This window comes from Methylomonas sp. ZR1, assembly GCF_013141865.1.
GTDB lineage: Bacteria > Pseudomonadota > Gammaproteobacteria > Methylococcales > Methylomonadaceae > Methylomonas.
This window is the reverse complement of record NZ_RCST01000001.1, coordinates 1206625-1321967: the sequence shown is the minus strand read 5'-3', so window position 1 is coordinate 1321967 and position 115343 is coordinate 1206625. Positions and strand designations below refer to the sequence as shown.

Here is a 115343-nt window from a genome sequence, read left to right as displayed (position 1 = left end):
TGTTTTCGCCGATTTTAGCAATCAACGCACGACGGGTATCGTCAACGCTGACGCCGGTGCTCAGTACCATTGCTTGCAATTCTTCGTCGCTGTTGACATCGCTGGTCAACAAACTATTGACTACATCATTAGCAAAACCAATAAAATCATCGCCTTTGGCAACGAAATCGGTTTCGCAGTTCACGTCTACCATAACAACGGTTTTAGCGTCGTCGGAAACTTTAACACCTATGATGCCTTCCGCCGCGATACGGCCGGATTTTTTATCGGCTTTTGCCAAACCGGCTTTACGCATGTTTTCAATGGCCAGTTCCATATCGCCATTGGCCTCAACCAGGGCTTTCTTGCACTCCATCATGCCTGAGCCGGTACGCTCACGCAATTCCTTGACCATCGCCGCACTAATACTCATCGTTTTTTCCTCAAATTTTATTAACTAAAAAAACGCCTCACAAAGGAGGCGTTTAAAAGACAGTCTGTTCTGAATACCAGATTCAGCGGCGCTCGACCACCTTGGCCGAGCGCGTTTAAAACTTACGCTTCCGTTACGACTTCTTCGACAAAATCGTCGGCTTTGGCTGAAGCATCCATACGCAAGGCTTTTGCTTCCAGCACGGAGGCCGAAGCACTTTGGCAATACAAAGTCACTGCGCGGATAGAATCGTCATTACCTGGGATAACGTAATCAATTTTTTCGGGGGAGTTATTGGAGTCAACCACGCCGACCACTGGGATGCCCAATTTTTTGGCTTCCATAATGGCATTTTTCTCATAACCTACGTCCAACACGAAGATAGCGTCAGGAGTGCCGCGCATATCTTTGATACCGCCCAAGCTACGCTCAAGCTTTTCCAATTCGCGTTCCATGCCCAAAGCTTCTTTTTTGCTGAAACGTTGGTACAAGGTGCCATCGGCTTTCATCGCTTCCAGTTCTTTCAAACGGTTGATGGACTTTTTGATGGTTTTGAAGTTGGTCAACATGCCGCCCAACCAACGATGGTTGACGTAAGGCATGCCACAACGTTTTGCTTCTTCCGCCACGACTTTACGCGCCGCTTTTTTGGTACCGACAAACAGGATGGTGCCTTTGTTGGCGGTCATTTGGCCGAGGTAGTTCATCGCATCGTTAAACAATGGAAGCGTTTGTTCCAAGTCGATGATATGAATTTTGTTACGCGCTCCAAACAAATATGAAGCCATTTTTGGGTTCCAGTAACGGGTTTGATGTCCAAAGTGAACACCCGCTTCCAGCATTTGACGCATTGACACTGCTGCCATTTACTTCTCCTAAAATTGCCGAATAATTCGGCGTTGGGTTACGCCTCCACTCGCCCCGATCAGTGACCGAAAATCCGAAACAGACTTTCAGCACCCCACCGACCGTGTCGACAAGTGTGAGTATTGGTTACATAGTGAACTTACCTTTATACCATGATTAGAATTTCACAACAACTTCAAGTCTGATAGACTCCTGTCGGCGCCTGCCTGCGAGAGCATCTTGATTAAATAGCAAAACCAGGCCCGCACCCGCTTTTATCCTAATAATTAGCCACCTGCCGATGACTATTACCATAAAAACCGCTGAAGAAATCGACAAGATGCGCGTTGCCGGAAAACTGGCCGCCGAAGTACTTGAAATGATCGCCCCCTACGTCGTTGCCGGCATATCCACCGAAGAGCTTGACCAAATCTGCCACGACTACATCGTCGATGCGCAACAAGCCATTCCCGCGCCCTTGAATTATCGCGGCTTCCCTAAGTCGATTTGCACATCCATTAATCAACAGATTTGCCACGGTATTCCCAGCGAGAAAAAGCTAAAGAACGGCGACATCGTCAACATCGATATCACGGTGATTAAAGACGGTTACCACGGTGACACCAGCAAGATGTTTTGCATCGGCGAGGTCAGCCCACACGCCAAACGCTTGGTAGACATCACCCGCGAATGCCTGTTTTTGGGTATAGCGGAAGTCAAACCCGGCGCCCGCCTGGGCGACATAGGCCACGCCATTCAAAAACACGCGGAAAGCAATCGCTACTCTATCGTCAGAGAGTTCTGCGGTCACGGCATCGGCAAAAAATTTCACGAAGACCCACACGTGATGCATTTCGGCAAACGCGGTGAAGGCGAAATAATCGAGCCCGGCATGATTTTTACGATAGAACCCATGCTCAATCAAGGCAAACGCCATATGAAGATCCTCGCCGACGGCTGGACGGCAGTGACTAAGGACCGCAGCTTGTCAGCACAATGGGAGCACACGATTTTGGTGACCGACACCGGCTTCGAGATTTTGACGCTGAGACAGGAAGAACTGTGAGCCAAGCGCTGTTCACCGAAAACGATTTTCTCGACTGCTTTGCAGGCGAAAATCCGGTCGCCAAATTCAAAAATGCGATTAACGAAGAAAATGCGCAGTTAAAAATGCGCTTTAACCCGGACCAGGCGACCGTCGGCTTGCTGACCGAGAAAGCTCGCTTCATCGATAATCTATTGACCGCCTGCTGGCTACATTTCCTCGACGCAGCCGCTAGCCGCCATAGCCTGATTGCGACCGGCGGATATGGCAGAAGCGAATTGTTTCCCTACTCGGATATCGATATCTTGGTGCTGCTAGACGCCGCCAACCCGATAGACTTTCAACAGCCGGTATCCAGTTTTTGTAATTTTCTTTGGGACATTGGCTTAAAACCAGGACTCAGTACACGCTCCGTAGCAGAGTGCCTGGCGGTTGCTGCGGACGACCAAACCGTCTTTACCAACCTGCTGGAAATGCGCCTGATTACAGGCAACTCCGAACTATTTAGCGATCTAAAACACCAGATAAATTCTGAAACACTCTGGCCATCGGAACAATTTTTTCCAGCCAAAATGGCCGAACAGCAAAAGCGTTACAGTAAGTACCATGATACGGCTTACAACCTGGAGCCCAACATTAAGGAAGGCCCTGGTGGACTTCGCGACTTGCAGGTCATCAGCTGGGTATTCAAGCGCCATTACAACGCATCCTCTCTCCGCGAGTTGATCAAGTACGGTTTTTTACCGAAATCGGAATACGACAATCTTATTACCGCTCGCGACATCCTCTGGCGCCTGCGCTTTGCACTGCACAATCTGACCAACCGCTGCGAAGACCGATTGGTGTTCGATTACCAACGCGAGCTTGCCAGCCAGTTCGGTTACATCGATAAAAACGAACAACCCGACGTCGAGCAATTCATGCAGTTTTACTTCAAAACTGTCGTGGACATTGAACGCCTGAATGAAATGCTCTTGCAACTGCTGAACGAGAGACTGATCAGCAACAAGGAAAGCCTAACTCCCATCCCTATCACCGCCAATTTTTCATCGATTGACGGCTATCTGGAAGTCAGCCACAAAGACGTATTTCAAAAACAACCATTAGCTTTGCTCGAAATTTTTTTAATCTTGCAACAATCACCCTCTTTGAAAGGAATTCGCGCCAGCACCATCCGCTTGATTCGCAAAAATCTGCACCTGATCAATGCCGACTTCCGTACCAACAAACAGGCCAATCGCCTGTTTATGGATATTCTCAGACAACCCCGCGGCATTACCAGCCAACTCAAGCGCATGAACCGCTACGGCGTACTCGCCGCCTATTTGCCGGATTTCGCCAATATTGTGGCGCGTATGCAATACGACCTATTCCACATCTATACCGTGGACGAGCACACTCTGTTTGTTATCCGTAATTTGCGGCGCTTCTCGCTGGCCAAACACAACAAGGAATTGCCGTTTTGCAATAATATTTTTTTACTGATTTCAAAGCCTGACATTTTGTACATCGCCGCCATGTTTCACGACATAGCCAAAGGCAGGGGCGGGGATCATTCCACGCTCGGCGAAACCATTGCCAACAACTTTTGCCAGCAACACGAATTATCAAGCCACGATACCAAGTTGATCACTTGGCTGGTTCGTCAGCACCTGTTGATGTCAATGACCGCACAACGCAAGGATATTAGCGACCCGGACGTCATCCACACCTTCGCCCAAGAAGTCGGCAGTATAGAGCGGCTAAATTATTTATATCTACTGACAGTGGCGGACATTCGCGCCACCAACCCTAGCTTATGGAATGCCTGGAAAGACGTATTGCTTAAAGACTTGTATATTTCCACCCACCAAGCCTTGCACCGCGGCCTGCAAAATCCGGTGGCCCGCTCGGAACGGGTACAGGAAAACAAAAAAGAAGCGGGCGACGAGCTTTTGAAACTGGGTATATCCAAAACCAATATCACGCAGTCGTGGCAGCATCTCAGCGACGACTATTTTCTGCGCTATTCTGCGGACGAAATCGCCTGGCACACCATCGCCATCGCGGCTTGCCAGGAAAGCGAACTGCCGTTGGTATTACTGCGCCCGCAAACCCAGCGCGGCAGTGCGGAGATTTTCGTTTACACCCGCAACGAAGCGCAGATTTTTTCGATTTCCACCGCCACCCTGGACCATTTGGGCCTCACAATTCTGGATGCCAGAATCATCACGACTGCCGATCAATACGTACTGAACAGTTTTCAGGTTTTGGAACAATCCGGCGAAGCCATTAACGACTTGTATCGCGAAGTACATATCTGCACCTCGCTACGCCAAGGCTTAATCGCCAAAAAAGTGAAAGCGTCAAAGAATATCCACAAGCAGTCCCGCCAGGCCCGACACTTTCCGATAGAAACCAGCATCACCTTTCTGGAAGATCCGTCGCATAAACACACCGTCATCGAATTAGTGACGACGGACCGCGCCGGCTTGCTATCGACCATAGGTAAGGCGTTTACGGAGCTGGATATTCAACTGCACGACGCAAAAATCACCACGATAGGCAGTCGCGCGGAAGACATGTTCTACATCAGCGACCAGCAGTCGCTACCGATCAGCAATGAAGATAAGAAGGCCCAGATACGCACCACGATGTTGAGATATTTGAGCCTTAAGGGTTAGAGACGCTATCTTGCCAACAAGGACTCACCACGCGCCAATTTCGGCAGACGACCTTCCAGCCCCATCGCAGCCTTCATAGCTTTATTGCGCGCTGGGGTGATGCGCTGCGCCAATCCAAGCCCAAGGTTTCTTAAAAATTTGATCGGCAAAATATCGTTACTAAACGATTTATAAAACACATCCATCAGGGTCATCATTTTTAGATTTTCGTTGCGACGCATCGCTTCATAACGCTGCAACACCGCCAAATCCGCAATATTCTGACCGCGTTTATGCGCATCCACCAGAATCTCCGCCAACGCCGCAGCGTCCAGTAAGCCGATATTCACGCCCTGCCCGGCCAATGGGTTAATCATGTGCGCCGCATCACCCACCAAAGCCACACCTTGTTTCACATAGCGTTGCGCATGCTGCCGCTTTAGCGGGAAGCTCGCCACACCTAACACCTGCTTGACCTCGCCCAGGCAATCAGGGAAAGCCGCTACCAGCTCATCCCGCAATTGCTCGTAAGACAAGGCTTGTAAACGCCGAACTTCATCGGGGGATTGATACCAAACGATGGAACCATAATTACCTGTCAACGGCAAAAAGGCTTGCGGACCACTGGACACAAAGCGCTGCCAGGTAATGTCTTGCTGCGGATAGGCGGTCTCTGTGTAAATAACCAAAGCGTGCTGGTTATAATCCCAACTAGTCACACCCAAACCTACCGCCTGCCTGACTCGGGACTGTCCACCGTCCGCCGCCACCAGCAATTTTGCCTGAAGCACCCGCCCGTCCGCTAATATCAACTCCGATTCGTGGCCATCGTAATTGATCTTGCTGATGGTCTGCGGCATCAGCAATTCGATATTTTCGAAATGGGGCAATCTATCCAGCAACGCCAGCTGGGTGATGCGATTTTCGACGATATAGCCCAACTCGGGATAGCGAATGTCATCGCTATTAAAAGTCGTATCACCGGCTGTTTCCCAAACCCGCATGCGCTTGAACGGGCAATAACGCCGCGATGTCACGCCTTCCCAAGCGCCTACTGCTTCCAGAATATTTTTCGAGGCAATACTGAGTGCCGAAACCCTTAAATCATGTGGCTGATCGCTGGCAAAAGCTTCCGGAACCTGCGCTTCTATCACAGCGACTTTTAACTCGCTACCACCCAGACAACAAGCCACGGCGGCACCCACCATCCCTCCGCCGACGATCACCACATCAAATTGTTCTTTCATATTTCTTCACAAAGTTTTAAAACTAGAGACCAGACGAGAGAACGACGCCGCCATTGGCTTTACGGAATGACAGAGGCCGCGCCACATGGTAGAATTACAAAGTTTCGCCAACTGAAATTCCGAAGTTAATCAGGGATTCTCGCCGCATGGGACGACTCTAACACGCAGCAGGCAGAAAAACCATAAACGGCACTACTGGTAAGGAAAATACCGGCTAGCGCTTTATTCAGTATGAGAGGATCTGGATAGCAATGATTAAAAACGCCCAGAAAATTAACGCAATACACATGCTTTACGACGCTGATCTTTCCCAGGACAGCTGCGGTGTTGGATTTATCACCCGCAAAGACAGCAAACAGACTCACGAGCTCCTAGTCAAGTCACACGAAGCCTTGTGTACTATTCCTCATCGCGGCGGCATGAGCGCGGAAGGTATAGGCGACGGCGCCGGCGTTAATATCGATTTGTCTCTGAAGTTTTTCCGTAAGGCCACAGGGAATGCGGACCTGGAACTGGGGCAATTCGGCGTAGCCAACTTTTTCTTCCCGGAAGATCACGCGCATTACGATTCTGAGGCACAAAAACTAGTCGAAGAACAATTTCTGGAATTCGATCTGCCGATTATCAAATGGCGGGAAGTGCCTGTTGACAGCTCGGTGTTGAATGCGGCAGCGTTGCGCGCGCAATTACCGATCAAACAGGTCATTTTCGGCCGGCCAAAATCCCTCAAAGATGCCAGTCACGAGGCTTTTGAAAGACATATTCAGTCTGCGCTGCTGACTATTGAAGCCCATGGCTTTACTCGCCCGGAACTGAATGGCTTTTACCCGTTATCCATGAGTTCCCGCACCCAAGTTTACAAAGGCCGCCTGAACTCATTCGAAGTCATCCCCTACTTTGTCGATTTGTACGACGCGGACCACGAAATCAGTACGCTGTTTTTCCATACCCGTTTTTCCACTAATACCGCACCGGCGACGATGATGGCGCAGCCTTTTCGGTATATGGCACACAACGGCGAGCTGAACACCGACAAGAAAAACCGCCTCAGCGAAAACGCCATTGCTCGGCAAAACAACAAACATGTGGTGTTTCCTTGCGGCCAATCCGATTCCGGCCGCCTGGATCAAACCCTGACCCGCCGGATCAACGAAGATCAACTAGACATTGTCACCGCTATTTTGGCGATGATGCCACCGGCTTGGGAAAACGATAGCACCCTATCGGAAGATGTACGCGCGATGCTGGAATATTTCAGCCTGTACGAAGAGAAAAACGACGGCCCGGCCGCGTTAATCTTCAATGACGGCATTCGCGTCGGTGCGCGCCTGGACCGCCTGGGCTTAAGACCATTGCGCTCCGTCGAAACCGCAGAATACCTGGCGGTGATGTCCGAAGCGGGCCAGATCGATTTTCCACCGGAAAAAGTGCTCAAACGCGGCCGCATCGAAGCAGGCGGCATGCTGTATTTCGACCATAGCACCGGTGAATCTTACAACAGCCATCAAGTGATGGAACGTTTGGCTAAGGAAAGAGACTACAAAGCGCTGCTGAAACAAAGCTGCGTTCATATCAGCGAGTTGCCCAAAGTAGAGCTTTCGGAACTCAGTAACGAGCATGAACTGAATATCGACCAACGTCACACAGCTTATTCGCTGAACCAGGAAAGCTTTAAGTTTTTGCTGGACCCTATCCTGCAAACCGGCTTGGAAAAAGTCTCCGCGATGGGTTACGGCCTGACGCCGAACGCTTTGAGCGCGTCTGAAGGCGGTATGTCGCGTTACTTCAGCCAACGCTTTGCGCAAGTGACCAATCCGCCGCTGGACTCCCTAAGGGAAAGCGACGGCATGACTTTGCGCGTGGCCCTGGGCGCCAAACCCACTTTTGCGCCGCAAAGCAGCAAACAGCTGATGATCGAATCGCCGATTCTGCAACGCACCCAACTGGAGCAGATTCGCAGACAAAGCCAGGTAAAAACCGCGACTATTGAGGCGCTATACACTCCGAACTTTGACAATGCCGCGCAAAATGAACTGGCTTTAGAACAAGCCTTGCAAGCGGTATGCATACAAGTCGAACAAGCTGCGCGCGACAATACCGGCATTATCATTTTAAGCGATGCCAACATCAGCAAATCCCAGGCAGCTCTCCCGGCGCTGCTCGCCATTGCTGCGGCCAACCAGCATCTGGTCAAACATGGTCTGCGCTTTAACAGCTCGCTGATCATGGAAACCGGCCAGGCAGCCAGCCCGCATGACGTCGCCACCATTCTGGGCTTCGGTGCCTCCGCGATCTGCCCGCTCAGCGTGCATAACCGGGTAATTACCGAATATGCCGATGTGACCGCGCAACAAAAAGCCCTGTACAGTTTTCAAAAAGGCGTCGAAAAATCACTGATGAAAACCATGGGCAAATTCGGCCTGTGTACCGCGGAAAGCTATATCGGCGGCGAGTTTTTCGAATCCAACTACCTGGATACCGACGAACCAAAACTAAAACCGTATTTCCCCAACATCAATGCCTCGGTGGGCGGTGTGCGATACAGCGACATCGCCGCCAGCGCAACGGAATGGCACCATAAGGCGCTGTCCGTCACCAGCGAAAGCGACATTCCATTCCTTGGATTATTCAAAGAGCGGAATGAAGGCGCCGGCCACACGTTTGGCAATACGGCGGTGCGTGAATATATCAACATGACCGATGAAGCGATCATGTACATAGCGCCACAACAAGCGCCGGAAGCCAGTGATACCGCCTATTTGGATTTCGGCTACGAAAAACGCACACCCGAGCAAATCGACGCTTTTGGCATTACCCCGGCTTATCGTAGCTTTACCCACAATCTGGCTCAGGAGCGCGCGAACCGTCCTGCTGCTTTGCGCGACGTAATGGAGTTCCCAGCCGATGTCAGCGCCGCTAACAGCAAAGCCGATTTTGATCGCCTGCTGGGCAGCCAAGATTTACACGGTAACAATAACTACCTGATCCGCGGCTTACAAGTCGAGAAAAGCAACGGCGTGGTCTTCAGCATTCGGTTTACCGAGAACTCAAGCAAAGCGCGTCTGGAACAACTAGCAGAACATCTGAAAGCGCGTTTTGCCGGCAACGATTTTGGTTTAAACCTGGAAAACGACAATATCAGTCTGCGGGCGAACGACAGCGACAGCCTGATTTACCACTATTTGAGCAACGTGCGCCCTGCCCGCTCGCGGATAGCGCTGGATTACGTGCAACCTGCCCATCAAATCACCCCGACTTTCGCGTCCGGCGCGATGAGTCACGGCGCGCTACTGGCCGAAGCCCACGAAGCCGTGGCGCAAGGCACTAACATTGCCGGCGGCATGAGTAACTCCGGCGAAGGTGGTGAACACTCCAGCCGCTTTGGCACGATACGCTCCAGTAAAATCAAACAGTTCGCGTCCGGCCGCTTCGGAGTCTGGGCCGGCTATCTGGCTGATCCAAATCTGGAAGAAATCGAAATTAAAATCGGCCAAGGTGCGAAACCGGGCGAAGGCGGCCAATTACCGGCACCCAAAGTATCGGTTGAAATTGCTGCGCTGCGTGGCGGCACACCCAAAGTAGAATTGGTGAGTCCGCCGCCACACCACGATACTTACTCGATCGAAGACTTGGGCCAATTGATCCACGATGCCAAAGCCGCCCGCGTTCGTGTGGTGGTCAAGCTGGTATCTTCGGAAGGTATCGGCACTATCGCGGTCGGTGTCGCCAAGGCCGGTGCCGATGTGATTAACGTAGCCGGTAACACCGGCGGTACCGGCGCGGCGGCGGTGACCAGTTTGAAAAACACCGGTCGTTCGCCGGAAATCGGCATAGCCGAAGTGCACCAAGCACTCGCTGCCAACGGTTTGCGCGATAAAGTGATTATACGTTGCAGCGCGGCCCACCAGAACGGTGCCGACGTCGTCAAATCCGCTATTTTAGGCGGCGATTCCTTCGAGTTCGGCACCACGGCCCTGATGATGCTGCGTTGCGTGATGGCGAAAAACTGCAACATCCGCTGCCCCGCCGGTTTGACCACTGCACACGAGGAATTCAAAGGCGACCCGCGCGTGTTGGCGCAGTTCTTTATGAACCTGGCCCACGAAGTGCGCGAAATCCTGGCAGACTTAGGCTACACCAATTTGCAAGAAATTCGCGGTAAAACCGAGCTGCTGCATCTGATCGACCATCCGAGCATGGTCGGCCAAATCCATTTGCAAAAACTACTGGCGGAAGTACCGGTTGTCAAAATTGAGAAACCGATTTATCTGGAAAAAGATTTCGCCATCGACGATTTGATCTTTGCCCGCGTTAAATCGGCCTTGTTCGAAAAAGGTCAAAAGCAAGTACTTGTCGAAGGCGACGAATTCAAACTGAACAACCGTAACAAAACCGTCGGCGGTCAAACCGCAGTCGATCTGGAACGCTTATTGGCTTATGAACTCAGCCCTGAGCAAGTCGCTAAATCGAACATCATCTATACCAACCAACATGGTCGCCGCTATTTAGCCGACGATACAATTATCGTTCGCACCCATGGCTCGGCGGGCCAAAGTTATGCCGCGTTCAACAACGACGGCATGCGCATGGAACACACCGGCACTTGCAACGACGGTGTCGGAAAAACCGCTTGCGGCGGCACCATCGTGATTAAATCACCCGGTGGCGGCTCCAAGTTACCTGGCGAGAACGTGTTGATCGGTAACTTCGCTCTGTTCGGCGCTTCCGGCGGCAAAACCTTTATCAATGGCGAAGCCGGCGACCGGTTTGCCGTGCGTAACTCTGGCGCTATGGCCGTTGTCGAAGGCGTCGGCGATTTTGCCTGCGAATACATGATTAACGGCGCGGTATTGAATCTGGGCGGCTTTGGTAAAGGCTTCTGCACCGGCATGTCGGGCGGCAACGCCTACCAATACGACCCGGACAATCGTTTAAATGATTTGTATGACGATACCTCGGTATCCATACACAGTTTGACCGATGACAACGACCTAGCAAGCAGCCATGAGCAATTTATTTTGTACATGCTGGAACAACATGTTGAACATACCGACTCGGAAAAAGCCAAGGCTATCCTGGCTAATTGGGCCAACGAGCGTCGGCACTTCAAATTTGCCTTGCCGCTCTGGTTAAATCGCACGCAAACGGCGGAATACCTAAGCAAAGCGCTGGATCGCAAAGCGATGATCGAAGAGTTGTCGGTGGCATTTGCGCAAAAACAAATCGAGCAGATCAAACAGGCTTACAAACGCAACATCCCGTTGTTCGATGGCGCCATTCCCGGTTACGGCGAAACCGACACCGATCTGACCTTGAAGCTTATCAACAGCTATGCGGTGATCGATAAAGCCCAGCAAATTGCCCGCGATCAGTTAACTAAAGCCGGCCAACCGGCTACTGAAGCCTTAGTTGATCAACATGCCTACAAGCTCGTGATGGAACGTCCGCGCAAGCTGCAAGACGCGCTGATTAAAAATATCCGCGAAGCTTACAGCCAATACGATGATGGTCAGTTAGCCGCGTTGATGGCGGAAAAACGCCTGAACGACTACAAAACCACGCTGATGCTGCGCGACGTGCAAAGCATTTACTCGATAGGCTCCACGGCCTGGATCATCGAACAAGATAGATTCAACCGTTTAGCTTTGGCCGGCCTGCCGTCTATCGATAAAAATCTGGCGAGCTTGGAAAGCCTGTCGATTGTGAAAGACATGCTGGAAAGCGAGTCTGCCTGAGCTGAGGGAGGGTGCTTCACGCACCCTTCGCGCCACTTGGCAAGAACCAAATACAGTGACTGGACAACCTGACACCTGTCCACAGATGGTAATGAAATGAAAGCACCTTTTATCCCGCAAAACGCCCCTTTTAGTGATACTCAACGCGCCTGGCTTGGCGGTTTTTTCGCCGGCATGCATAGCCATATGCTGCAAAGCGCCGGTAGTGTCAATCAAGCGAACGCCCGCACCTTGCATATTCTTTACGGTACTCAGACCGGCAACTCCGAGTCGCTGGCTAACGACGCCGCCAATGCAGCAAAAAAACATGGCTTGCAACCGGTCGTCAAAAGCATGGATGAAGTCGAAATCGGCCAATTGCCGCAAATGCAATACTTGCTGATCGTTACCAGCACATACGGCGAAGGCGCTATGCCGGACAACGCCGAAATGCTTTGGGAAGCGGCCAATAGTGATGCGGCTCCGCGCCTGGACAACGTCAATTATTCGGTATTGGCCCTGGGAGATACCAGTTACGACTTGTTCTGTCAGGCCGGCATAGACTGGGATAATAAACTGGCAGCTCTGGGTGCCAAGCGCGTGTTTGACCGCGTCGACTGCGATGTGGATTTTGAAGCCCCAGCGGAAAAATGGCTCAGCGAAGTGATTCCGTTGATGGCGGAAGGTGCCAGCACGGTTGCGGTAGTCGATACCGAAACTCAGGCTGCTAAATCGGTTTACAACCGCAAAAACCCATTTCCAGCCAAAATGCGCGTCAACCGCATTGTCACGGCTTTGGATTCGTCGAAAGAAACCCGACATTACGAAATTTCTATCGATGGCTCCGGCCTCAGTTACGAAGCCGGCGACGCGCTGTGCGTGATCCCCACCAACTGCCCGGACTTGGTAGCGCAAATCGTCAAAGCCATCGGCTGCACCGGCGCGGAAGACGAACCGGTCAATGGCGAATTAATGAAGCTGTCGGATGCCTTACGCACACATTTCGAGATCAAATTACCCAGCAAAGAACTGGTTGAGGAAATCGCCAGCCGGTCCGGCGATCAAGAGTTAAATGCCTTATTGCTGTCCGGTGACAAGGAAAAACTGTCCGATTACCTGTGGGGCCGCGACATACTCGATCTGCTGTTGCAATTCCCCGGCGTGGAATTTTCGGCCGCCGAATTTTTGCGTTTATTAAAACCGTTGCAACATCGCGCTTACTCCATCTCCTCCAGCGGCAAGAAGCATCCGGACAGCGTGCATCTGACCGTCGCCAGCGTGCGTTACGACGCGCACGGCCGCCAACACAAAGGCGTCTGCTCGACTTATCTGGCCGACTTGGTAAATGAAGAAACCGATGTACGGATATTCTTCACCCCCAACAACAACTTTCGCGTGCCGGCCGATGATAGCCTGCCCATGATTATGGTTGGGCCAGGCACCGGTATCGCCCCGTTCCGCGCCTTCCTGCAAGAACGCGAATTCCGCAAAGCCTCCGGCAAAAACTGGCTGTTTTTCGGCGACCGCAACGCTTCGACCGATTTTATCTACCGCGAGGAAATCGAAGCGATGCAATCCAGCGGCTTGCTGACCAAGCTGGATTTAGCGTTCTCGCGCGACCAAGCGGAAAAAATCTATGTGCAGGATCGCATGAAAGAGCACGGTGCCGAACTGTATGCCTGGCTGGAACAAGGCGGTTACTTCTTCGTGTGCGGCGACGCTTACCGGATGGCCAAAGACGTCGATCAAGCCCTGCACGATGTGATTCGCGAGCATGGCAAGAAAACTTTGGTCGAGGCGGTTGAGTATGTCAACCAATTGAAAAAAGACAAACGTTACGTCAGAGACGTTTATTGATCGGAGATCGGTTCACGGGCTCACCTCAGTCAACCCGTGAACCACCCACTATAGAGGTTCCTCCGGGCAGTTAATCGATAGTCATCCGCTGTCCGCTTTTTTTCAGCTTCTTCGCTAGATTCAGCGTCAATATGCCGTTCTCGTAACGGGCTTTGCTGGCTTCCTCGTCAATCTCGGCGGATAGTTGAAAGCTACGCGACACTTCACCGAAATAGCGCTCGCTACGCAGCAATTTATCGTCTTTGTTTTCGGTATCCAGCTGGCTGATTTGCGCGCGGATGGCAACCACGTTGCCGTCGATGTCCACATGGATATTCTCTTTACCAGCGCCCGGAATTTCGGCTTGGACGATAAACTCCGACGGATTTTCCTTCACATCCACTTTGATTTGCGCCGGCAAACCGTCGCCGTGCAGCGGTTTAATGTAATAACCGGGATTAACATCGCGAAACAGTTCGTCAAACAGACCGCGACTAACAAATGGGCTTAAGTTACTCATGTCGATTCTCCTCTTTGTTGCATGTAAAAACCTGAATGGTTCTATGCCAATATGGCGTTAGACCACAAGAAATTCAAGAGAAAGACACTTAAAAAACAGCAGACAATAGCTAAAAAAATGGCTTAAAGAACTAAAGGCGCATTAGTTATTTCGTTGGGATTTTCTTTATTTAACGCCGGAAAATGCTGTTGCAATTGCGCCGAGATAAGGGCAATCCCCTCAATCACGCCTACTTCGAATCGGCCTGCCCTCAACTGCGCTTCCATCTGTTCGCAAATCCGGGCCCAAACCGCTTCGCCAACTCTGGCATGTATACCGCGATCAGCGACAATCTCTACATCACGATCAGCAAACAGCAAATAAATCAGGACGCCGGTATTGTGTTCCGTATCCCAGATTCGGCATTGTGAAAATACCTCAAGCGCGCGTTGTCTCGGCGTAACACCCTGCAATAACTCGCCTATCTCCAGCGCACTTTCCACCACAAAACGAATTTCACCCAAGTGCGATGCTTCGCTATCAGCAATCGCCGCTTCGATGGCTTGCAAGCTGCGCTTGGAAAACGCCAGACGCACACGCCAGGGACCACTAAAAATATGCTTTAGGAATCTAATTACTTGCACGCCCTACCATCTCCCCGACGCACCGCCGCCGCCAAAACCGCCGCCTCCGCCGGAGAATCCGCCTCCCGACCCGCCGCCAAAATCGTCATCGTCGTAAAAATTGTCGTTATGCCGGCCGCGAAACGCACGTCTGCCATTGCTAAGCGAAACCATGAACGCAAACAATGCCGCAAGGCATACAACCAGCCAACCCGCGTTCAATAGCCAAGCGATAATACCAACCACGCTGCCGTTGATTATCCCGCCGAGAAAGCTTCCAAACAGAGTCCGTAAAATCCAAGCGCCGGCCACCGCTAGAAACACCAAGAGGGGCAGTAAATGTTGCACTCGCCCATCGACAAAGGATGCTTGAGGGGCAGGCAGTGGCACACCATCAAATATTCCGATCAGGCTATCCACGCCGGCATTAATACCTCCCGAATAGTCGCCCTGCCGAAAATACGGAATCATGATGTCGTCAATAATCCGCTTAGCCAATACGTCCGGCACCACACCCTCCAAGCCGTAACCCACTTCGATGCGCGTGGCGCGGTCGTCCTTGGCCAGCAACATCAATATGCCGTCATCGACACCCTTGCGGCCCAGACGCCATTGTTCGACCACGCGAATAGCATATTGCGCAATGTCTTCCGGCTTGGTACTGGCAACGATCAATACCGCAATCTGGCTGCCTTTTTGTTGCTCAAAAGCCTGTAAGCGTTGTTCCAGCGCGGTTCTTTGCTGTGCGGATAAGGTGCCGGTCAGATCGGTGACACGCTGTTCAAGATTGGGCACTCCTTGCTCGGCATTTACGGCCGCTGCAAACAGACAAACCGCCAGGAATAGGGCGACCCAAAACCCTGAAAAATCAGCTGTCTTCCACATCTTACTTACCAAAATCAACCACTGGCGCAGTCGAAATGGCTTTCTCATTTTCAACGGTAAACGATGGCTTGGTTTTGTAGCCAAACAGCATCGCAGTCAGATTGCTGGGAAACGAGCGCACGGTGATGTTGTACTCCTTGATCGCGGCGATATAACGATTGCGTGCCACGGTGATACGGTTTTCGGTACCTTCCAATTGCGCTTGCAGATCGCGGAAATTGGCGTCAGCCTTCAGTTGCGGATAATTTTCCGACACCACCATCAAGCGCGACAAAGCAGAGCTCAATTCGCCCTGCGCCGCTTGAAATTTGGCAAAAGCCTGTTCGTCGTTCACCAATTCCGGCGTCCCTTGCATGCTGCCCACTTTGGCGCGCGAAGCCGTCACGGCTTCCAATACGTCCTTTTCATGTCCTGCGTAGCCTTTCACCGTGTTCACCAGATTCGGTACCAAATCCGCGCGGCGCTGATATTGATTCAGCACTTCCGCCCAACCGGCATTGATTTGTTCGTCTTGTGTTTGAAAGGTGTTGTAACCGCAACCGGGCAGCATCAAGATCACGATTAAAAGAAAAACCGTTACTATTTTTTGCATCGTCCACTCCGTGAATAGAAAAACTTTAATTGTGGCAGCAGAATAACACGCAGGCACTTAAGTCACGCCAAACGTCAGACTTTGATCCCTATGCCCGCTTGCGCAACACTAATAGCCGGTTATTGGCCGGCATGGCGTGGTCGGCCTGTAAGGTCAAACCGATGTGTTCGGCCAAGGCCATGATCGCCTCGAAATCCTTGATACCGCTGCGCGCATCCCGTTCTTTCAACCATAGGTCGAAACGGGCGTTGCTTTCGCTGGTATATGCACCGGCGTAATTAAACGGGCCGTAGATACACATCGTCGCCTCGGCACTCAAATAGTTCGCTAGCCGCTTGAATAACAGCCCTACTTCTTCGCTGCTCATAATGTGCAAAGTATTCGCGGTAAATACCGCCTCAACCCGTGCGCACGGCCATTGCAAATCCGCCACGTCCAAACTAAGCGGCGGCAGTAGATTTACCAGCTGCGCCTCGTACCGCCATAACTGGATCCCCGGCAGATTCTCCGGTCTATCGGTAGGCTGCCATGTCAGATGCGGCAGGTTCTCGGCAAAATGACAGGCATGCTGGCCGGTACCGCTGCCGATTTCCCACACTGTCATCGGTTGGTCAAAAACCGTTTTGAGAATCTGTAAAATCGGTTCCTTGTTGTTCTCACAAGCTTGAGAAAACGGCTTCTCTGTCGTCATGGGCAATGGTTTGATGGTATGTTGGGGCTTTAACTCTACTAAGATTAAAAATGGAAGTAAAACAAATCGCCAGCATGGCGCAAATCGAAGCCACGGCATGGAATCGACTGTGCGGACCCGACTATCCTTTTTTACGCCACGAGTTTTTATCCGCACTGGAACAAAGCGCCGCCGTTTGCCCGCAGACCGGCTGGGACACTACGCATTTATTGGTTTTCGACAATCAAAAATTGTTGGCAGCATTGCCGCTGTATTTAAAAACCCATTCCTGGGGCGAGTATGTGTTCGATCAGCAATGGGCTCAAGCTTACCAGCAGCATGGTCTGGCCTATTACCCGAAATTCATCAGCGCGATCCCGTTTACCCCTTGCCAGGGACAGAGACTGCTATTCGCAGCGGATGCGGACCAAACGGCAATCTGCGCTTTATTATTCAGTTTTATCCAACAACTTGCCGAACGACAGGGTATTTCCTCGTGGCATTGTTTATTTCCCGAACCGTCCCAGCTTGAGCTGCTGAGATCTTTAGGTTTAAGCGTCCGCGAGGGCGTGCAGTTTCAGTGGTTTAATCGAAATTACCTAACATTTTCAGATTTTTTACAAACCCTAAGCGCCGACAAACGCAAGATGATTAAGCGTGAACGACGCCGGGTAGCGGAAAAAGGTATTGAGCTATTGCGTGTTCCGGGGACGGAGGTTACCGAGATCCAATGGCAGGTGTTTTTCCGCTTTTACGCACTGACCTACTTAAAACGCAGTTCCGAACCTTATCTCAATCTAGCGTTTTTCAAACAAATTGCGCGAACCATGCCAGAACAGTTGTTGCTGGTTCTGGCAATGAAAGACGATAGATACGTCGGCGCAGCCTTGAGTTTTATCGGCGCGGATACCTTGTACGGCCGATATTGGGGATGCGATGAAGAATACAACGCCCTGCATTTCGAAGCCTGCTATTACCAGGGCTTGGACTACTGTATAGAACACGCCTTGGCGCGTTTTGATTCCGGCGCGCAAGGCGAGCACAAAATCTCCCGCGGCTTCGAGCCGGTCACTACCTACTCCACGCATTGGTTAAAGGATGCCGGTTTTGCCAAGGCCGTGGCGCAATTTGTAGCCCGGGAAAAACAGGCGATTGCGCATTACAAGCAAGACGCGGCGAATTACCTGCCGTTTAAACGAGCCCAATAAAACAGTGCTGCGTCAGCTTTTTTCCAGCTCGGTTTGACAAGGCAAACAATACTGGCAGGCAATCGCCTGACGCCGAGCTTCCGGAATCGGCTCCCCGCATTCCTGGCAATGGCTGGCCGATTCGCCCGTATAGATAGCTTTACGTGTCTCGGCGACGAAAAGCTCGGTCATCTTGTCCATTCTTTCCAGAATGGCATCGGTACCACCCGCCCAGGCTGTGGACATTACTGCTGCTCCTGAATCTGCATAATTTTGCTTTAACGATGGGCTTCCACCCACGCACCAAAAGCCTCAAACGGCATCGGCTTGCTGAACAAGTAACCCTGCGCCAAGTCGCACCGGTAAGTGCTGAGTTTTTCGATGATTTCCTGAGTTTCCACACCTTCGGCAGTCACCTGCAATCCTAAGTTGTGCGCCAAGTTGATGGTGGCTTTAACGATGACTGCATCGTTTTCGCTGTGCAACAAATCGACAACAAAGGATTTATCGATTTTTAATTCCGTTAACGGCATGCGTTTTAAGTAAGCCAGTGACGAATAACCCGTACCAAAGTCGTCGATAGACAATTTGTAGCCCATTTCATTCAGGCGCTGAATCACTTCCATGGCCCGCTCCGGATCGGTCATGATGGAGCTCTCGGTAATCTCCAGCATCATCCAGCCGGGTTTGATATTGGCTGCCGCCGCCACACCGGCCATCACATCCGGCAGCTCAGGATCGTGTAAATCCTTGGCGGACAGATTGACGGAGATAATCAGTTCCCAACCGCGCTTGCGCCATTCCGCGCAGTGTTTGAACGATTGTTTCAGCATCCAGGCAGTCAAATGCTTGATCACCCGGGTTCTTTCGGCCATGGGTATAAATTCATCCGGCGCGATAAAGCCATGCTTAGGGTGTTGCCAACGTACTAAGGCTTCCGCACCGTAAACTTGCCCGGTTTGCACCGACACCTTGGGTTGGTAATAAACATGTAATTGCTCTTTTTCGATAGCCTGGCGCAGCTCGCTCATCAAGGTCAGGCGGCGCGGACTATGATCGTCGTAAGACGGCGCGTAAGTGGTGTAACCTTCGTGCGATTGGCCGGCTACGAATAATGCCACGCCGGCTTTTTGCACCAAAGTATCGACATCGTCGCCATGCTCGGGAAAATTGACGATACCAATATTGCTGTGAATCACCAGACTCAGACGCTCGACTTTAAAGGCCGGATCCAGGGCCGCCTGGATATTTTTGGCCAATGTCAGGCCAGCAGTTTCGTTATCCACCGCCGACAACAACACGCTGAAAATATTGCCGTCGATACGGGCGACACTATCAGTGCCCAACACCACGCTTTGCAGACGTGTTGCTATCTGTTTCAAAATCAAGTCGCTGCTGTTACGGCCCAGTGTGTCGTAAACTTCCTTAAAATTGGCGACTTCCACCAACAAGATAGACAGCATTTTGTTTTGATTGCCGGCGGCTAACATCGCTTGTTCCACCCGGTCGTAAAACAATACCCGGTTCGGCAGGTCCGTTACCGAATCGTGGGTGGTGGAATAACTGACTTGTTTTTCCAATGATTCGGCGCGAGAGCGCAGTTCCTGGGTCTGGTCCAAAATCATCGCCCCGGCTTGATAAGCGATGACCGAGCTGGAATATTGACCCCAAAATCCGAAAATAAACGGTAGCGCTTCAAGCATCCACAGACCGTAATTTTCGGTTTGCGCTTTAATGATGCCATTTAAGGAAATTTCGCCGACGTAGTAATAACTCAAGGCCAACAACGCACTGAGAATGCTGGCAATCGCAATGGCCACACCCTGATAAGTGGTTTTAGATACCTCGCTTTTCAGCACGCGAACATTTTCGTTCAGTATGTTTTTGGCGGGTATCATCTGTTTCTCGGCGTCTGTTTCATGAATTTGCTATCGTCGTTTAGCTTCTGCCGACCAAGCATTGCAAGCTGGGAACCTCGACAAAATTCACTAAATATAGTTAGCCAAAACGTTAATTACAAACCTAAGCCTCTTAAACCACCATCTCGGCTTGCAGCAATTTGATCTGATCCCTGATCCGCGCTGCATCTTCAAATTCCAGGTTTTTGGCGTGCTGATACATTTTTTCTTCCAGTTGCTTCAAGGCCTTGGCGGCTTGTTTGGGCGTCATAGCCTTGTAATTCCCGGCCGGTTCGGCGACTTTGGCTCTGGCGTTGGAAATGGAACCGCCGGAACCGGGTATCGATAACTCCAAAATATCGGTAACCGATTTGAATATGGTTTTAGGCTGGATATTATGCTCTTTATTGAACGCTTCCTGCTTATCGCGGCGGCGCTCGGTTTCTTCGATAGCCAGTTGCATCGAACCAGTAATCTTGTCCCCGTAAAGGATTACCTTGCCATTGGCATTGCGCGCGGCACGGCCTATGGTTTGGATTAACGAGGTCAGCGAACGCAGGAAACCTTCCTTATCCGCATCCAAAATCGCTACTAGCGAGACTTCCGGTATATCTAAACCCTCCCGTAGCAAGTTGATCCCGACTAGCACGTCGAACACGCCTAGCCGTAAGTCGCGGATAATCTCCACCCGCTCCACCGTTTCGATGTCCGAATGCAGATAACGCACCTTGACGCCGTGTTCCATCAGATAATCGGTCAAATCTTCCGACATGCGTTTGGTCAGGGTGGTAACCAACACCCGCTCCTGGATGGCGGTGCGTTTAGTGATTTCTGACAACAAATCGTCCACCTGGCTGGTCGCCGGGCGCACTTCGACAATGGGATCGACTAGGCCGGTCGGGCGCACTACCTGCTCCACCACCGCGCCGGAATGTTCTTTCTCGTAAGTACTGGGCGTGGCGGAAACATAGATACGCTGGCCGCAGATTTGTTCGAATTCTTCGAAACGCAATGGCCGGTTGTCCAAGGCCGAGGGCAAGCGAAAACCATACTCCACCAAGGTTTCCTTGCGCGAGCGGTCGCCTTTATACATCGCCCCAATCTGCGGTACCGTGACATGGCTTTCGTCTATGATCACCAAGGCATCCTTGGGTAAATAATCGAACATGGTAGGCGGCGATTCACCATCTGCGCGATTGGACAAATGCCGGGAATAATTTTCGATACCGGAGCAGTAGCCCACTTCCATGATCATTTCGATGTCGAACAGCGTGCGCTGCTCCAGTCGTTGCGCTTCCACCAGTTTATGGTTGTCGCGCAATTGTTCCAGGCGTTCGGCCAGTTCGATTTTGATTTTTTCCACAGCGGTCAGCAACTGATCGCGCGGCGTGACATAGTGACTTTTCGGATAAAGCGTAAAGCGGGCCAGACGCTGCGTGACTTCACCGGTTAGTGGGTCGAACATCGACAACCTTTCGATCTCGTCGTCAAACAACTCGATACGCAGGGCTTGTTCTTCCGACTCGGCTGGAAACACGTCGATCACCTCGCCGCGCACCCGATATGTAGCGCGGCGCAGTTCGGTGTCGTTGCGGGTATATTGCATTTCCGCCAAGCGCCGCAGTATGTCGCGTTGCTTGATCATATCGCCGCGAACCAAATGCAGCACCATCTGGAAATAAGATTCCGGCTCGCCCAAGCCGTAAATCGCCGAAACGGTAGCCACCACGATGGTATCGCGCCGTTCCAGCAAGGCTTTGGTAGCCGACAGCCGCATTTGTTCGATGTGTTCGTTCAGCGAGGCGTCCTTATCGATGAAGGTATCGGAAGCCGGAATATAGGCCTCGGGCTGGTAATAGTCGTAATAAGAGACAAAATACTCGACGCTGTTTTCCGGAAAAAACTCCTTCATTTCACCGTACAGCTGGGCCGCCAAGGTTTTGTTGGGCGCCATGATCATCGCCGGCCGCTGGGTTTGCTGGATCACATTGGCAACGGTAAAAGTCTTGCCGGAGCCGGTCACGCCCAGCAAGGTTTGATGCAATTCACCGTCGTTGATGCCTTCCACCAGCGCCGCGATGGCGGTGGGCTGGTCGCCAGCCGGTTGATAGCGGCTTTGTATTTTGAACGGTTTATGCGCCGGCCCCTTTTTTTGCGGCCGCGCTTCTTCCACGCCCAGAACACCCGTGATCGCCGACTGGCTAATCTCCATGCGCCGTTTATCGCTCATGCCCTACCCTCTGAAATTTGGTTCAACACCGGCTTATTTACAAGCCGTTTCCGGCTGGTCGTATCCCAGGGTATCCAGCTCCGTCTTCGGATGCAAAAATCCTTCGACCGGCGCCACGCTAACTAAAGATCGCGGTGCAGCCAATAATACCGGTTGCCGCAATTGACCGTCCCAACGGCGGAACGACAGGGGCACGCCCTTGTAACCTTGCAAGGCAAACGCTTCGGAGAAGACATAATCCTTAATCGCCTGAGTTTGATTGGACTTGCTGCGGACGCTGGCCTCGCCTATCGCCCGCACCGCCAGATAGGCGGCGTAATCTTCTTCTTCCATCCAGCGGCCGGCGGTGTCCTTGAAGCGATTTTGCAATTGCACCGCGCCCCATTGTTCGTGGGTTCTGTGCCAGGCGGTGGCAACCAAACCCTGCGTGCCGATCACGGGACGCGGTTTCCAGGTCCGGTAATCCAGATATTCGCCGAACAAGCCTTGTTCGTCAGCCACCACCAACACATCGTAATCGTCCACTTGCGTGAACACCGGCACGTCGGATTGCGCGCTACGGCGGGCGTCGTAATCGTTGGTCCAGGCTTTTTCCGCGACCAGTTTGATACCAAATTTCTTGGCCGCGCGTTTAATGGCCGCTGCGTATAACTTGTCTTCCGGCGTGGGACCTATCACCAAAAACCAGTTTTGCCAGCGCTTCTTTAACATGTATTGCGCCAGCGCATCGGCGCGCATGGCCCGGCTGGGCAATATGTGCAAAACCTGATGGCGGCAATCCGTGTTGCGCAACTCGTCGTCGCTGGTAGAAGCATCGAACAGCAATTTGTTTTTCGCCGCCGGCAAATCGGCGAGCTTGTTTAATTGGTCTGGCTGCACGTTCAACACCACCAAACCAACATCCTCGCCTAATTGATTGAAGGCCTGCTGCAAATCGCCGCCCACCGGCACTACAACCTGCTTTAACTCGTAGTGCTGGCCGGTAAATTGCCCGGTGGTATTGTTATCGGCAATCGCCAATTCGGCGCCGATCTGCCCTTTGTTCTGGATAAACGGATCAAGGTTGGACAAGGCAGCCGGGGCGGCTCTTTCCTGACTAAAATAGCCGATTTTGACTATCTGTTTGGCAGGCTCGGCAGGTTTGCTGATCTGCGGTTTGGCAGGTGCGGCTTTCTTGGCAGGCGCGGCAATAGCGCTGCTGATAGGCAACGCGGCGAGCCAACAATAACAAAATGAAACAATCGCAATTTTTTTCATAATCCGGTTCGGAACGATATAAAAGCCCTATTTTAACGGATTCGGTTTGGCTGGGCTTGGTCAATAATCGTCACGCTCTATTGAATTTTAACGGTTTAACATCAATACTTAGCCACCTTTACATTTGCCGCGCTTGCCATGTCTGAGCCAGATTTCTCTTTAGATTTTCTCGATCAAGAGGTCACGATTGATAGCTCATGGTCTAACAAACGCAGTGCGGTTCGTTATCGACGCAACGACATCCGTGCTGCCGTCAAAGTCAAAAGTATCTGGTTTCCACGCCTGTTTCCGGTCGTGTTGCGGGATGTGAGTAGCCGCGGCGCGGCGATATTCAGCGAAAAAAAACTCGGCAAGAATCAGCGGATATTCCTGTATTTATTGTTCGCCGACGGCAAGCGTTTCGATATACCCGCGCTTGTTGTCCATTGCGACCGGGAAAACGGCCGTTACGGCATCAAGTTCGACAACATTGAAAAACATTTGGCAGAGCATTTACTGCACACCCAAACCGATCTGCTATTCAGCTAAGCGCAAAACAATATGCCAATACTCAGTGAAATTTATATATACCCAGTCAAATCGCTGGCCGGCATTCGCGTAGAACACTGGCCGGTGGACCACAAAGGCTTGCTGTACGACCGAAAATGGATGCTGATAGACGGCGATAGACAGTTCCTCAGCCAGCGCCGCTTACCCAAAATGGCCTTGATTCAAACCCGCATTGCAGATCAACAGTTAATTTTGTCGGCTCCCAATCAAGCGGATCTAGCTCTGCCTTTGCAATCGGAAGACGGCGACGACATTGAAGTGGTAGTCTGGCACGACGTTTGTGTCGCCAAAACCTGTGGCGCTGTTGCCGATGCCTGGCTAAGCGATTTTTTACAAACCGAGTGCCGGCTGGTCTACCAAAGTGATGACGATATTCGCCAGGTCGATCCTAACTATGCTTTAGAAAGTGATCAAACGTCGTTTTCCGACGGCTTTCCGTTTTTGATCGTGTCGGAGAACTCCCTAAACGCCCTCAACCAAGCCATGCCGTTGGCAATTGACATGATTCGTTTTCGGCCTAATCTAGTCGTCACCGATTGCGACAGTTACGCCGAAGACACTTGGCGACGGCTTAGCATCAACGATATTGGTTTTAGATTGCCCAAACCCTGCTCGCGCTGCTCGGTGCCCACCATAGACCCGCTCACCGCCGAAACCGGCAAAGAACCCTTGACGACGCTGAATCGTCTGCGCAAATGGCAAAACAAAGTCTATTTTGGGCAAAACGCCTTGCACGATAAACCCGGCAGCTTGGCAGTCGGTCAGACCGTGCTGATCCATGAAATCGGCGAACCGCAGCCTCCGCTATCCCCAACTTAGAAAATCCCGCACTTTCATTACTCCTCGTCCGGCGATTGCCTGTTCGGCAGTCACGCCGTCAATGGTGGTATCCGCGCATTTGGGTGCTTCCCATGTTAATGCTTTGTTTACCTGTTTGTTGAAGCTGTTCGCCTGGCTAATCGGGGCTTTTGCAGTTTCACATCAGTTTGACAAAGCCTTCCTCTGCTTATTTAGTAATGGGTATTTCTAAGCTAAAAAGCCTACTTTCAATTACCCGCTCTATCGAGCTAAGCAATAAATCAAACCCCACTTCGAAATAAAAACGATATTTCGTACTTCATGCGACATATCGTGCCAAAACGCTTCCACACCAATTATGCATGCTGACTCCTCCAGCCAAGCACAGCCATAAAATATCTTTAAAAACATAAAGATAAATTATTTTCCCGCACAAAAATAATAACTGGCATAAGAATTGGCTATTAATTCCCGTAATACAATTTTTTGAATAAAACAGAAGTAATTTAATTCAATTTATATGGCAATTTAGCAGCATGAGAAATTATTTTAATCCACTGCATTTAAATACTTGCTAGATGCCTGCATTTTGCACGGAACAAGTCATTAATATAAATATATTACCGCCAAATCTAATCAAATATAGAGGTATCAAGATGGAATCAATTAAATTTAAAAAGAGCATCGGTAGCGATTTTAAGAAGCTACCTACAAACCACGGTTGCCGGATTCGCAATGTCGCATTGGCTATCACATTGCTGCTCGGCGCCCATTCCGGATCGGTATCGGCTGCGGCTTTTGACAGCAATATTGTAATCCGCGGTTCGGCCGAGTTTGATAGCCTCGGCTCCCCGGCTGAGCCGATAAACGCCATCCAGACAGGCTCGCTGACCAGCATTATCGCCGGCTCTACTTCCACCACCACGCTGGTGGGTTCCACGGTCACAGGTCCTGACCCCTTGTCAGGCACCTTAAGCCAGATCGGCGATGGTTTTGGTATCAATTTAAACGCTAGCGGCACTGGCGGCGCCGAGCCCTCAAACATCAGCCCGCTTTTCGGCGACTATACCTTTTCGATTGAGAACAAGTCTGCCGTGGATAGTTTTGTGGTGAACTTGCAATTCCAATACAGCCATCAAGTCGAAGCCACCGACACACCGCCGCTGAACAATGACGGCGAATTCGCACAGTCCATAATTGGCTTTTACAAAGCCGATGGCAAGGAACTGGCGTTTTCTAAAATTGTTTCGGATCCCGTTCGCGGTAACGAAAAATTCATACCCAGTAATCCGAATACCAATATCGCTACCGGTAAAGGCGGCCTGGTATCCGACGTCGGCACTCTATTGTTGTCGTTTCTATTAAACCCAGGCGATTTGATCAGCTTTGGCGATAGCAACCCCGATCTATTCATATTCGGCGGCGCGGACTCCGGCAGATTTTCGATAAATGCGTCCAGCCTGATTACAGTCGATTCGGTCACCAAGCAAACCAACAACACGGTACCGGAGCCGGAAACCCTGTGGCTGTTGGCTATCGGTTTGATCTCAGTCCTTACCAGCAAACGCCGTAACTACGCTTTCAATTAATTTCAGCTCAATTTAAAGGTACTCAACATGTCAAAATCATTCAACAAACCACTCTTGAAACTGGCCATGATTGCTATCACCGGCTTACCTGTATCAGCCTCGGCTTGCGGTTCCGACCCCTTTCTCGGCGAGATTTGCACATTTAGCTTTAACTTTTGCCCGCGCGGTTATCTGGAGGCCGCCGGACAGACGCTGAGCATTGCGCAAAACACAGCCTTGTTTTCATTATTGGGAACGCAGTATGGCGGTGATGGACAAACGACATTTATGTTACCGGATCTGCGCGGCCGCTCGCCAATCGGGGCCGGGCAAGGTCCGGGGCTATCGCCAATATCGATTGGCCAAGAAGTCGGCTTAGATTTTGTAACCCTAGGACTAAACCAAATGCCTTTCCACTCCCATGGTGCGCAAACTTTTTTAGATAACGTTTCCGCTACGATTGACGCAGTAAGTACAGCCGGCAATAAGAGTACGCCCTCCGGCAATGTATTAGCGGCATCGACATCGAGAGATAATATCTATTCAAGCGACGCCCCCAACGCTTCCCTAAAGGCAAACATCATAAAATTTACGGGCAGGCCAACCACTTCCGTTGAGCCTGCGGGACGAAGCCAGCCTTTTGATAACCGTTCACCTGCTTTGGGTATCACTTACTGTGTAGCCACACAAGGTATTTTTCCTGGCCGAAATTAGCGGCTGGAATCGTATAAATCTGCCCTGTTAATCGCAAATAGTCTGAAGTGATATTCACGACACATAGTGCCCACGCAAAAAAGTGGGCACTATGTAGCTAGGCAAAACACGCCGCTGACTGAGCCACATGATCAACCCTTAGCCGGGTAAGCAAAAACTCGATTTACCCGAGTTTAAATCCCACAAAAAAACCGCCTGCACCGCTAACACCCCGGCTGGTAAACACCGCCAGCCTATCCAGCAAGAAACTGCCGGATTCCTTGGCAACCTCAGCGGCTGAGCTAGCCGCATTTTCCAACGCCATATTGTTGATGTTGATAAGATCGTAATATTCGGCAACGAACAAAATCGACACAATCGCCCCACCGACAAACAAGGCCGTGCGCAGCATTTTTTTGGCGAAATAGCCAACCGCCATTCCCAAAATAAACGGTGCGCCTAAATTACCCAGCAAAAAGGCTTCGGAAAAAATATCGTTGGATGCGTGTGTTTCAATGGCGTTATTCATAAAATCCAGTCGTAAAATGTTTAAAAATTTTCGAGGATTTTATAACGAATCCGGCAACATAGAGCATTTACCGCGCAGCAACATCTAAGCCGCCTGTGACGCATAACACGGACCGGCAAGCGCCTCTGCCGCTATGGCTTGTAAGTCAATCACCCTATCCACCGAGGCGATAGTCTCCGGGCGATGGGCGATGATGATACGGGTCAATTTCAGTTGCTGCACCGCACCGTTCACCAGTTTTTCGCGGGCCACGTCCAAGTGGCTGGTGGCTTCGTCCAGCACCAGAATCTTTGGGCGTTTGTACAAGGCTCGGGCCAGCAATACCCGTTGTTTTTGGCCGCCGGACAACACCGTGCCCATATCGCCTATCAGTGTGTTGTAGCCCATGGGCATGTTCATCACATCCTGATGCACCGCCGCCAGTTGCGCGCAGGTTTCGATCCAGGCTTGATCCGGTTCCGGATCGAAAAAACAGATGTTGTCGGCAATCGAGCCGGCAAACAATTGATCTTCCTGCATCACCGCCGCCACCATATTGCGGTAATCGTGACTGTCGATGCGGTTTAAGCGTACACCGCCGATCAGAATTTCGCCGGCACTGGGCTGCAACAAACCCAAGATTAATTTGGCCAGCGTGGTTTTGCCGTAACCGGACGGACCAATGATCGCCACCGACTCGCCTTCGGCAAAATCCAGATTCAAATTTTTCAGCACCGGCGGCTCGGAAGGTGCGTAACTGAAATCCAGATTGCGGATTTGGATCGATGCCGGCAGTTGCTCGTGACGGGCACCACTAACATGCTCATCTTCGGCTTCCGCCAACGCAATATCGGCGACCCGTTCGGTGTGCAGGCCCAGCATTTTGAATTCGATGCCTTTTTCGATGAAGCTGCCCACCCTATGAGTGAACTGGTCTTTAAAGGACATGAAGGCAAACAGCATCCCCACCGAAAAGCCGCCGTCCAGAATAAACAAGGCACCCAGCCAGATCACCGCAATATTTTCCACCCCAAACAACAAGCTGTTCAACGCCCGGTAAATGATATTGAGCTTTTGCACGCGGATGCCGGCGTTGAAATGATCGACCATCAAATTTTGATAGCCGTGCCGGCGTTGCAACTGGCGGTTGAATAATTTCACGCTTTGCATGCCGCGCACGGTTTCCAGCAGATTGGTTTGCTGCTTGGCGGCGCGCAGGATTTGCTCTTCGCTAGCCGCCCGTAATGGTGAGAATGAAACCAAACGCAACAGGCCGTAAAGCAGTGCGGCCAGACTGACGATAGCCGCCAGTTTCCAGCTGTATACCAGCATCATACCCAGTGTCACCAACGCCATCACACCATCAATGATGGCCTCCAGAAAGCTGGTGGTCAGGGTGCGTTGAATCACGTTTAACGATTCGAAGCGCGAGACAATGTCGCCCAGATGCCGTTTCTCAAAGAAATTCATCGGCAACTGCAATAAATGCCCGAACAGATTGCTCATCATCTGCAAGTTAACCGAAGTACTCAGCACCAACACCACCCATGAGCGCAGCGCGGTAATGCCTATCTGAATCAAGGCCAGCAATAAAAATCCCAATCCTAATACTGTCAACAAATTGGTATCCCGTGCAACCACCGCGTTATCCACCACCAGTTGCATAAAAAAAGGCGCTACGATGGCAAACACTTCTATGGCTGCAGCCAATAAAATGATTTGCAAGGTAGCGCTGGAGGCACCGTTCAATCGGCCGATGAGGCGGGATAACTTGATTTGTTGACGTTCGGTTTTGGCGGTAAAAGCTTGGGTGGGCTGCAACTCCAAAGCAATGCCGGTGAAATGCTTGGAGACCTCGGTATAGGGTAAATGCACGGTACCTTTGGCCGGATCGTGTATCGTCGCCACGCCGCGTTTGACCTGGGTCAACACCACAAAATGATTGAAGTCCCAATGTAAGATGGCCGGCAGACTGAGTCTGCTCAGTTCGTTCAAATCCAGCCGCACCGGCCGCGATGCCAGATGCAATTGGTTGGCGATTTGGATCAGATGATTCAAGGTCGAGCCTTTCAAAGACAGGGAAAACTTTTGTCTTAAACTGGCCAAATCCACCCGGTGCCCATGAAAATTAGCCACCATCGCCAGACAAGCCAAACCGCACTCGGCTGCTTCGGTTTGCAGGATCAGCGGGGTCTTCCTGCGGCCGGAAAAGTCGAGGATATGTTGCATAGTCATGATTAAACCCGTCCTAGAATGCTGTAAAGAGGATCGAACACCCATTCGATCAGGCGGCGATGATCCAACCAAATATCCGCATCCAGCAGCATGCCGGATTGCAGAGGAATATCCTGGCGATACGCTTGCACCGCTTGTTTATCGATCTCGACAGTGACCCGGTAGACCGGCTCTTGCAAAGTCACCGGCAAGTCGGCTTCCTTGGGGGTAATCAAGGTTTTGGCGATTTCGACGATACGGCCTTGATGACTACCGAAGCGCTGATAGGGAAAAGCTTGATAACGCACCGACACAGTCTGTCCCTGTTCGACAAAGCCCACTGCGCTGGACGGCACCATTAATTGCGCTTGCAATTTGGCACCTTGCGGCAGGATGGACAGCAAGGGATTGGCGGTCGTGGCATTTTGTCCTTGCTCCGCCAGGATCGTGGTGACGGTGCCGTCGTGCGGTGCGGTAATCACGATGTTGCGGCGCGACTCGGATTCGGTGATGTTTTGCGCCAAGGTTGAAATATTGCGTTCGATGGCCGCACGCTGGTTTTTAAATTTCATTTGGCTACTGTCCGCTTCCAACTGTGTGGAGCGGATGTCGCGTTGTAAGGTCATCTGTACCCGTTGCAGGGCTTGCAGCTTGGCTTGGTGATCCAACCATTCATCTTGTTTTTGTTGGGCTTGCACGGCCGAAACGAATTTTGTGCTTAGCAACTGCTGATAGCGTTGCGAAGTTGCCGCGGCACCGGCCAAACGCTGTTGCTGGGTATCTATTTCATTATTGACTTGTTGTAACTCGCGTTGCATGCCCTGCAGTCTATCCAACACGGAGCGGTATTGAATCTGGTCGATTTGCTCTTGTTTGATGAGTTCTGTTTCCAGACTTTCCCGTCGCTGCTTCAATTGCTCTATCGCCGCGGCCTGAGCTTGCGGGGTTTCCCGCGAACTACTCTCGGTGGATAACACGAACAACGTATCGCCGGCTTTCACGGCTTGCCCTTCGCGTACGTGTTTCTCGATCAAGGTGCCGGCCTGCGGCGCATACACTTTGATTAATCCCATGCTCGGCGACAAATAACCATTCACATGCGATTTGCGGGTGTATTCGCCCCAAAAGGCAAAGGCGACCAGCAGCAATGCGCTGCTGACGGCTAAAGCGGTGAGAAAGGCAAACGACAAGGATTCCACGTGAATAACCTCCCCTAAGGGCTTGTCTTTTTTAAAGTCCAAGGCTTGTTGTCGAAATAACTCATGTTTCATAGCGCCGTTTCCTTCTCACCCTTTTTGACATTGCGACCAAAACCCTCAGAGAACGCCGTAGTTGGCTGCCCGCCGCATGTCTTCGGTCGGCTTGAGGTTATTGGTCACCACTTGCGGACATCTAAAACACGCCGAGCGGCCTTCCTGTAGCCACCAACGACAGTCGGCGCGAATCGCGCACACCGGCAATTGCTCGGTGACTGTCGGCGTAAAGCGCACAACTTTTTCAGCCAGCCGGCATTTGGACTCCGCTTCCGCGTAGTGCCCGCAACCGGTGCAGGCGCATGGCGCGGAAAAGCGGAACACTTCCGCCGGACTGACCGGGCCGGCCAGTTCGAGCAATTGCTCGGTCACCGGTTGCGGGGCAGTCAAATAAGCCATTTCAGGCTGATCCGCAGTACCGGTCATCACGCCGATGACTTGGGCACCTTCCCATTCCGGCTGTGCGCTGGGACATAACACTGGGTTCTCCGAGGTCATGGCCTTATCAACCCAGCTGGGTTGCTCCTTGCAGGCCGCCCGCTAAGCCACCGGCCAAACCGCCGGCACCCTGATTGGTAATCACATTATTTAATCCTCTAAACTGATCGAACCAGGGGCCGCCGGCGATAATGCCTTTATTCAGCACCAAGCTTAACGAGGCGCCGCCGCTAACTTGATCCAGTTGCGCCTGATTCAACTCCACGCCGGCAGCCTCGCGGGCTTGCAAAGCACGTTCTATGCCTTGCGCGGCAAAGGCGGATAATTCATCGACAGAAATTCGAGTGGTTTTGTTTGACATGACAGCTCTCCAAAAAATAAAAGATGACTTCAGGGAAGTGATTTAGCGCACAACCAAGCCAGCATTGGCTTTAATCACGAACGACCCTGGATTGATGACCGGCCAGAATTTGCGGGGAAACTGACTTAAATCGGTTCCGACATCGACTAAACCGCCGGAAACTTGGCTGATTTCCTCAGGTTGCAACACCTTCAGACCTTGATCTAATTTGGATTTTTGAGACATTGTCTTTCTCCTTAATAAAGTGATGAGGCCGGCACATAGCTGGCCCAACGACTGCGATACCGGCAGCATTGCTTGCCGAACCACATCCCCATCTACCGGTTTGTGAACTTGAGCGGGTATTGATACTTTAGGTGTCCGCCACCCTGGAAAGCTGTGAAAAATTCCACTGCGAATGGCGGTAGTTTTTCATTCGACAAGAATTCGTGCCGCTATGGCGGCTACGCTAAAAGCGGAGCTTGGCTGAATGCGTAATTTGCGAAACTTTTTTACCGGCTAAATTTAAAGATCGTCTTCAGCATCTACAATTATTATCGCGGCCCTAAAATACCGCTGGCCTAAATGCCTTTAGGGTAAAGGCTCTATCGAAGGCTTAAACCGCCTCAGGCTTCGACGAATGCAGCCCAAACGGGGCAGCAGCGACAAATTGGGCCGATTTGCATGACAATGTCTTTGATACAAATGACGGCATTTATAGAATTTGGCGACTTTCGAGAACCAAACTGATCGGGAGCTGCCGCTTGCGCAATTGCCCGAACTCGACACGATTCCAGCTTTGCAGCGTACTGCCCAAGATGCGCTAACAAGATCACTTCACAGCGATAGCCATTGACCAAACAACCATGAATAACGCGCCTTCACCCGCGAAACAGACAACATTATCCGAAGCAGTTGCTCCTTCATTTACCCGAGTTTTAATTTCCAATATCGTGGGTTTGGTGATGTTGCTTGGTCTGGCGCTGTTAATAGGCATGACTTGGCAAAGCGTCGCCAGCACTGAAGAAACCACCCGGCGGGAGGTGAAAGAAACCCTGGACCGCGCGACCGAGCGCCTGCAGATTTTGATTCGCGCGGCGGAGATGACAGCCGAGTCCGCTGAACGTGCCGCGATAGCCCCGGAGGTAACGGGCGCCACTTTACAATCGACACTGGAATATTCGCTGGCGGCATTCGAACAACGCCCGGAATTAAGTTATCTGGGCATTTCCTTGGCAGCTTCAGGCGAATACGGCGCGTTGGAACGGACTGCAAATGGCGAGATTTTACTTTGGCTATTCCCGGGTGACCGCACGGAAGGCCCGCCTGCGCGAAAGTTCATATTGACCGAGCAGGGATTCGTGCTCCATCAACAGCTGTTTAACCAACACTACGATCCCCGCAGCGATGCGTTCTACGCAGCCGCTTTGCGCAGCCCGAGCGGCGACACCTGGGTTCCGGCTTACCGCTGGGCGGCGCCATTTACAGGCAACGAGCCTTTGTGGGGCTTCAGCTACGGCAAAGTGCTAAAAGATGCGGGCGGTCGTTTGATCGGCGTTCTGGATGCTGACTTCGACATCCCGGCATTGAATAGCTTTCTAAGCGCCATAGGTACGGAATATCACTCCCGGTTTCAGGTCCTGGAGTTGGGAGCCGCTCCCCGCCTAATCGGCGATCCGTTGCAAGTAGGCCGAGCGCCGTTGCCCTTGCCTGCCGATTTGAGCCCTTTGCTGAATTTCACCGGCGAATTATTCCTAGACCGCATGCTATTGGAAGGCGAGCAACGCTGGGTTGCCGCCCGCCGCATGCCGCTGAAAGGCGGCATGTCTTGGTTGGTCATTACTTCGCGTAAAGTATCGTTTATCGAAGACATGCTGCGTCGCCAGTTGTATCAGGTGGGCGGTATGGGCGTGGCAATTACCGCAGGACTGGTGCTGGTTTCGATGCGCATGGCCCGGCGCTTCGGCAAACCGCTGGCGGCGCTGGAGCGCCGGGTCGCCGGCATCGGTCATACCGAACTGGAACCCCCGGCGACCGCCACTTTCGCCACGAACGAGTTCCGTGAAACCCAAATTCTGGGTGAAGCCCTCGACCACATGGCCGTGGCCGTTAAACAACTGCTGGAAGCCAAGGAACAGCAAGCCGCTTCTCTGGCCTTAAAAGGCGCAATTTTCGACTCCACTCACACCGCAATCTTTAGCCTGGATCACCAATTGACCGTTATAGAATGGAACGCCGCCGCAGAACGTTTGTTTGGCCTGGCGCGTGAATACATTCTGGGTAAGGCCATCACCGATGCTGTGCTTGCGCCCGACGGCCACGCTGATTGGGCCGAGATTCTCAGCACCCCCGATTCCGGCGCGTTTCAATTTGTCGGCACCCAAGGCGTGTTCGACGCGGAATTGCGAGTGGCGGCTTTTACACGCAACGGCTTGGAAGTCCGCACGCTGTTTCTAAACGACATCTCGGAACGAAAACGCGCGGATGCCGCGTTGCGTGAAAGCTTAGCCCGCTTCCACGCCGCCACCCGTGCGACCGGAGATGTCGTGTGGGACTGGGACTTCGCCAGCAACAACATCTGGTGGAGCGAGAACTTTCAAATTGTGTTCGGCTACACCACTGACGAGACTTTGCCTTCATTCGACTTCTGGGCTAGCCGCATTCACCCCGACGACCGCGACCGCGTGGTTGCACACCTTCAAGCCACCGTAGCCGGCAGCGAGAACACCTGGTCCGAGGAATACCGTTTTCGGCGCAAGGACGGCAGCTATGCCGACTTGTTTGATCGCGGCCAATTGCTCTGTGACGACACGGGACGCGGTGTGCGGATGATAGGTGCCATTCAGGACATCACCGCGCGCAAACAGGCCGAGCTTCAGATTCGCTATCTGGCCACCTACGACGGCCTCACCGGCCTGCCCAACCGCGACCTGATCCAGGACCGCATTGCCCAAGCCATCGCCCACGCGCGCCGCGCCGGCAATCAGCTGGCACTACTCTATCTGGATCTGGATCGCTTCAAGATAGTTAACGACGGCTACGGCCATCCATTCGGCGACGCGGTGCTGAAGGTCGCCGCCGAGCGGCTAGGCAGCCTGGTCAGGGATGGTGATACCGTGTCTCGCCTGGGTGGTGACGAATTTCTAATTTTGCTGACTGATTTAAATAAAGATAGCGATGCCTATTTCCTCGCCCAAAAAGTGGTCAGGCATCTTGATTGTCCGCTCCTGGTTCAGGGGCGTAATATCCATTTGTCCGTGAGCATTGGCGTCAGCGTATTCCCGCAGGACGGCGAAACCGCCGAGGCGCTGATCGACAACGCTGACGTGGCTATGTACCGCGCCAAGGACCTAGGCCGCAACACCTGTCAATTCTTCACCCGCGAGATGAGCGAGGAAACCCTGCGCCGTGTCAATATAGAAACACGCTTGCGGGAAGCGTTGGCGGCGGGACAGTTTCAGTTGGTCTACCAACCCAAGGTCAACCTGAAAAACGGGCAAATTTCCGGCTGCGAAGCCTTATTGCGCTGGCAACATCCCGAGATGGGTGCGGTCTCTCCCGCCCAGTTCATTCCAATCGCCGAGGACTCCGGGCTGATCGTCCCGATAGGCGATTGGGCGTTGCGCGCGGCTTGCGCTCAGGCAAAAGCCTGGACAGACGCCGGTTTGCCGCCGGTCTGTGTGGCGGTCAACATATCCGCGCGCCAGTTTCTACAGCAGGATGTGATCAGTTGGGTGATGAATACGCTCGAAGACACCGGTCTACCGGCCTCTCAACTCGAACTGGAACTGACCGAGAGTTTGATCGCTCAGGATGTCGAGAAGGTCATCGCCACTTTTAGTCAGCTCCGGACCGCCGGGGTGAAGCTGTCCATAGACGATTTCGGTACCGGCTATTCCAGCCTCAGCTACTTGAAACGATTTCGCGTAGATACCCTGAAAATTGATCAATCCTTCGTGCGCGACATGCTCACCGATCCGGAAGATGCCACTATTGTATTGGCGGTGATTGCACTGGCGCACAACCTGGCGTTCAAGGTGATCGCCGAAGGCGTGGAAACCGAACAACACTGCCAGTTTCTGCGCGAACACCACTGTGACGAGATACAAGGCTATTACTTCAGCAAACCATTACCGGCATCAGCATTCGAGGTCTTGCTGCGTACCGGCAAAAGCTGGGTATAAACGGCAGGCGCTTGGCGGGATGGCTTTTGCAAAGTTGAAGTTCGCCAATGCGCCGAGCTCTATTCCCGCTGCCGCCGTAAAAGGGGTATGTCTGTGATTTAATTGGCCGACAATCTGTGAAATACTTCACTATCATGACGCAAACTTAGTAAGCTAGGCGTCACATACAAACCAGACCGTTATCAAAAGCGGCACTCTACTAAACCAAGCGGTTATAGCCTCATCATGCAAGCAGAAGTCATCGCCAGTCTGAACCACATCCCCTTTCTCGCCGATCTGCCCGAGGAGGCTTTGGAAGCTTTGGCATCCAGGGCCAAGGTCATTAAATTTCCGAAAAAGGCCATGATTATCGCCGAGGGCGACCAGACCAGTTCGCTGTACATTATTTTGTCCGGCAAGGTGCGGGTGTTTGGCAGTAACGACAAAGACAAGGAGGTCACCTTATTGATACAGGAGGCCGGCTCGTATTTCGGCGAACTGGCCTTGCTCAGCGACGAACCGCGTTCCGCCGCGGTGGAAGCGCAGGAAAAAACCGTGTGTGCGGTCATCGCCAAAACCGATTTCATCCACTGGTTGAAACTACACCCCGATGCGGCGATTGCCTTACTTAAAGTATTGTCGGAAAAAGTCAGATTCCTGACCGAGAAAGTCAAACAAATGGCCTTGTCGAATGTTTACGAACGTACCATTAAGGTGCTGCAAGACATGGCGGAAAAGGAAGGCGACGTCTACGTGATTCATAACCGCCCCACTCAGCAAGAGCTGGCGACCATGGTGGGTTCATCTCGGGAAATGATTAACAAAGTGATGAAAGAACTGACCAAAGGCGGTTATATCAGCGTGGATGAAAAAATCCTCAGAATCGAAACCACCCCGCCGGCCTCATGGTGAGCTGTGTATAGCGATTGTCGATAACGCATCATGGCTACTGCACATCGGGCCAATTGACAAAAACAAGAAAATCCAGAGCAAAGTTAATTATTACCTTGATCAGTTAGGGTTTCAGACTTTATCATCCGAAAAAAAAACACCTTTCGGAGATAAAATGCGCTGCCTTGTGATTTGCTTCATGGTTTTATTTACGCCAATGTGTTTGGCGGAAACCGATGCGACTGCGGCAAGCTGTAGCGTGGAAAAAGCCGCCAAACTGGTATCGCTGCAAGGCAGTTTGTTTTACGACGCCGGCGCCAAAGGACAATGGCAGCCTGCACAGCTGGAGCAAACCCTTTGCGAAGGTAGTCGGATCCGGGTCGAAGCCTATAGCCGCGCATCCTTATTGCTACCCAATGGCATTACCCTCCGTCTTGCCGAGGGCACCGTACTCACTTTAAACGGCATCGCCCCCAATCAAGCGACATTGTTGGATTTGCTGAAAGGCTTTGTCCATTTCATCAGCCGCACCCCCAAGCAGTTACAAATCACCACTCCGATTGCTAACGCCGGCCCGGAAGGCACCGAGTTTGCGTTGCGCGCCGACGATAGCAGCGCAGAATTATGGGTGTACGAAGGCGCCGTGCGCTTTTTCAATACCTATGGCGACATTCACCTAAAAGCCGGAGAAGCCGGGCAAACCTTGTTGGGTCAGGCCCCACGCGCGCGAATCGATCTTAAACCCGCCGATGCGGTGAATTGGGCCTTGTATTACCCGCCACTATTGCCCTACTCAGATTCCGAGCCAGCTATAACCCCAGCTCTACGCGCCGCGATTCAGAATTATCGGCAAGGCCGGGTCGATTTGGCGCTAAGCGCCTTGGACCGGACGCCGCCGGCTGAACAGTCTTCAGAGTTTTTGAAAGCCCGCGCGGCAATCAGGCTGTCAGCCGGACAAAGCCAGTTAGCGATGCAGGATATCCAAACCTTGCGCTCCAGCAATACGAATGACGCGGACGCTTTGGCGCTGGAAAGCATTCTGGTGCTAACCCAAAATCGCAAAGCCGATGCGTTGAATCTGGCCGAGCGTGCGGTTACGGCAAACCCGCAATCAGCGGTCGCTTACTCAGCATTATCGTACTGCCAACAAGCCGAATTCGAACTGGAGAAAGCCCTCGCAGCCGCACAGCATGCCAGTCAGCTCTCACCTAACGATGCGATGACTTGGGCGCGGCTGTCCGAACTGCAATTGGCCCTGGGCCTGCGCACTGAAAGCGCAGAATCGGCAACCAAGGCGTTTATGCTGGCTCCAAATCTGGAAAGAACCCAAACTGTGCAGGGCTTTTCGCAATTATTCAGAGTGGATACCGCTCTAGCCTTGCGGCATTTCGAATCCGCCGTACAACTTGATTCTACCGCGCCACTACCGAGACTGGGTTTGGGTCTAACGAAAACCCGTAGCGGCGACCTGGAAGCCGGTCGCCGCGATCTGGAAATCGCCGCCATTCTGGACCCGAATAATTCATTGTTACGCAGCTATCTGGGTAAAGCCTATTACGAAGAAAAACGCCCGGCGTTGGCCGGCGATCAATTCGATCTGGCGAAGCAACACGACCCGAAAGACCCCACGCCGTATTTTTACGACTCACTACGCAAGCAATCCTTGAATCGTCCGGTCGAAGCGCTGCGCGACATGCAACAGTCGATAGAACTGAACGAAAACCGTGGCGTATATCGCTCGAAGCTGCTGCTGGACGAAGACGCTGCGGCCCGCACCGCCAATCTGGCACGTATCTATAACGATCTGGGTTTTGGCCGGGTGGCCTTAAAGGATGCCTGGAAGTCTTTGGGCCACGATGCCACCGATCCGTCCGCGCACCGTTTTCTTTCGGATGCTTACGTCGGTCAACCGCGCTACCGCGTCGCCCGCGCCAGTGAACTATTGCAGGCGCAATTGCTGCAACCCATTAATATCACCCCGGTACAGCCGCAACTGACCGGCGAAAATATCGGCATTCTGAACAGTACCGGGCCAGGCAGCTTATCGGTCAACGAGTACGATTCCTTATACACCGGCAACGGCGCGCATATGGTTTTAAACGGCGCCTACGGCAGCCGCAACACCCTTACCGATAATGCCATCGTCTCCGGCGTGTACGACAAACTGTCGATGAGTTTTGGGCAATTTCATTATCAAACCGACGGCTTTCGGCAAAACGACGACTACAAACAAGACATCTACAATGCCTTTGCCCAGTATGCCATCACCCAGGATTTGAATGTGCAGGTCGAGTTAAAGACCGAGGATGTTCGAAGTGGGGATACACCATTTCGGTTGAATGGCTTTCACGCTATAAACCTAGGGCAAGTAATTGAGCAAGACACGGCGCGACTGGGCACACATTACCGAATAGACAATCACCAAGAGCTGTTATTCTCCTCTTTCTACACGACGAGGAAATATATAGTAAACGATAAAATACCCGCAGGACTATTTGAAAGCTTTACAGATATTACTTCTGATATTAAAAGCTATCAAACCGAATTACAGCACTTTTTCAATAGCGCAAACTATGAAATTACCAGCGGAGTTGGTTATATTAACTCTGACAATGATGCTCTATCGAAAAGCCTTTTAAGGAGAGGCAGAGTTGTTCTTAATGGACCCAACAGCCAAACTGAGCAACAAACAGAATATTTCAATATTTACAGTTATTTAAAATATAAATTTTCATATAATTTAAATACAACTTTAGGCCTGAGTTATGACTCTTATGAAGTTGGCGCGTTTAAGAAATATCAATTGAACCCCAAGCTTGGCCTTATTTGGACTCCCACGCAAAACCTGACCTTACGCAGCGCAGTATTCCGGACCATCAAAAGACCACTAACCAATAATCAAACTATAGAACCCACACAAGTAGCCGGTTTCAATCAATTCTACGACGAGAATAATGGTGCTGCCGCGTGGCAATATGCAGCAGGCATTGATTATAAACCTACGCACAGCCTATTTATAGGTGGCGAAGTTAGCTGGCGAGACAGTCAGCAGTCGATTAACAATATTTCCTCGCAATTTAGCCGTAATGAAGCAACGCATATGGCTTACCTTTACTGGTCACCAAGCGATTGGTTATCCTTAAAGAGCGAATATCGTTTCGAGAAATTCAAACGCGAATTTGTCACAAATAATGAGGACCGAACGAATCCACGCAGTATCGCCTCTCATCAGATGCCCTTGTCCATTAATCTGTTTCATGACTCCGGCCTTTTCGCCAAATTGTCCGGCACCTTTGTAGATCAGCATGTCACATCCGTTAGGTCTTTAAACGGCCTTCCCCGCGGCACATCCGCGTTTACAGGGGATAGCGAAAGCTTCTGGGTTTTCGATGCCATGCTGGGCTATCGCCTTCCCAATAGATTGGGCACGCTAGCGCTGGAAGGCCGTAACTTATTCGACAACAACTTTGTTTACCAAAGCGTATTCGACGCCAGCGGCCCCCAACTTAGCCCTTTTATCCCTGAGCGGCAATTATTCGTCAAATTGAGTTTGTTTTATTAATTTGCCGGCTAATTTCAATCAGGCTTTTTTGAAAACAGGAGAAATATAATGAAAAAAATGCAAGCGGCGACCATTCTATTAACGAGTACTTTAATCATTGCGTGCGATAAAAAAACAGAACATACACCGCCAGTAAAACAGAGCCCTTCAGTACCGACACTGCTAAAACAAACAGCGATAATGGCAGAAGGTGTTAATTTTAAAACAGGTCAATCTGTTGTAATTGATTCTCTAACTGGCAAAGAAGTCAAGCCTTGCACTAAATCACCCACACTCGGCAAAGATGGTGCTACCAGCAGAGATGCTCGACAAAATAATCATGCAACAGGGCCAGTTTCTGGAGATTGTCAAAGTCAAATTATTAGCGTAGACGAAGCAGTAATGAACGCGATGAAAATCGCCGGCCCTATTGACGGCGTGATTTTAAAAAATAATAAAGAAGTTAAAGCCAAGTTTTTTGTGTCGGTAAAGGCGGTATTTGAGGGATCATATTGCAATACTTATTACGTAAACGGCGACCAATATGAAATCTGCTACACACAAGAAGAAATCGATGCCGCTTTCCAATAAATAAGCATTTCAAGACTAGCCCTGCAAATGATTGTTGGTGGACTCGCCTCTGCGGTCCACCAAATTTAAAGCCCCTTTCAAGCCTTTCCAGCGACTGGCAAACTTGTTATGGCCCGTCCGTTCCGCATCGCCGTTATTACCCTTCTGGGGTTTTTGCTAAGTACGCTGGTAGATTCAGCTTTCGATACAGAAAGCGAACTGGGTTTGCACACCTTATTCAAAATCCGCGGCCCGCAAACACCACCCAATCAAATGGTAATTGTCGCGATGGACGAAGCGTCCGAGACCCGCTTGGGCGTGGGCCAAGACTTGACCCGCTGGCGCGGGTTTCATAAAAAACTGATTGATCAACTTAACCGCCAAGGCGCGAGTTTGATCGTGTTCGATCTGCAATTTATCGCCCCCAATCCCAGCGTGGACCCTATGTTGGCTGATGCGATGCGCACCGCCGGCAAGGTATTGATCAATGAATGCGTGCAAAAATTTCGCCGAGGTGTCGAGGACTTTTACGGGCGGGAAGAATGTTCGGACCGCAATAAAATGCCTGCCATTTCCCGCGAAGGCGAACCAGCGACAAGCTTATCCGAGCAGCTGGTAGTCATGCGCAAACTGTCTCCAACGCCAGCGATTGCCCGGGCAGCATTGGATAGTGCGCCGTTTTATCTGATTAACGACTCTGAAAACGCCAGTATCCGCGAGTCCTGGACTTTTTACGATGCGCTCGCCGAAGCACCCAGCCTACCAGTCTTGGCCTGGTTTTATTACCAACAAGCAAGCAGCGATAATCCCGATGAAAAGCCCTTGTCGGCTTGGTTAACTGCGCAGCGCCGAGCATGTGCAACCCCAACTCCTGATTCAGCGAAACTGGATAACCGCGCCAAGCAATTGATCTGCGAAGGCGATAGCCGCTACCTAAATTACTATGGCCCACCGCGCACGCTCAGAATGGAATCCTACGCCGATGTTTACGAAGGCAAGGTCGAAGACTTGCAAGGCAAAGTGATATTCGTGGGTCGCGCCAATCGCCAGTTTTCGCCGGGCAAATCCGACTTTTTCCCCACCCCCTATTCCGACTCGCGCACCGGCAAAATGGCCGGCGTGGAAATCATGGCCACGCAATTCGCCAACTTGCTGGAAGACCGTTTTATCGAAATACCCGCGCCGGGCTGGTTACTATCAAGCGTATTCGGCCTGCTTATCGCTCTGTTGCTAGTCGGTTTTGCCGGTTGGCCCGGCATTGTCCTCAGTCTGGTCATTGCCTCGGCTTACGCCGGCTCGGCTGTCTGGTTGTTCGGGCAACGCTATTGGTGGTTGCCGGTCGCTGGGCCAATATTGATTCAATTGCCGCTTTCCTGGCTGCTGAGCTTGGCGTGGTCGCGCTACGACTTAATGCGCGAACGCGGGCGGATACTTGAATTCGTCAGTAGAGTGTTTCCGCAATGGGTCGGCATGTTACCCGCGGCGCCGGGACAATGGACGGAAACCGCTAATGCCGGCATCGCTAGAAGTGAAAAAGATGTTTCCGGTTTATGTCTGGCTACCGACATCGAAGGCTATACCACCATCGCCGCCCAACACTCGCCTCGGGAAATGTGGGAGTTATTGAATACCTATTACCAAGTGCTAGGTCATCCGGTAGTGTCGCACGAAGGCGTGATCGCCGATGTCACCGGCGACGCGATGATGGCGGTGTGGTTCGATGCGCCGGCAACGCAACAACGCCGCAGCGCCTGCTTGGCCGCGCTGGAAATGGCCACGGCGGTGGCGTCTTTCAACCTCTCCTCCAGCCAGGAACCACTCGCCACCCGCATCGGCTTGCATGAAGGGGATCTAACGCTGGGCAGCCTGGACGCCGGCAGCTCCAGTCATTACCGGGCTATTGGTGATACGGTCAACATTGCGTCGCGGATTCAGGGGGTGAACAAGTATTTAGGTACGCGGATTCTGGCAGCGCAGAGCATCGCAACCGACTTAGAGGGCATCGTTACCCGACCGGTAGGTACGTTTCGCGTCGTCGGCCGTGCGGAGCCATTGAATCTAGTGGAAGTCGTCGGAAAAATCAGCGGCGATCCCCCATCGAACAAAATGCACGCTCTGTTTGCCGACGGTTTGGCCGCATTCCAGGAAGGCCGGTGGCCGGAGGCCACTCGCCTATTCCAAGCAGCACTCGTTGTCGACGCCAACGACGGACCCAGCCGTTTTTATCTGCAAAAAGCTTTACACTATAGTGAAATGCCGCCTTTGGCATGGGACAGAATCGTGGTGTTGGATGGCAAATAAGCCGTAGCAGCGACACCTAAAAATGGCGTTCCAGCAGAACGATCAGATGATCTTAGCCGCTTTCAACGGTGGAGAATTGAGCCCAGTCCGGCAATTTCATGAGCCAATTCAATACTAAAGCGAGTCAAGCAACGGCTTTGCGCAGCGACACTGGCTTCAGCGCCCTTACCTGCCGCTTCGCTGCATTCGAAGCGTTTTCCAAGCACGACTTGTTCGGCTTTTTTTAACTGCCATTGCACGGAGAAGCGGCTTTGGCCGCTGGCGGTTTGATGTAACTCGAGAATATCAAAGCTGATTTGGTAATCGATAGCCTGACGCGGTGTCCAGGGATAGCGAACCACTTGGTCTATGCCCAGTTGTTTGGCTAAAGAAAGCCGCAAAACCCGGGCAATATTGTCATCCAGACGTTCAGCCCAGCGATGTTGGTCGTCCAATTCATATTGATGCTCGCTCAGCGCAGTGACTAGCTGCGGCCTGTCCAAATACGCCGGCAAATGAATCGGGCCTAAGCCCAACACCGTATCGGCCGGTAACACGGCGGCAACAGACGGCGTGTCGGTTTCGGCGCTCAACATGTAAAACTGCACCGGCTGACTACTGCAAGCGGTCAACAACAGCGCTGAAAGTAGCATTGGCAAATAAATTATGTGTTTCATATTCATCCGGTTAAATCTATTAACAACCCAATCTATTTGCCGTATATCAACGACTCCGGCCGCCTTTCCAGCGACTCTGTTAAATCCTTCAAGGACCGGGCGGCATTGCGCATTTCCACCAAGGCTTGCCCCAGTTGCGCATCCGGCGCGGCCAAGGTTTCGACAGCGGTCAAAGCGTTTTGCGAGCCTTCCATCACCTTGGTAGCGGCGTTCAGACTTTGTTCGGCGGCTTTCAACACCGGCAACAATTCCTTGTTAAAGTCCTGCAAGGTGGTGCGGGTATCGCTCAAAGCGCCATTGGCGTTGCTCATCAACGGTCCGATCTGATTGTTTAACGTCGCCATCAAACGCTGAGTTTCCTGTAAGGATTTAGCTAAAGCAGCCAACGATTGCTTGGTGTCGTCGGATTGCAGCAAACTACGCATTTCGCTGAGGGTATCCGCCAAATTCTTCATCATCTCCTCGACCGGCAGCTGACGCGCGCGATTGAGAATTTCATCGGCGGTATTGCGGATTTCGTCGACTGTGGTCGGCACGCTGGGCAATTCCGGCAGATTTTTGTAATCCAGCTTAATCAGATTGACCGGTTTATCGCTATAAAAATTAAGATCGACATAGAGTAAGCCGGTCAGCAAGCTCTGCGTCTCTAACCGGCCCTTCAAACCAGCATCTATCAGCCTTTGTGCGTCTTGCATGCGCTGTTTTTTACTGTGGCCACCCGATTGCTCTACAGACAAGTCCTGCAGCAAGGCCGGGTCGATTTCGATCACCACCGGCTTGAAAATCCGGCCGGTTGCAGAATCCATCACCAAGGAAATTTCGTTGACGTTACCAATCTGCACACCCTGCAATTTAACCGGCGCGCCGACATTCAAGCCATTCAACGCGGAATCGAAAAAAATCACGAAGCGTTTTTTGTCCTTAAAAAAATCGCTGCCACCAAAGATCATCACGCCCGCCGTCAGCAGGATCAACGCGCCGACCAAAAACGCGCCGATGGCGAGTGGATTGGCTTGTTTGCTCACGCCGGACTCCTCATGTGTCTATGATTGCTATTTTGCTCGGTTTGGTCGCCGCGATTTAAAAATCGAATCACGTTGGGGTGTTTGGATTCGTGCAGCAGTTTTTGCGGGGAACCACCGTCGATATTGGTGCGGGTTTCCGCATCCAGAAATACCGAGTTGTTGCCAATCGCGAAAATACTGTCCAGATCGTGAGTGACCACGACGATGGTGGCCGACAAAGCGCTACTCAAACTTAGAATCAGATCGTCCAGCAATTTGGCGGTGATGGGATCAAGCCCAGCCGAGGGTTCGTCGAAAAATAGAATCTCCGGATCCAAGGCCATGGCTCGCGCCAGGCCGGCGCGCTTCTGCATGCCGCCGCTGAGCTCGGAGGGATAATAATCTTCAAATCCGGCCAAGCCAACCAAAGCTAATTTATAGGAGACAATCTCCCGCACCTTTTTAGGTGGCAACTGGGTGGCTTCGGTAATCGGCAGCGCTACGTTTTCGGCTAAGGTCATCGAGCTGAGCAAAGCACCGCTTTGAAACAACACCCCGGTACGCGCCAGAATCTGCTGGCGGGCTTTGGGATTGGCTTGCCATAGCCCTTGCTCGCCATAACAAACGTCGCCTTTTGCCGGCGATTTCAAGCCTATCATATGCCGCAGCAGAGTGGTTTTTCCGCAGCCGTTACCGCCCATGATGATAAACACGTCGCCGCGATTGATCGTAAAATTTAGATCGCGCTGAATCACGAAATCGCCGTAAGTCATGGTCAGGTCTTTGACTGTGATGCAGGCCTCGGCCATGGCTAAATCCCCAGCCGGTTGCAGATGATGGTCATCACCGAGTCCGCAACGACGATAAACACGATGGCGGTTACCACCGCCGACGTGCCGGCATCGCCGACCGCCGAGGCGCTGCGGCCGCATTGCATGCCGCGCATGCAACCCGATAGCGCAATCAAAATCCCGAACACCGAGCACTTCACAAAACCGATTATAAAATCCTTCATCTTCACGGCATGGGCGGTGCGGTCCAGATACTCGGTCAGCGACACGTCAAAAAAATTCACCGTCACAAAGCCGCCGCCGATGATGCCCATCAAATCGGCATAAAGACATAAAAGCGGCATGATGATGATCAAGGCCAACATGCGCGGCAACACCAGAAACGCCATCGGGTCCAGGTTCATGGTTTTTAACGCATCGATTTCGCTGTTGACGTGCATCGTGCCAATCTGCGCGGCATACGCGGCGCCGGTGCGGCCGGACATAATAATGGCCGTCATCAAACCGCCCATTTCCCGGGTCATACCCAGACTAACCAGGTTAGCAATGTAAATTTGCGCGCCGAACAAAGACAACTGCACCGCGCCGACGAAGGCCAGAATCAGCCCCACCAACAAGCTGATCAAGGTGACGATAGGCAACGCCGACGGCCCGCACTCTTGAATATACAGCCATAAATCCTGGCGGCGAAAGTGGGCTTGTCCGCGCAGCGTAGCGAAGATGCTGATCATCATTTCCCCGACAAAAATCAACATCTCCTTGCCATGCTGAATGGCTTTTCCGGTGCTGACCGCCAAAGCCTGCGACCACGACCTCTGGGTTTGCTCGCGGTGCGCATCGACGCGCTCCGGCACGGCGGCAACCAGAGCCAACAAGCCTTGAATCGATGCCGGCAAGCTGGTCTTATCCACAGCCACCTGTTTTTGCTCGGCGTAATCAATTAGCTTAATTAATTCCGTCACCAACATGCTGTCCCAACGGCCAAGCGCCGCCGTAGACACGACAATTTTTTCGATAGCCTGGGTTTCAATCTGCGCGAGTATGGGTTCCAAAGCGGGTAATTGCGCATCCAGCACCCAGTCTCCGGACAGCGAGATTTCCAAAGTCTTTGCCTGGCGAATCGCGCTGATGGCGCAGCTTGGAGCACTATTGATGGCTGGCGGTAGGATTTTTGACGTTTTCATCCCTGTTGATACTGATAAAACTTAGCCGCAAGTATGCGCAGAACACCGACGCATGGCAATAGCCGACTGAGAAGTATTTTTCCTAAAAATTGCCGGGAGCAACTGCTCTGACTGAATAGCCCTGCATCTTCAAAATCGGCATGTCGGCAGCAAAAAGCTTATCAGTATCTATCAAATTTTCGCCAATTCGCGCGTTTCCCAGTCGGCCTTGATTTGCAAAATTTGCGGTTGGATGTCCAGAAAACAGGTCACCATCGCCGGATCGAAATGCTGCGCGGCGCCTTCGCGGATAGTCGCGACCGCCTTATCGACCGGCCATGCTTCTTTATAAGGCCGGCGCATGGTCAGCGCGTCGAACACGTCGGCCACCCCGACGATACGCACCGATTCGGGAATATTGAGGTTAGCCAGCCCATTCGGGTAGCCGGTGCCGTCCCATTTTTCGTGATGCGACAAGGCCACTTCGGCCGCCAGTTTAAAAATCGGTGCATCGCTTTTCGATAGAATATCGTAACCAATCTGGCAATGCCGGCGCATGATGCGCCATTCGTCTTCATCCAGCGCACCCGGTTTACTCAGTACCGCATCGGGCACGCCGATTTTGCCGGTATCATGCATCGTCGCGGCAAACTCCAGCAATTCGGCATCGGCACACGTCCAGCCGACATTTAAGGCCAAGGCTTTAGCATAAGCGGCCATCCGCCAAATATGTACCCCGGTATCGTTGTCGTTATAGTGGCCGGCTTCGCCCAACATATAGATGGCGTCGCGGTGGCTTTTTTCCAACTGCGTCGCTCTTACCAATGATAAATGGGTTTTTACTCGCGCCCGCACCAGACTGGGTACAACAGGCTTACTCAAGTAATCCACACAACCCACCGCAAACCCTTGCTCTTCATCGCCCAAGTCGGATAAAGCCGTGACGAATATGACCGGGATGGTTTCGGTGACCGGATCGGCTTTCAAAGCCCGACAAACTTGGTAGCCGTTCATATCCGGCATCTGAATATCTAGCAAAATTAAACTCGGCCGGTGTTTGGCAACTGCCAGCAGGGTTTCCTCACCGTTACGCGCAAACACCAAACGATAGGTAGGCTCCAGAATTTCACGAAGTATCGCCAAATTCGCGGGTTCGTCATCCACGATCAAAATCGGATTATTAGGCATGGGTATCTTACTGTTTTGGTATATCGAGCTGGCTTATTAACGCCAGAACTAAGCTTTCAGCTTGCCGAAAATTATAGTCGCGAATTTGTGTCGTGAGCGGCGCCAATAACTCGGCATCCACCAAGCCCGCCAATTTCAGCAATAGGCGCTCGGCATGACCGGGGTTATCTTCATCCAGCGCCGTTAATAATTCGCTTAACAAGGGTTTGATACCATCGGGCGCCTCGCTGTGAGCACTATGGTCAAGCGGTGACAGGGAGTTTGTGCTTAAGTTACCGATGCTGATGATCACCACGTCAAGCGCCTGTTGCAGCGCTGCGGCGGCCGCAGCCAACGGCTGACTGTGATGCAAGGCCGTTTCCAGTTCGACGCTGCGTTTGGCTACCTCGTTCAGAGCCAAACCGTAAGCCGCGCCTTTTAACTTGTGCGTCAGGGTGGCAAGCTCGGCAAGTTGACCTTGCTCGGCAGCGACACTAATGTCCCGTCCGGCTGTGCGATACTGCTCGACAAAGCGTGCCAGATAGGCCTGGTAAAGATCGCGCTTATGCCACATTTTCAGGCCGGCGTTAACATCGATTCCCGGCCAATCGTCTGGGTCTGGAGTTGTCGGCACAATGACTGGGGCGGATTGGCCGCGGGGAATTAACCCGTCATCCGGGTCGCCGGATGCCAGCCCCGTCACTCCGAGCGGCGAATTGTTTCCTGTCCAACGCCTGATCAAAGCCAGCATTTGCGGTACGTTAAAGGGCTTGGCGATAAAATCGTTCATACCGGCTTCCAGCGCTGCTTCCTGCAAGTTTTTAAAGGCGCCGGCCGTGAGTGCCAGGATAGGTAAATCAGACCACGCCGGATTTTTGCGTATCCGCCGAGTGGCGGCATAACCGTCCATGCGCGGCATTTGCACATCCATCAATACCAAATCCACAGCACCAGGGTTTTTAAACAACCAATCCACCGCGTCTTGGCCGTCGCACGCCAAGCTGACTTGCGCGCCCTCCGACTCCAAAATGCGCCTCGCCACTTCGCGGTTGATGTCGCTATCGTCCACCACCAGTATTCGCAGACCTTGCATACGTGTGCCTGCCGAATTGCACGATTTATCCGGCAAAACTGGCAGCGGCGGGGATTTCGACAATACCGCCGCGACGGCGTTATACAATGCGGAAGGGGTTACCGGTTTGCTCAATATCCCCTCGACATGCTTCATGTCGGCATCAACCGCCAGCAGTTCCCGGGAATTGGATGAGCTGATCATCAAGATAATGGCTATACGCGGCTGATCTGCGTTAACCGCCGCCAATGAAGCGCGGATAGCTTCGGCTATACTCGTACCGTCGACATCCGCCATAGGCCAATCCAGCAGCAGCACGTCATAAGGCTCGGCGCGTTCCAAACTGGCGAGCAGTTCGACGATTGCCGCCTCACCCGAGTCGACGGCATTGGCATACCAATCAAGACTTCGCGCCGAGGTATTGACGGCTTCGCGCGTAGCCTCACAATCATCGACCACCAGCAATTTCAAATGGTGCAAATGCGGGAGAGACTGCGCCGGATTGCAGTCAAGATGCCGCTGCAACCGCAGGACAAACCAAAATTCGCTGCCTTGGTCGGCTACGCTGTTTACCCGCAACTCGCCCCCCATCAAATTCACCAGCTGGCGACAAATTGCCAAGCCAAGGCCGGAGCCGCCAAAGCGGCGGCTGATTGTATTATCTGCCTGGGTAAAGGCGGCAAACACATCGTCCAATTGCGGTTCGGAAATACCGATACCGGTATCGCTGACGGCAAAGCGCACCGCCACCGTATCGCCGCTTTGCCAATCATCGACAGTCACGCGCAACACGACTTCGCCTTTTTCGGTAAATTTAATCGCATTGCCGAGTAAATTAATCAAGACTTGTTGAATGCGCAGGCCATCGCCGATCAGAGCATCGACACCAGCCGGCGGGATAATGATCAATTCCAGATTTTTGTGGTCGGCTGCCGCCGCCATCAAGGCCGCAAGGTGATCGAACATATCGCTGAGCCGGAACGGCAGGTTTTCGATCTCCAGGCGCCCGGCCTCGATTTTGGAAAAATCCAGAATATCGTTAATAATCGCCAATAAAGAACGCCCGGCATCACGAATTTTCCGCACCAAACTGCGTTCTTCTTCGTTCAGCGTGTGTTGTTCCAGCAAATAACAAAACCCCAGCACCGCATTCATCGGCGTGCGGATTTCGTGGCTCATATTCGCCACAAAACTGCTTTTTACCTGCGTCAAATGCTCTGCGCGTTGCAAGGCTTGGTTGAGCTGTTCCGTGCGCTGTTCGACCAGGTTCTGCAAATGATCCCGATATTGCAGCAATTCCATTTCCTGTTTTTTCCGCACGCTGATGTCCTGTACCGTGGCCACCCGATACATCACCTTTTGCTCGGCATTTTTGACGCTGACCAAATCCACCGCCACGTCAAACTTAGAACCATCCTGGCGCCGATAAACCGATTCGTAACGTATTTTGCCGAATTGGTCGGCTTCATGCAGACGCTGTGCGGCCGATTCGACGTATTCCGGCGCGTACAGGGACAGAATGAGTTGGCCTTCAAACTGATCGGCGTTGTCGTAACCCAGCATCTCGGCAAACGCCGGATTGCAGGTTACCAGGCGGCCGGTCTCGGGGTTGCCTATGGCTATGCCGTGCCCGCAATAGCGGAATGCATCGATCCAACGCTGTTTTTCCGCGGCCGCAAGCTTGGCTTCGGTGATGTCTTGCACGGTCCCAATCAAGCGCCAGGGTTGACCATCGGCCGTGGTCTCCAGTTTGGCTTTGGACAACAGCCAACGCTGCTTTCCTTGCGGGGTACAAATACGGTATTCCAAACCGTTACCGCTGTTACCCGCCAAACAGTCCTGATGCCAGGCGCGCCTGGCGGCACGGTCATCGGGATGCACCGTATCCAACAACTGCTCCATGGATAAGGCTTGATCGGTTTCGGGTGATAGGCCAAATACCCGAAAGGTTTCTTCGCTCCACATCGCTTGGCCGCCAGGTAGGTAGCGAACCCAAGAACCAATATGAGCCACGGCCTGAGAATCTGCCAGCAGCCGTTCTTTTTCTATCAGGCTTTGCTCGATTTGCCGGCGTTCGGTGATGTCTAAGACAATACCTCGATAGAGTAGAGGCCGACCTATCTCATCCAACTCTGGTTGACCACGCGACATCAGCCAACGCTCCCGGCCGTCGACTAGTGCGGCAAGCCGCCATTCCACGTTCAACTCGATATTTTGCTGTACCGCTTGGTGAATTGCCGCTTGCGCGATGGCGCGATCATCCGGATGCACAGTGGACAGCCAGACGTCGTAGCTTGCTTGGCAAGCAAACGGCTCCAAGCCATACAGGCGCCACAAACCTTCATCCCATTGATTTTCGTTGGTCTGTAAATTCCACTCCCAGATACCGGCGTTGGCAGCACGAAGCGCTTGGTTCAAACGCCGGTGGTTAACCTCCGATTCCAAACTGGCAATGCGCTGCAACTCGGCTTTGGAGCGGCGCAATGTTCGAAAGCCAGATTAAACGACAGCCCCATCAAGGCAAAAATCGCCGTGGAATAGTAATAGCGCACGTCCGCAATGTTAAAACTTCCCGCAGGCGGGATAAAAAAATAGATACCCATTGAAACGGCCATTGCCGTAGCAAGCAGGCCGCTAAGCACCCCTCCCAAGTAAGCACTTAAAAATACCGCCGGGTAAAACAAACTCCAGGTCAGGGGCGACAGCGCGGACCATAGCGACCATTGCAGCAAGCCGGCGGCAATAGGTATCGCCACAGACACAATTGAAGTCAAGTGGATGGGAATTCGTTGGAAGCGGATCTGCAGAAAACGCTCAGCATGCCGATTTCGCTGCTGGTTAACCCTGAGCGGGTCGAAGAATTTAATCAGCGTGTCCTTAATCACCGCGATAAACCCTGCAACATTCAGCGGTTGCGCAACGCATAAAAATGCAAAAGTTATCCATGCAAAACAATGCCGGCCGCCACTTTATTAGCAATCCTGCACCAATTCAGGTGTGTAGCTTCCAGTCTAAAAACAACTAACGAACGTACTGAATCGGTGACAGTCGCAGCGTCAGACCCGGTGTATTGCCAACGCTGCTCGGCGGGTATCAACCGGCACGTTTTGTCATCCGCTATGAAAATGTTGCGCAAACCGAAAAACATATGCCCCCGTGCTTTAGGTAGCCCTCTAAAACGCTAGCTTACCAGATGAGTTTATTGCGGCAAATATCGAGGGGCCTGAGTATCTATAGACAGCGGATAATATGTAAAGTGGCGTTTTAGACGGCGCAGAACAAACAGATTTCGCGCGCTATAAAAAAACCCCTGAGTAGGGGCTTTTTGCTTGTTCTAAGGTAAGTCTCAAAAAGGTTCTTCCTACCACTCATAAAACAAAATACTCATAACTTATTGATTTACGATAAATAATAACATTAAAACTTAACAAATAATCCCCTTAATTGTTAAATTTTGCCCATTTTTAGCTAGAAAACGCAACAAAGCATTTTTGTCTAACCATATCATATGGATATGCCATTCATAACCGTCTCTGAAGCAGGCTTATCTGTTTGCCACATCTATCCACAATCAAGCACCCCCATCTTGAAAAATGATTACGCCCAGCAGGTAATCCGTATGCATGCTGGAAGACATTAACGTAGCATTAACAGATGTTACTGCGCTCGCGTCATACTAGCAATATGAAGCATTACGCTGGAAAAAACGGGGTATTTGTCCTAATAATCATTTGCTGGTGCTTATATGTAATCACATTTTAAGGCCGCATATTTTTTCCGTTAGTGCACTTCAACTCGCCCTCGCCGAGCAATTTCTCGCCTTCGTTTGTTTCCAATATAGTCGTTGAATAGAAATCCAGAAGCTCTTTGGGCTCAACAGACAATGTCTGCGCAATCGTTCCAATTGTGCTCAACGAAACATTGATCTTTCCCCGCTCAATGCCGCTCACGTGGCTCCGAGCTAACCCACTTTCTGCTGCAAATCGCTCTTGCGATAGACCTCGGAGCTTTCGTATCACAGCTAAACGCCTACCAAATAATTGCGACAAGTCAGGCAGCGTAGTTTCTTCTGTCATCTTGCTACCGGCAAAAAGCTGACACTTTATTAGACTGTGGTCTTTATAGCTACGCTAGATATATGCACCCTATTTGACAGCACCCTATTTGTTAGACATTTTTTGAAGTGTCGTGTATAGTAATTCCTATCAAAAGCACCAGTAACGAATCCGTACAGCCAAAGTAGCGATCTGACGTCAAACTGCCAGAACGCCATTTATTGATTTTCGAGTAACAAAATGTATACGCATGACAAGAACAAACCATTCTCAGCATACCTAAAACGTAAAGCCGGCAAGTCTGAAGTCGAACAACATGAAACTGATGACTTGCCTGTCGTTGATTGCAAAGAACCAAAACTCGTGCGCGTTTTTGATACGGATAAGATTGAAGAATTCGCCGAGCAAAATGGCCGCAGCAGTAATTCACGTATAACCTGCAAGCGTTTGCTTGGTCATTTAGAAGATACAAACGGATATTTACCACTTGTCGAAATTCCGAAAACGATAATTGGCGACCTTGAAGAATTGAGCAATCGATTCCCTAACTTCTTACAAGTCATCGAGTATTACAAACAAGAATTTGCACTAGCCAAGTTTAACGATTACCCAATTTTTACAGCGCAACCATTATTGATTGCCGGGCCGCCGGGGATCGGAAAAACAGCTTTTTGTCACGAGCTAGCGAAATTAGTTAACACCCATTTTGAGTTCATCAGTATGTCGAGTATCACTGCAGGATTTATATTGAGTGGGAGCTCTTCAAAATGGGCAGAAGGTAGTTATGGGAAAGTAGTTCAGTCACTTGCGGCTGGTAAATGCGCCAATCCTTTACTACTACTCGATGAAGTTGACAAGGCCGGCGGAGATAAACGCTATGATTCTCTGGGTTCTTTATACAGCCTACTTGAAAATGAAACTGCTTCGAAATTTATTGATGAAGCCTTAGATGTACCAATTGACGCTTCGCACATAGCATGGGTAGCAACAGCAAATTATCAAGAAAGAATTCCAGAACCCATAGTGTCACGTTTTACCATTATTGAAGTTAGCCCACCGATCGCAAATGAGATGCCTAAGATATTGAATTCCGTTTATAAAAAAATCCTACAAAAGCATCATTGGGGTACGTTATTTCAAGAAGAGCTAACTGAAGCTGTAGTTGATAAATTAATTAGTACAAAAGTAGAGCCACGATTTCTGCAAAAATTACTTATAGGTGCCTGCGGTCGGGCTGTATTACGAACAACCACTGATTACAATCCCACCCAAAAACTAGAAATTACTGTAGACGATTTTATTTTATCTGATTTACAGAATAAGCCTGTTCCAAAGCCGATGCCTAAAAAGACCTGGGATCAGCCGGATGTAGTTGTAATACCAGTTTTTAGTATGCCAAGGTTAGCAGACGACCGTAATAAAGAAGAAACAATCATTAATTGGTCAGTTCGAGAAATTGATCACGATGGGGCAAACAGAAATCATCACCTCGTAGGATATATTCCAAGTCTCCAGACAGGTCGTGTGACATCGCCAATTCAAGAGTTTGATCGCAAATCAATGCAACTAAAAACATTTAGCGGCCGAAAATATATTCTTGAAGGATCGCCGGGCTTGAGTTTTGAAGGCGATATGGCTTGGGAACAATGGAAACAAGCAAATGATATTCGACAAGAAATTGATGTTACTCACCAGTATTGGATTATACATTGAGGAATTATGAAGCCAGAATTAGACGAGCAATTATTCAGAAAATATCCAGCACTTTATTGTGATAGACATGCAGACCCCAAAATAACTTTGATGTGCTTTGGATTTGAATGCGGCGACGGATGGTACACCTTAATCGATGTCGTTTCAGAGCTAATGACAAAACATAATTCAGAAATTACTGCCATTCAAGTAAAAGAAAAATTTGGAACTCTCCGTTATTATCATGGGCCTGTTGATGACTATAGCATTGCAGTCGAACAAGCGGCGGAGTTTCTATCATCTCTGATTTGTGAGATTTGTAGCGCGCCGGCGAGACGGAATTACGATAGTGGATGGATATCATTTTTATGCAAAGAGCATAATAATAACTACTTTGCCGAAGAAAATAGCTCGATAAATTCGCTTAACAATAGCATGTTTGATTTGGGATATTTTTGGTCTGAGATGCTTTTGAAACTGATCGAACTTTGTACTTTGCATGCACAACAAAATGAAACTCCCCCTGTCTTGATAGATGCTAACAATATTCATGGGAAACTTTTCATTACAGCGGTAGGCGGCGACGATTTCATAAAAGGCGCTGTCGATCTTTTTGTCGCATACGCAAATCGTGTGGACGAATGCACGGGCTTACCGATCGAGCCCAAGGGAGAAAAACTTGGCTAACAGGCTGTTGATTTTATCTCCCCCACAAGCCGCATTGATTCGTTGAGTTAGACGTGAAAGTAATTCATAAGATGTTGTTATATTTGATAAAATATCTCTATCTTCAATATATTGCATTGTTCCTATGCGCGGCGCTGACATCACCCAAGAAGAACTGTTTAGTTACCGAACTCTTGAAGCGCGAATTCCCAAGAATCATCCCTTGCGCAAGCTGCGTAAAGTGGTCGATCTGTTGCTCGCCACGCTAAACGACGAGTTTAACTCGCTCTACGCCCGCCGCGGCCGGGATTCCATTCCGCCGGAACGCTTGTTGCGCGCCAGTTTGTTGCAAGTGCTATTTTCCATCCGTTCGGAACGGCAACTGGTGGAGCATATCGACTTCAACTTGTTGTACCGCTGGTTTGTCGGCTTGACGATGGATGACGAGGTATGGGATCACTCGACCTTCAGCGCCAACCGCGACCGTTTGCTCAACGAACGGATCAGCCGTTTGTTCTTCGAACGGGTGCTGGCCTTGGCGGAGTGGAAACAGCTGATCTCCGACGAGCATTTCTCGGTGGACGGCACGCTGATTCAAGCGTGGGCTTCGCACAAGAGTTTCGTGAAGAAAGATGGCTCGACGCCGCCACCAGAAGAGGGTGGACGCAATCCCACGGTCAACTTCAAAGGCGAGAAACGCAGCAACGAAACCCATCGTTCGACCACTGATCCCGATGCTCGGTTGTACAAAAAGAGCGAGGGCGACAAGTCTCAGCTGGCCTTCCTCGGTCATGCCTTGATGGAAAATCGTAACGGTCTGGTGGTTGACGTCGAAGTCACCCAGGCCACAGGAACCGCGGAACGTGAGGCAGCCCATGCCATGGTCAAGCGCACAATCCACAAACCGGGTGCGACCTTGGGGGCGGACAAGAATTACGATACGCAGGATTTTGTCGCCAAGTTACGCCAGCGCAAAGTCACGCCGCATGTCGCCAGCAAGGAAAAAGGTTCGGCTATCGACGGACGCACCACGCGGCACGACGGTTATCGCAAGAGCCTCAAAATCCGCAAACGGATCGAAGAGGTCTTCGGCTGGGCCAAGACCGTTGGCCCGCTACGCCAAACCAAATTCCGTGGTTTGAAGAAGGTCGCCGCGCAAACCATTTTTACTTTTGCTGCTTATAACCTGACGCGGATGAGTGCCATTTTCGGCTGGCGATACAGTACCGCCTAGGCGGTAGTGCGCCTGAAATCCGCCAAAAGGCGGAATTTAACCCCCTTCGGGGCGAATATAACCGGCTAAAACCGGTTTTTGAGGCCTAATCAAGCTTCTAGACTGCCAAAAACTCGAAAAAGAGTTGCAAATCCGAAGGCATGCGGGCAAATTTCAACAGCCTGCTAAGGGGAATTTAGGTATACGCATAGTTTGCATGTCCGATTTGCATAATATCGATCCATATTATGACGTCCCCGATGGAGATATTTTAATAATTGCCGGCGATATATGCGAGATTGGCAATGACGAAGAAATTAGTGAGTTCGATACATTTTTATCATTTCAAAATCATGCGGTAAAAATAGTTATCGCCGGAAACCATGATTTCACGTTTCAAGATTACACGCCTAAAAATGCAAAGAAACTGCTTAAACACGGCATTTACCTTGAGGACAGCGGAATAGATATCTATGGTGTTAAATTCTGGGGTAGTCCTTGGCAGCCATGGTTTGGTGGATGGGCTTTCAATCTTCCGCGTGGGCAAAAATTAGCTGATGTGTGGGCACAGATACCGGACGACACAGATGTTTTGATCACACACTCACCACCCTTCGGCATTTTAGATGTCGTTAACGGCGAGCATGTCGGCTGTAATGACCTGACAATGGCGCTTAAGCGGATTCGCCCAAGGCTGCATGTGTTCGGCCACATCCATCAAGGGTATGGCATGACAGAGCGGAACGGCACAACTTACGTCAACGCTTCTTTGCGCGACGAAGAATATAAATTAGTTAATCAACCGATTGTTGTTGATTTGTAAAAACTTCAATTTGAATAATTAGGAGAATATCATGAATATACATAACCCTGACCGATGGGTTGTGGTTGCATGTACTGTAATTGGTGACGAGACAACTCATAAAGTCTTAGCAGGATGGTACGGCGGATATTTAGGCTCGGATTGCTGGAAGCTATCTTCAGGTATTACTGAAATCAAAGAAGATGATAATTTTTATGAATTCACTAATGTCTCTGGCAGCGTATATAAATGCTTAAAAAATGCGTACGGCATGAGCGGCATCATGAGCGAAAATTATGAATATTGGTTAGCGCTTTGTAAAAGCGAGGGCGTTGGCTCGATAGAGATAGTAGAGGGTTACGAGCCCGAATGAATTATTTGCATTTGGGGGAACTTGGCTTTCGTTTCTCTGAAACTGTCACATAATTGTAAGCTTGATTGTTTTGAATCGAATAAATGATCCCTGAAAAACAAGCCTGTAATCTCAGAAAAAATCATATTTATAGGGGGCATGCAATGCTTGAGATTTCTGCAACTCAATTTGTAAAGAATTTTGGGCAATATCGCCAACGTATTCAGAGTGGAGCTATTGCGATCACTATTTATGGACGTATCAGCGGATACTTTCTTTCTGAAAAAGAATTCAAAGAATACCAGTTGCTGAAAGAGCAAACACGCAAAGCGTTCACTCTTGCTGAATTGCCACAAAGCACTAAGGCCGCGCTGTCTACTGCAAAAATGGATTCGACGCATGACTATCTAAATGCTTTGATGGACTAACACTTTAGTTTTCCATGAATAAAGAATTAGTTTTTATCGGCACGCAAACGCTGGTTAGTCGAAAGCATTCCGCGCATTCCTTTGCGCGACTGTGCTCGCTCCGCTGCTTAATGTTTGATGGGTTTGCTGGTTAAATACAATGTTGATGCAACATTTCGCACTCTTTCGGCGAATATAGCTAATATCTCTGCATCTTCTTGAGTCAAATTTTCAAAGCTGCATTCTTGCCGTGCAGAAATTAAACGCTCAAGCTCTTGATCAAAATGGATCAGACCCCATTGTTTGCCACTGAGCTTTTTGCCGGGATTTACGTCAGCAGAAGAAATATTTTTGTTTGTCATCTTTACACCTGAAGTCAATAATGTTAGGAACCTCTATTATAGGCGGGCCGGAGCAGTTAGACAGGTGCGTCATCGAAACGTGAAAAAAATTTTTTGACGGGCTGAGTGGATGCCTGCTGGTGGGTTGTCGTAACGACGTTTTAGGATGGCTGAGTTTTTGGCAAGGTGTTGGCTTGGGGCTACAGTCGACAGGCATTTGGGATAACTTGTCTTTCGTTGCTTTTACGTTGCCGTGAAATCAAGCTTGAACACTTTATATGGCTATCATTCTTCCATTAAAAATTCGCTGATTCTTTCAATAGAGTCGCCAAGTGCTCCACGCCTGGGCCAGCAAAGTCTGAACGGGTCACAATCAGATATAGGGGTATTTCTCTGGTCGCGCCCTCTTGCAAAGGCAATGGCTTGAGTAGTCCCGCCTCTAATTCGTCGTCCCTGAAAAGCCCTGGTCATGCAGTTAAATCATTGAATAACAAGAAATAAATCACCCGGTAGGCGGGTAATAATTGCAAGGAAGTGGTAGAATAGATATTAATTTCTTGCAAATTGTTATTCAAAATGAAGCCAAAATCCCAAGAAACGAGCGGCCAAATCGATTTATTCAACACCCCTCTGGCCGATCTATTAAATCCGAGGCATGAACTTTACCAACTGGCTAATCTGATTGATTGGAAAGTCCTGGATGATGCCTTTGGCGAGTTTTTCATTGAGAATCAAGGCGCGCCCGCCTTGCCGACCCGACTGATTGCCGGGCTTCATTACCTCAAACATGCCTTTGCCCGTTCCGACGAAGCGGTCGTGGCACAGTGGCTGGAAAATCCCTATTGGCAATACTTTTGTGGCGCAGAGTACTTCCAACACCAGATGCCCTGTCACCCCACCTCGCTGACCTATTGGCGCAAGCGGATCGGTGAAGCCGGATGCGAGTGGATGTTATCGGTGACGATTCAGGCTGGCGTCGACAGCCAGACCGTGAAAAAGCAGGACTTTGCATCGGTGACGGTGGATAGCACCGTCCAGGAGAAAGCCATCACCTATCCGACGGATGGCAAATTATACGAACGTTGCCGCCAGCACCTGGTGCGTTTGGCCGAGCAACATGAAATTCCGTTGCGGCAAAACTATAACCGTAAGGCCCCTTATCTATTGCTGATGGCCAACCGCTACAGCCATGCCAAGCAAATGAAACGGAAGCGTAAAATGCTTAAACAATTGAAAACCTTGGTGGGCCGGGTGTATCGGGACATTGAGCGTCAATTGGAAAAGCAATCCGACGCCGTCAAATCGGCGTTCAAAGAGACGTTGGAAAAAACCCAACGGATTTTGAATCAGCAACCGCAGGATAAAAACAAACTGTACAGTTTTCACGCCCCGGAAGTGGAATGCATTGCCAAAGGCAAGGCACACAAGAAATATGAATTCGGCGTCAAAGTGGGCATCACCGTCACCAACAAAAGCAATTTCGTGCTCGGCGCTCGCAGCTTTCCAGGCAATCCTTATGATGGACACACCCTGGAGTCGTGTCTGGAACAGGCGGAAATTCTGAGCGGCACCCGCGCCAAAGAAGCGTTTGTGGATTTGGGTTATCGGGGCGTCGAGCTACCCGGGGTCACGATTTACAAAGCCCGGCAAAAACGCGGCGTGGATACCCGACGACTCAAACGCGCACTCAAGCGTCGCAACGCCATCGAACCGATCATCGGTCACTTGAAGAACGACGGCTTATTGGGGCGCAACTACCTGAAAGGCGAACTGGGCGATGCACTGCATGCCATCCTGTGCGCTGCCGGCCACAACATCCGTTTGATCCTCAGGCGGTTGAGGATTTTTTGGCCTCGTTTTGGGGTGCTACTGTCTCGGCTTGGGATGACTTCATCCGTCAAGCAATTCTTGCTGCCTGCATAAGGCCAAGTATCTATGAAACTTTCGGCTTTTTCAGGGGCGACTAATTCCTTGCTTATTTGCGTTTCCGGCAGCCAGGCGAATCCATAACCGCTTGCCACAGCATCGATTGAGGTAGCGATGTGACTGACCGTCCAACGCCGATCCACCTCAACCGTTACTGGGCTATTTAAGCGGGCGTTGCCTGTTTTTCATCGGCAATTTTAACCTGAAGATCGACCAAAGCTTGATTGGCTTTTCGCGCTTCCGGCGTAAAGCGTGGAAGCACGTTTCGGAAATCGTTACTGTCAAACTGGGTTGTGTCATCAATTTTCCCAGTTAAAAAGCCTTTCCCCAATGGGCTGTAAGGCACAAAACCAATTCCAAGTTCTTCCAGCAACGGTAGTATTTTTTGTCGATCATCATAGTCAAACAACGCCGCCATGAAAGCTGGAAACACAGTTTGAAAGTGGAAGTGATCCCGCAACGGTTTTAATGCGTCACCAAGCCAAGCAACACGTCTTTGACTATATCGAGGTGTACTACATTCGAAATTAGACAACATATCACTCGAAGCCTTGTAGCTAAACTACCTGCCTAATTGTGAAATTAGGTCAAAATCATGGTTTAATATCGCTTAGTTTGCGCAATTCAAGCAGACAATTTATTTTTGGCTTTCTTAGCGATCGACCAAAAAACTTGATAGCTTTCGCCATGAGAACTTTCTTTAATTAAATTAAACTCAACAAATTTATAAATTAATGAGCAATATATTCGGCAAATTAAAAAATTTAGTAACTAAATTCTATTCACAATATGGCAAACTGGAAGCTATAATATATACAGGCACATTGAAAGACTCAAATGGAAAATTATATGATTATAAAGTTTCTTTAAATGAAGATAGAAATATAGCTGAGAAATGTCAAAATGATTGGTACAGTTACGCCATGGCATTACGCGAACTTATTGTCAATAATATGGAAATTTGCGAACAACAGCAGAGTTTAGATAATGCTGGTCTTGCCAATTATCTAGTTGATATAAGTAATCCAAATTGGATAGAAAACGAAGGTGAAATCTTATATTTTTGGTTAGAAGCTGATGAGGATATTCAAGCCGCATGCATAATTACTTATCCAAGCAGCTTCGACGTTAATCGAAAAGTATTTAACATAGAGTATTTAAATGGAGCGCCATGGAATATTGAGCACAACCTAGATAATCCGGTTTATAAAAAAGTTCATACTTTATTATTAGCACATATAGCCAAATATGCCGTCGAAGTGTTGAAGCTAGATTATGGATTTACTGCAAATTATTCTATTGGGATTAAAGATTACTTAGTTGGATTAGGAATGACTAGCAATACTAACGCTAATAACATTAACTATCTTTCAATGACTGAAAAACAGGACGAAGAATTTATAGAGGTACTGAATGGATACTATAGGAATAAAAACTGACAATGCTGAACTATTAACTAAGATTACTCAAGACTTTCCGGTTGTCTTGCCTTCTTTTGTTCAGAAGGCAAACAATAAGGAAATATATGACTATATGGGAAGGGCTAGCGATATGAGTAAGCATCTTCCCAAAAAGTATCTATCTAAATCAGGTTATGGCGATTTCTATTTTGGTGTCGAAGTTGGCTTGATTGACAAACAAAAAACCATACTATTTGAATCACCTAATGACGAGCCAATTAATGTTTATTGGCTTTCTAGGATTCGAAAGTGCATCGCCAACTATCGTGCTGATCACAAAAGCTTACCCGCTCTAGCATTGCTCCAGAAGAATGATTTTGACGCGAATAAAAAATTTAGACTGAGCTATTTGTCTGCTTTATTTCAAAATAAGGTTTTCGTAGAAAATGGCTTTTTGTTGATATTCGAATTGAGTGTTCCTGAAGCAACCGTTAATGGTGTTGCATTCAACTTTGACTTTGGACAGCCAATATATAATCATAACCTAGAAGAATACCCTGTAATTGCTATCAATACTGCAAACATAAAGCCTTATCAAGTCTTCAAGTTTATCAAACACGTCAGGGATATCCTTGACTCTATATTGAGTGATCCAAGAGTTCAGGAATTGTTTATTAATTGCAGACAAGCTTGAGCATGTGGATGCGCCGCCGCACTGCCCCTTAGATCGCATAGTCCTCGCCAAAACAACGCTTCGGAATAAGCTTAACTGGACAGAGATCACCACCGCTACTCAGTATAACCAAGCAATCAATGCCATCCGTGTTGTCACCAGTGCCGCCAAGCAATCACTCCCACGGTGGGAACTCCAGTTTTATAGCCGCAGGTAATGTATTGCTTTCACATCAACCTACCAAACACCGACGCGCTAGAGGCTCTTTGATTTTCTATTTTCCAGCCTGGTTTTCATCCTGACTGCCTGATCAGCTTCAATTTTGCTGACTTGACCGGCAGGCTCGCCTTTTAGGCCAACTCGAATAGCATCTTCCATAAGGCAATCCCAGTATCGCAATCCAGAGTAACCCCAAAAATATCAGTAGCCAGTGGAATACTGTATCAGTTGCTAGTTAACAATTCGGGATATCTGATGAATAAAACACGCTTCTATGATAATCGAGATATGACTGGTGATTGTCAGTCAGCCACCTAAGTTTAAGTGAAGGGGTAATCCCAAGTAGGTTACGCTGATTAATATCAATTTTTCCTGACACAACTATCAAGCCATCTGTGTCGAAGGTGATCAAAAATCGGTCAAAAAGAGCGTCTAGATTCGCACAGAGCAAAAAGCCGTTAAATACATCTAATCTCTCTTCATCAGATGCGCATTCAGACCAAGGCTTTGCATGACTCGCCCTCAAGACTTCGGTCACAGAAAGCCCCGTGACCGCGCAGGCATTACCCCAATAATCGAGCATAATACTTCGAAATCGATCTTGCCCTATTCGCTGTTTGACTAAACGTTCAACCTCAGTATTTTTGATACTACCCGGCACCGTAGCCATCACATCATCAATCTCTTTATGAAACTGAATGACGGCCTGGTTTGGCAATGCTTGAGCTAAAGCAGAGGCTCGGCGCAAAAAATAGGCAAGTTGCGTAATGTTTGGCAATAAATACGTGTCGTCGCCAATTTGATGTTTGGCAAAGGAGCGGCTTATTTCTGCAATCAAGCCACCGGTAATACCCGAATTTACTTTAACAAGTAATTGATCATCACTGCCGTGGCAAGCTATGGTAATTTCTGATGAGTGCCGGGCGGAGCTTAAACAAACTTCGGAATTACCAACCGAATTGCTGTTTTCAAAGCCGTTTTCATAGCCTGCCTTTTCAATTAACGAGCGTTGCAATAAATTCAGAGTCATTACGGTGATTTTTGATCAAAATAATCGCATCGGTCTACACGACGGAAAACAAATTCAAATTCAATTTAGAGGCGAATGATTTATAAATAACAGCGAGCCGGTTTAAAAGAAATTTTTCTGCCGTTCGATTTTAAACCGTTTGCGAAATAACAGACCGTCATCAGTGCTAGGATCGAGTGTTTCGCGAAGGAAAGGAGCGTTCCTTAACTCGGCGGGTGGTGGAGATGTGGTCGTTACAATGTACTGATAAGGTATTTCGCCTGAATAGGCTTGCTGCTCTATTTGCAACATCAAAGAAAGCAGCTTTTCATAAAGGACAGGACTCATGTCTGCTTCTCTTGGACAGTCATGAATTAGGAAGCCAGGAAAGGCGCTGCCTGAATCAGTGCTGTCCAGAAGACAAGCTAAATCGCCGAGTAACACTTCCAAAACGTAATAGGCTTCACCGCCATTTACCGATAGTTGAAACGGGAAATATTCGTCACGAATAACAAAGCTACCGGCAGTGGTATCGGAAAACAGATGTTGCACCAAGGCATTCATCAGTTCGTCCAGACGTTTTTGACGATTGCTACGCTCTGCTTGGCTCAATTTGAGTCGTACACTGGCAAAACCAACTTGATCGATCAGTTTTTTTGTATTTTGCTCTGATTGGCGAATTGATTCACCAGATTCTGGAGAACCATACACTTTTTCCCATCGCTCCAATTCTTCTAACAATCTGGTAGCGCGATTTACATCAATTAGCGCGGTGTCTCGTCTGGTTTGGTTGGACGAAGAAATTTGCTCCAGCGAATCAATCCGACTTTTTATTGACGCAAGTTGAGGCTTGAGCAGTTCCATGCCGGCCAAAGCGTTATCGGTTCGCTCAGTCCAATATTTCTCGTTTTCTTGGAGTAGCTTTTTATCGCGATGGCCTTTCAGGCTGATGGTGCCTTGCAGTTGTTTGATTTCATCCTTGATATGGGTGCAGTTCTGGAAGGGAATATTCGCCTCTATGCAAGTACCTAAGCGCGTTTGCAGAATTTCACAGCGGTTACTGATCCTTTGGGCTGTTCGATCATTCTGTGCCTTTGCTTCATCGAACAAGTCAAATTCCTGCTCGGCAAGTTGGTACTGCCTTTCTAACTCGGTCAATTCCAAACGCAGTTTGAATAATTGATCGTTGGAGCGATTCAGTTCAATATTCGCTTCGGCCAATCTCGCTTGAGCTTTTTGCCGAGCATCGTTGACTTTGTCTTCAACCGATTCTTTGAATAGATCATCAGAACGTAGTGGCAAGTCATCGCCAACTTGCAACCAAGCTCGTAATTCGGACTCGATGCGGCGACGTATCAAGTTTGGCTCTTGTTTTAAGCGTTCGGTTTCTTGCTGCGAACGTTTCAACTCTTGTTCGAACGAATGGATGCGAACCAATAATTCCGACTCTTCCTGATTTAGTAGCCCCAACACTGCACGCATCACAATGGGCGGGTCTTGTCTGGCACGTTGAAAGCCGATGCCTTCGCCTTCTCGCCAAGCAAAAAACGATTTGAAGCGGGCGCCTTGATCGCGCGTCAGCCAAGCTAACAGATGGCGCCATTCTATGGCTTGTTCTGTTTCGGGAATAGCGCTGGGTGATACTTTCGACATCATTTCAGTCGCCAAAAAACCTTCGAATTCCTTGTAAGACGTTTGGCCATTGCCGTTAGCGATCAAAGATTCCAGATCGCTACCGACCTCAGCCAAGCCTTCTTTGTAGGCATTGAAATAACGGAAAATACTGTAGGTCTGATCATCAACATGAACAACCATACCCACGCCACCGTTCGGAAACTCGCGGGTGAGTTCTTCTCGAAGCGTCATTACCGATTTTGCATAATCGCCCAGGCAGTACCGAATCAACAAGCACAGCGAGGTTTTGCCAACGCCGTGGCCTGCGGCATGGACACCGGTATGCGTGCCGGCAATTGGCTCATGCGCCCAAATCAGATTCAAACCACGACGAAAGGAAATCGAGCGAATACTGCACTCTGCTTTCGGTTCGCTGAAAATAGCTAAGCGTTCGATCCACAGATTTGGACTGGCTTGTTGTCCGTAAAGGTAATCTATGATCCCTTCCATGCGGTTTTCCTAGCCAAATTTGGCTGATGATCGATCGTCGCCCAATATGGAAGCGTCTGGTCGATTTAACTTTTCATCGGCAGCTTTTAACAAAGTTTGTGCCAGCAGTGGCGTGTCGGTTTCGATTATTACGCCTTCCGGTGCCGAATTGGATTGTAAGCTTATCAAACCATTGCGATCCATTTTGATGGCTCCGATCTCTTCAAAATAACCCAATAATGGATGAATGCGTTCCAATCGTTCGGATTCGAAAACGCCACTTTCGTGCAGACGCGTCAACAAGTTTTGCGCCGGAACGGCAAACTGATCGATCATTGAACGACGAGAAGTCATCAGCATAGCCAAATCGAGTTGTCGCTGCAAAACCGATTCCTTTTCCCGAATCATGGCTAACAACAAGCCTGCCAGTGTGGCATCGGTTCGATCACGAATAATGCCTTGCGGCGAGTAACTGTCCGCTAAATGTTGGCCCGGCAATGGTAGTAAGGGACTTTGGTAAACAATGCCTTTTGCTTCCGCCTCGGCCATTCGGTCGAATACAGCGAGTACCAAACGTTGAGTACGGTATTCGCCGAATTGTTTGAGTTCGTTGTTTTTGAGTACGCGGAAGGTTTCGGATGGGTAGTCGTCGCCCATGATGTCGGCGGGGTCGAGGATGTAGCGCAGTTCGTCGCGGGTCATGCCATAGGCTTTGGCGTACCAGGCGTCGAGTTCGGCTCGAAGCCCCGCGCGGCGTTCGGGATCGAAAGTAAATGGCGAGCCGTCGTAGCCGAGGTCTTTAGCCCAGGATTGCAGGTCGTGGGCGGTGTAGGTCAGTTCCAGGACGCGGGGTACTATGAAGTTGAGGTCTGTTTCGGTGTAGAAATCGGGGGGTATTGCTGGTATCTGCTTGTAATACCCAAATGTCATGTTTGTGCCACCCAATTTTTGTCTGACAACATAATCAAAAACTAGTGCGGTCATATTTGCTAAAAATGCGGTTGCCTTATTGGGAGACTCGGACAATAACCATAAAGGCATAGAATGACCCACAGCATACTTTGGCATTACCGAAGATATGAATGTGCGCTCGTCAGTGCTTCTGGCAATATTTCGCCAACCCATTAACCAGTTACACCCCCATCCTTTATCCCGCAAACGCAGATCGACTTCCGCCTTGTCCACCCAGTAACGCGGCATCACTGAAAAATCAGGGTCTTGTTTTTCAGCCAGACTGACATCGCCCGAAACATCCATTCCATCCTCAACCCGATAACTCGCCCAGCGATGATCAAACTGGTGAATCATCTTGGCTTCGTACAAGGGCAATTTGTTGTCGTCTAAGGTGTCGGCAAACAAATGGCTATCGCCAGACATATGAAACATCGTCATGAAACGAATGCCCCATGGATTCAACTCCGACCTTTTGCCGCGCGCTTCGCGGATCAACACCGGCACGCGCTGGTAAATCTTGCGCGTTAATTCAGCATCCATTCGAGATCGAAATACAGGACAAGTCAATGTATTTGGGTTGATATTGGCAAAATCACTGCGGGATAGTTGGAAGCGGCGGCGTTCATCATGGATTTGTGATGGCTGACGGGCGAAAAATGCAAAATTGGCAGTTTCAATTTGATTTTGTCCCGCAATGACCAGTAAGCAGAATCGGAAAGAATGATGGACTGCTGGAAAAATGAATTCTTCATTTTCAAACGCCAGCAGTTCGAACAATCTGCCTGTCTCAATCATTCTTGAGAAAAAGGCTTTGGTGGAGTCGTCGGTCGCAATTCCGGTGGGCACAATGAATCCGGCGCGACCCTTTTCTGATGTAATCTGGGTAATGGTTTCGGCAAACAAAGCATAGGTATTCACGTCACCCACGCCGGTCAACGGATAGCGTCCGCCATCGTCGCCTTTGACATGCGCAAAAATGCTGGCGGCCTCGGCAGTACGGCGGGCGTTGATAAACTCCTGGTATAAACGCCGCTCGGCTTCGCACTCATGCAGCGCTTGTTGTAGTTCGGGATATAGCTGCTGCGCCAAAATGCCCTGAGCCAACCAGTCGATGCGTTGCGAGCGTTCAGCTTTATTTTTGGCTTCCGCGACATACCTATTACGGGTAGCGAAAAACTCTTCCTCTTGCAGCTTGATCCGCTCCCACGGCGGATTACCCAGCACGCAATCGAAACCGCCCTTGGCGAACACTTGCGGGAAGATCAATGGCCAATGCAATACCCGCGCTTCCGCGCAGAGCTGTCGGGCAGTTGCCAAACGTTCGGTTTGATAAACCCCATGCAGGTCACCGGCAGATTGGTCGGTATACAGTTCCAGATACAGGTTTTGGCTGGTCGGCGTGGAGATTTTTGCCTGCTCGTCAGATTTCGGTGTCAGAAATGCGCCGATCAATAAATCGGCGGCATGGCCGAGCTTATGTTCTTTGGCATGCTGCAAAAACTCGCGGTAGGCTGCTTCCTTGATGGCCGCTTGCGCCGGTGTCGAATCAGGCAAATTTTCCAAAGCTTCCAACTCCGATAAACCAGCGGCATCGTCGATGGCAATGTCCAGATTTTGGTTATTTTTTAGCTTGCTGAAGGCTTTCAGCGCTTCTTTATTGGCTTTGGCGATGTCTTTACAAACGGCTTTGTCGTCGCCGGACAAAGGTTTGAAGGCCGCATCGGGTATGCCGGATTGCAGTTGCTTGAGGTCGGTCAAGCCGATCAGCGCATCGCCGCAGATCAGATGGTGATCCAAAAACGACAGCGCCAAGCCTTCTTCGAAGCCTTCCAACCACAACGCGGTGCGAGCCAGCTCAATGGCCATTGGGTTACGGTCGACGCCGAAGATACATTTGCTGATGACTTCGCGTAGTGCATGGCGGTAATCTTGCGGCCTGACCGCACCTTCCGGCGCGCGCAAAGCCGCCAAGCGTTCGGCCAGACGGCGTGCAGCGGCCAACAGAAAATGGCCGCTGCCGCAAGCGGGATCGATGACCTTGATGCTGAGCAAGGCTTCGGTTGGATTGTCGGGGTTATTGGCTAAACGATCTTCGATGATCGGATCGAGCGCGGATTTGATCAGCTCTTGTACCAAACTGTCCGGCGTGTAATAACTACCGGTGGTTTTGCGGGCGTTGCCTTGGGTGCTGCCTTCGCTGGTCAAGCCGACAAAACCGAACTGACGGGCGGGAATATCGATTTCCGCTACCAGTTCCAACAGGCTTTCATAGACCGAACCCAGTTCTTCGGTACCCATGTTGCGGTAATCGACCGGTGCCAAATTGCCGCTGACATTCGACCAGCGCAATTGTTTGACGGCATCCAACAAACTGGCGTTGCTCAAGCTGGCGGTATCCAGATCGGTGCATTGGCTGACGGCAAACAAACCGCCCAACGCCGGTAATGCCAGACGCGGTTCGCCATGAGCCAAGCTGCGGAAAACGATACGTAGCGATTGCCATTGGTCGTCGAATGGATTGCGGGCATGGCGGCGCAAACAACGGGTACGCAAACGGGCCAGCGCGTAACCTTCGGCATAGGCTTTACGGGCGGCTATGGCGGCGGGTGTCTCGTCGTCGGTATGCAAGACGCCCCGTTCTTCGACCGTGAACAGGAAGATAAACCGATAGACCAAACGCAACAATTGCTGGAAATAGTCGTCTTTGCTCAAACGGCCTTCGTGTAAATCCAGGCGTAGCTTTTCGTTGGCTGGGTGTTGAATGAAGCCATTGCCAAGCTGGAGCAAGGCGTCCGTCACACCTTGGCGCAAACCATCCCTTACACGGGTGCCTTCACGTTGGCCTTCGCCACGCCACGCTTCCCAAATGCATTCGGCATGAATTCCAGCGCGGCTGGCATGCAGAATACGCCAAGCCATTTCGAACTCGGCGAAATTCTGGCCGTCCAGCATGTCTTGCAGATCGAATTCCAAAAAGCTGGGGCGTGTCAGGGTATTGGCATCACGCAACAGACGGCATTGCTTGCCGTTGGTTACAATCGCCCAAAGATGGTCGGTACTGGCGTTAATGAATTCCTGCGCCAATTGAAATGCACTTTTCTTACGGGCACCGCTGCCGATGATGGCAAAGCGTGGATCGGGTTCGTCCAGTCCGAGCGTATGCGGTGCGATAACGACAGGAATGTTGTTGCCCGCTAACGTGGTGATCGGGTACTGGCGTTCGCCGACAGTCAGGCCGCTGACCAAGTCGATGGGTTGGTAAGCCAACGCATCGCGCAGCAAGTCACCTACGAATTTGACAGTAACCTGAGCTGGATCAATATCCTTGCGTTCCAGATTGGGGGCAAATTGTTTCCATTGCGCCGAAGCAATCTGGAAGGCGCGGCTGTATTCGTCTTTGAGTTTTAGACCGGCTGGTATTCGGTAGTCGGCCTCGGACTGCTGTGAGGCTTGGCCACGGGCGGCTTTTTCCAGTTGATCGGGCAAGAATAGGCCGCCTTCCAAGCGCAAGGTCGGCAGGTTCAGTATGGTGGAATGGTTTTTTCTGACGCGTTTCATGATGTTTCCTTACAGGGCGTCTGGTAACAGGACATAAACGCCTATGATGTCCACTGGCAAACAAGGACTGACATTGTATTGCCCGACATCGCGGGCCGCTTCGCGCACGCGACGATGATCTGAAAGCAAGGCTTCAGCACGTTGCTGAGCCAACTCTTCGATTCGGCTTGATTGCGATTGGATGAAATCCAGGGCTTGCCTAACTTCGCGTTGCATCACCTCAGCAGGCAAGTTGCCGCTGGGCTGGCATTTGAGCAAAACAGCGGCATTTTCATTGATCAGCCATTCAGGTTGGCTGCGCCCGCGGACCGCTAAAGTCACAGTTTCTTCAGCCATCAATTGATAGGGTTGGCGACGGCGCACATAACTGAGTTGATGGCGTAAGCGCAGCAAGTACAACGTCGTGACAACATCAACGGCTTCGGTGACGGTGGCTGCACAGCGGGCGGCCAAAGGCTTTTCACCTAACAGCGCTTCTTCCAGCAGATGTTCCGCCAACAAGGTGACGACAGGATGGCTACGGTGCAATTCAGTAAAATTCAGCAGTAAGGGCTTTTCAATGCCTTCGTCAGCCAGTCGTTGTTTGAAAATTTCTGGGAAGTGTTGCGGCAACAGTTTGTAGTTATTGCGTTTACCGACTTCTAGCGGCGCATTCAGCCTGGCGCAAGCGGTTTGCACGAAGCGTTTGACATCTTCCTCGGTGCCTAATGCGGCTTGCTGCTTTTCCCACTCCGGCATGACTTCTTCGGGGCGGATACGGCGCTGAGCAAACACTGTGCGGTTGGTTTTGGCTTTTTCCAGTGCGTCATGCCATTGGGCCTGCAAAGGCTTCAATGGCTCTTCGGCTTCGCCGAAATCAAACAGGCTGAACTGTTTGGGCGCTTTGTTGGATTCACCGCGTCTCATCAAGGCGGCTTTGACTAGTGCTTGATTGATGCGGGTTTCGTCTTCCGGCATTGGCACCAAGACGCCGAGTTCTTGTTTAATGGCCTCGGCTTTACGCAGAATGACATTCAAGACAAATCCATCAACCGGATTGTCTTGGCCATACAGCATTGAACAGCGCACTTGCGGCGCTTGCTGACCAAATCGATCGACGCGACCCTCACGTTGTTCGTGTCGGGTTGGATTCCAAGCAAGGTCGTAATGGATTACGGCGGTAAAAAGATGTTGCAAGTTGATCCCTTCCGACAAGCAATCGGTTGCCACCAGAAGGCGTTGATCTGCCTCTTCCATGGCTTGCACGCGTTGCTCACGTTCTTCCGGCGTGTATTCGCCGGTTACCGATTCCACGGTAATCGCGGGAAACTGTTTGCGCAGTTGTTCGGCCACATAATGAGCGGTGGCGATGTAACGGCAAAATACGACGGGGTGATAACCTTCTTCGAGTAGATGTCTGATGTGCTCGATAAGTATCGCCAGCTTGGGGTCACCGGATTTACCGCTCAGGCTTTCGGCTTGGGAGATCAGGTCTTGCAATCTGCCGACATCTTGCCATTGCGCGGGTGGCTCCAAATCGCTACCGGCCAAATTGTCGGCTTGACCATCGTACAAGCGATCATCGCTCAGACAACTGTCGTTATCCAACGCTCCGGCTAAACGGGTATTTAATGCCTTCACCGCTGCCGCAGGTGATGAAGCGACACAGCGCAGCAGAGCAAGTGTGGCATACCAGATCAGGCGGGCATTACCGTTGCCCGCTGCTTCCACCGATTCCGCCAACTCGCGGCAATAGCTTTGCACGTCATCGAAAAATTGCCCCCAAGCACCACTGAGTTGATAAGTGATTTCAGTAGTCATGCGCTTAGGAAATCCACGCGTATCGTGCCATTCGTCTATGTCTTTACGGCGGCGCTGCACGAAATGGCGAGCTAGTTCTTGTCTTAACGGATCATTAGCGGATGTTTTGTGTTGTAGCTCAGCGAATTTGGGATTAAGCAAAGACAGCAAGTTATAGAAAGCCGCTTCGTCGCCGGAATGCGGCGTGGCGGTGAGCAGCAGCAAATGACGTTCTTCATCGGCAACCAGTCGTTGCAACAACTCGAAGCGCAATTGTTTACCCTGACCACTACTGGCGCAGGTATGGGCTTCGTCAACAATGACACATTCCGGCGCGATGGTTAGAAAATGTTCGCGATGACGTTCGCTTTTGATGTAATCCAAACTCACGACAACACAATGATGATGGTCAAACAGGCTAACACCATGAGGCAAGTCACGCTCAATGCGAGCAGCACTAGCCGAGGTTAGCGCGACTGCTTGCAAATTGAAGCGTTCGGCCAATTCGCTTTGCCATTGATCAACCAAGTGAGGTGGACACAGTACCGCTAGACGGTTGATTTCGCCTCTATCCATCAACTCGCGAACGATCAAGCCTGCTTCGATAGTTTTACCAATACCCACGTCATCGGCAATCAGTAGCCGAACGGTGGTCAGGCGTAAAGCCATCAATAAGGGCACCAGTTGGTAGGCTCGCGGTTCGACTGCGATATTGCCAAAGGAACGAAACGGGCCGCCACCGGCACGTAATTTCAAGCGCAAGGCGTCACGTAACAATAATGCAGCCGCATGGTTACCTGGTTTTTCGGGATCAGGCCAAGGAAAGGTAGCCGGTTCGACCTGCTGAAATTCCAGCTCCGGTATCAGGGCAATGATTTCATCATCCGCACCACCTAATGGCCGTAGTCGTAACCAGTCGGCTTTAGATTCGGGTTGTACCACCCACTCGCGACCACGAGCGCGAACGAGGTTACCAATACTAAAATTGGCGGCAGGCATATTCATGCGATGTTCTCTTATTTTTTACCGATGAGATCGGCGTATTGGACAAATAGGCTGGGCCATTGATCTTGCGCTGAGAAATCCAGCACTTGCCAGCCTTTATCTTGTAATTGATTTTTTAATTCGTCGCTAATCGCTTCGATGAACACTAAAACCCGCTGGGCTTTAAAGTGTCCGGCGGCAGTTGCTTGACCTTGGTTAATTGGCACCTCGATTGCGTCCGGCTGCCTAAGGTTAGCTTGTTGCAACGCTGCAAGCCATTGTTCGATCAAGCTTGATTCAGCGCTTGGCACTTGTTCAACATTGGATGTCGGTTCTGCCGGAATTACCGTGGCGTGTGCCAAACCGATAAGAATCTTCAGTGCATCCTGGTTGCGGCGGTCTATATTTTCATGATCCGGCTGATTGAAATACGACAGCAAGCATTGGTAACAACCGGCTTCACACGTGCTTTCGCCGACTGGATTTTTCCTTTCCAGTTGCAGCAGTGTATCCAAGTCGGTGGCCTGATCGACATTGTCGAAGTGCATCAAATTCAATGCGGCTTTAGCAACCCAAGACAAACTGGTTGGCTCGCTAATCAAGCGTGTCAAAACACCTGCTCCACCTTCGGCGGCCTCATAAAACAGCAAGGCCAATCGATCATCAGTATTGGGCAGTGGCTCGACTACGAGTTCGGCTTCTTCGATCTGGAAGGTTTGCTCGATGCCGCGTTTTAGCGCCGATTGCAATGTCGCCATGGCCTCAATGGATAAAGGGGTTGGCGATGGATTGGGGGTCAAGATCAAGACATTGCGATGGTCCTCGACGAAAGGCACGATGCGCTGGGGCGAGACTTTATCTAATAGTGCCTCTTCGTTACCGCTGTCATCATCCTGGTTCGGATCGTCTTGTTTGCTCCAGACACCTGTAATCGGGTTGATATAAAAACCCAATTGGTTTTTATCTTTACGCCGTCTCCAACCGCGATTTATCCGCCAAATCCGAGCCGCTGGCGAATAGGTAATTTCGCACAGGGTTTCGTTGTTATGGATGACTTTTGCCAATTGTTTCTGCTGTTCGCCGATTGTGCCAGGCAAAAATCTATAAGTTGTTTGTAGCTCAAAACCTTGACGTTGGCGTTCTTCGTCGTTAATCGAAATGCGCTCGACCGGCAGGGTTTCGACGGTTTCGATGCGGTAGAGCTGGTTGACCCAATCGCTTTCCGTCAGTAAGGCGTCGCAGTTTTCACAGCGATTTTCTAGCGGCGCCGAACCGTTTTCGTCACCCAAGTGGCCGTAACCACATTGACTACAAACCAGTGCGGAAACGGTCCCAAGGGAGCTATTGCTAGATACATGGTCGGACGAACCGACATTGAGCTTAGCCCGAACGACGCGGTACATGCGACCTTCATGGTAGATCAAGCTGCGGGGTCCAAATTCGGACAACGCCAAAAAGCGCGGACGACTGACCATCGAGCCCTCATCATCCTTGCCATTGCTGGTAGCACCGCCACGGGCTGGAATCCATGCCATTAAGGGCAGACGCGGGAAGTTGTAACCTGGCAAGAATCCTTGGCTGGCAAGATACCGATAAGTATAAAAATCCGAATTTTGTGTGTTGCTGCTTTTGAGCAATATCGAATATTGCCGAGCAGCATCCCCATAACGTCGACGCGCATTCTCTCGATCACTATTGGATGCAGTATGACTTTTAACGATGCTGTCGCTCATGTCCATCTGCTTGCGAGTCGCTTCGAACAGGTTACGCCAACGGTCGATAGCAGCGGTAAAGGCTTGCGGTGAGTCGTTGATGATCTGCTCTACAAAACCTTCATGAAACCAGCCTGAATTTTTGATCTCGGATTCCAGTTGATCGATCACGCGCTGGGCCGATTGTTTGGCCTTAGCGAGCACATCGGGATTGGTAAATCTTGCTAGCAACTCTGGCTTGATCGGTTTACCTTCTTGTTCCAGATCAATCAATGGTGCGATACTGCTATCGAGTTCAATCTCGCAGCATGCAAGCCAGACGGCATGTAAATGGCTTTCTACTAAATCACGATTTGCCAAATCGAGCGTAGGCGGTTTGACGATGCCATGCACCATTTTGTCGGCATTATGGAAAAACCATTGGTCATGGGGGCTTTGAGCTGCGCAATACGTGATGACTAGCGCTTGTTGGCCGGAACGTCCGGCACGACCGCTTCTTTGCGCGTAATTTGCTGGAGTGGGCGGCACATTGCGCAGGTAAACGGTATTCAAAGCAGAAATATCGACACCCAACTCCATGGTCGGTGAGCAAAACATTACCGGTAAGCGCTCCAAAGGCGCTTCGTGAGAAGGATCGTTAGCCCAGTCTTGCCGGTCTTTATCGGTAAAGCGAAAGCGTTGTTCCAATAATTGACGACGCGCCGCATCGACTTGTGCGGTGTGCTCATGCGCTTCGAAGTCAAATAACGGGTGGCTAGGCAATTTAAGCATCTCCGCCATGACCAGATAAAGCTGACGGAAAAATGAGTTGGATTTGCTTGAGTCGGCAGATTCTGATGGTTGCGGTGTGCACCAATCCATCGCGGCTGCATTCAATCGCCAGCCTAAAATTGAGCTATCGATGGTGTGCTTATGAACATAGCCATAATTGGCCGCCGCTTGTAATAAAGATTCAAGTATGTCAACAAATTCCTGTTCCTTCCAGCAGGAAACCTGATGAGCAAATGGCGAGTCTTTCCAAAATTGTGCTCGTTTGATTTGCTTAGCGATACGGGAACGAGGGCCAGCACTTACAAGATCGGCGCGTGGTTTGCCTTTGTATTCGGGGCGTTTACCGAGAATAAGGTATTTTGACGTAGCCAGCGTCTCATCAGGCACAAAAGCCCAGCGTTCATTCAGATATTGATGAGCACTGGTTTTGGCTTTGTCTTGTTCGACAGCATCCAGGTAACGGCTTTCCAGACAAAGAGCCCAACGCATTTCATCGAACACCAATTGGCAGAATGCTGCCCGATTATCTGGAGACAGGCTATGCAAAATCGAACCTGGTTGCCCGAACACTGAATCATCCGCGCAAAATTCATCTAGGCTGCGATATTGGATGACCAATAAATTCAATTGGTCGAGATTTGGGTTATTGAACCGCCAACCTCTTCGTAAATCGCGCAATAGGCGGTAGCCTAGAATGAAGCGTAGTGTACGCTGGGCTTCAGTCCTGGCTAGTCCCATGAGTTTGGGTGTGCGTAAATATTCGCGTAAAGTAGCTGCATCGGCTCCATTAAAGCCAAGTGCCTTGAAGACTTCATCTGCCAAGTTTTCTTCATTTAATAAACCGCTATTGATTTGCAATCCCGCCAGTAAGCCCGCTCGCAACGTCAGCAAAAACACAAAATCATTGAAGTGACCGGCCTGCAGCGCCGCATCCTGCCGATTGTCCGTAAAGCCGAGTAATTTTCTTGGATCGGGAAGTCCTTCCGGTAATTCTGTTTCTTCAAAAAGTTGCCGTAAAGCGCTGAGCGTTAGCATCGTTGTCGCAGATGAACGGCCCTCACCGGACAGGCTGGCGAGTCGGTTGATGTCTTTGCCATGGGCTTCATTGACGAAGCCGCAATGCAAGCAAAATCTGAATTTACCTGGAATAAACCAATAGTGTTCGCCACGGCCTTCGTTGCCTTGTGCATCGACCCTCGTAGCGATGGGAATGACTTTTCGATAGCCAGGTTTAATTTTGGGTTGTGATTTGGTCAGGTCGAGCCAGATTTCAGGCAATTCTTCGAGTTGTCCTTGATATTGCTGGTTGGAATTTGCGGGACATAAAAAACCGAATTTGATGTCATCGTTATCGTCCGAGCTGATGTCGTCAATTTCCCTTGGCCGGTATATAACCCCACCTTGTTCTTCCCGCCACACCGGATGGTATTCCTGCCCGCATTCTCTACAGAAATGGGCTGGGTACAACAGCACCGACTCCGATTGACGGCCTGGCGCAAAGCGTTGGGCATCTAGCGTGATATGCCTATTGCTTGGAGATTCCAGTGTCGCATGTACTTTTCCGGGGCCGGAAATGAATTGATGCAGTTTGAAAGCAAACGGCGACCGGCCTTGGGGCGTTACGACTTCGTGTTGAACTGCGATCAGAAATTTTTGTAGACCAGCTTTGGCAACCTCTTCTGAACAATCGGCATCTTGCGCCAAACGTTTGGATGCTTCCGACAAGCTAATAGGTTTGGCGCGATGCGGCTCTCCGTCCAATGGCAGCTCAATACCTAAATTCAATTCAACCCAAATCGCAAGCGGGTCTTGTCTAAATGCTTCAAAAGTCGGCCATGAAAACTCTGAGTTAGCCAAACAATCCGATAATTGACCTTTTATCGATGAAACATCTTTAGACGGATCGGTAACACGCTCCAAGGTCTCGCGGATGATGTCGTTTGGTGAGATGGCCGCGCCGAACAACTTGCTGGATACTTCGGCAACCGTTTGCATTTGATCCGATACACTGCCGGTGCTCGACATCGTGGCAGACGTACCAATGCAAATTAATTGATTAGCTTGCAGTCGCTCACGTAATCGACGTACTAATAATGCGACATCCGCGCCTTGGCGGCCACGATAAGTATGCAGCTCATCAAGGATCAAAAAATTGAGTCCCTTGCAATGCTCGACAACACGGCGATCTGTGTCTTCAAAGCGCGTCAGAATCAGTTCTAACATCATGAAGTTGGTGAGCAGAATATCCGGTGGATTGGCGGCAATGGCCTCGCGTTCCGCTGTGCTTTCTTGACCGGTGTAACGCGCCACGGTGAAAGGCTGCTCCGTGGGGCTGTAGCCTTCAAGAAATTTATTCAACTCTTCGAGCTGGCTGTTGGCCAGCGCGTTCATGGGGTAAATGACAATGGCTCTGGTGCGAGCGATTGGGTCTAAGGCCTTTTCTTTCAGGATTTTGTCGATGACCGGAATAAAAAACGATAGTGATTTACCGGAACCCGTACCGGTTGTGACCACATAGCTTTGACCTGACTGTGCTTTGGCGATTGCTTGTAGCTGATGGATGTAGAGATGAAGTGGTTGCGGATTTTTTTCCTGTTTGCCAACTTGAAAGATGTCGGCGCATTGCTTGTGCAAAATGCCTTGTTCAGCCAGCTCTTGTACTGTCGATTGCCGTTTGTAGTTCGGGTTGATCTGAATCAGAGCTTTGGGCCAGTAGCGACCGTCTTTGTATTCGGCTTCGACTTTTTCAATGATGTCTGTGGCTGCGATGCGGGTAAAGCTGCGAGAGAAGGAGCTATAGTCCGATATCAATTCGTCTCGAAAATCAAATACGTTCTTCATGTTGGCGTGACAGCATCCATTCGATTATTTTTGTAAGACTGTGTTGTGCTCAACGACACATACAAAATCAGAGCAAGAGCCGCAAACACAAATTCTGACTAATTTACATCATGAAGAGCCAAATTCCATTATTAAACTGTCAAGTGGGTTAATTCTACGTGCTATTTGGGCTTACAGATTCTAGCCAGGATCGTTTTGGAAATGCATTGCTTGTCGTCTTGATGCTATCCTTCTAGAGTATTTGTCCACTCTAATTGTCTACTATGGGCACTGACATATCGCGCGTCACCGATCGGAAGATTTACATCCATTCTAAGATTTCGATTCTTGCTTGATGGCCGATCAGTAAGCAGCAAGCTGGTTTTCTTGGGATAAAAAGGTGAGAGATCAGACTTTGATCTCAGAGCCTCAGCGGTCAACTTTTTCGATGGACTGATTTCCCCAAAACATTATTCGGTGAAACTTGCCAGTCCCACGCCGGTAGTCTTTAACACGATATGTGGCGAAAATGCTCTGGCCTTTTTGGGTTTCGCGCAGAAAACTTGTCAAATACTGTGAAGACCGGAGCGAGCATTTTTGAACACGCGCCCTGAATGCTAGACTATGTAAGCTATCAACTCACCCTAAATGGAAGTCGATCCAAATAACAAAAAAAATGACCACTCAAAAAGCCAATAGGATTGCGGTATTCATCGACGCAGAAAATGTCACCAACTGGATCAAAAACGATGGCGTTACACTATTAATAGAAGAACTGAAACAGCTAGGCCAAATCATCATTCGTCGGGCATACGGCGTTTGGAGCCGCCCCCAATTGGCTATGCATCAGGCATCTATCAATCAGAATGGATTTGAACTGATTCATTGCTACCACCCTGTCACCGGTAAAAATACTGCCGACATCCAGATGACAGTCGATGTCATCGAATGTGCATGGCAACTTCCCAATATCAATTATTTTGTTTTAGTCACGGGTGATTCGGACTTCAGTCCTGTATTTCGCCGTTTACGAGAAATGGACAAAGAAGTGATCGGTGTTGGTCGGCATTCAACTTTGAGCGAATGCGTCAAAACATCGTGCAGTCGTTTTATTTATACGGATGAATGCTCACCTGAACTCGTCGCATCATCAGTGGATGTGGCTTCACCACAGGACTCATCCCAAAACACAACGATAACCCAAGGCTCTCAACCTTGTTTATCACTTGCCGAAGCGCAGTCGCTTGTCATTCAGCAATTGAAAGCGACACCGGATGCAGTCAACACTTCACAGCTAAAAAATACTTTGAAACAGAAAGTGGCGGATTTTAAGGAAAGTGACTACGGGTTTAAAACTTTTACAGACTTCCTTAAAGCGACCAAAGGCGTCCACTTGAATAAAGTTGGAACCGTTAACTATGCGTCATTGATGCCCAGCAAAACAAAAACAACTGCACCCAAACCCGCTTCAGCCGATTTATATAAAAGCCTACTGAGCAAACACAATATGCGCCTGATCAGCGCAGATACCATCAAGAAAATCTATAAACAGGCTTGCACAAATAAACAAGCATGTTCCGATTTGTCCACTCTTCGCGAAACTGTTTTTGTTGAATGCCATAAAATTGATAACCATCTTTCGAAAACCGATATCAATAAGGCATTTACTTTGTTTGTAAGGATGGATTTGGTGTATACCGAAAAGCAGAAAGATGGGACAGATGCTATTCGAGTAAAAAAAATCGCTTTAAAGGATTTTTTGTTGAAATTAGATAAGCTGATTATTTCGACATTGATAGAACTTAAGAAAGTCAACGACTTTGAATTAAAAGCCAAAGAACTTAAAAAGCTCACCATGTCCACGATTAGTAAAGACAATATCAAAAAGATAATTGGTGAAAAATAGCGGTTACGTTCAACAGCAGATGCAGTATGCGATGGTGCATTAACGAATTATAGAAATGCAATTTTTAAACAGATTTTGGCTTTACCGAGGAAGGTGGAATGAAAACAGTGTTGGTATGCGGTGCTGGTGTCGATAAAAGCGAAGGGATTGATATGCCTCTTGCTGCCGAATTAGTGCCCAAAATTCGCGCATTTCTCAAATCAACTGATGATGGACAGAAAATTGAAGCCACTCTTCGACAAATAATCCCGAATCTCCGATTTAGTTACGATAAATTTGTAAAAGAAGCAGTTGAAAAACTTTCGAATGAGTTTCGTGGACAAGTTGCCGATATTGTTGATCGAATTGGACAGGAGTTAAAAGATGAACACCTTGATGATAAAGATGCAAAACTCGGTAGATTGATTATTGCCTTGCTCATCAAAATCCAGAAACTGCAAGACGATGTAAAGCTTGATAACGAAACAGAAGCTCTAATCAATGAAGTATTCGAAGGGACTATATCAGTCGAAGACGATAACATCATTCAATTGCCAAAACTAACGTTTACCGACGTTTTTAACAATGTCATGCGGGCAATTTTCGAGCGCAGCTTAGAAGAACCCAACCACCGGATTCTAAAACACGTTCGCGGTAACTTGATGGATTTTGAGCGGCTGTTGATGGATAGTTTTATTGGTTTTTATACCAATAATGAATCCCAAATGAAGACTTACATGTACTTATCATGGACATTGTGGGCCTACTTGAAACACTGCGAACAAGGCGTGGCTCATGACAACATGCCGTTTTACTCAAGTGTTCCAAATGAATGGGACTTAGTTACCCTTAATTACACGTCTTTTGCTAGACGGATAAAAGGCGATAAAGCACACTATTTTCATGGTGGCCTAGACAGCTTCATCAGAATGCGGGATCGCCAGCTCGTAACTGTAGATGGTTATGCAAACCTTGATATACCAAAATTCTTTTCAGAAACCGTTCAAGCCAACACCACATTTGGCAAAAACAAAAGGCCGAATTGCGTTGTACCATCAATAGTTCCGCCATTGAAAATGAAGCCAGTGCTATCAAATGCTTTTATTGAAGTATGGTACCGATCCAAACAAGCCTTCCAGGATGCAAAACGAATCGTTGTCGTCGGATACTCGTTCAATTATGCGGACGAGCATTTCAATGATCTGATACGTTGCAATAAAGACAAGCAAATTATCGTTGTCGATCCTTTTGCCGAAAGTGTTCTCGGCAACCTACAGAATATTTTTTCTCACGGGAAAGATGATTATGTCGTGAATAAATTCCAAGAAAAGCATAGCTGGTCGAAAGATAACCTTAAAATCGTGAAGGCATCAGCAACGCAAATTGAATTGGATTCGATATAAATACACCCAACAAAGCTTGTTAGATATATTTTAAATATAGCCACAATTATTAACATAGAAGCAATGTCAATATAAAATATTATTATTTACTGAAAAATAATAATATGGCAATGACAAATGAAAGGGAAGTTGAGCGCTACGTTGAAGATATTCTAAAAGACCTTGGCTATAAAGAAATAAACTATCAAGGGTCTAATGATAAAAACATTCAGAGACTATTGAAAAGTAAATCTGGCGGCAAAGCTGGAAGAGGAAAACCAGAGTTTACTGTAAAACTTAACGGCATATCCTCTGATTTGTTGATAATTGAAATAAAAAAAGATGCGAAGTACCACGAAAGCAAAAACTCATACAAAGATGTCTTTGATGAGGTGGATGTTAATAATTTAATAGCAAAAGATTACGCCGTGGATGGGGTTGTTCACTACATGGCGTCTGTAATGAAGGAATACAATGCTATTGGCGTCGCTGTTTCTGGCTCTTGCAAAGATACTTTAAAAATATCTACATTCGTAACAAAAAAAGGAAAAATAGCTCGATTAAAGAATCAAGCTCTATTATCTGCAAAGGACTACATTAAGCTAATTCATCAAAATGATTATCAGCCAAACGAAGCAATAATTATTGCTAACATACAGAAAGAGCTCCCGATTTTGCATAATGAGTTGAGAGATATGATGAAGCTCTCAGAACAAGAAAAACCATTATTGATTTCAGCTTGTTTGCTGGCACTACAAGAAGAATCATTCGTAATTTCATATAAGTCAAAAACCAACAAAGAGGCTTTGTCTAGTTATACATTAAATACTATAGAAAACACATTAGTTCATACTCTTCAGGTAGCTAAAGATAAAGCCGACATGATGATGGCGAATTTCTCCTTCATCAGAAACAACCCTAATGTTATAGAACATTTGAAGTACATATTGGAAAAAGTATGCTTTTTGTTCGACGAATTTAGATTTTCAGAAACTTCCTATGATGTTATAGGTAATTTTTACAACGAATTTTTAAAATATACCGGCGGTGATAAGCAAGGTCTCGGCATTGTCTTAACGCCCAGACACATAACCGAGCTTTTCTGTGATCTTGCTGAAATCAATGTTGATTCTGTTGTTTTGGATACATGCACCGGCACTGGAGCATTTCTAATTTCGGCTATGAAGAATATGATTGATAAAGCTAATGGAAACTCTGCCATTATCGAAAGAATTAAAAAAAGCCAACTAATAGGAATCGAACAAAATCCTCACATGTTTACTTTAGCCTGCTCGAACATGATTTTGCGCCATGATGGTAAATCCAATATGTTTCATGGCTCCTGTTTTGATGTAAACATTCAGAAACAAGTAAAAGCTCTCAAACCAACCGTAGCTTTAATAAATCCACCATATTCTCAAAAGGACACAAAAGAAAGTGAACTGGCGTTCATCAAGCAGTCCTTGGATATGTTGCAACCCAACGGTAAGCTGGTAGCGATTGTGCCTATTTCATGTGCCATTGAAATGTCGAGCATTCGCATTGAACAGCGACAAAATATTCTTAAAAGCCATACGCTGGATGCAGTGTTTTCTATGCCGGACGAACTGTTTTATCCAGTCGGCACAGTGACATGCATTATGGTATTTACGGCGCACAGACCACATGGACAGCTTGTCATAGATACCATTAATAACAAGCCTGTCGAAGTGGTAAAACCTACTAGACCGACATTTTTTGGCTTCTGGAAGGATGACGGATTTGTGAAAACCAAAACCCAAGGCCGGTGTGATAAATACGGTAAATATGCTGGCATTCTGCAAAGATGGCTAGATGCTTACCGTCTGGGTATCGTTCAGAATGGCTTTACTGCCAAAGAATACGTCAATGAGCGCATGGAATGGTGTTGTGAAGCTTACATGACCATCGACTATGCCAGCATCACGCAAGATGTGTTCGAGCAGCAAATTTTAAAGCTAATGGCGTATGAGCTGTTGAACAAACAGGGGGTGCGTTATGGCTAAGTTGAGCGAATTGTTTCACATTAAATCTGGTTTTGTTTTAAATCTATCAGATGTAGATGAAACAAAAAGAACTGGAATATATCCTTATGTTGCCAGAACTGAAAAGAATAATGGTGTAACGGCTTTTATTGAATTTCAAGAAAATGTAAATATAAATCCAGCCAATACACTATCCGTTTCTTTAAGAGGCTCAATTTTAGAAGCGTTCTATCAAAGCAAGCCGTATTACACAAGCGACAATATGGCGGTTTTAACGCCAAAATCCCCAATGACAATTAATGAGATTTTATATTATGCGGCTTGTATTAGGTCGAATAAGTCAAAATATTCGTATGGAAGAAATCCAGATAGAACTATTAAATTAATTGAGTTACCCGATAAGCACGAAATCCCTGCATGGGTCTATGACACCAAAAAAGGCCAAGTGCAGTATCAACCAGCAGACATGAGTATTGATCTATCGAAGTGGGTGGATGTTGCGCTTACTGACGTTTTCGACATCGAGCGCGGCAAGTCTGAGCCCATTAACGAAATGACACTGGAAGAAGGCAACACGCTTGTTGTCAGTTCAAGTGAACAAAACAACGGCGTGACTGCTTATACCAACTATGAGCCAACCGTTAAATCACCCTGCATAACACTGGCTGTTAATGGCAGTGTCGGCGCTTGTTTTTATCAAGACCAACCATTCATTGCGACTTCCGATGTTGTGGTTTTAAAACCCAAAAAACCAATCACTAAAAACGTAGCGGTGTATCTAAGCGCATTGTTGAGAACAGAAGGTAAAACCAAGTATTCCTATGGCCGCAAGTGGTCTTTGGAAAACTTGAAAAAAACCACCATCAAATTGCCAGTAGAAGACGGTCAAATTGATTGGCAAACGATTGAAGATTATATGAAAACCATTGAAAATCAATTCACAATCAAATGGGATGTAGTTGATTTCAAAATTGCCGCATAGTTAAACAGCTTGCGACTGAAACTAGTGTCGGTGGTCAACCCAAGTTCTTTCTCGTTAGCGTTAAATCTTCGGTACTGCTTTAATCGTGCAAGTGTAATTCTCGTTCGTGTCACGACGACTTCAGCTATTTAAAATACCGGTTGCTGCCAGCTGAAGCAACGTTTTACAACTGAATCAAAAAACCAACCAAGAACAAGTTAAGAACGGGCCTATTTTTGGTGTAACATCATTAGCCCATACCCCTAACCAGGTACGACGATGATCATTTCAACTTCAAATTTGCCACAGCAGCTCTCAGGCATTTTCAATTGGCAACTAAAGACTGACAACTTGGAGCTACCAATTTTAGAGCCAAGCCAATTTGCAGCTTTGCTCGAATTGCCGCTGTTTACATCAAAGGTTCCCGCTGGCTTCCCTTCTCCGGCAGACGACCATTTGGAAGCCTCTATCGATTTAAACCAGCAATACATTGATCATCCAGCAGCGACTTTCTTTGTACGCGTGCAAGGTCACTCAATGAAAGATGCTGGTATCCATAATGGCGATATGCTGATCGTTGATCGATCGTTGGAAGCCAAATCAGACTCGATTGTAATTGCTGTCGTTAATGGCGAGCTAACGGTAAAACGGCTTGTGCTAGAAAATCAGCAAGTCTGGTTAAAGCCTGAAAATGCCGACTACAAGCCGTTGCTAATCACCGAAGAAATGGACTTACACATATGGGGTGTGGTTGCCCATGTAATTCATTCGCTGTAGACCATGTTCGCGATTGCCGACTGTAACAATTTTTACGCATCATGTGAGCGAGTTTTTCAGCCGCACTTGAATGGCAAGCCAGTCGTTGTGCTGTCGAATAACGATGGCTGCGTGATTGCCAGATCGAATGAAGCAAAAGCATTAGGCGTGGCAATGGGAGCGCCGTACTTCAAGATTAAGCAGTATTTGCGCCAGGAAGATGTTGCTGTCTTTTCGAGTAACTATGCTCTCTATGGAGACATGTCGCAGCGCGTGATGAGCATATTGGCAGGTTTTGCACCACGAGCCGAGGTGTATTCGATTGATGAGTGTTTTTTAGATTTAGCCGGTATTCCCGGTAACTTGACTGAGTATTGCATGCATATCGGGAAGATAGTTAAGCAGTACACCGGCATTCCCATTTCCATCGGTATTGCGCCGACGAAGACATTGGCAAAGTTAGCGAACCGAATAGCAAAGAAGGATAAATCGACAGGTGGCGTTTTAGATTGGCGGAATGTTGATGCAGACGAGATGCTTCGAGCTACAGCCCTTGATGATATCTGGGGAATTTCGAGAAGGTTAAAAGTACGGTTGCAAGATATGGGCATTCATAATGCTTTGGAACTTCGCTGTTCCCCCCTCAAGCAAATTCGGCAAATTTTTGGCGTGGTCGTTGAACGAATCGTTTCTGAGCTTTCCGGTATTTCCTGCATTCCTCTTGAAGAGATGCCTTCGCCGAAAAAACAAATCATGACTTCGCGTAGCTTCGGCACTAAGTTGACAGATTACGACGATTTACAGGCCGCTGTTACTTACTTTGCCACTCGCGCCGGCGAAAAACTGCGGGCGCAGCAATTAACCACCAATGCGTTGACTCTCTTTATACAGACGAGCCCGTTCGATACAAGCAAACCTCAATTCGGCAATAGCGCGACCATTGAATTCGATTACCCAACCTGCGACTCATCAAAACTGATCAACGCCGCGCAAACTGGGTTGAGAAGCATTTTCCGGCGCAACTTCAGTTATCAGAAAGCGGGTGTATTATTGCCGGATTTGTTACCCCTCGGTGTTGGGCAGCTATCTTTATTTGGTGTTACAGATGCAGAGCGTTCGGATCAATTGATGTCTGCATTGGACAAGATCAATCGTCGGCATGGTAAAAGCAGCGTGCGCTTTGGTAGTGAATTAGTCAGTGATCTTTGGCGGATGCGGCAGGAGTTTAAGTCGCCTTCATACACAACAAAATGGGATGAGTTGCTGACTATCACGGTCTGAGCTGAAACTGGGCAATATTGCGTGCTCGAATCTGTCGAATTCACCTTTTCGGCCAAAACCGGACAATAAAAGCTTTTACTGAATGGCTGAAACTCCACTCAAAGCGGAATTTCAATCCTATGACTTGATATTTGGTTTACGTCCTTCCATCAAATCGATTTCGCTGGTCAAAAAATCGACCATGCGGTCGCGAAAAATGCGCACTCTTGCGGTGGTACGTAAATCAACGTGGCTGAGAACCCAAACATCGTCGCTGGATTCAATATATTTCACCGGAAATCGCACCAAATCGTCCACTTCATCGCCCACGGAACAAGGCAACAAAGCCAAGCCCAAGCCTTCAAGACACATCTCATAAATGATTAAGCTGGAATTCGTCCGGTACGCCCGCTTGAGTTTGGGAAAATTTTTCTTAATCCAATAAGGCAAAGTAATCCCGTCACCTGTCCAGGTGATACAAGGCGGTGTTTCTGGCGAAAGGTCTTTCAATAAAGACGGATGACAATAGACCGAATAAGCAAGCTTACAGATACGCTTGCCGACTACATTTTGTGGTGGTTCAGTCATGGCATGAATATCAATGTCAGCTTCCCTGCTTGCAAGATTTAAGACGCCTTCAGCTGCAATCAATTCAAAATCGACCTCAGGATAATCGCGTTTGAAATCACGCATGACCGGCATCACAAATCGCCTGGAACAAACATCGGAAACAGCCACTTTGATGAGTCCAGAAACATTTTCGGAATCGCTTTCGATTTCTCGATGAATGGCCGTGGCCCGATTCGCCATGTCTTCGGCAAGCATGACAACTTTTTCCCCGACCGGCGTGATTACCCAGCCTTTTGCGGTACGGCCGAACAAGGCTTTCCCTAATTGCTGTTCCAGTTGCGCAATCCGACGACTTACGGTTGATTGATTAACGCCAAGCCTTAAGCCTGCTTCGGTCACGTTACCTGAGCGAACCACTTCGATGAAGTAGCGAAGATCATCCCAATTCAAGTTATGCATATTTGCAAAAGCCTTATGCTGATTTCGACATTGGCTATGCATTTTAATTATTAGTGTATTGTCATACAATTATTTTTACTGTTTCAAAGCTCTGCTAAAGAGGCCTTGATTACTCATATGACATTCAAGTGCTTGTGAGGCTTTGGGTTGCAAAAATATTTGTTTAACTTGGGTAATTGACTATGTCTGGTTACGTTGATGAGGTTGTCATACCATATGACCGCGATCTGGGGCCGGTGCTGTTCGAGCATTACGGCGCCGATACCGCTAGACGCGTGGCTGAGCAAGCGCCAATGGACGTACTGGAAATTGCCGCCGGCACCGGCATCGTCACGCGCCATTTGCGCAACGGGTTAAAGAAAGAAGCGCGTTTGACCGCTATCGACATTAGCGATTCGATGATGAATGTGGCTAGGCAAAAGTTTCAGCTTGGCGAGCAGATCATCTTTCAAAACGCCGACGCCACCGCCTTGCCGTTTGCCGATGCAAGCTTCGATGCCGTGGCGTGCCAATTCGGCATCATGTTCTTCGATCGCGACAAAGGCTTTCGCGAGGTTTACCGCACCTTGAAACCCGGTGGCCGCTATTTGTTCCGGGTTTGGGATTCTGAACGCTACAATCCCTTTGCAAGGTTGAGCTACCAAGTCCTCAAACAATACTTTCCGTCAGACCCACCGCAGTTTTTGTTCGATCCGGTGTCCTGCCATCAAATCGATCCGCTCAAGGAACAGTTGATTCAAATTGGCTTTGATCCCATTGTTATCTCCGTCCAGCGCCATGCTTATGATATTTTCGATGTGACGGCTTTTGCGCGGGCCTTAGTCTATACGCCGGTGATTTTTGAAATCAGGGACCGAGGCGGCGTCGATCCCGAAGACATCGTTAAGCAACTGGCCGAAGCTTTCAAAAAAGAGTTTGGCGAAGGCCCAACCCGCTATCCGATGCAAGCCATTTTATTCGAGACGGAAAAGCCCAACGCTTGAGCGCAGCAAACAACAGTCATTTCTTGATAGAACCACAAAAACCCATGAGATACCTGCTATGAAAACAAAATCCTTGCACCTCAATCCTGTTATGGTCGGATTGGCTCTGCTGTTGGCATCGAACGCGTGTTACACGATGCCCGGCATGGATATGCCAAACGGCGCCAATGCCCAGGCGCCGTCGCTGGCGAAAAGCTTGGGTGCGCCGATCAATTCCGACGCCGCCGAATTTGAATTGACCTACAGTGCCGACGGCAAAACCGTGTTGTTCGTCTCGACGCGGCCGGGGAGCATCGCATCACCCGGCAACCCCTACAGCTTCGACATCTGGATGGCGCACAGCGTTAATGGCCAATGGCAAACGCCGATAGCCCTGGGGCCAGGCATCGATCCTAAAGTCGGCCCGGCCATCAACACCGAAGCCTGGGAATTGGAGCCCAGCCTGTCCGACGATGGCAACGCGATTTATTTTACCCGTTATCAAGCCGGCAACCTGTCGACTGGAGATTTATACGTGGTACAAAAAATCGATGGCGTCTGGCAAACCGCGAAAAGCTGGAACGAGGTGACGGAATTGCCGGCTCTCAACACACCGACTGGTGAGGAACATTGCCCGATCATCGCCTCGGACAGTCTGATTTATTTCAGCTACCAACAGCCGGGCGTGACCCAGGATAGTGACATCTGGAAAGTTGAAAAGAAAAACGGCGCCTGGCAGAAACCGCAAAGTTTGGGGTCACGTATCAACTCGCCCTTCCGCGATCATTTGCATTGGACCGGCTTGTCGAAAGACGGCAAAAGTCTGGTGATAACCAGCATGCGTACCGATATGGGCTCACGCGGCGGCCACGACGAATGGATTTCGCATCAGAATCCCAAGGGCGAATGGCAGGAACCGCTGAATCTCGGCGACACCGTCAATACTGCCGGCGAGGACATGTGCTGGTCGTTTACACCGGACGGCAAACAGTTCTTCGGCGGTTGGGGGCCACAAGGCTCGTATAACATGGATGTACTGTGGCTGAATAAAGATGACGTGCCGCTGCTGAAAAATTTCGATCCCATCGGCCCGCCGCCTAACTTGATGGCCAAAATCAAGGCCAAAGCCGTTAACAAATAGACGCAGGCGTTCTGCCACCACCTGCCAGACACGGCTCGGCCGCAACACAGCCGAGCTGCCTGACCCACACCCACGGAAACACTACATGAGCTTGCATTTAAACGAAATCGACCCCGCTAAACTGGAGCAGCTGCAAGGCAAAGTCATCAACGACGTCGCCGGTTCGTTGGGGCTGCTGATGGCCTATATCGGCGACAAACTGGACCTGTACAGCGCACTGCTGGAGATCAGCCCGGCGACCAGCCAGCAACTGGCCGACAACACCGGCATGGATGAACGCTACCTGCGGGAATGGCTGTCCGCCAACGCCGCAGCGGGTTACGTGAACTACGATGCTGCGTCCGGCACCTTTGCGCTGTCGCCGGAACAGGCAGTGATTTTCGCCGCCGAAGGTCATCCGGCCTGCATGCAGGGGTTTTTCCAGGCGGTGATGTCGGTATATATCGACGAACCCAAGTTGACTGAGGTATTCCGTTCCGGTGCCGGTCTGCCGTGGCGCGAACACAGCCCTTGCCTATTCTGCGGCACCGAGCGCTTCTTCAGGCCCATGTACGCGATGAATCTGATCGACCACTGGCTGCCGGCGCTGGACGGCGTACGCGCCAAACTGGACGCCGGTGCCCGGGTTGCCGATGTGGGTTGCGGGCACGGTTCGTCAACCATCCTGATGGCCCAGGCCTTTCCCAACTCCACTTTCCACGGGTTCGACTTCCACGCGCCATCGATTGAACACGCCCGCGAACGGGCGCGCGCTGCTGGCGTTGCCAGCAATACCATTTTTGAGGTAGTTACCGCCAAGGAATATCCCGGCAAGCATTACGATCTGGTGACCATCTTCGATGCTTTGCATGACATGGGCGATCCGGTTGGTGCGGCGACGCATATCGCCAATACCCTGACCGAAGGCGGTACTTTGATGCTGGTCGAACCCTTTGCCGGCGACAGTCTTGAAGAGAATCTGCATCCACTGGGGCAAATCTATTATTCGTTCTCGACCATGGTTTGCGTACCGGCGTCCAAATCCCAAGAGGTCGGCCTGGGATTAGGGGCGCAAGCCGGACAAAAGCGGCTGACGGAAGTGCTCAATGCCGCCGGTTTCAGCCAAGTCCGCCGTGCTGCTACGACGCCGACGAATCTGGTGCTGGAAGCCAGGCTTTAATTACGGCCGGTGCGATCATCCCGTGTGTAACAACCAGGCGCTGCAGAGCGGGCCGCACGGCTTTTGTACAACACAAACGTGCGGCGGCCCGACCAGGTTGACGTGCTTTTGCTTAAAAATTTCGAGCCTATCGGTCCGCCGCCAAACCTGATGGCTAAATCAAAAGCCAGCGACACCAAATGGTATCGTCTTACATCACTCTCCAAAACTTATTCTGACTGTTCCAAGTCAGAATAAGTGAATGATCCTGGCATATTTTGAGACATTCAATTTAAGCGGGTAACGGTAGCTTGGGGTCGATTACAGCAATTCATCACTTCCATAATCTGTAACTCAATATTGAATTAATCCTACCGGAATCGATGAACCAGTACGTCCGAACATATGGCGGTTGCAAAGAACTTACTGCTAAAGTTGTTTGGGCATATGCTGTTAACTCAGCAAAACGACCGGATGCCCTTAAAATTTATTCATTCGCATCATAACTTAAAGTCTGCATGGAATTACAGCCAGGTTTTATACGCGAAAGCTAAAATGGTTAAAGCGTTTTTTCGTTAAAATTCACGTACCAGGATAAATGGGCAATATAGCCAATTTTTCCAAATTCATTTTATCGAAATCAAGCCCCAAAACTCATGACCAACTTTACCCCACGATGATTACATCGAAATCCGCAGACGTGGCGTTTCGCTAACCAACAATATCTTCAAAAAGCTTACAGACATCGCTCAATGGCTTTTTCCATCAATCGCATTTTAAAATTTGACACAATTTTGTGCGCTACCTCATGGTATTTCCAAATATTTGATCTATATTGAAGGCAAAGGGACTTGGAACGTATAGCAAATTTTTTAATGCTTAAACAGTCTGTGTGACAAGGGGGTTTATAGTAGATGCCATCTTTTTACATTACGGTGCCTGGTCAATGAGACCTTATTGATTTTGTCAAATCAAAAAAATTATATATTTACGAGCCCCTGAAGCGAAATGCTTCAGGGGCTTCGTGCTTTTAAAGGCACCATTTAAATTCTTCGTTTGGCTGGGTATTCTGTATTGTTCGAGATTCTAGAATCACTCGATCACGACTCGAAGAACATCAGGTCGATGACATCGTCAAGGCTAAAGTGTTTTCCCACCTTGTTATCGGAAAACAATGGTGTGTTCAGCCGAATCGCGCATGATTATCAAGATGCAAACAATGTCCTAAATCAGCTGGAATTGCATGATGCGGGAATGAGCGCCATTACAAATTCTGGGGCATGATAGGTGGTTTATTCGGACTCAAAAAGGTATTGGGTGACAACTATCAAACACATTGTGTTGGGCATCGTGTTGACACCGGTATAAAATTGACCAACCGTACCGGTTGAAATTTGACCAGGGGGCGGAGCCGGTTTTTGAAGTCACCGGCTGTGGATAAGTGTAAAGGAAACGGATAACAATCGGTAGTCTTGCTACCCGTTTCCAAGCTGGATTTTTAAAACGGATTTTCCTCGTAGGCGATATCTTCCGGTGTTTTTCCACTGCGTTTAGCTTGCTCTCTCGCTTGTATCCGAGCCTTGGCTTCTTCAGAACTTTGCCGGAAGCGATAGGATTCGTTGCCAGTTTCAAGGATATAGCAGTGGTGCGTCAGTCGATCCAATAAGGCGGTGGTCATTTTGGCATCACTGAACACGCTGGGCCATTCGGCAAAGGTCAAGTTGGTGGTGATGACCACGCTGGTTCGCTCGTACAGCTTCGATAACAAGTGAAACAACAACGCGCCACCATCCTTGGAAAACGGCAAGTAGCCCAGTTCATCCAAGATGACCAAATCGACCTGCATCAAGCGATAGGCTAATTTGCCTTGGTTGCCAGCGGCCTTTTCCCGTTCGAGTTGTGTGACCAGATCGATGGTGGAATAAAAACGGACGCGCTTGCTGTGGTCAGTAACGGCTTTGACGCCGAACGCGGTGGCCAGATGCGTCTTGCCGGTACCGGTGCCGCCCACCAGCACCACGTTATGGGCGGCGTCGATAAAGGCGCCGCTCGCCAGTTGTTCCACCAAGACGCGATCCACCTTGGCTTGCTCAAAGTCAAAACCGGCCAAGTTGCGATGCACGGGGAATCGTGCGCTTTGAAGTTGGTACCGAATCGAGCGAATGTGTTGATCCTCGATTTCCGCGTGCAGTAGTTGCCACAGCAACCATTCCGAGGATTGCAATTTGGCACCGCCTTGGCTGGCGACTTCGGCGTAAGCTGAGGCCATGCCGAAGAGTTTAAGAGATTTCAATTCCGCTTCCAGATCACGCATCGCCGTTCTCCTGATCCACCAGAGCTAAGTCGAACGCTTCGCGCAATTGCTCATATCGCGCGGTATCGGCGATGGGCGCATCCTTGATCTGTAAGACGTCAGGCGTGATTACCGTCTGCGGTTCGGCAGGCGGTTGACCGTCCCCGGCGAGCGTAGACACGAGATGTTTGACCTGCTCGATACTGATCACCCCGGCGGCCAGCAAAGACTCAACCGCCGCCAACACCGCATCCAGCCCTTGCCGGGGTACGCAGGCTAAAAGATCAGCCATCGCTCGATCACCGCCAGGGCGCTTGTTTAACACGAGCCGCAAAGAAGACAACGGTTTCGGCATCTCAACAAAGGGCGCACCATTGCGTAACGCGCCGGGTTTACGCGCCAATAACGGCAGATAGTGTTGCCAATCGTAGCTGACCTGATCGCGATCCAACAGTCGCACATGGCTGGCAATCCAGGCATCGTCGGCATAGAGTTCAAGCTGTTCCGGATACAAGCGCACACTGATCCGTCGATTAGCAAAACGGCAAGGCACCGAATAGCGGTTTCGTTTCACCGTCACCAAGCAGGTGCTGGATACACGAGCCACAAACTCAATGTAACCATCGAACACGCCAGGCATGGGCATCAACTCCGGTTGTTCCAGTTCCAGCGCCTCTTGTAGCGTTAACCCTTGGCGTTCCGGCCAAGATAGTTCCGTCCACAAGGCTCGGCAACGGGCTTCCAGCCACTCATTCAACTCGGCAAAGCTGGCAAAACATTGTTGACTGGCATCCAGCCAAATGCGCCGCCGGCTATCCTGCACATTCTTCTCAACGATGCCTTTTTCCCAGCCGGATGCGACATTGCAGAAGTCAGGATCGAACAAGTAATACGCCGTCATTGCCGCAAAACGCGTATTGACGATGCGTTCTTTGCCTTTCTGTACCTTGTCGACCGCCGTCTTCATGTTGTCGTATATCCCCCGCAAGGGCACGCCGCCAAAAGCCTGAAATGCGCGGCGATGGGCGTCGAACAGCATCTCATGGCTTTGGCTTGGATAAGCGGAAAGCAAAAAGGCACGGCTGGCACACAGCTTGGTATGGGCAATCTGCAAACGCCTATAAACGCCACCGACCACCAGAGACTCTTCGCTCCAGTCGAATTGAAAGGCTTCCCCCCAACGGAATTTCAATGGGACAAAGGCGTGTTTGCCAGCCTGGCTACCGGCACCCTGACGCCAGGCACGGATGTAATCGGTAAGCTGCGTGTAGCCGCCGTCATAGCCGGCTTTCTGTAACTCTTCCAATAACTTCAAGGCGGTTCGTCGCTCCCGCTTGGGGCGATAGCTGTCAGCGATCAGCGCTTGTTTGAGTTGATCCTCAAACGGGGAAAGCTTGGTTGAGCCGGGCTGGCGTTTATATTTCGGGTCGGTCCCATTGGGCATACGCAACCACTTTTTAACGGTATTGCGAGACAGACTCGTCCGTTTGGCAATCTCGTTGATGGAGAGTTTGTCACGGAAATACATCCGCCGAATTTTTGAAAATAAGATCATGGTTATCACCTTCTAAGCTCCTGTCTAATTTTTGGACAGGACAGGTTAATAACCCTGGTCAATTTTCGGCCGGAATTCGGCCTCTTACTTGGTCAATTTTCAACCGGCGTCAACACCTGCGGATAAAGTTGGTCGTGTACATGTGCTGATGGTACGGCTGGAAGTGGAAGCGAAAAAACCATAACCCGTTTGGCAGTGCCCTTGAAGCCACATCAACCATGTTTTAAGGGATAAAAACAGAGGTGCATCAGAGTTTGCCGGAAAGGCAACGAGCTATAAGATGTGACGGCCAAGTTTTTCCAAACTTTTCTTGCTTAATCAATGAGCCATCGGCATTTTGACTTACCCCCATGAATGCAACAAAAGTAAATCACAAAGCAGTTACGTTATCCACATCATCTGTGGATAACGCTGTGACAATGTCGTGACAAGATGCAGTAAGTCTTTGATGTGATGCGTACTGACTTAGATTGATCGAAAATTAGCCAGCCGATCTAGGCTAGCTCAAAGATTGGGCATGCTATGGCCCCCAGTAATCAAAATGAAAGACAACGCCTTCAGGAATATCAAATTCGATCCACCCGCCGCACTGAATTTTATGATGACCTGGAGTGATTAATCCGGCCTCACCAATCATGTAAGACCAAATTTTTCCATCAACGATGATTGGTCCGCATCCACCACCGTTATCATCAACGACTACCAGATAGGTTTTGCCATCACTAGATATTGTTACCGATCCTCGAAGATAGCCGTCATCACATGCGACCATGGCAATAACCAAGGAAAAAAGTAATAACCGTAAACTAATCATGTTGAAAAGCTTTCCAAATCTTACCATGCCGGGTTTTTCACAAAATGCCGCTAATCTTGTGGCAGAGCCTGAACCAAGATATTTCAAAATGCTCTCTGAAATGATAGATGACGCTCTCCTGAACCCCGATTTTTAAATGACGGCCACGTTGTCCATAACTAAAAGCTAAAATTCGAACCAGCTTCTCCGACGCTTATCCACTGTTTTCATCAAATTTCCACCATCCAGCCTACCACCGGCTTCTTCGAGCGCGTCCATGATATGGATGAAATACTGTATGTCACGAAAGTCGTAGTTTCTGTCGTCAGCCATATTTTTGTTCCGATTCGTCAATCAACTTTCAAAATCTCAGTATTGAGCTGTAGTATCAAAAACCTGCTTGCCAAAAGCTTTGCCAAGTTTTTCGTAAACAGCGGCCGATCAATGTGACCATACCCGAATCCCGGTATTTCACAATACCTGCTAAAGTGGAAGGCGGCTGATCGCCGAAAATAACGACTTTGAAATGAAGGCCATGTTATCCATAATTTCCCCCCCCCTCAGCAGCCATCTTAGCACCCAATGTCCCCACAAATCACTCCAGTCCCGGCCGAGACTCGCCAATTAATCGAATCCAGATTGGCATCAATAGCTAGCGAGCAAAACATCAAAATTCTCTACGCATGCGAATCCGGCAGCCGGGCCTGGGGATTCCCATCGCCTAATAGCGACTACGATGTGCGGTTTATTTACGTTCATTCGCTCGATTGGTACCTAAAGCTCGACGAAGACCGAGATGTCATCGATTTGCCGTTGGAGCACAGTTCAGCAGGTATTCTGGATTTGGGCGGCTGGGACTTGCGTAAGACATTGCGATTGCTCGGTAAATCCAACCCAGTTATATGGGAATGGCTACAATCGCCGATTTGCTACCATGACGAAAAACTTCTGCGCGAATCACGCGAAGTTTTCGATCCATTCTATTCCCCAATCGCAGCATGTCATCATTACCTCAGCATCTGTCGAAATACCATGAGTCAAGGCTTGAATGAATCGACCGTAAAAATCAAAAAATATTTTTATATGCTACGACCGTTGTTGGCGGCTGTCTGGATCGAGCGGTACCGTTCCATTCCGCCAATGGAGTTAGAACCCTTATTAGCCGCGCTAGATGATCGCCTGGATATCAAATGCAGTATCAGCGAGCTTCAAGAGCGCAAGCAAAATACCGATGAACAGGTGCCGATCCCCCGAATTACTATGATCGATCAGTTTTTAGAAAGCGAAGTTTCTCGATTACAAGAGCCAGCAAAGTTGCTCCCAACTGGCGGCGGCGACAAAGATAAATTGGATGCGTTTTTTTGCCAGTCAATTATCCAGTAGAGGATGTTGCTGATGAACTTGAGTATTGATGATCTGAAACAGCAAAATTTAATTCTGCTGAACACGATTAGCGGTAGTTATGCCTACGGCTTGGAAACGCCGGAATCCGATACTGATACACGAGGCGTGTTTATATTGCCGCAGGACATGTTTTATGGATTTAATTACATCGAGCAGGTCAACTGTGATCGGAATGATCACACGTATTATGAGATCGGAAAATATCTAAAACTTTTGGCAAAGAATAATCCATCCAGCATAGAGCTCCTATTTGCGCCTGAAAATTCGGTGATCTTCAGACATCCGCTTATGGATTGCATAAACTCCGAATACATCATGTCCCGGTTATGCCGAGACAGTTTTGCCGGCTATGCGCTTAATCAAGTTAAGCGAGCCAAAGGTTTGAATAAGAAGATTTTCAATCCAATTTCCGAAGAGCTGCCGCAGCCAATCGATTGTTGCCATGTTGTCGTGGGTGATAAAACCGTCCCCGCTGGGCAATGGCTCTCTGAAAATAATATGCTCGCCGAGCGTTGCGGATTATCGGCCTTGCAACATGTTAAGGATGGCTACGCTCTTTTTTATGCCGATGATTGCAAAGCCGAAGAAGTCCGATTTAATGGACTATTTCGATCAGATGGTAGCGATGCAAATCAGTCTCAAGATGTTTGTTTATCTTCGATTCCAAAAGGCCTGCATCCCCGTGCATGGCTGGTATTCAATAAAGACGAATATTCCAGGCGGCGCAAAGATTTCCATGAATACCGAAATTGGGAGCAGTCCCGTAACCAGCAACGGTATCAGGGTACGCTAGAGCACGGCGGCGGCTACGACGCTAAGAACATGATGCATACCTTCAGGCTCTTGCGTATGGCAAAAGAAATCGCTGATACGGGGCGCCCGAAAATACGCCGGCCGGATCGCGATGAGCTGTTGGCAATTAAAGCTGGCCGTTATAGCTACGAGGACTTAATAGCAAAGGCATCAGCGGAACTGAAAAAAGTCGATGAAAGTTTTGCGTTAAGTGCATTGCGGGATGAACCGGATGTTGAGCAAATTGAAAGATGGGCTGTTGAAATTAGAAAGGCTTGTTATTCGAATAAATAATAGGCAACGATAAAATCAGTTAGGTGAGCTTGTTTCAATAATGAATAGCATATTGATTACTATGATTAAGCCTCGATGAAATCTAAACCAAGTTTTCTGGGTTGCATATTTATTTCATGACATATTCACTTTATCACAATATCGGTCGTTGAATTTTGCAAGAGTTTTTCAAATACCCCCTAATACTGTCTAACAAACGGTGGTTTTACAGACAATATTAAAATTGATCGCAATGTATTAAGTTTATATACCTTAATTGTTAAAATATATGTATAGGAAACAAAATCTCATTAACGTATATGAATCAACTGATCGGGTATGCGCGAGTATCGACTGATGACCAACACCTTGACCTTCAGCGCGATGCTCTGCTCGCGAATGGCTGCCATGTTATTTATGAAGAAAAAATAAGCGGCAAAAGCGCTGACCGTCCTGAACTCGGCAATTGTTTGAAGTCACTGCGTAGAGGGGACACATTGGTGGTATGGCGCTTAGATCGGCTTGGCCGATCCTTGAAAGACCTTATCTACATCGTCGCTGACCTTGAAAGTAAAGGCATCAACTTCGTCAGCCTGACAGAACGAATCGAAACGCAAAGTGCTGCAGGTAAACTGACGTTTCATTTATTCGCTGCATTGAGTGAGTTTGAGCGTACCATCATCCGGGAGCGAACAAAAGCTGGTATTGCTGCAGCTCGTGCACGTGGCAGGAAAGGCGGGCGCAAACCGATTCTCGATCCCGGCAAAATTAAAGAGATCAAAGCATTAATGGCTGACCCTACAATCAAGGTTACTATAATTGCCAAACGATACGGCGTTAGTCGCGCAACGCTTTACAAATACGTTAAACATTAATTGATTAGCCCTAATTTGGGTTGCTTCTGTTATTCTTTTTTGGTAATGGAAGATTAAGTTTATCCATGGACACACCATGTGCATAAGCGTTATATTGCCAGACGACAAACTGAGCTAATAAGCTATCTTGCTCTTTTTTTAGTCTTTCATTTTCAGCTTCAAGATTTGCAATTCTTTTTGCTGCAATACTAAGTGAGGCTGGTATTTTTTCTTTACGCTTGCCATTAACCCGAAGATTTTCTTTCTTATCTTTAAAAGCTGATTTTATCCTTGAATATTTTTCAAGGGTTTGACGAGCTGAGGATATAGAATATCTTTTTAAAGCTAATTGACAAAGGCTTTCCCATGAGAATTTTACATCATCATTCCACTGGTCAATTAACGATACTATTTTTGCAATGTCTTGATCAGTTAAATGCTTTGCCATTAAGAGTTCCTCAACATTTTTAGTTTATTGAGTGCTTGTGGGCCTCTTATAACAGTTTGAACACCGGTGTCACGGTTTTTTTCAATTTTTGGAAGACGTTTTTTATTGTTAATATCCAAAGCCTTATCCAAATGACTCATATTTGAAGCAGAAGAAAGTTTGATTAAAGTACCATCTGGCAACGTATCGTCAGTAAGCTTTTCTATAAGCTCTGAACAAATTTTAATTGATTCAAGACGTTTGTTATAATGTCGATCAGCGCCAATTGTTCCCTCAACCATTGCTGCTCTATCAGATATGAGTAAAGATTGCTCTGCTTCGAGATGAGTTTTTAACCTTTCGAGTTTTACATTATCACCCTTCAGGCATACTTGCTCAGGGCAAGTAATACATTGACGGTGCTTTGAACATGGCGAAATAATGTAGTCGTGAATACATACACCAAACTCAGTTTGATGAAGCGTTAATGATGCGCTAGTGTTGATTTCTTGGATAGTATTAGGTTTAACGATTTCGATAATCGGTAGATTGCTATGGCTGGTTATGTGACTTCCTGAAATCAAGGATAATTGTTTGTTGTAGTGTTCTGGTGGCGTATGATTATAAACTCTGTTATGTTTCTCATTTGCTCTACCAGCCCATTTTGTTAATAGAGCAGTATCCATGCCATTGACTTTAGCGATTGTCGAAAGCAAATGACGTATTTGGTGGCTTGTTATCTTATAAGATAGATATTCGTGTCTTTGGAATATGCTTTTAACATTAACCGGTTCATTTGAGTCTTTTTTTTTCTTTTTTGTTGGCTCAAGGTCCTCATTTAACGTGTCGATATGTGGCATCCATAATTTTCTAGTATTTACGCTCCCCTTTATACGAAACTCATATGCATGTAATGTGAATAGTCCCTCAGACCATTTTACTGAAACATCATCACCTGTAGTATATGGAACATATGGAAAATTCAATAACCTCTCAGAGAATGTTGAACTTGCTTTATTATCTTCAAGGCTTTTAGCAAATTTTCTAGCTGGTTCAGATAAATTTTTTAAGCGCCTTACCGCTTCTCTAACAGTGTTTTCCATAGAGCTAGGAACCCATTCAACTTCGTATCCATAGCCCTTACCGGAATACCATTTAATACCAAGAACTTTATTACCCTGCCGATCTACATCCTCATGTAGGCAATCAACTTTCAGGTAAAATAGTTCGCTTGCTCGTGCAGGTGCTGTTAATAGTATTGCGATGGCTGACGAAGTAAATATATCTCTTTTGCTTAAGTTGTCCTCACCTAGTGCAAAAATTTCGGCTAAAGCAAGTAGTGCATTTTCGTCTGGTAATTTTTTTTCTCTATGAGTTGCACCGACTTCGCCAACTTTGTCTACATCGTCTGGATGTCGGTTTAATGGATTAATCCATGTGAATGGTTTTACGATCTTCTTTGAAACAAGAAAATCTTGTAACTTTTCCAGATGCAATCCACCATGATAAATTGCTTGTCCTTCATAAGACTCTCTAATTACCTGTGCTGCTTGGTCTAAAGTCACCGCATTAATTGAATTAACGTCTACCGTGCCATTTGTTTTCAGCATGACTTGTTCAAGAGCACGAATAGCCTTCATTTCATTGAATGCTTTAGCCTTTTTCAATGACTGACTATATGTAACATAAGCCTTGGCAAATGGAATAATTGACTCATCTAACTGATTTCTAGGTTCTCTATTTTTTGAACTAACACCTATTTTTGTAAAATTAACAGCACCTTTCCAGTAATTCGATGAATATACCAACTTATCATTCAAGGCAGGCAGTTTTTGAGAAAACCCAATAAAATCTTTAAGATTTTGTTTGGCATCTTTCTCAAACTTTGGTGTAAATATCAGAACATTATCCATAAGCAATATCTCCCTTCATTTCCGCACAACGCTGTATTACTTGAGTAACCGCAAGAATAGCGCGGTCATTTATAGTTGCAATTTGTAGATCGTTTGTCGTTTCGATCACTCGTTCTCGCTCATCTAGCAACCATTTCAGCACTTCATGATGCGGGGCATCTCGCCAAGCCTTGAATTTTGGACATAAGTAACAAGCGATTGGCGCATAGTCGTGACACATTGCGGTTGTACCGCATGAACCCACATTGCATGAGTTATCACTTGACCTGATCCGTTGTGCCCCTGGGATAGTCGCAAGAACATCATATTCAGAGTCTACAATTTCTCCTTCAAATGCTCTTGCGTATCGCATCAGAGAGTTATTCATAAATGCAGATATCTTTACCGCGTGTTCGGGAATATTTGCCACATAAACCGTAGTATTTTGCGTATCTGATTGATCTAATAACTTTGCTATTGTAAGCACGCCAGCACCTTCTCTTGCCGCACGAGTACCTAACGTATATCTAAACCTATATCCTGTAATTTTAATTTTATTGCCCGTTCTTTCGGATGTAATATCTAACTTGCCAACTACATCTTTTAACTCTGAAACTATTTCTCTTGTTTTGCAGTGAAAGCTGTCAGTAGTTAACCAGGACTCAACATCGTCAGAAGCAACATTGGTGAGTTGCACCCAATCATCTGGAAAGAGCGGCAACAAATTGCACTCAGATTCTGACAGTTTACGGCCAAGCACCTGACTTGCAGTTTTCTTTATATTCTCAATGTGTTTAATCAAGACTTGTCCAGTGCTTTCTAAAAGAGCAAAATCTGTGAACCTAGATCGGAATTTCCCACCTCGCACTTTTGCTTTAGGGATGCTTAACATACATACTGTCTCCCCAAGTGTTTCTGAATCCATTCGAAAGTCACCGACTTTCAATGAAGCAATCTGAATAGGTCGTCGTCCAGTTGCTGCAAACATTTGAGCCAACGAATATTCCCTGTCATTTATAACTGATTCGGCATATTTGTTATCAAGCCCATTTCTAATCGCATCAAATTCAATATCGCTAAATGGCCCCTCTTCAGGGTCCAATGACAGCACTGCCATTCCTTTGTCGTTACCGGATAGGCTCCAGCTATTCATTAACTCAAATAGTTGATCACTAACTGCATTAAACTCTAAAAAATACAGTTGTTTCAAAAAAACTCTCAAAACACCAAGCCTGTGTTCTTGGCTCTTAGAAGAATAAAGCGCCTTATAAGTTAACAATCCTTTTTCGTTAATTACTCTAAAACTAGTTTTATCGTAATAATTCTTTATTGCCAAGCATACATTAACCGCATGACTTGCTGATTTTGTTTCAGCAAAATACACAAGAGTTTCTCTTATATCATTTTGTATCAAATCATCAAACTCAACAATAAAAGAAACATTCAAATATTTATTTATGTTCAATTGCCATTTATCAGAATAAATATCAAACTCATACCCATCAAATGACACGGACTTTGATACCTTAACGGGGTTAAAAAAAACTGCCTTCATTAAATATTTTCACTGTAAAATATAATTATTATGCTACCGAAAAAGCTTAATGTTAATAAAAATCCAATATTATCACTGCTTCTAAATTTACATTTTTAAAGCACATTATTTTTCGACACCAATTATTCTTCTTTGTAATTGCAACCCAATTTTCATTGCCTTCTTATGCTGAAATCGTTTTGTATATGTTTTCGCTGTACCTGAGTCTTCTTTCCATCCCATTAAATAACTGCGCAGGTCTTCTATTTCTGACTCTGACATTTCTCCTGAATGTAAATAAGGCTCTACCATGCTGCTAAAGTCATCGTTCCATGCATGACGAAGTGCATGTGCATGAACACTAAAACCTAAAACGTTCGTAAGCTCTGAAAAAATCTTATCAATTGCCGAGTGAGAGAGTGGCATGGCACTTCTTGCCCCTCTTTGATGACTGAGAAATAAATAAGGGCATTTGTTGGCACCTTTCACTTTTGAACGATATTTAATAACATAATCCTCAAGCATTAAATAAATCTCATCGATAATATCAATATCTCGACTTTTAGTTTTTACTAGCGGCGGATTTGTGCGCGGATCATTTGGATTATCAGCGTCTCTTCTAATGCTAATTTGTTTGGTGCCAGGGTCTAAATCTGTGGCTTTTAATGACAATAGCTCGCCCTTCCGACAACCTACATAATAAAAGACATGCACTATCAATTTATTTCTAAAACGAATGTCTTCGCCTTGCCATGGATTGTTCGGAGAATCTAATTCAACTAGCTCCATTAACTTCTTTTTCTGATTTTCATCCAATGATTTGAAGTTTACATTATCTTCAAATGAAACTTTTACCGGTCGATGACTAATAATTCTGTTCACCATCCGTTCAATTTCTTTTTCAGTTGCTAGGTCAAACGTATTCGCCAGCCATTCAAGATATTTAGAAATTACTGTTAATCGGTTGTATGTTGTGTTTGGCTCAACAAGGTTCTCATCAATGATGATCGTATGACGTGCTAATTCCAGTCTTTTAAGATTAATAGGTATGACGTTGTTGTTTTTCCCTGCATTTTTATTTTCAAACAGTGCTTCAATCGGTTTAGTTGCCCACAAGCCAATTGATTCAATTTCTGGCTTCGTTAGTAGCTTACCTTTACGGAATCTAGCTTCGATATCGATTTCTAATAAATCACACAGTGTCGCAAAGAATCCAAGCACACCAATAACTGATCTAATTGTGTTGATGGAATCATGTTTGTTTCGATGATGAATCGTCACATATAGATTTTGATAAATAAGAGGCTCCCCAAGTTCTCCACTTACCAGCACCCCATGTCGCTCCCCGTTGGGAAACCTGAATGTCTTGTATCGATACATCACCACCTCACGTCATTACAAAAACCCTAGGTATATGATAACCGAAAATATCTCACAAAAAAAGCTTACGGATTTCTTCTATTTTTTCCGTAAGCTTCATTTATAAGGCAATGTTTTTTATACTAAAAAATCAAAAAACATTACAAAATAAATCTAAGGTAAGGGTCAGAACGGAATATCATCGTCGAAATCGTCATAGGAAGCAGGCGCAGCTTGTGGGCCTGAAGGCCCGGAAGAGCGATTGTCATAGCTACTGGCCGGCGGAGTATTGTTGTCAGAGTAGCTGGCAGTGCCGCCGCTTTTGCTGTCCAGCATATGCATGTTGTCGGCAACGATTTCGGTAGTGTACCTATCTTGACCGTCCTGACCTTGCCATTTTTGCGTACGAATACGGCCTTCGACATAACATTGGCTACCTTTTTTCAGATATTCGCCGGCGATTTTCGCCAAACCACTGAAAAACACCACCCGGTGCCATTCGGTTTCTTGCTTGCGTTCGCCGGTTTGCCTATCTTTCCAGCGTCTATCGGTGGCCAACCGTATCGTGGTAATAGCATCGCCGCTCGGCATATAACGCACTTCCGGATCGGCGCCGAGGCGGCCGATCAGCATAACTTTATTCAGCATGGTGTTCTCCGTGTAAAAATTGCGAGTAACAGCGGCTTACTGCCACTGCTTCAAAAAAAGACCTAATTGATTTTTGTCCAATTGCTGGTTATCGACTTTCAGATACGCGGCATTTTCTTCAAAATGCAGCCGTACCTCTTCAATGCCGTTAATCGCCAACAAAGCTTTGGAAAATTCAGCTCCGCGTTCGGGTTTGATCGCCTGCAAAGACAGCAGCAGGTTGGCCCAGTAGCGCGGCGGCGACATGAACAGCGCGATGACTATCCAGCTGGCGGCGATGCCGGCCGAAAACATAAACACCGCCGCGGCGCCGAATTCGCCGTACAACCAGCCACCGGCGCCACCGCCTAAAAACGCGCCGAGGAATTGGGCGCTGGAATAGATGCCCATCGCCGTGCCTTTTAAATCACCGGGCGCGGTTTTGGAAATCAACGACGGCAAGGTGGCTTCCAACAGATTGAAACCGCAGAAGAATATCCACAAGCAGGCGATCAAACCGATCAACTCACCGTGCAGCAACACAAAGCCAATGTTGGCAATCACCAAGGTGGCAATCGCGCCGATAAACACTTTCTTCATCTGCCGCTTCTTCTCAGCGATGATCACGAAGGGGATAATCATCGCCATCGACGTCACCAACACCGGCAGATATACCAGCCAATGGCTGCCGCCTTGCAGGCCGGCATCGCGCATCAGTAGCGGCACCACCACGAAACTGGCCATCAGGATCAAATGCAGCGCAAAAATACCGTAGTTCAAGCGCAGCAGATCGGCATTCTTGATGACCGAACCCAGCTCCGAGGGAATGTACTCGGCATCGCGGTGGGTGGTGATTTTTTCCGGGTTAGGCACGACGAACAGAATCACCAAAATGGCCAGCGCCGCCAATACTGCAATCATCCAGAAGATGCCGGCAATGCCGAAATGATGGGCAATGATAGGTCCCAGGGTGATAGCCACCCCGAACGACACGCCGATGCTGGCTCCAATGGTCGCCATGGCTTTGGTACGATGCACTTCCTGAGTCAAATCGGCCAGCAAGGCCATAACCGCTGCGGAAATCGCCCCGCAACCTTGCAGCGCGCGGCCGATCAGCACGCCGTAAATATCGGTTGCCAGCGCCGCCCAGACGCTGCCGGCCACGAATAGAATCAGTCCGATCACAATCACGGTCTTACGGCTGAACCGGTCCGACAACAAACCGAACGGTATTTGCAGGATGGCCTGCGTCAGGCCATAGATACCCATCGTCAAACCTACCAGCTTGGGCGTCGACCCGGGCATTTGTTCGGTAAACAGCGACAACACCGGCAGCAACATGAACAAACCCAGCATTCTGAGTGCATAGATACTGGCCAGCGATACGGTAGCCCGCTTCTCCATGGCCGTCATCGGACTGGTAATATCCTGAACCTGTGTCAAACCAAACTCCCCTTTGCCTTGCGTCGTTAAAGGTGGCTATAGTACCAGTTTATAGGCGTCGCGCTCCAGCACGGCAATACCGATTTAGCCAATCCTCTTTGCCCAATGGCTGCCTTAGCCGTATAGTAATCGGTTGTTAAAAATCCCCAGGAATGCACAGCAGTGGACACCATCAGCATACGCGGCGCCCGCACTCATAATTTAAAAAACATCGATCTGAACTTGCCGCGCGACAAGTTGATCGTCATCACCGGCCTGTCCGGTTCCGGCAAATCATCGCTGGCCTTCGACACCATTTACGCGGAAGGTCAGCGCCGTTACGTCGAATCCTTGTCGGCTTACGCCCGGCAGTTTTTGTCGATGATGGAAAAGCCGGACGTCGACCATATCGAAGGCCTGTCGCCGGCGATTTCCATCGAACAAAAATCCACCTCGCACAATCCGCGTTCCACGGTCGGCACCATTACCGAGATTTACGATTACTTGCGGCTGTTGTACGCGCGGGTCGGCATTCCGCGCTGCCCGGAACACGGTGTGTCGTTGGAAGCGCAGACCGTCAGTCAAATGGTTGACCAGGTGTTGGCACAACCGGAGGGCGAGCGCTGGATGCTGTTGGCGCCGGTGATCAATGATCGCAAAGGCGAGCATGTGTTGCTACTGGAAGATTTGAAAGCCCAAGGCTTTTTACGCGCCCGCATCGACGGCGCAGTCTATGAGCTGGACGAGCCCCCTGCCCTGGATTTAAAGAAAAAACACACCATCGAAGTGATCGTCGATCGCTTCAAAATCCGCGACGACATTCAGCTGCGCTTGGCCGAATCCTTCGAAACCGCATTACGATTATCTGAAGGCCTGGCGATTGCCGCCTCAATGGAGAACGATCAACAACTGCTGTTTTCCGAACGCTACGCCTGCCCGCATTGCGGCTACAGCCTCAGCGAACTGGAACCGCGTATTTTCTCGTTCAACAACCCGAAAGGCGCCTGCCCCAGTTGCGACGGTCTGGGCGTGCGCCAGCACTTCGATCCGCAATTGGTGGTGCACAATCCGGAGATCAGTCTGGCCGGCGGTGCGGTGCGCGGCTGGGATAGGCGAAACGCATACTATTATCAAATTATTTGCGCCTTGGCCGAGCATTACCATTTCGATCCGGAAGCGCCGTTCTCGCATATACCTAAAGATGTACAGGGCGCAATTCTGTACGGCAGCGGCGAGGAAAAAATTAGCTTTACTTTTCAAATGGGCAACGGCAAACCCAAAACCAGCCGCCACGCCTTCGAAGGCATCATTCCCAATATGCAGCGCCGTTACCACGAGAGCGATTCGCAAATGGTCCGCGACGAATTGTCCAAATATTTGGCTCAACAAACCTGTTCTGTGTGCGAAGGCGCACGTTTGAATCTGGGCGCCCGCAATGTGTTTGTCGAGGAGCAACCCTTACATCACGTCACCCGTTTGCCGATTAAACAAACGCTGAGTTTTTTTCAGCAACTGAATATTCCCGGCCACCGCGGCGAAATCGCCGCCAAGATCAATAAGGAGATTCAGGAAAGGCTGGAGTTTTTGGTGAATGTGGGACTGGATTATTTGACGCTGGACCGTAGCGCCGACACGCTGTCCGGCGGCGAAGCCCAGCGCATTCGTTTGGCCAGCCAGATCGGCGCCGGCCTAGTCGGCGTGATGTACGTACTTGACGAGCCGTCGATCGGTTTGCATCAGCGCGACAACGAACGCCTACTGAACACGCTGTTTCGATTGCGCGACTTGGGCAACACCGTGATTGTGGTCGAGCATGACGAAGACGCGATCCGCGCCGCCGATCATGTGGTCGACATTGGCCCCGGTGCCGGCGTGCATGGCGGCCAAATCGTCTCGCAAGGCACGCCAGCGCATATTCTGGCCGATCCCAACTCCTTGACCGGCCAATATTTGTCCGGCGGCTTGAGCATCGACATCCCCAAAAAAACCACGCCGCGCGACCCAAGCAAACAAGTCACCATTCGCAAAGCCAGCGGCAACAATTTACAAAACGTTGATGTCAGCTTTCCGGTGGGTCTGATGACCTGCGTGACGGGCGTCTCGGGTTCGGGTAAATCGACCTTGATCAACGACACTTTATATAGCCATGCCGCCCGGCTGATTAACGGCGCCAGCTGCATCCCCGCGCCGTGCGAAGCCATTGACGGCCTGGAACACTTCGATAAGGTGGTAGACATTGATCAAAGCCCGATCGGCCGCACCCCGCGCTCCAACCCAGCCACTTACACTGGGATTTTCACCCCGGTGCGCGAACTGTTCTCCGCAACACCGGAAGCCCGTTCGCGCGGTTATACGCCTGGCCGCTTCAGTTTCAACGTCAAGGGCGGCCGCTGCGAAGCCTGCGCCGGCGACGGCGTGATCAAAGTGGAAATGCATTTTCTGCCCGACATCTTCGTGCCCTGCGACATCTGCCACGGCAAGCGCTACAACCGGGAAACTCTTGAAATACGCTATAAAGGCAAAACCATCCACGAAGTGCTAGAAATGACCGTGGAAGACGCGGCGGCGTTTTTCTCGGCGATACCCAGCCTGGCCCGCAAGCTGCAAACCCTGATCGACGTAGGCTTAAGCTACATTACCCTCGGCCAAAACGCCGTGACCCTATCCGGCGGCGAGGCACAACGGGTGAAACTGGCGAAAGAACTATCCAAACGCGACACCGGCACCACGCTGTACATCCTGGACGAACCGACTACCGGCTTGCACTTCCACGACATCAAGCAATTGCTGACCGTGTTGCACACCCTGCGCGACCACGGCAACACCGTGATCATCATCGAGCATAATCTGGACGTGATCAAAACCGCCGACTGGATCGTGGATATGGGCCCGGAAGGCGGCAGCGGCGGCGGCATGTTGGTGGCGGAAGGTACACCCAAACAGATTGCCAAGCATAAGAGCTCGCATACTGGGACTTACCTGAAGCGATTTTTCGAGTAGCGCCACTTGCCGACAAACGGCGGACTCATTAGGATGCTTGACTGACGGACAAATAGCGGGAGAAGGATGATGGGCTTAGCTTTAAAAGACCGGCAACGACACACTTACGGGGATTATTTGCAGTGGCCGGACGACTTACGCTACGAATTGATCGACGGCGATGCCTATCTAATGCCGCCGACACCCGATTTGGCCCATCAAGACGTTGCCGGCGAAATTTATTGTCAAGCCGCCAACGCCTTACAAGGCAAACCCTGCCGAATCTTCATCGGGCCGGTGGACGTGCGCCTGCCAAAGCGTGACGAAGCCGATGAACTGATAGCCAGCGTCGTTCAACCCGATGTATTAGTCGTTTGCGACCCCACCAAACTGGACAAACGCGGTGTACGCGGCGCGCCGGATTGGGTAGTGGAAGTATTGACGCCGTCTACCGCCAGCCACGACCAGATCAAAAAGCGCGACCTGTACCAACGCGCCGGCGTCCGCGAATATTGGCTGGTCCACCCCATCGACCGTATGCTGACCATCTATCGCCTGCAAAACGGCGAATACGGTAAGCCGGAGCTTTATCGATTGGAAGGTGAAACCCAATTCGGCATTCTGCCGGATATTGTGATTAGTTGGGACGAGTTGGTGGCGCGGCTGCCTGACGATTATTGATAACTAACCAGCACGCCGCGATTTATGGCTGGCTGCCCATGCCCGATCATTAGACTGGATATTGGTGACCAACAACGAACGCGAATTTCTCAGAGTTCCAGACCTATGGGTTGAAAATTGGGTAAATTAATTCCTTTTAGTCGACGAATAACACCGTGATCATCATCGAACATAATCTGGATACGATTAGGACTGCCGACGAGATAGTCTATTGGGCCCGGAAAGCAGCAGCGGCGTCATGTTGATGGCAAAACACACGTCAAAGCATAAGGCTTCGCATACCGGGCGCTATTGGCAGCATTTTTTTCGTGAATCTCCGCTGACAACATGAACGATCTGCAAGCGGAAATAACTCAAGCAATTTTGGCGCATGCCGCAGTCGATGCAATTTATCTATACGGCTCCCGCGCCAAGAATACCGCGCGACCCGACAGCGACTGGGACATCGCGGTGATTTTCAGCGATTTCGAGACCGATCCGCTGGAACGCGCGGTGCGTCCGCAAATGCTGGAAGCCGAAGTCGAACGCGAGTTAAGACGCTACAATCAAATCAGTATCGTCGATCTGGAAACCGCGCCGGTCTTGCTGCAAGTCGGCATCTTGCAATCGGCTGTCAAATGGTACGACCGCAATGTAGCGCACGTCAGACGTGTCGAGCAAAGCATCTGGTCGAAATGGGAAAAGGATTATGAGAGATATTGCCTATGAACAGGCGCTAATGCGCCATCGCCACAAAATGCTGCGCATCCTAAACGAATACGGCCAAGAAAATACGCATACCTGGACCGAACGCGACCTACTGGCGATACAGCGCGCACTACAAGTTTATATCGAAGCCTTCATCGGCATGGCGCGTTATTTCGTCCAGCAAAAATACCAACTGACAGTCAGCCAATCACGGGAAGCGTTGGACGAATTAAAAAGCCACGGCGATTTACCGGCCGATCAGCATGCCGAATTGATGAAAATCCTAGGCTTCCGCAACGTGCTGGTGCACGACTACCTGGACCTCAACGACGGCATCGTGCAAGCCATCGTCACCAAAAAGCAGTATGCGGTTTTGGAGGAATGGATGGTGGTTTGGCAGCGGGAGTTGGATGTGAGCCGAAATGAGTGAACACACTCCTGTGAGCACTCTCTGCGTGGTAACAGGAAAAGCACTGCGTTGCGGTAGAAGATGATAGCCGTATCACGGGCAAACCAAGCATTCCAACGCAGCGTGTTGGAATGAATAAAACTCTCTTGTCTCCTTTCAATGACCAGGACACAACTAATAACGGAATATGACACTCTGGTCGGAAGGTTATCCCAACACAAACACAAATCTCAGATAAAAGAGCCGGTGCTATACTCCTGCTGCCAAACTCAGAGAATTTTGCGAGATGTCAAAACTTAGCCATAACGATGCCCCTATTCATATCGATGCGTTTGGTCAAGGCGAATTTATTCGGCAAATCGCGGACGTTATCAAAACCTGCGATGCGCCAAAGGGCATTGCGATAAACGGTTACTGGGGCAGTGGTAAAACCAGCGCCTTACTTCAATTACATAAAGAGCTGACTGGCGTCTTACCTAGCGATATAAAAAAGCCAAAACAGGATATTACGCCGGTGTGGTTCGAAGCTTGGCGACACCAGAACGAAGCGCTACCAATTGTTGCGTTATTACATGAAATTCGCACAAAACTCGGAGCTTGGAATAAATTCCGAAACAATGCCGAAAAGTTGAGCACGATAACCCTGACTGGAATTTTGGGCGCATTCGATGAAACGTTGAAGGCAGCCAGCGGTGGCGTGATGAGTCCAGCCCTAAGCAAAATCCCCGAGATAGCAGCGCAATGGGAAAAAGACAATTACCACAACAAACTTGCTAGCCAACATCTAAGTCAATTATTGGAAGAAGCTATCGATCAAGCGTTGGGTAAAGATAAGAATAATCCTGATCGCAAGCTAGTGATTTTCATCGACGACCTCGACCGCTGTATGCCTGACACAGCATTGAAGCTGCTGGAAGGCATCAAGGTCTATTTAAACCTACGGAACTGCGTCGTCATATTCGGTATGGATCAACGCCAGATAGAAAACTCACTACGCAAAGCCTTAAATTTAAAAGACGGCTCCAACGATGGCGATCATCATGCAAGAGAATACTTGGAAAAAATTTGCCAGGATATTTATCATCTGCCCATACCCGATAAGCTGCAAAAGTCGGCATATCTATATGATCTGCTTAAAAACCTGGATTTATCCGGTACTCCCCAACAACAAAGAACGCATCGCGACGAACTGAAAAGAATCCTGGACAATTACGATTGCCTGCCCGCTAATCCTCGCAAGATCAAAGCCTTGGCAAACCGTTTGGCAACCGTGCTCAGAAAGCTACCTAAAATGCCGGTCATAGCGCCGACTACGACACCGAGTGCGTTAATATCAAAAGGCTTAAAAGTCGAATACGGGCTTTTAACAGTCACTGCGATTATTTACACCTTTCATCGAAGCTTAAATGAGCAACTGGCAAAAAACCCGACATATATCAGTACCCTGATTGGATACGCCAATTACCCAACGCCAGCATTGGGAGCTACACCCGATCCTATTTACGAACCAATGCGTAGCCTCGTTCCATCTTTTAACGGTACAGCGGATTTGCCGGTCAATCCCAGCGATAGCCATGTGTTTCGTCTGCATCGACTACTGATCGATTTGGGCACTGTTATCGAAGCCGAAATCAAGCCCTTTCTCAATCTATAGTCATGCTACTTTCAACATCCCAAACCCTAACCCCCATTCAAGAACCGGATACCGGCGCATTTATCGATATAAAAAATAACCATGCCTTACTGAGCTATTTTCAAAACTTGCAGCGGCATTTCATGGTCGCCAATAACTTCGGTTTGGCACTGGATGATGAAGACCGTCCAGACACAAAAACCGCACCTGCCTACTTGCGTAACCTGTTTGTGCCGCCACATCTGGGCGAGCGCCACTATGATCCGGAACAACTGATTAACATGGAAGTGCAAGGCCAAAACCAACATTGGCTGGACGCAGTAGAGGTTCTCAAACAAAACCCTAGGATGTTTCTGCTTGGCGACCCCGGTGCGGGTAAGTCCACTCTACTAAGTTGGTTGATGCTGGCGTTTAGCTACAGCGGCGAAAACCTCACTAAAATGCAGCTTGGCGAGCGGGTGCCTTTTTTGCTGGTATTGCGCGACTTACCGCTTAGCCAAGTTCGCGATTGGGACACGCTTTGGCAAGTGTTTCTGAACAAGCACCTCGACCACCTCGCCGCCCCTTTGCAAGAGCAAGTGGCATTGATCAGCCAGCTTTTCGAAAGCGGACAGGCTTTCTTATTAATTGATGGCTTGGACGAAGTCACGGAAGAAAAATCCAGAACGTATTTAGGTAAGGCGGTTTTGGACGGCATAAACCGCTTCCCCCGGTGTGTGTTTATGATGACATCCCGCTTGTTGGGCTTCGACCAATTGGAATGGTTTGGTCAGAAAGTCAAGCGTTATGTCCCTGCGTATATTGATAGTGCTATTGAAATACAAAACACACAAATTCAACTAGATGCGACAGAGGCAGATATGCTTCTAAAAGCATTCGAATTAACTAAAAAAACAATCCCGGAGAAAAAACTACAATATTTCGCCAAAACAATTCATGTTCGAAATACGCATTTTTTCGAATTACCGGTTTTTTATTTGGCCCCTTTCGATTTACCGCAAACTCGCCTGTTCATCGAAAACTGGTATCGGCAATATCTCAGCGCTGACCACGCCTTACCCCAGAGGATAAATGATCTACAAAAGCGGATAGAAGCTAATGACGGTTTGGGGCGCTTGGCTCGGATACCGGTGTTGCTGAACATGATTTGCTTCATTCATTCCCGCCGTGGTCGTTTGCCGGATGGCCGTGCTGAGCTTTACCAACGCATAGCCGAAACCTATTTAACCGGTTTGGATAGAGCCAGAGGACTTAAATTTTTGGGCCGGGAATTCAATTACGACTATCTGGATTTGTCGGAATGGCTGGGTAAACTGGCGCTACAACTACAGGATAAGCGAGGTGAAGACGATCAGGCCTTGTTGATCGAAAAACCGGACATTGAAACTCTACTTAAGGAGGAGTTACAAAGCCGAGGCATGCCAGCATCGCAAATACCCGAAGAAATCGATTTCGTCCTCCGCTATCTTGCCGAGCGGAGCGGCTTGTTCATCCCGCGCGGTTTCAATCAACAAGGTGTCGAACAATACGGATTTACTCACTTAAGTTTTCTGGAATATTTTGCCGCCTACGCCTTGAAGCAGGAGGCACAAGTTGATAGCGATTGTCTGGTATACCGTCGGGAAACCACTCAGCTACCGCGCTGGCATGAATGCTGGGCTTTATTTTTCGAACAAATTGAGCATAGCCGCTTAACCGATAAATATTTGGAATTGTTATTCCCAAATACCAATCATGAAAAATTCCCTACTGGTTTATTAAGTTCATTGACCCGGCAGCCGAATTTAATTGCCCAACTACTCTGCGCCAAAATTGTGATGGATAGTGCCGTACGTCTGGGATTTCAAGTGCGCCAAAAGATGTTGATTAATTTATGGGCATTCTATCTCACTCAGAATCAATACCGTTTCGTTGAAAGCGATGATTATCAGTATCTATGCGAATTACTTTGGTCGGACCGTTTCGATTCGAGAAACGTATTTTCCCACCTAGTACATCAGGCAAAAATCAGCGAATTATCGTTAAGTGGCGAAGCGATTGGTGATTTAAAACCAGTAGAAAATTTACTAATAGAGTCATTAGATTTGTACAACTCGAACTTGAGTGGTGATTGGCTGCATATCAATGTCTCAACATTAAAAAACCTGAAGTTAAAAAACATCGACATTTCAGACCTCACTGTCTTAGATCGTTTTGAAGCTTTAAATCGCTTAACTCTAGAAAAACTGAGCATTAAAGACTTATCCCCATTGAAGGCGTTGAAGCCATTAACTAGCCTGAGTTTATCGAACTGCCCAAATATTGATCTTGCAAGTTTAACCAAACTCACCAAAATAAAAAAACTTTATATCCTCGAACAATCAATAGACGACGCTTCACCTCTAGCCAAGTTAAAGCATTTGGAACAATTATTTTTGCTTTCTATGTCAATAGACAGCTTTGCCGCTCTTGGCAATTGCCAAAAGCTAAAACAGTTAATATTGGTTAATGTTAAAACTCCTGACTGGACCTCG

Annotated in this window: 85 protein-coding genes (2 of these 85 only partly in view); 41 read left to right on the top strand and 44 right to left on the bottom strand. The window is 49.0% G+C overall.

Features of this window, described 5'->3' with window-relative positions; genetic code table 11:
• Both tsf and rpsB read right to left on the bottom strand, forming a co-directional pair.
• Positions 1-412: the 5' end (the start) of a translation elongation factor Ts gene (gene tsf / locus DDY07_RS05905; protein WP_171695184.1), read on the bottom strand. Its footprint begins 467 nt before the window's first position; the window shows 412 of its 879 coding nt (coding positions 1-412); its start codon is at positions 410-412; its stop codon lies off the left edge, out of view.
• A 122-nt stretch (positions 413-534) separates the two neighbouring features.
• Entirely contained in the window at positions 535-1278 is a 744-nt protein-coding gene (gene rpsB / locus DDY07_RS05900; protein ID WP_020481858.1) for a 30S ribosomal protein S2, read from the bottom strand.
• A gap of 281 nt (positions 1279-1559) precedes the next feature.
• Between rpsB and map the strand changes: the two genes are divergently transcribed.
• Together map and glnD are read left to right on the top strand one after the other, a co-directional pair.
• Positions 1560-2324 (top strand): type I methionyl aminopeptidase, encoded by a 765-nt coding sequence (gene map / locus DDY07_RS05895; RefSeq protein ID WP_171695183.1) that lies wholly within the window; start codon positions 1560-1562, stop codon positions 2322-2324.
• A complete protein-coding gene (glnD, locus tag DDY07_RS05890; protein ID WP_171695182.1) occupies positions 2321-4966 on the top strand; it encodes a [protein-PII] uridylyltransferase in 2646 nt (881 codons plus the stop codon). Before map ends, glnD begins: the two co-directional genes overlap by 4 nt.
• 5 nt (positions 4967-4971) lie before the next feature.
• On the opposite strand, the gene DDY07_RS05885 is transcribed toward glnD, so the two are convergent.
• Positions 4972-6192, bottom strand: a complete 1221-nt coding sequence (locus DDY07_RS05885; RefSeq protein ID WP_171695181.1) for an FAD-dependent monooxygenase — start codon at positions 6190-6192, stop codon at positions 4972-4974.
• 251 nt (positions 6193-6443) lie between these two features.
• Between DDY07_RS05885 and DDY07_RS05880 the strand changes: the two genes are divergently transcribed.
• Together DDY07_RS05880 and DDY07_RS05875 are read left to right on the top strand one after the other, a co-directional pair.
• Positions 6444-11927, top strand: coding sequence for a glutamate synthase-related protein (locus DDY07_RS05880; protein WP_171695180.1), 5484 nt, complete (start codon positions 6444-6446; stop codon positions 11925-11927).
• Positions 11928-12023: 96 nt separating this feature from the next.
• The gene (locus DDY07_RS05875; RefSeq protein WP_171695179.1) at positions 12024-13763 is read left to right on the top strand and encodes a sulfite reductase subunit alpha; all 1740 of its coding nucleotides are present in this window, start codon (positions 12024-12026) and stop codon (positions 13761-13763) included.
• A 70-nt stretch (positions 13764-13833) separates the two neighbouring features.
• On the opposite strand, the gene DDY07_RS05870 is transcribed toward DDY07_RS05875, so the two are convergent.
• The 5 genes from DDY07_RS05870 to DDY07_RS05850 form a co-directional block, all read right to left on the bottom strand.
• A complete protein-coding gene (locus DDY07_RS05870; RefSeq protein WP_101052961.1) occupies positions 13834-14262 on the bottom strand; it encodes an Hsp20/alpha crystallin family protein in 429 nt (142 codons plus the stop codon).
• Between the two features lie 122 nt (positions 14263-14384).
• Entirely contained in the window at positions 14385-14885 is a 501-nt protein-coding gene (locus tag DDY07_RS05865; RefSeq protein WP_171695178.1) for a TPM domain-containing protein, read from the bottom strand.
• 3 nt (positions 14886-14888) lie between these two features.
• Positions 14889-15749: a YgcG family protein gene (locus tag DDY07_RS05860; RefSeq protein ID WP_216614718.1), complete on the bottom strand. Its 861-nt coding sequence runs from the start codon at positions 15747-15749 to the stop codon at positions 14889-14891.
• A 1-nt stretch (position 15750) separates the two neighbouring features.
• Positions 15751-16341 (bottom strand): LemA family protein, encoded by a 591-nt coding sequence (locus DDY07_RS05855; RefSeq protein ID WP_171695176.1) that lies wholly within the window; start codon positions 16339-16341, stop codon positions 15751-15753.
• 88 nt (positions 16342-16429) lie between these two features.
• On the bottom strand, positions 16430-17032 hold the full coding sequence (locus DDY07_RS05850) for a DUF938 domain-containing protein (RefSeq protein ID WP_171695175.1): 603 nt from the start codon (positions 17030-17032) through the stop codon (positions 16430-16432).
• A 50-nt stretch (positions 17033-17082) separates the two neighbouring features.
• Here DDY07_RS05850 and DDY07_RS05845 point away from each other — a divergent pair, with 50 nt between their 5' ends.
• Entirely contained in the window at positions 17083-18219 is a 1137-nt protein-coding gene (locus DDY07_RS05845; RefSeq protein WP_171695174.1) for a GNAT family N-acetyltransferase, read from the top strand.
• Between the two features lie 12 nt (positions 18220-18231).
• Here DDY07_RS05845 and DDY07_RS05840 read toward each other — a convergent pair whose 3' ends face one another.
• The 4 genes from DDY07_RS05840 to DDY07_RS05825 form a co-directional block, all read right to left on the bottom strand.
• Positions 18232-18444 (bottom strand): TraR/DksA C4-type zinc finger protein, encoded by a 213-nt coding sequence (locus DDY07_RS05840; RefSeq protein ID WP_033158783.1) that lies wholly within the window; start codon positions 18442-18444, stop codon positions 18232-18234.
• Between the two features lie 32 nt (positions 18445-18476).
• Entirely contained in the window at positions 18477-20096 is a 1620-nt protein-coding gene (locus DDY07_RS05835) for a bifunctional diguanylate cyclase/phosphodiesterase (protein ID WP_101053331.1), read from the bottom strand.
• Positions 20097-20229: 133 nt separating this feature from the next.
• The gene (gene uvrB, locus DDY07_RS05830) at positions 20230-22326 is read right to left on the bottom strand and encodes an excinuclease ABC subunit UvrB (RefSeq protein ID WP_253734413.1); all 2097 of its coding nucleotides are present in this window, start codon (positions 22324-22326) and stop codon (positions 20230-20232) included.
• A gap of 33 nt (positions 22327-22359) precedes the next feature.
• Complete coding sequence (locus tag DDY07_RS05825) at positions 22360-23583, bottom strand: ABC transporter substrate-binding protein (protein WP_171695173.1); 1224 nt, start codon at positions 23581-23583, stop codon at positions 22360-22362.
• Positions 23584-23721: 138 nt separating this feature from the next.
• Here DDY07_RS05825 and DDY07_RS05820 point away from each other — a divergent pair, with 138 nt between their 5' ends.
• The 4 genes from DDY07_RS05820 to DDY07_RS05805 all read left to right on the top strand — a co-directional run bounded on the left by DDY07_RS05820 (position 23722) and on the right by DDY07_RS05805 (position 27212).
• Complete coding sequence (locus DDY07_RS05820) at positions 23722-24111, top strand: PilZ domain-containing protein (RefSeq protein ID WP_101053327.1); 390 nt, start codon at positions 23722-23724, stop codon at positions 24109-24111.
• A gap of 12 nt (positions 24112-24123) precedes the next feature.
• Positions 24124-24951 carry an MOSC domain-containing protein gene (locus tag DDY07_RS05815; protein WP_171695172.1) on the top strand — a complete coding sequence of 276 codons (828 nt, stop codon included), beginning with the start codon at positions 24124-24126 and terminating at the stop codon, positions 24949-24951.
• Positions 24952-25586: 635 nt separating this feature from the next.
• Positions 25587-26519, top strand: coding sequence for a PEP-CTERM sorting domain-containing protein (locus DDY07_RS05810; protein WP_171695171.1), 933 nt, complete (start codon positions 25587-25589; stop codon positions 26517-26519).
• A 27-nt stretch (positions 26520-26546) separates the two neighbouring features.
• A complete protein-coding gene (locus DDY07_RS05805) occupies positions 26547-27212 on the top strand; it encodes a phage tail protein (RefSeq protein ID WP_216614717.1) in 666 nt (221 codons plus the stop codon).
• Between the two features lie 163 nt (positions 27213-27375).
• On the opposite strand, the gene DDY07_RS05800 is transcribed toward DDY07_RS05805, so the two are convergent.
• From DDY07_RS05800 to DDY07_RS05775, 6 genes are all read right to left on the bottom strand, one after another.
• On the bottom strand, positions 27376-27720 hold the full coding sequence (locus DDY07_RS05800; protein WP_171695170.1) for an FUN14 domain-containing protein: 345 nt from the start codon (positions 27718-27720) through the stop codon (positions 27376-27378).
• 84 nt (positions 27721-27804) lie between these two features.
• Positions 27805-29934, bottom strand: a complete 2130-nt coding sequence (locus tag DDY07_RS05795) for a peptidase domain-containing ABC transporter (protein ID WP_253734412.1) — start codon at positions 29932-29934, stop codon at positions 27805-27807.
• Between the two features lie 2 nt (positions 29935-29936).
• Positions 29937-31184, bottom strand: coding sequence for an HlyD family secretion protein (locus tag DDY07_RS05790; protein ID WP_171695169.1), 1248 nt, complete (start codon positions 31182-31184; stop codon positions 29937-29939).
• A gap of 45 nt (positions 31185-31229) precedes the next feature.
• Positions 31230-31664, bottom strand: coding sequence for a nitrogen fixation protein (locus tag DDY07_RS05785; RefSeq protein WP_171695168.1), 435 nt, complete (start codon positions 31662-31664; stop codon positions 31230-31232).
• Between the two features lie 7 nt (positions 31665-31671).
• A complete protein-coding gene (locus DDY07_RS05780; RefSeq protein ID WP_171695167.1) occupies positions 31672-31965 on the bottom strand; it encodes a hypothetical protein in 294 nt (97 codons plus the stop codon).
• Positions 31966-32007: 42 nt separating this feature from the next.
• Positions 32008-32190: a hypothetical protein gene (locus tag DDY07_RS05775; protein WP_171695166.1), complete on the bottom strand. Its 183-nt coding sequence runs from the start codon at positions 32188-32190 to the stop codon at positions 32008-32010.
• Between the two features lie 620 nt (positions 32191-32810).
• On the opposite strand from DDY07_RS05775, the gene DDY07_RS05770 reads away from it, so the two are divergent.
• The 5 genes from DDY07_RS05770 (at position 32811) to DDY07_RS05750 (ending at position 43410) form a co-directional block, all read left to right on the top strand.
• Positions 32811-36128 (top strand): EAL domain-containing protein, encoded by a 3318-nt coding sequence (locus DDY07_RS05770; protein ID WP_171695165.1) that lies wholly within the window; start codon positions 32811-32813, stop codon positions 36126-36128.
• Between the two features lie 225 nt (positions 36129-36353).
• Complete coding sequence (locus DDY07_RS05765; protein WP_171695164.1) at positions 36354-37019, top strand: Crp/Fnr family transcriptional regulator; 666 nt, start codon at positions 36354-36356, stop codon at positions 37017-37019.
• Positions 37020-37173: 154 nt separating this feature from the next.
• The gene (locus tag DDY07_RS05760; protein ID WP_171695163.1) at positions 37174-40560 is read left to right on the top strand and encodes a TonB-dependent receptor; all 3387 of its coding nucleotides are present in this window, start codon (positions 37174-37176) and stop codon (positions 40558-40560) included.
• Positions 40561-40608: 48 nt separating this feature from the next.
• The gene (locus DDY07_RS05755; protein ID WP_171695162.1) at positions 40609-41130 is read left to right on the top strand and encodes a hypothetical protein; all 522 of its coding nucleotides are present in this window, start codon (positions 40609-40611) and stop codon (positions 41128-41130) included.
• Between the two features lie 108 nt (positions 41131-41238).
• A complete protein-coding gene (locus DDY07_RS05750; RefSeq protein ID WP_171695161.1) occupies positions 41239-43410 on the top strand; it encodes a CHASE2 domain-containing protein in 2172 nt (723 codons plus the stop codon).
• A 62-nt stretch (positions 43411-43472) separates the two neighbouring features.
• Here the strand turns inward: DDY07_RS05750 and DDY07_RS05745 are convergent, their stop codons facing one another.
• The 8 genes from DDY07_RS05745 to DDY07_RS05710 all read right to left on the bottom strand — a co-directional run bounded on the left by DDY07_RS05745 (position 43473) and on the right by DDY07_RS05710 (position 53339).
• On the bottom strand, positions 43473-44066 hold the full coding sequence (locus DDY07_RS05745; protein WP_165786325.1) for a membrane integrity-associated transporter subunit PqiC: 594 nt from the start codon (positions 44064-44066) through the stop codon (positions 43473-43475).
• A 32-nt stretch (positions 44067-44098) separates the two neighbouring features.
• Positions 44099-45091, bottom strand: a complete 993-nt coding sequence (locus DDY07_RS05740) for an MlaD family protein (protein WP_171695160.1) — start codon at positions 45089-45091, stop codon at positions 44099-44101.
• Complete coding sequence (locus DDY07_RS05735) at positions 45088-45879, bottom strand: ABC transporter ATP-binding protein (protein ID WP_026600391.1); 792 nt, start codon at positions 45877-45879, stop codon at positions 45088-45090. Before DDY07_RS05735 ends, DDY07_RS05740 begins: the two co-directional genes overlap by 4 nt.
• A 2-nt stretch (positions 45880-45881) precedes the next feature.
• On the bottom strand, positions 45882-47045 hold the full coding sequence (locus DDY07_RS05730; protein WP_171695159.1) for an ABC transporter permease: 1164 nt from the start codon (positions 47043-47045) through the stop codon (positions 45882-45884).
• Positions 47046-47216: 171 nt separating this feature from the next.
• Positions 47217-48212 (bottom strand): HD domain-containing phosphohydrolase, encoded by a 996-nt coding sequence (locus DDY07_RS05725; protein WP_171695158.1) that lies wholly within the window; start codon positions 48210-48212, stop codon positions 47217-47219.
• Positions 48213-48219: 7 nt separating this feature from the next.
• The gene (locus DDY07_RS05720) at positions 48220-51747 is read right to left on the bottom strand and encodes a PAS domain-containing hybrid sensor histidine kinase/response regulator (RefSeq protein ID WP_171695157.1); all 3528 of its coding nucleotides are present in this window, start codon (positions 51745-51747) and stop codon (positions 48220-48222) included.
• A complete protein-coding gene (locus DDY07_RS05715) occupies positions 51678-52148 on the bottom strand; it encodes a DUF4118 domain-containing protein (protein ID WP_171695156.1) in 471 nt (156 codons plus the stop codon). The genes DDY07_RS05720 and DDY07_RS05715 overlap by 70 nt, the downstream gene beginning before the upstream one ends.
• An 873-nt stretch (positions 52149-53021) precedes the next feature.
• Positions 53022-53339, bottom strand: a complete 318-nt coding sequence (locus DDY07_RS05710; RefSeq protein WP_171695155.1) for a helix-turn-helix domain-containing protein — start codon at positions 53337-53339, stop codon at positions 53022-53024.
• A gap of 219 nt (positions 53340-53558) precedes the next feature.
• On the opposite strand from DDY07_RS05710, the gene DDY07_RS05705 reads away from it, so the two are divergent.
• The 6 genes from DDY07_RS05705 to DDY07_RS05680 all read left to right on the top strand — a co-directional run bounded on the left by DDY07_RS05705 (position 53559) and on the right by DDY07_RS05680 (position 58471).
• A complete protein-coding gene (locus DDY07_RS05705) occupies positions 53559-55031 on the top strand; it encodes an AAA family ATPase (RefSeq protein WP_171695154.1) in 1473 nt (490 codons plus the stop codon).
• A 6-nt stretch (positions 55032-55037) separates the two neighbouring features.
• Positions 55038-55697: a hypothetical protein gene (locus tag DDY07_RS05700; protein WP_171695153.1), complete on the top strand. Its 660-nt coding sequence runs from the start codon at positions 55038-55040 to the stop codon at positions 55695-55697.
• Positions 55698-55821: 124 nt separating this feature from the next.
• Entirely contained in the window at positions 55822-56910 is a 1089-nt protein-coding gene (locus tag DDY07_RS05695; RefSeq protein WP_171695152.1) for an IS5 family transposase, read from the top strand.
• Positions 56911-57106: 196 nt separating this feature from the next.
• A complete protein-coding gene (locus DDY07_RS05690; RefSeq protein WP_216614716.1) occupies positions 57107-57712 on the top strand; it encodes a metallophosphatase domain-containing protein in 606 nt (201 codons plus the stop codon).
• Between the two features lie 31 nt (positions 57713-57743).
• The gene (locus tag DDY07_RS05685; RefSeq protein ID WP_171695151.1) at positions 57744-58064 is read left to right on the top strand and encodes a hypothetical protein; all 321 of its coding nucleotides are present in this window, start codon (positions 57744-57746) and stop codon (positions 58062-58064) included.
• An 83-nt stretch (positions 58065-58147) separates the two neighbouring features.
• Positions 58148-58471, top strand: coding sequence for a type II toxin-antitoxin system Phd/YefM family antitoxin (locus tag DDY07_RS05680; RefSeq protein ID WP_253734411.1), 324 nt, complete (start codon positions 58148-58150; stop codon positions 58469-58471).
• A gap of 107 nt (positions 58472-58578) precedes the next feature.
• On the opposite strand, the gene DDY07_RS05675 is transcribed toward DDY07_RS05680, so the two are convergent.
• Positions 58579-58812, bottom strand: coding sequence for a hypothetical protein (locus tag DDY07_RS05675; RefSeq protein WP_171695150.1), 234 nt, complete (start codon positions 58810-58812; stop codon positions 58579-58581).
• A gap of 555 nt (positions 58813-59367) precedes the next feature.
• Between DDY07_RS05675 and DDY07_RS05670 the strand changes: the two genes are divergently transcribed.
• Positions 59368-60714: an IS5 family transposase gene (locus DDY07_RS05670; protein ID WP_171695149.1), complete on the top strand. Its 1347-nt coding sequence runs from the start codon at positions 59368-59370 to the stop codon at positions 60712-60714.
• A gap of 166 nt (positions 60715-60880) precedes the next feature.
• On the opposite strand, the gene DDY07_RS23810 is transcribed toward DDY07_RS05670, so the two are convergent.
• Positions 60881-61255 (bottom strand): aldo/keto reductase, encoded by a 375-nt coding sequence (locus tag DDY07_RS23810; RefSeq protein WP_216614715.1) that lies wholly within the window; start codon positions 61253-61255, stop codon positions 60881-60883.
• A 196-nt stretch (positions 61256-61451) separates the two neighbouring features.
• Between DDY07_RS23810 and DDY07_RS05660 the strand changes: the two genes are divergently transcribed.
• Entirely contained in the window at positions 61452-62156 is a 705-nt protein-coding gene (locus tag DDY07_RS05660; protein WP_171695148.1) for a hypothetical protein, read from the top strand.
• Complete coding sequence (locus DDY07_RS05655; RefSeq protein ID WP_171695147.1) at positions 62131-62811, top strand: hypothetical protein; 681 nt, start codon at positions 62131-62133, stop codon at positions 62809-62811. The genes DDY07_RS05660 and DDY07_RS05655 overlap by 26 nt, the downstream gene beginning before the upstream one ends.
• 234 nt (positions 62812-63045) lie before the next feature.
• On the opposite strand, the gene DDY07_RS05650 is transcribed toward DDY07_RS05655, so the two are convergent.
• The 6 genes from DDY07_RS05650 to DDY07_RS05625 form a co-directional block, all read right to left on the bottom strand.
• Positions 63046-63189, bottom strand: a complete 144-nt coding sequence (locus DDY07_RS05650) for a ProQ/FINO family protein (RefSeq protein WP_301539344.1) — start codon at positions 63187-63189, stop codon at positions 63046-63048.
• A 55-nt stretch (positions 63190-63244) separates the two neighbouring features.
• Positions 63245-64039 carry an HNH endonuclease gene (locus DDY07_RS05645; protein ID WP_253734410.1) on the bottom strand — a complete coding sequence of 265 codons (795 nt, stop codon included), beginning with the start codon at positions 64037-64039 and terminating at the stop codon, positions 63245-63247.
• Between the two features lie 102 nt (positions 64040-64141).
• On the bottom strand, positions 64142-65884 hold the full coding sequence (locus DDY07_RS05640; RefSeq protein ID WP_171695145.1) for a hypothetical protein: 1743 nt from the start codon (positions 65882-65884) through the stop codon (positions 64142-64144).
• Positions 65885-66151: 267 nt separating this feature from the next.
• The gene (locus tag DDY07_RS05635; RefSeq protein ID WP_171695144.1) at positions 66152-70633 is read right to left on the bottom strand and encodes an N-6 DNA methylase; all 4482 of its coding nucleotides are present in this window, start codon (positions 70631-70633) and stop codon (positions 66152-66154) included.
• A 9-nt stretch (positions 70634-70642) separates the two neighbouring features.
• Positions 70643-73417, bottom strand: coding sequence for a helicase-related protein (locus tag DDY07_RS05630; RefSeq protein ID WP_171695143.1), 2775 nt, complete (start codon positions 73415-73417; stop codon positions 70643-70645).
• A gap of 11 nt (positions 73418-73428) precedes the next feature.
• A complete protein-coding gene (locus DDY07_RS05625; protein WP_171695142.1) occupies positions 73429-78720 on the bottom strand; it encodes a DEAD/DEAH box helicase in 5292 nt (1763 codons plus the stop codon).
• Between the two features lie 655 nt (positions 78721-79375).
• Here DDY07_RS05625 and DDY07_RS05620 point away from each other — a divergent pair.
• The 6 genes from DDY07_RS05620 (at position 79376) to DDY07_RS05595 (ending at position 86967) form a co-directional block, all read left to right on the top strand.
• The gene (locus DDY07_RS05620) at positions 79376-80605 is read left to right on the top strand and encodes an NYN domain-containing protein (RefSeq protein WP_171695141.1); all 1230 of its coding nucleotides are present in this window, start codon (positions 79376-79378) and stop codon (positions 80603-80605) included.
• A 98-nt stretch (positions 80606-80703) separates the two neighbouring features.
• Positions 80704-81987 (top strand): hypothetical protein, encoded by a 1284-nt coding sequence (locus DDY07_RS05615; RefSeq protein ID WP_171695140.1) that lies wholly within the window; start codon positions 80704-80706, stop codon positions 81985-81987.
• Positions 81988-82091: 104 nt separating this feature from the next.
• The gene (locus DDY07_RS05610) at positions 82092-83990 is read left to right on the top strand and encodes a class I SAM-dependent DNA methyltransferase (RefSeq protein WP_171695139.1); all 1899 of its coding nucleotides are present in this window, start codon (positions 82092-82094) and stop codon (positions 83988-83990) included.
• Positions 83983-84951 (top strand): restriction endonuclease subunit S, encoded by a 969-nt coding sequence (locus tag DDY07_RS05605; protein ID WP_171695138.1) that lies wholly within the window; start codon positions 83983-83985, stop codon positions 84949-84951. Before DDY07_RS05610 ends, DDY07_RS05605 begins: the two co-directional genes overlap by 8 nt.
• Before the next feature lie 258 nt (positions 84952-85209).
• Entirely contained in the window at positions 85210-85707 is a 498-nt protein-coding gene (locus DDY07_RS05600) for a LexA family transcriptional regulator (protein ID WP_171695137.1), read from the top strand.
• A gap of 3 nt (positions 85708-85710) precedes the next feature.
• A complete protein-coding gene (locus DDY07_RS05595; RefSeq protein WP_171695136.1) occupies positions 85711-86967 on the top strand; it encodes a Y-family DNA polymerase in 1257 nt (418 codons plus the stop codon).
• Between the two features lie 117 nt (positions 86968-87084).
• On the opposite strand, the gene DDY07_RS05590 is transcribed toward DDY07_RS05595, so the two are convergent.
• On the bottom strand, positions 87085-87975 hold the full coding sequence (locus DDY07_RS05590; RefSeq protein ID WP_171695135.1) for a LysR family transcriptional regulator: 891 nt from the start codon (positions 87973-87975) through the stop codon (positions 87085-87087).
• A 182-nt stretch (positions 87976-88157) separates the two neighbouring features.
• Between DDY07_RS05590 and DDY07_RS05585 the strand changes: the two genes are divergently transcribed.
• From DDY07_RS05585 to DDY07_RS05575, 3 genes are all read left to right on the top strand, one after another.
• Entirely contained in the window at positions 88158-88958 is an 801-nt protein-coding gene (locus DDY07_RS05585) for a class I SAM-dependent methyltransferase (protein WP_171695134.1), read from the top strand.
• Positions 88959-89016: 58 nt separating this feature from the next.
• The gene (locus DDY07_RS05580) at positions 89017-90078 is read left to right on the top strand and encodes a PD40 domain-containing protein (protein WP_171695133.1); all 1062 of its coding nucleotides are present in this window, start codon (positions 89017-89019) and stop codon (positions 90076-90078) included.
• Positions 90079-90163: 85 nt separating this feature from the next.
• Positions 90164-91237 (top strand): class I SAM-dependent methyltransferase, encoded by a 1074-nt coding sequence (locus DDY07_RS05575; RefSeq protein WP_171695132.1) that lies wholly within the window; start codon positions 90164-90166, stop codon positions 91235-91237.
• Positions 91238-92714: 1477 nt separating this feature from the next.
• Here the strand turns inward: DDY07_RS05575 and istB are convergent.
• From istB to DDY07_RS05560, 3 genes are all read right to left on the bottom strand, one after another.
• Complete coding sequence (gene istB, locus DDY07_RS05570; protein ID WP_171695131.1) at positions 92715-93530, bottom strand: IS21-like element helper ATPase IstB; 816 nt, start codon at positions 93528-93530, stop codon at positions 92715-92717.
• Complete coding sequence (gene istA, locus DDY07_RS05565; protein WP_171695130.1) at positions 93523-95064, bottom strand: IS21 family transposase; 1542 nt, start codon at positions 95062-95064, stop codon at positions 93523-93525. The genes istB and istA overlap by 8 nt, the downstream gene beginning before the upstream one ends.
• Before the next feature lie 520 nt (positions 95065-95584).
• Complete coding sequence (locus tag DDY07_RS05560; protein WP_216614714.1) at positions 95585-95965, bottom strand: hypothetical protein; 381 nt, start codon at positions 95963-95965, stop codon at positions 95585-95587.
• A 474-nt stretch (positions 95966-96439) separates the two neighbouring features.
• Between DDY07_RS05560 and DDY07_RS05555 the strand changes: the two genes are divergently transcribed.
• The 3 genes from DDY07_RS05555 to DDY07_RS05545 all read left to right on the top strand — a co-directional run bounded on the left by DDY07_RS05555 (position 96440) and on the right by DDY07_RS05545 (position 99201).
• A complete protein-coding gene (locus tag DDY07_RS05555) occupies positions 96440-97240 on the top strand; it encodes a nucleotidyltransferase domain-containing protein (protein ID WP_171695129.1) in 801 nt (266 codons plus the stop codon).
• A gap of 12 nt (positions 97241-97252) precedes the next feature.
• Positions 97253-98347, top strand: a complete 1095-nt coding sequence (locus tag DDY07_RS05550) for a nucleotidyltransferase domain-containing protein (protein WP_216614713.1) — start codon at positions 97253-97255, stop codon at positions 98345-98347.
• A 299-nt stretch (positions 98348-98646) separates the two neighbouring features.
• Entirely contained in the window at positions 98647-99201 is a 555-nt protein-coding gene (locus tag DDY07_RS05545; protein ID WP_171695128.1) for a recombinase family protein, read from the top strand.
• Positions 99202-99211: 10 nt separating this feature from the next.
• Here the strand turns inward: DDY07_RS05545 and DDY07_RS05540 are convergent, their stop codons facing one another.
• From DDY07_RS05540 to DDY07_RS05515, 6 genes are all read right to left on the bottom strand, one after another.
• Positions 99212-99628, bottom strand: coding sequence for a hypothetical protein (locus tag DDY07_RS05540; RefSeq protein ID WP_171695127.1), 417 nt, complete (start codon positions 99626-99628; stop codon positions 99212-99214).
• Entirely contained in the window at positions 99628-101520 is a 1893-nt protein-coding gene (locus DDY07_RS05535) for a hypothetical protein (protein WP_171695126.1), read from the bottom strand. The genes DDY07_RS05540 and DDY07_RS05535 overlap by 1 nt, the downstream gene beginning before the upstream one ends.
• Positions 101513-103054, bottom strand: coding sequence for a site-specific integrase (locus DDY07_RS05530; RefSeq protein WP_171695125.1), 1542 nt, complete (start codon positions 103052-103054; stop codon positions 101513-101515). Before DDY07_RS05530 ends, DDY07_RS05535 begins: the two co-directional genes overlap by 8 nt.
• A gap of 105 nt (positions 103055-103159) precedes the next feature.
• Positions 103160-104413, bottom strand: coding sequence for a site-specific integrase (locus DDY07_RS05525; protein WP_171695124.1), 1254 nt, complete (start codon positions 104411-104413; stop codon positions 103160-103162).
• Positions 104414-104578: 165 nt separating this feature from the next.
• Complete coding sequence (locus DDY07_RS05520) at positions 104579-105040, bottom strand: single-stranded DNA-binding protein (RefSeq protein WP_033158801.1); 462 nt, start codon at positions 105038-105040, stop codon at positions 104579-104581.
• Between the two features lie 36 nt (positions 105041-105076).
• Positions 105077-106462 carry an MFS transporter gene (locus tag DDY07_RS05515; RefSeq protein ID WP_253734409.1) on the bottom strand — a complete coding sequence of 462 codons (1386 nt, stop codon included), beginning with the start codon at positions 106460-106462 and terminating at the stop codon, positions 105077-105079.
• A 162-nt stretch (positions 106463-106624) separates the two neighbouring features.
• Between DDY07_RS05515 and uvrA the strand changes: the two genes are divergently transcribed.
• The 6 genes from uvrA to DDY07_RS05485 form a co-directional block, all read left to right on the top strand.
• A complete protein-coding gene (gene uvrA / locus DDY07_RS05510; protein ID WP_171695123.1) occupies positions 106625-109441 on the top strand; it encodes an excinuclease ABC subunit UvrA in 2817 nt (938 codons plus the stop codon).
• 69 nt (positions 109442-109510) lie between these two features.
• Positions 109511-110101 carry a Uma2 family endonuclease gene (locus DDY07_RS05505; RefSeq protein ID WP_171695122.1) on the top strand — a complete coding sequence of 197 codons (591 nt, stop codon included), beginning with the start codon at positions 109511-109513 and terminating at the stop codon, positions 110099-110101.
• Positions 110102-110428: 327 nt separating this feature from the next.
• Entirely contained in the window at positions 110429-110809 is a 381-nt protein-coding gene (locus DDY07_RS05500; RefSeq protein ID WP_171695121.1) for a nucleotidyltransferase domain-containing protein, read from the top strand.
• The gene (locus tag DDY07_RS05495; protein WP_171695120.1) at positions 110790-111218 is read left to right on the top strand and encodes a DUF86 domain-containing protein; all 429 of its coding nucleotides are present in this window, start codon (positions 110790-110792) and stop codon (positions 111216-111218) included. The genes DDY07_RS05500 and DDY07_RS05495 overlap by 20 nt, the downstream gene beginning before the upstream one ends.
• Positions 111219-111483: 265 nt before the next feature.
• Positions 111484-112851, top strand: coding sequence for a P-loop NTPase fold protein (locus DDY07_RS05490; RefSeq protein WP_171695119.1), 1368 nt, complete (start codon positions 111484-111486; stop codon positions 112849-112851).
• A 2-nt stretch (positions 112852-112853) separates the two neighbouring features.
• On the top strand, positions 112854-115343 hold the 5' portion of the coding sequence (locus DDY07_RS05485; RefSeq protein ID WP_171695118.1) for an NACHT domain-containing protein. Its footprint extends 336 nt past the window's final position; 2490 of the gene's 2826 nt are visible here — the first part of the coding sequence; its start codon is at positions 112854-112856; its stop codon lies off the right edge, out of view.

Bases quoted from the DNA above. Each gene is read 5' to 3' on its own strand.
- rpsB (WP_020481858.1), bottom strand. From the start codon at position 1,278: ATGGCAGCAGTGTCAATGCGTCAAATGCTGGAAGCGGGTGTTCACTTT.
- map (WP_171695183.1), top strand. From the start codon at position 1,560: ATGACTATTACCATAAAAACCGCTGAAGAAATCGACAAGATGCGCGTT.
- DDY07_RS05885 (WP_171695181.1), bottom strand. From the start codon at position 6,192: ATGAAAGAACAATTTGATGTGGTGATCGTCGGCGGAGGGATGGTGGGT.
- DDY07_RS05880 (WP_171695180.1), top strand. From the start codon at position 6,444: ATGATTAAAAACGCCCAGAAAATTAACGCAATACACATGCTTTACGAC.
- DDY07_RS05875 (WP_171695179.1), top strand. From the start codon at position 12,024: ATGAAAGCACCTTTTATCCCGCAAAACGCCCCTTTTAGTGATACTCAA.
- DDY07_RS05870 (WP_101052961.1), bottom strand. From the start codon at position 14,262: ATGAGTAACTTAAGCCCATTTGTTAGTCGCGGTCTGTTTGACGAACTG.
- DDY07_RS05860 (WP_216614718.1), bottom strand. From the start codon at position 15,749: ATGTGGAAGACAGCTGATTTTTCAGGGTTTTGGGTCGCCCTATTCCTG.
- DDY07_RS05855 (WP_171695176.1), bottom strand. From the start codon at position 16,341: ATGCAAAAAATAGTAACGGTTTTTCTTTTAATCGTGATCTTGATGCTG.
- DDY07_RS05850 (WP_171695175.1), bottom strand. From the start codon at position 17,032: ATGACGACAGAGAAGCCGTTTTCTCAAGCTTGTGAGAACAACAAGGAA.
- DDY07_RS05845 (WP_171695174.1), top strand. From the start codon at position 17,083: ATGGAAGTAAAACAAATCGCCAGCATGGCGCAAATCGAAGCCACGGCA.
- DDY07_RS05840 (WP_033158783.1), bottom strand. From the start codon at position 18,444: ATGTCCACAGCCTGGGCGGGTGGTACCGATGCCATTCTGGAAAGAATG.
- DDY07_RS05835 (WP_101053331.1), bottom strand. From the start codon at position 20,096: ATGATACCCGCCAAAAACATACTGAACGAAAATGTTCGCGTGCTGAAA.
- uvrB (WP_253734413.1), bottom strand. From the start codon at position 22,326: ATGAGCGATAAACGGCGCATGGAGATTAGCCAGTCGGCGATCACGGGT.
- DDY07_RS05825 (WP_171695173.1), bottom strand. From the start codon at position 23,583: ATGAAAAAAATTGCGATTGTTTCATTTTGTTATTGTTGGCTCGCCGCG.
- DDY07_RS05820 (WP_101053327.1), top strand. From the start codon at position 23,722: ATGTCTGAGCCAGATTTCTCTTTAGATTTTCTCGATCAAGAGGTCACG.
- DDY07_RS05815 (WP_171695172.1), top strand. From the start codon at position 24,124: ATGCCAATACTCAGTGAAATTTATATATACCCAGTCAAATCGCTGGCC.
- DDY07_RS05810 (WP_171695171.1), top strand. From the start codon at position 25,587: ATGGAATCAATTAAATTTAAAAAGAGCATCGGTAGCGATTTTAAGAAG.
- DDY07_RS05805 (WP_216614717.1), top strand. From the start codon at position 26,547: ATGTCAAAATCATTCAACAAACCACTCTTGAAACTGGCCATGATTGCT.
- DDY07_RS05800 (WP_171695170.1), bottom strand. From the start codon at position 27,720: ATGAATAACGCCATTGAAACACACGCATCCAACGATATTTTTTCCGAA.
- DDY07_RS05795 (WP_253734412.1), bottom strand. From the start codon at position 29,934: ATGACTATGCAACATATCCTCGACTTTTCCGGCCGCAGGAAGACCCCG.
- DDY07_RS05790 (WP_171695169.1), bottom strand. From the start codon at position 31,184: ATGAAACATGAGTTATTTCGACAACAAGCCTTGGACTTTAAAAAAGAC.
- DDY07_RS05785 (WP_171695168.1), bottom strand. From the start codon at position 31,664: ATGACCTCGGAGAACCCAGTGTTATGTCCCAGCGCACAGCCGGAATGG.
- DDY07_RS05780 (WP_171695167.1), bottom strand. From the start codon at position 31,965: ATGTCAAACAAAACCACTCGAATTTCTGTCGATGAATTATCCGCCTTT.
- DDY07_RS05775 (WP_171695166.1), bottom strand. From the start codon at position 32,190: ATGTCTCAAAAATCCAAATTAGATCAAGGTCTGAAGGTGTTGCAACCT.
- DDY07_RS05770 (WP_171695165.1), top strand. From the start codon at position 32,811: ATGAATAACGCGCCTTCACCCGCGAAACAGACAACATTATCCGAAGCA.
- DDY07_RS05765 (WP_171695164.1), top strand. From the start codon at position 36,354: ATGCAAGCAGAAGTCATCGCCAGTCTGAACCACATCCCCTTTCTCGCC.
- DDY07_RS05760 (WP_171695163.1), top strand. From the start codon at position 37,174: ATGCGCTGCCTTGTGATTTGCTTCATGGTTTTATTTACGCCAATGTGT.
- DDY07_RS05755 (WP_171695162.1), top strand. From the start codon at position 40,609: ATGAAAAAAATGCAAGCGGCGACCATTCTATTAACGAGTACTTTAATC.
- DDY07_RS05750 (WP_171695161.1), top strand. From the start codon at position 41,239: ATGGCCCGTCCGTTCCGCATCGCCGTTATTACCCTTCTGGGGTTTTTG.
- DDY07_RS05745 (WP_165786325.1), bottom strand. From the start codon at position 44,066: ATGAAACACATAATTTATTTGCCAATGCTACTTTCAGCGCTGTTGTTG.
- DDY07_RS05735 (WP_026600391.1), bottom strand. From the start codon at position 45,879: ATGGCCGAGGCCTGCATCACAGTCAAAGACCTGACCATGACTTACGGC.
- DDY07_RS05730 (WP_171695159.1), bottom strand. From the start codon at position 47,045: ATGAAAACGTCAAAAATCCTACCGCCAGCCATCAATAGTGCTCCAAGC.
- DDY07_RS05725 (WP_171695158.1), bottom strand. From the start codon at position 48,212: ATGCCTAATAATCCGATTTTGATCGTGGATGACGAACCCGCGAATTTG.
- DDY07_RS05710 (WP_171695155.1), bottom strand. From the start codon at position 53,339: ATGACAGAAGAAACTACGCTGCCTGACTTGTCGCAATTATTTGGTAGG.
- DDY07_RS05705 (WP_171695154.1), top strand. From the start codon at position 53,559: ATGTATACGCATGACAAGAACAAACCATTCTCAGCATACCTAAAACGT.
- DDY07_RS05700 (WP_171695153.1), top strand. From the start codon at position 55,038: ATGAAGCCAGAATTAGACGAGCAATTATTCAGAAAATATCCAGCACTT.
- DDY07_RS05695 (WP_171695152.1), top strand. From the start codon at position 55,822: ATGCGCGGCGCTGACATCACCCAAGAAGAACTGTTTAGTTACCGAACT.
- DDY07_RS05690 (WP_216614716.1), top strand. From the start codon at position 57,107: ATGTCCGATTTGCATAATATCGATCCATATTATGACGTCCCCGATGGA.
- DDY07_RS05685 (WP_171695151.1), top strand. From the start codon at position 57,744: ATGAATATACATAACCCTGACCGATGGGTTGTGGTTGCATGTACTGTA.
- DDY07_RS05680 (WP_253734411.1), top strand. From the start codon at position 58,148: ATGATCCCTGAAAAACAAGCCTGTAATCTCAGAAAAAATCATATTTAT.
- DDY07_RS05675 (WP_171695150.1), bottom strand. From the start codon at position 58,812: ATGACAAACAAAAATATTTCTTCTGCTGACGTAAATCCCGGCAAAAAG.
- DDY07_RS05670 (WP_171695149.1), top strand. From the start codon at position 59,368: ATGAAGCCAAAATCCCAAGAAACGAGCGGCCAAATCGATTTATTCAAC.
- DDY07_RS23810 (WP_216614715.1), bottom strand. From the start codon at position 61,255: ATGTTGTCTAATTTCGAATGTAGTACACCTCGATATAGTCAAAGACGT.
- DDY07_RS05660 (WP_171695148.1), top strand. From the start codon at position 61,452: ATGAGCAATATATTCGGCAAATTAAAAAATTTAGTAACTAAATTCTAT.
- DDY07_RS05655 (WP_171695147.1), top strand. From the start codon at position 62,131: ATGGATACTATAGGAATAAAAACTGACAATGCTGAACTATTAACTAAG.
- DDY07_RS05645 (WP_253734410.1), bottom strand. From the start codon at position 64,039: ATGACTCTGAATTTATTGCAACGCTCGTTAATTGAAAAGGCAGGCTAT.
- DDY07_RS05640 (WP_171695145.1), bottom strand. From the start codon at position 65,884: ATGACGCTTCGAGAAGAACTCACCCGCGAGTTTCCGAACGGTGGCGTG.
- DDY07_RS05635 (WP_171695144.1), bottom strand. From the start codon at position 70,633: ATGAAACGCGTCAGAAAAAACCATTCCACCATACTGAACCTGCCGACC.
- DDY07_RS05630 (WP_171695143.1), bottom strand. From the start codon at position 73,417: ATGAATATGCCTGCCGCCAATTTTAGTATTGGTAACCTCGTTCGCGCT.
- DDY07_RS05625 (WP_171695142.1), bottom strand. From the start codon at position 78,720: ATGAAGAACGTATTTGATTTTCGAGACGAATTGATATCGGACTATAGC.
- DDY07_RS05620 (WP_171695141.1), top strand. From the start codon at position 79,376: ATGACCACTCAAAAAGCCAATAGGATTGCGGTATTCATCGACGCAGAA.
- DDY07_RS05615 (WP_171695140.1), top strand. From the start codon at position 80,704: ATGAAAACAGTGTTGGTATGCGGTGCTGGTGTCGATAAAAGCGAAGGG.
- DDY07_RS05610 (WP_171695139.1), top strand. From the start codon at position 82,092: ATGGCAATGACAAATGAAAGGGAAGTTGAGCGCTACGTTGAAGATATT.
- DDY07_RS05605 (WP_171695138.1), top strand. From the start codon at position 83,983: ATGGCTAAGTTGAGCGAATTGTTTCACATTAAATCTGGTTTTGTTTTA.
- DDY07_RS05600 (WP_171695137.1), top strand. From the start codon at position 85,210: ATGATCATTTCAACTTCAAATTTGCCACAGCAGCTCTCAGGCATTTTC.
- DDY07_RS05595 (WP_171695136.1), top strand. From the start codon at position 85,711: ATGTTCGCGATTGCCGACTGTAACAATTTTTACGCATCATGTGAGCGA.
- DDY07_RS05590 (WP_171695135.1), bottom strand. From the start codon at position 87,975: ATGCATAACTTGAATTGGGATGATCTTCGCTACTTCATCGAAGTGGTT.
- DDY07_RS05585 (WP_171695134.1), top strand. From the start codon at position 88,158: ATGTCTGGTTACGTTGATGAGGTTGTCATACCATATGACCGCGATCTG.
- DDY07_RS05580 (WP_171695133.1), top strand. From the start codon at position 89,017: ATGAAAACAAAATCCTTGCACCTCAATCCTGTTATGGTCGGATTGGCT.
- DDY07_RS05575 (WP_171695132.1), top strand. From the start codon at position 90,164: ATGAGCTTGCATTTAAACGAAATCGACCCCGCTAAACTGGAGCAGCTG.
- istB (WP_171695131.1), bottom strand. From the start codon at position 93,530: ATGCGTGATCTGGAAGCGGAATTGAAATCTCTTAAACTCTTCGGCATG.
- istA (WP_171695130.1), bottom strand. From the start codon at position 95,064: ATGATCTTATTTTCAAAAATTCGGCGGATGTATTTCCGTGACAAACTC.
- DDY07_RS05555 (WP_171695129.1), top strand. From the start codon at position 96,440: ATGTCCCCACAAATCACTCCAGTCCCGGCCGAGACTCGCCAATTAATC.
- DDY07_RS05550 (WP_216614713.1), top strand. From the start codon at position 97,253: ATGAACTTGAGTATTGATGATCTGAAACAGCAAAATTTAATTCTGCTG.
- DDY07_RS05545 (WP_171695128.1), top strand. From the start codon at position 98,647: ATGAATCAACTGATCGGGTATGCGCGAGTATCGACTGATGACCAACAC.
- DDY07_RS05540 (WP_171695127.1), bottom strand. From the start codon at position 99,628: ATGGCAAAGCATTTAACTGATCAAGACATTGCAAAAATAGTATCGTTA.
- DDY07_RS05535 (WP_171695126.1), bottom strand. From the start codon at position 101,520: ATGGATAATGTTCTGATATTTACACCAAAGTTTGAGAAAGATGCCAAA.
- DDY07_RS05530 (WP_171695125.1), bottom strand. From the start codon at position 103,054: ATGAAGGCAGTTTTTTTTAACCCCGTTAAGGTATCAAAGTCCGTGTCA.
- DDY07_RS05525 (WP_171695124.1), bottom strand. From the start codon at position 104,413: ATGTATCGATACAAGACATTCAGGTTTCCCAACGGGGAGCGACATGGG.
- DDY07_RS05520 (WP_033158801.1), bottom strand. From the start codon at position 105,040: ATGCTGAATAAAGTTATGCTGATCGGCCGCCTCGGCGCCGATCCGGAA.
- DDY07_RS05505 (WP_171695122.1), top strand. From the start codon at position 109,511: ATGGGCTTAGCTTTAAAAGACCGGCAACGACACACTTACGGGGATTAT.
- DDY07_RS05500 (WP_171695121.1), top strand. From the start codon at position 110,429: ATGAACGATCTGCAAGCGGAAATAACTCAAGCAATTTTGGCGCATGCC.
- DDY07_RS05495 (WP_171695120.1), top strand. From the start codon at position 110,790: ATGAGAGATATTGCCTATGAACAGGCGCTAATGCGCCATCGCCACAAA.
- DDY07_RS05490 (WP_171695119.1), top strand. From the start codon at position 111,484: ATGTCAAAACTTAGCCATAACGATGCCCCTATTCATATCGATGCGTTT.